A 96,882-nucleotide genomic window follows, 5' to 3' on the forward strand; every position below is an offset into this window, starting at 1 on the left:
TATTCTCTCCCGGCGCGGTGGCTCTAGTTCTTCTTTTGCCACCGTTCTCATCTTTGGTTAGTCTAAACTACAGTTAAGCATAGTAAACGAAAAAGAAATTATTAGCAACAATTGTCAAATATTTTAGCATTTGCTTAACAAACTCAGCCTTAGCCGGACGGAGTGAGACTACAGGGCGATCGACCCAAGTCCTAGAAGCCGATCGAGCATATATATACCAATTCGAGCGAAAAATGAGGTATTGACCGCTAAATCCCCCAATCTAAAATCTAAAATCGACTGACTTGTTACCTTTTTGAGAAAGGCTATACTTAAGTGTTCGGGCGATCGCGGGAACACCGCCGCTAGGAATTAACAATTTATCAAGAATTATGCCAGCAAGTTTTCTGCCAAAGTCGATCGCACAACTCACAGAATCTACCTCAATCGCCTTAGCCCAAAGCATTCAACAGTCAGCAATTACAACCCCGCTGAGCTCGCAGCCAATAGCCACCACTTACGTGCGTCAGGGGAGCGGCAACACGCCGATTTTGCTAATTCACGGCTTCGACAGTTCCGTATTTGAATTTCGCCGCCTGCTGCCGTTGCTTGCTGAAAAAAATGAAACTTGGGCGATCGATTTATTGGGTTTTGGCTTTACAGAAAGAGGGGCGGATTTGGCATTTAGCGCAATGGCAATTGGCACTCATCTTTACTCTTTTTGGAAATCGCTAATTTCGCAGCCTGTAATCTTAGTTGGCGCATCGATGGGAGGTGCCGCCGCAATTGATTTTACCCTCAATTATCCCGAAGCTGTCAAAAAATTAGTGCTGATCGACAGTGCAGGTTTTGCCGTCACTTCTAACAAGGGAAAATTTCTCATTCCTCCTTTAGGATATTTGGCAACTTCATTTTTGCGAAACCCTAAAATCCGCCAAAAAATTAGCGTCAATGCTTATTTCGATCGAACTTTTGCTACGATGGATGCTCAAACTTGCGCTGCTTTGCACTTAGAAACGCCTAACTGGAATCAAGCTTTAATTGCTTTTACCAAAAGCGGCGGTTACGGAGGTTTTGGGGGGAAACTCTCGCAAATTAAGCAGCAAACGCTGATTTTGTGGGGAAAACAAGACCGAATTTTGGGGACGGCGGATGCGGAAAAGCTTGAAAGTGCGATCGGCAATTCTCAATTAATTTGGATACCGGATTGCGGACACGTTCCTCACCTAGAAAAACCGCAAATTACCGCTCAACATATCTTAGATTTCACAGCTAAAGCAGCAGGTTAGTAATGAGAACTTCAGTCCGCATCTGTTATCACAGGACTGAAGTCCTTACTACTAACATTAAACTTTCGGTAAGTATTTTTGTACGATCGTCCATCCCGTGAGCAACACAGTCACAAATCCAGCACCTAAAAATATATTAGTGCCAATGTGGATGGGGCGCGCCCAAGGATGTTTAGGGCCAATTTGCAAACCACTCCCAACAGAAACCAACACCAAAGCCACCACAGCTAACCCGGCCGGTAAATGACCTGAGTGACCCAAATTTCCGTAGTATCCCAGCGTACCGACTACGCCAATTCCCAGCAGTAAAATTACCAAAGTCGCCATTCCCGTACCAGTCGCCAAATGAAAGGGACGCAGCCATTTTGGGCGCTGCTGTTTGGTACTGCGGGCGGCAAACATCCATGTTCCAGTAACGGCCAGCAACAGGTAAGCTAAGAGGGAAATACCCATTGACCAAGCCGCTATTTTCCACAACCACAAGAAAGAAGGCAGATTCATCCGTTGCATCCCTAATTAGGGATTTCCAAAAAAGGTTTCCTTCCGATTTTACTGGCATTGTCCAGCAAAAAATGCAGATTTTTGGCAGAAAGGGCGATCGGGCTATCCACAGCTTGCATCTTTCTTACAAACCTGAAGTCAAACGCTAAAGCTCATACTCAGCTTTATTGACGTTATTGATACCAATTTCCCCAAAAATACAACTACAGGCAAACTCCAAACTAATCTTCAGTAAATCATTCCCAATTCTTCAATCTAAAATCTAAAATGGTATGATTTGTCAATCCAGTTTTTAGGAGCATCCTTACCATTCTAGATTCGTGTTTTTGCTGTCAATGAAAGAAAGGCATTTTATAAAACCCTAATTTTTGTTCGACTATTAATCGAAAAAAAGGCAGGCCGTCTATCAAATATCTTTTCCACAACCTTCTCGGTTCGCTTAACAGTCGGTACGCCCATTCAATGCCAACTTCGCTCATCCATTTGGGCGATCTTGCTTTGCAACCAGCTTCAAAATCAATGGTTGCACCTACGGCCAAGAAAATTTTTATATGTGTCAATTTGCTATGGTATTTAATCAACCACTTCTCTTGCTTCGGTGCTCCCACTCCTATGGCTAGAACTGTAGCTCCTGATTTATTGATCGCGTCAATTATTTTTTCGCACTCTTCTTCATTTTTTTCAAAGCCAAAAGAAGGAGAAAGTGCTTCAACCACTATTTCTCTACCAATTTTTTGATTAATTTTTTCCTGGGCTTTTTTCGCAATACCTTCAGCCGCTCCGAGCAAAAATATTTTCGTGTTCTCGTTATCCTTGTGATACATATAAAATGCAGGAAACAAGTCAGAACCTGAAATTTTTTCTTTGATTGGAGTACCCAAGAATTTTGAGGCATACATCAATATTTGACTGTCGCAGACTCGATAGCTAGATTGATTGTAAGCTTCATAGAAGTCGCGGTCATACTGCAACTTAATCAAGTGGTCTACATTGGGCGTAAATACGACACCGCCTTCGCTGTCGAGTTTTTCAAACAATTCTGTTATTGACAGGTTATCTATGGAGACATTCAATAAATTAACGGTTTTCATTTGTTATTTCCTTCCACCCTTTATATTAAACTGCAACTCAAACTCTAACCCACACTGCAACCTCGTATTTTCACTACTTGGGCGCGGGGGGTGAATATACTTTATTCAGTATATGCCCGTATACCCTACCTGTCTAGTAATAAATTTTAAAGATTGTGTAAAGAATCGCCTGGTTTTAGCAAAAAGTGTATCAAGCCAATTTCTGTTGCTTACAATTCGCAGCACATTTTTCTGAAAAAGACTATCTCGTGCGAATAGTTAAAATATTGTAAATTAATGTAATAAATATTTTTTTATACTAATGTTGAGCAATTGAGAAAGAGAGCGCAACTCCCGAACTAGGTTTGAGGCAAAGGAGGTAGATTTTTTAGTTTTTGTATTCAGCGAATGCAAGATATATTTAAGCTGTGAGTGCGATCGCCTCGCATTCCTAAAAATCAGGATGATTTTTGGTGAACCAGCGACTTTCTTCTTGGCGGAGACATGGTTTTCTTGTTCTTAAGACTTTCTGGAGCTTTTAAAACCAGACCCGATAGTCCTCCCGCAATGACCGCAAAAATCGGGTTAGTCATAGCGTTCAAAACACAGTCAAACACGTACATAGTTAAAGAAACTGCCAAGACCGCAGCGGGCGCTACTTTGGGATGAGCCCAGGTTCTGGCGGGATACTTGGACAGGCAAAAGACGACAACAGGAAGCAACAATGAAGAAAATAAACTAGCTAAACCGACTACACCGTGGACCCCAAATGCAATAATCCATAAACTGTCGGTCACCGAGATATCTTTACCGTACTCGTTGTACACGCGGTTTCCACCCGAATCTCCCCAACCAAAAAGAAATGCTTGCCGTGCTTTTGCCCCCAATATTTCTTCCATGTCAAATCTAAACTTCAGAGAGGATGCTCGTTCTTCGCCAAATATTTGAGTGATGAAGTCAATCACGTCGTGACTAGAAAATTGACCCGATGCTGCTATGTACAGATAAAATGCTATATATCCAATTATGAATAACAGGGGCAAAGAGGTGCGAAAGAATTTCGCTGAAAATAATACGATTAACGCGAACGCAAATAAACTGTAAGCGCCAGTAGAACGGCACAAGAAAAAAGCAATAGTTAATACAATTACTAGAGTCTTGATGTTGCGGCCCTGAAACTTTTTCAGCGTCCCAGTTTGCCAAAGCCAAACTCCGATTAAGGCGGCTGTCATCATCCACACGCCCACCATCAAACCGTGCTGCATAAATACTACCGGTCTCCACCCCCCCATACGCCTTGCTTGACCCCAGTCCTCAAAGGAATTGACGCCGTAAACCATTTGGTGCAGAATTGGGCCTTTAACTCCTTCAATTAAAGTAAAAGGAATGTAGGCCAACCCACCGGCAAACATGCCGATCGCTAGTTGTCGCAGCCCGTCTAAACTACCGAAATACAAGCGTCCTACAAAATAAGGTAGACCCCAAGTAACGATTTGGACGAAAGTGGGAGAAATCGGGCTGCCGCCATTAGTAGCTTGTGAAAAAATGGGACACAAACACCAAATTAACATTGGCACGTCTAGCCAACCGGGCTTAAAAGTGGTGAGGCGCGAAGTATCGTAGACAATAGTAGCAAGCAAAATTGCGTAGCAAGATGCCGAAACTTTGTCATAAGGCGGCAACAGGGGGATGGGATAAGAAGCTTGTGGCAAAAATAGCCACGCTACAATAAAACTGATAATTACCGCCCGGTGAGGCGGAAATCTCACAAACAGATAAAAAACGATCGGAAGCCAGCCGAACAGAACAATTGGGATTAATGCAACCATAGTTTTTTTTTGCAGTAAAATTGCAGAAAGAGAACTCAATTTGCCCGATCGAAGTTCTCGATTAAACGATCGCCCAACCCCGAGCTTTTAAATCCACCTCAATTTTACGCATTCTTCGTTAATTGTGGCTGACCTTCCAGAGCCGTGTCCAGTGCAGCCTAGAATAGGTCGGTCGCATCCTTCCAAGTATAATTGATCACCGTTTCCAAAATAGTCTCGGACATTACCCGCCATTCGGCATCAGATAACTGACAAATTTACTCGATCGCCTTTGCCATATCCTCTGGGTCTTCTGGCTTGACCAGGATTCCGCCCCCGCCAGCCAGCAATTCTGGAGCTGCACCAACGGTCGTACCGATGACTGGAGTACCTACCGCAAGCCATCCCTTCTAAAATTGGCAAACCGAAGCCTTCGGAGCTGCTGGAAAACAGCCAAGCATCGCATTTTCTGTAAAATTCTTTGATTTGGTCTTGTCTAGGTTCTTTATTATACCCAGTACCAGGTGGCAGCGGCAAATACGCCACAGGATATTCCCCTCATCCCACCCGTAAGACCGAGGGTAGGAAGGACAAAAGTAATTTTCATAACTATAGAACCCATTTGACATCTATTCCAGACTTATTACCACAACTAGGTTTGGGCCGAATCAGTAAAATCCTAGATTTAGGCTAGAATAGTTGCCCTGTAAGGATTTTACAAAATATGTCAAATGGGTTCTATAATAAAAAAAATGCTTTTTGGAAAACACAGATACTCCTGCGGACAAGTCTGCGGTAGGGCAGTACGAATTTGGAACTTTAAACGCTTATTCGCAAAGAAATTATGTCTGATGATTGGGGGAGATATTAGTCGGGAGAGCTAGTTGGATAAAATGTCAAATTTCACTGTATAATTACCAGCGATTATCGCTAAAAAATTAGCTATTTAAAAAGAATTTGCCAAGCAATAATTGCTAGTGCTAAATCGGCGATCGCGTGGCTGATATAACTAGACCAAAGCGAACGGTAAGTCAGATAACACTGCGACCAAATTATTCCGGCGGCGAAGACAGCTAATGAGCCTAAAATCACACCGTGCCAATTGCTGTAGGCTGCGATTACAAAAATGTGGTGGAGGGTGAAAAATAATGCACTGAGAAATATTGCTTTTTTTCCAGGTATCAGAATCTGGCATTTGTTGCAGACAAACCACCGCCAAGTAAATTCTTCAATCAGTGAATTGACTAGCACAAAATATGCTTCAATCATCAAGTAAATATTAGGGCTGCTAATACCCAATTGCTGCGCTTTTTCTTTGGCAGTTACAGGATCGATCCAGTGCTGACCGAAAAGGCTGTAGATACCCACAATCACCGCAAACATGAATATTCCCCAAATAGCTCCATCCAGCAATTCTAGGCGCTTGGGGAGGGAGAAACGCAGGTTAACGCGATCGACAAAAACAGACCACGCGATCGGAAAAACCAGCAACCAAACTTGACACAAAACTGACAGTGTTTGTCCCCAGCTTCCGCCAATATACAATGCTGTTACTGCACCAATACTGGCGGCAGGGACAAGCAATGTGATAGCTAAGAGTGCTGTTTTGCGATCGCCATTATCCAGCATTTTTTACGCGACATTTGAAAAATTGTATTGAGATCGAAGGTAAAAGCTTGGCTGCTGCAGACAGGGGAGTTTTGTGCCGCTTATCAAAGTGGCGTGCCTTTTCAGTTGCAACAAAATGTTCATATAAGAACAATTCGATCGCCTCTTTGCATTTGTGGCTCAAAATACCATAATATAATCTAATCCCTAATAGCTGTGTATTTTGGCCCAATGACGATCGCCATTGACTTTGGAACTAGCAACACCGTCGTCGCTCGCTGGAATCAGGCCATCCAGCAGCCAGAAACTTTGAAATTACCGGGATTGTCGGCAATTTCGGCTCAAAACCCGCCCCTAATTCCCAGTTTGCTTTACGTTGAGGACGCTGCTCAAAATAAAATAATACTCGGTCAACAAGTCCGCGACAGAGGTCTCGATCTGAGTGGAGATTCTCGGTTTTTCCGCAATTTCAAGCGAGGAATTGGCACTTCGGTTCAGGGTTTTGTGCCGGAACTAGACGGGCAAATTGTGGATTTTGAACGAGTAGGTGAGTGGTATTTGAGCCAAATTGTCAACTCAATTCGCGAACTACCTTTGCCGGTAGATTCTCTAATTTTTACTGTCCCCGTAGATAGTTTTGAAGCTTACCGCCATTGGTTGGGTAAAGTGTCTGAATCTCTGCAAGTAGAACAGGTGCGGATGTTGGACGAACCGACGGCGGCGGCTTTGGGTTACGGTTTAGCCGATCGCGAAAATCTGTTAGTCATTGATTTCGGCGGCGGAACTCTGGATCTTTCTTTAGTCCGCCTGGACGTTTCTGCTGGCAAAAAGCCGGTGGGTTTTCTGCTGAAATGGGGCGAAAAGTTATTAGCTGAATCTTCGGCACAAAAGGCAAAAGTTGCTCGGGTTTTGGCTAAAGCCGGACAAAATTTGGGCGGTTCTGATATTGATAATTGGCTGGTTGACTATTTTGTCAAAACAAAAGGGCTGGCCAAATCTCCGATTACAACGAGATTGGCAGAACGGTTAAAGATTCAGTTATCTTTGGTAAATCAGGCGGTTGAAGTTTATTTTGATGATGAAAATTTTGAGAGTTACGAATTAGAATTAGACCGATCGCGCTTTGAATCTATCCTCGCCGAACATCAGTTTTTTGACAACCTCGACGAGTGCATGAATCAAGTATTGCAGCAAGCGCGCCGCCAAGGTTTAGAAATTGACGACATTGATGCAGTTTTGCTCGTTGGCGGTACTGTTCAAATTCCCGCCGTAAAGCGTTGGGTTGAGCAATATTTCGAGCCGGCAAAGATTCGGTGCGACAAACCCTTTGAGGCGATCGCCCAAGGTGCTCTGCAACTGAGTCAAGGCATAGAAATCAAAGATTTTCTCTATCACAGTTACGGAATTCGCTACTGGAACCGCCGCGACAATTGCCACAGTTGGCACAGTTTAATCAAATCCGGCCAGTCTTATCCGATGAGCGAACCGGTAGAATTAGTCTTGGGAGCTTCTTTAGAAAATCAGCCCAGCATAGAATTAATTATCGGCGAATTGGGAGCGGAAACTGGCGGCACGGAGATCTATTTTGACGGCGACAGGCTGATTACTCGCCAAATCGCCGGCCAAACCTCGGTACAGCCGCTAAATGATAAAGATGGAGCCCGCAGTATCGCGCAATTGACACCGCCTGGGTATCCGGGGGGCGATCGCATCAAAATCTTCTTCCGCGTTGACGAACAGCGCTTTTTGCGAATTACAGTGGAAGATTTGCTGACGAATGAAACGTTGTTAGAGGATAAACCAGTGGTGCAGTTAAGTTAGGAAGAGACTTTACAGGTAAGGTGCGCGGCCCGCCGCACCCTACGGATTCTTTTGAAAACAAATTGTTAAAAGCAGATGAACTACAAGCTAGAATTTCCACTTTCTCCAGAATTAGAAAAGTATCGCGATCGAATCGAAGCTACAATTAAACCTTACATTGAAATTCAAATCCAGAATAATGATTCTGTTAATTGGTGGGAGAGTAAATTTGGGGGACTGCCCTATTTACCAAAAGGTTTTGAGTATCCCAAAACTTCTGAAGGTAAATATTTATTTTTGCTAGCACAAATCAACTTTTCTGAAGTACCGCCTTTAGATGGTTTTCCAGATCGGGGAATTTTGCAGTTTTATATTTTAGACAATGATGTATATGGTTTAGATTTTGATAATTTGGTTGATGTAGATAATCCCACAGTCGAAGACGGATTCAAAATAATCTATTTTCCTCAGCCCGAGTTGAACGTTGAAAACATGATTACCAATTATAATTTTTTGCCTGAACCTGAAAATTTTCCTGTTCGTGGCTGTTGCAGCTTGCAATTTACTAAAAAATATGCGCCTATTAGTACCAGTGACTACAGATTTACTGAATTTTTAGGAGTAGAAATTAAGGAGTTGTTTGTCAACTATGAAATTCAGGATGAGTATCTAGAAATACCACCTTTTTGCTGTCATAAAATAGGTGGTTATCCTGATTTTATACAAAATGATATAAGAGAATATAGTAGTCAATACGATCGGGAACACAAGTCAGACATTCTTCTATTCCAAATAGATACAGAACAAAATGATACAATAGATATCATGTGGGCTGACGGTGGTATAGGTAACTTTTTCATTGATGAATCAGCACTCAGAGAATTAGATTTTAGTAAGGTTTTATACAATTGGGATTGTGCTTAAAAGCAGCAGTGAAGTAAGCAAGCTAAAAAAAAACCAGAACTGATGAACTCCGATCGAAGAAACCGGGTTTTTGACCGAATCTGCGGGCTGTAACGCAGTATTTCGCAAAAAAACCCGGTTTCTGACTACCGGTGCATAAGTTCTAATAATGTTCGACTATGCCCCATGCCCCATGCCCCATGCCCCATACCCTAAACCTAAGATTTGTGCACCACCACCGGTGTCCCCACCGAGGCCCAATCGAACAGCCATTTAGCGTGATTTACTGCTACATTCGTGCAGCCGTGACTGACGGGATTGCCAAACAAATTGTGCCAGTAAGCGCCGTGAATTGCCATTCCTCCGTCGTAATACATGGTATAGGGAACGTCGGGCACGTCGTAGTCATCCCCAGTCATTCTGGCAACGCGGTGTTTGGTTTGAACGGCAAAGGTTCCCGTGCGGGTGGGAGTCGATGATTTGCCGCTGGAAATAATCACCGCATAAACAGGTTGATTTCCTTCCCAAGCTATTAATCTTTGTCTTGACAAATCAATTTCTATCCAGCGCTGACTGGATTGCTGCAACAACATAATTTTATTGGCGATTTTGTTGTGCTGCGAACCGGCAATTGCAGGATTTTGTCCCCCACAAAATGCAGCAACTGTTAGGGCGCAACCGGCTAATAAAGTTCCGGCGCGGCGGAAGTAAGTTGAGTTGATAATGCTGTTCATTCTTCACACCCAAAACGATTTTTGACTTGAAATTTTAGATTTTAGATTAGCTTGTACTACTTTAGATTGTAGATTATAGATTTTAGATTGGCAAAGAGGGCTTAACAAGTTGTTAACTTTTCGGTAAGAGTTTGGGCAATTTGGACGATCGCCCGCCAATCTCCATTTTCCACTAAGTGTTTGGGAAATAAGTCTCCCGCCAAACCAACGGCGATCGCCCCAGCGTCAATAAATACCTTCGCATTTTCCACTGTCACCCCGCCCGTGGGAATCAAAGGAATGTGTCCCAGAGGGCCTTGCAGGCTTTTCAGGTAAGCTGCGCCTCCCAAACCGGATATCGGAAACACTTTAACGCAGGTAGCGCCTGCTTGCCACGCTGTCACGATTTCCGTGGGAGAAAAAGCACCGGGGACGATCGGCACTCCGGCATCAACTGCTGTTTTAATCATAGCTACATCTGTGTGCGGAGTAAACAAAAATTGAGCGCCGCAATCTATGGCTTGCTGCAACTGTTCTAAGTTTAATAAAGTGCCAGTACCAATACTAAAAGTAGGAAATTCCGAGCGGAGTTCGGCAATTAATTCAGCAGCTTTGTGAGTGTTCCAAGTAATTTCAATAAATAAAAATCCGCCTGCTGCTACCGCCGATGCCATCTGCCAAGCGAGTTCTTTTTCGGAGGAACGGATGACTGCAATCGCCCGGTGTTTTTTGAGTAGTGTCAACCAAGATTGATTATTCATACAATTTTAGATTTTAGATTGGTAACTATAAATTATAATTAGCCTAACTAAATTAATTACACTACGCTCTGTTGCTAAGTCTTGCTAAGTCTTGCTAAGTAAATATTTTAGACAAAGTTTTGTGTAATTAATTTTGTCGAACTACTTAGTGATGGAACAGGTGCGGATCTATGAGATGGTTGCTCTTGGTTTGAGGATGGTGGGTGTATATTCACCCTAGCGGTAGCTTGTGCCGTCCGAACGATCGCAATTTGTACAACCTAGCTTTACCCGTTATAATGAGCAACAACTTTAGTCACTTTTCCTCTTGAACAAACTTCCATAAACTCACCTGTTTTCGTGCCTTTTTGATTGATGTAGTAAAGGACAACACTGGAAACTCCCCACATCACATCCAGTAGCTCAAACTTGAGATCGGGATAAACTTCTAGCCCCTTTTTGAAGTAGTTTCCTAGGGCTTTTTTGCCTGTAACTGTCCCAGATGGTTCGTTTAGCAGCTTTGCTGCGACAGGCGAGATCAGAATTACATCTTCTGCGTAATGGGACATGATGCGATCGAGGTTATGACTGTTCCAAGCTTCTACCCAATCACGCGCCAATTCACCTGCTGTATCTGCTGTGAATATCATGTTGTGTTACTCCTATGATTTTTGCCGCTGTTTCCCGTGGGGCGCACAAAAAAATCGGGGCGATTCCAGACAATCCCAGAACCACCCCAATTACCGATTTTAACCTTTAGATTCCATCTACAATCAATTTACTGATTTCAAACTCTAGATTCAATCTAAAATCTCAAATCCCAAATCTCAAATCCCTAGATTCAATCTAAAATCCAAAATCCAAAATAAATTAGGCAATTGTTGCCATCTTGACATCGCTGTTGGCTAGCAAATTTTGCAATTCATCAGCATCCACAGTTTCCTTTTCTATTAGCATATCTGCCAAGGAGTTGAGGACGTGGCGGTTGCCAACCAGCACGTCTTTAGCGCGCAGGTAAGCTTGCTCTACCAACAAGCGGACTTCATCGTCGATCGTGGCTGCGGTTTCTTCAGAAAAATCCCGTTCGGCCATGATATCGCGACCCATGAACATATTCCCTTGTTGGCGACCGAGAGCTACAGGGCCTAACCGATCGCTCATTCCGAAGCGAGTTACCATTTGCCGCGCTACTCTTGCCACTTGCTGCAAGTCATTGGAAGCGCCAGTCGTGACTTCTTCTTCGCCGAAGACAATCTCTTCAGCAATGCGGCCGCCCAAGGCTACCGCCATTTGATTTTGCAAGTAAGAGCGAGAATACAAGCCTGAATCCATCCGATCTTCGCTGGGTGTGAACCAAGTCAAACCGCCAGCGCGGCCGCGGGGGATAATGCTAATTTTCTGCACGGGGTCATAGTCGGGCATCAGCGCGCCGACTAAAGCGTGACCGGCTTCGTGGTAGGCTACTAAGGTTTTGCGCTTTTCGCTCATCACGCGGTCTTTCTTTTCTGGGCCTGCGAGCACGCGGTCGATCGCATCGTTGACTTCATCCATCGAGACTTCGGTCAAGTTGCGGCGGGCGGCCAAAATTGCAGATTCATTTAGCAGGTTAGCCAAATCCGCACCTGTGAAACCGGGTGTCCGGCGGGCGATTTTTTCCAAGTCCACATCTTTCGACAAGGTTTTGCCGCGGGCGTGAACGTTGAGAATTTCCAGGCGGCCGGAGAAATCAGGGCGATCGACCACAACTTGGCGATCGAAACGGCCCGGACGCAGCAGCGCAGCATCCAGCACGTCGGGGCGGTTCGTAGCAGCAATCAAAATGATGCCTGTATTGCCCTCAAAACCGTCCATTTCCGTCAGCAACTGGTTCAGGGTTTGTTCCCGTTCGTCGTTACCGCCACCCAAACCAGCTCCCCGCTGGCGGCCTACCGCGTCAATTTCATCGATAAATACGATGCAAGGAGCGTTGGTTTTAGCTTGTTCAAACAAGTCGCGGACGCGGGAAGCACCCACACCTACGAACATTTCCACAAATTCTGAACCGGAAATCGAGAAGAAGGGAACGCCTGCTTCGCCAGCAACTGCTTTGGCGAGCAAGGTTTTGCCTGTTCCGGGAGGGCCTACTAGCAGCACGCCTTTGGGGATTTTTGCTCCGACTGCGGTGAAGCGATCGGCATTTTTCAGGAAGTCCACGACTTCTGCGAGTTCTAGCTTGGCTTGTTCGATGCCGGCCACGTCACCGAATGTCACCTGAGTTTGAGGTTCCATTTGAACTCTAGCTTTGGATTTGCCGAAGTTCATGGCTTGGTTGCCGGGCCCGTTTTGGGCGCGCCGCACCAGGAAAAACAGTCCCACTAACAGCAGGATCGGGAAGAACAGGCTGCTGAGGGCTTTTACCCAGAAACCTTCGTCGCTTTGGGGCAGAACTGAAATGTCTACGTTGTTTTTGGTCAGGATGTTGATCAGTTCGGGGTCGTTCGGCAGGTTGACGAGTACCTTGTTGCCATCTTGAGCCGTTACGAGGGCTTTGCTGCGATCGGAACTGATATTTATTTTGTCTACTCTCTTGCCTTCGACTTCCTGAATGAATTGGCTGTACTTCCAAACTTCCCGGCTTGGGGGCTGTTTGTCAAAAAATGCCGTGGCTAGGGCAATGACTACAATAGCCAGCAGTGCGTACAGTCCAGCGTTTCTCCACCGTTTATTCACCGAGGTCGATCCTCCTAATTATTTAGTCCCTACAGTTTGGGATTTTTTATTTATGTTCATCAATCTTAACGTAATTGTAACTTGTTTGCGGCCTGCAAGAATCCCCGTTAGGGCGATCTTGCTTGCATGGTGGTGGAAACCGAACGTGGCTTCACTGCGTCAGGTGATGAAATGCTTTCCTCGCAAAAGGTAAATTTTTGATTACACGATCGAGTGATTTTTGTCAATGTGCCGATTGAGTGGGTAACGAGTTGAGGCCAAGAGGGAGATGGACGATCGTCGTCTCAATCAAGCGCGCATCGCGATCGATGCTTGAGTTAGAGGTAATATGGGTGCAATCTCTTGCTGTTTTTGAGGCAGAACAAATGTATAGCGGTAGTGAAGCCCCGGCAACTACCCGACTCAGCGCGGCAACAGTTCAGATTTTCTGAGTGCGGATGCGGTTGGCTGATGTACTCTACCAAGCTGACAGCAGTTTGAGCCAAAGATCGGGTATTGAGAAAAAATATACATGAGGCGATCGCCATCTTCGGCATAAAAAAAACCGGATATGACAAGTGAAATAACTAGCTTTTTAACTGATATGCACAACTTCGCAGATAATATTATAGCAGCCACTAATTTATATAATTGCGGCGACCATTTTCAGGCAGAGTTAATTTGTACCAAAATCATTGACAGTCAGCCAGACAATTCAGATGCTTTGTGCTTGTTGGGAAGAATTAAATATCAACTCTCAAAAAATCAGCTCGTTTCCACAACAGACGCAGGCCTGCGCTATCATTTGTGGTACTACAACAACCAAATTTGGAATACCACCACATGGGCAGGAGTCAAAGCACTAAAATCTCCCAGCGATATGTGGAGTTACCAAGAAATAATCTGGGAGTTGAAACCTAGTTTGATCGTAGAATTTGGCAGTTTCTATGGTGGAGGTACTTTATTTTTTGCCTCGCTCCTTGAAAAAATCAATAATAAATCTCAAGTGTTTTCGGTAGATATTGACCATACATCTCTCAATCCCCAAGTGAGAAATCATCCCCGCATCGAGTTAATGCTGTCATCCTCAACCGCCCCTCAAGTTTCTCAAAGAATAGTCGAATTACGCAGAGAATTTCCCGGGCCGATATTTGCTATCCTGGACAGCAACCATGAAAAGCAGCACGTTTTGGGCGAGATGCAACTGCTGCGACCGCTACTGCAAACAGGCGATTACGTCGTAGTTGAAGATAGTAATATCAACGGACACCCCGTTTTGCCCGGATGGGGAGAAGGGCCATACGAAGCAATGGAAGAATATTTTGCCATTTACCCTGATGATTATCAAAGAGATGATTTGCGCGAACAGAAATTTGGCTTTACTTTTGCAACTGCTGGATTCTTGATTCGACGCTAAATATTTAAAATTGTACTGCAAGTCAAAGATTGCCATGAAATTTCCACTGCACCAACCAACCCTCCAGTTATTGACAGGACTCTCAGGAGTCGAACTGGGAGCAGCCTCGCACAATCCCTACGGAGTGAATGCAATTAATGTTGCTCCAAAATTTGACGAAGATTTGTTTCAAGACAACCAAGTTAACATGGGAGAGCAACCGACAAAGATCGATATGTACGGCGAAGCAGACAACATTCCTGTCAAAGACAACAGCCAGGATTTTGTTTTATCCAGTCACGTATTTGAACACATTCCCGATCCCATATCTGCTTTATTAGAATGGCAAAGAGTTCTCAAGCCTGGGGGATATGTGGTGATGATTGTCCCCCAGCCGGATGCTCTCGCCGGAGACAATCGCCCCCTATCTACCTACGGGCAATTAATTAAAGCACACCGAGAAAAATGGACGATTGAGACTGCTCCAGCGGAGAATTTATATGGTGGTAAAGGCGGACACTACTGGAAATTTACCTCAACAACTCTGAGAAAATTCTTTGAGAATCTCAAAACAGCTAATGACGGCATTCCGGCTGTGAATTGGCAACTGCTAGGTACCGAAGATCCCGACAGCAAGGTAGGAAACGGGTTTTGGCTGGCTTACCGAGTGGGAGCATCTCATTGTTGAAAAAATTTACTGAGCGTGCGAGCGTCACCGCTCGCGAGCGGTGCAATACTCGCTCTTCGGGGACTATAAAATCCCAACTGAGATGCTCCCCTCGTACCTTAGCTAATTGGCTGCTAACAGCAGCATTTTTCAGGGAGCATCTAAGTTTGGCAAAAAGCATTGTTTTATTATAGTGCGAGCGTCCCCGCTCGCGAGTTGTACAATACGCGAGCGGGGACAGCAAAAATGCAAAACTGAGATGCTCCCATTTTTCAAGACAAGCAAGCTCAAAATTAATTATTTTACACAGAGGTTTCCCAGTAATGAATTCTACAAATCAGTTGAACTATCAGCCGCTTATCAGTATTCTGATGCCAGTTTACAATACACCAGAGCAGTTTTTGAGAGAAGCAATTCAATCTGTTTTAAATCAAACCTACACTAACTGGGAATTGTGCATTGCTGATGATGCTTCTACACAGCCTCATGTCAAGCGAATTTTAGAAGAATATGCGGCAAAAGATGCAAGAATTAAGGGAATTATTAGAAGTCAAAACGGTCACATATCTCGTGCGTCAAATTCGGCACTGCAATTAGCAACTGGTGAATTTATATCGCTGCTAGATCACGACGATTTGCTCACAGCAGATGCTTTGCAGGAAGTGGTAATGCTGCTGAACCAGCATCCCGATGCAGACATGATTTATTCAGATGAAGATAAGGTAGACGAGCGCAACAATTTTTGTCTTCCCTGTTACAAGCCAGATTGGTGTCCCGATTCATTTTTGTCTCGGATGTATACTTGCCATCTGGGTACTTATCGGCGATCGCTAATTAACGAAATCGGTGGCTTTAGAGCAGATTATGATGGCAGTCAAGATTACGATCTGGTTTTGAGGCTTACAGAAAAAACTAACAAAATATTCCACATACCTAAAATCCTTTACCACTGGAGATTTCACCCCGAATCTGCCTCTGCTTCTAGGGATGCTAAACCTTATGCCTACGAAGCAGCAGCGAGAGCCATCACAGATACAATTCACAGAAGAGGGGAAGCCGGACAAGTTATAGCGCATCAAAATTACCCCGGTCATTATACTGTTCGGTACGCCATCAAGAGTTACCAACTGGTTAGTATTATCATTCCTACCAGGGATTTTGGGAGTATTTTAAATAAATGTTTAGCATCAATTTTTGCCATGACTTCGTATCCTAATTACGAAGTGGTGGTAATAGACAATGGCAGTGTAGAAGTTGAAACCAATAATATTATCAACAAGTGGCTAACTTTACAACCAAATAAGTTTAAATGCTACCGATTAGACATTCCATTCAATTACTCTCGCCTTAATAATTTTGGCGTACAAAAAGCCCAAGGAGATTACTTACTATTTTTAAATAACGATACCGAAATCAGGGAGAAAGACTGGCTCAATGGTATGGTTGAGCAAGCTCAAAGACAGTCAATTGGCGCTGTGGGAGGGCTGTTGCTATATCCTGATAATTCTATCCAAAACACAGGATTTATCTTAGGTGTGAACGGGATTGCCAGTCATGCCTACAAGGGAGTTAGCAAGGTATTACAGTATGAGGACATGGTACACATAGGATTTACTAATAATGTCTCGGCTGTCACGGGAGCGTGCTTGATGTGCCGTCGCGAAGTATTTACCAGCAGCGGCGGTTTTGATGAAAATTTACCCACTGTATTCAGCGATCTTGACTTATGTTTAAAAATGATGGCTCAGGGCTATCACAATATATATATAAGTCACACCAAAGTCTGGCATCAAGAATTAAAAGGTTGGGCGTTTGAACTGAGTGATGAAGAACAGTTAAAGATTGAAGAAGCAGCGTCTAAATTGATGGTATCAAGGTGGAAAAATTTAATAGATCGCGATCCTTGCTTTAGCCAGCATTTAGTGACGAAGTTTCACCAGCAGCTAAACCCGACTAAAACAACGCAGCCTTTAGTTAGCATCTGCATTCCTACTTATAACGGCGAGAAATATCTGAGCGAGGCACTTTTTAGCGCTATGGCTCAGACTTATCCCCATCTAGAAATTATTATTTCGGATGACGGTTCGACCGATCTCACAATGGCGATCGCTAAGTCACTCACTGACAAGTTTCCCGGCGAGTTCAACTTTTCTGTGCACGAGAAATTTGGATTAGTTAAAAATTGGAATCACTGTATTTCTCAGGCAAAAGGGAAATATATTAAGCTGTTATGTCAAGATGATTTGCTAGAACCGGACTGTATTGCCGAACTGGTGAATTTAGCAGAACAAGACGAGCAAATAGGTTTGGTATTTTCGCGGCGGGGAGTTTTGCTAACAGGAGACGCTAACTCCGATGCGGCTTGCCAAGCAATCGGTAGAGGTGCTTTAGAAATATCTCAAAACTGGTCAAACTTGCAGCGAGTACAAGATGGCAAAACACTGCTGGCAGATCATAATCTGTTGAACAATCCGATCAATAAAATTGGAGAACCGAGTACAGTTCTGATTAGAAGGGATGTTTTCGATCGCGTCGGATTTTTTGATGTAGAATTGCAGCAATTAGTGGATGTTGAAATGTGGTTCAGAATTATGAGCCACTACAAAATTGGTTTTGTCAACAAAAGTTTATCCAACTGGCGCGTTCACCTCAATCAACTGACAAGAGAAAACTTGCTGAAGGGAGAAATCGTGCAAGATGTCCAAAGATTGCACCAGAAAATTTTACACAGTTCGTATTTTAATTTATTGAACTCTGAAGTAAAAAATCGGATGAGTGATGCTAATCAAGCGGCAGACTGGATGCAACTGTTAGCTGGAGGAAAAAAACAACAGGTAAATGTTACTGCTGTTCCTGTTGTTCCGGCTGCGGCTTTAGAAGTGGCGCAAATTTCCCCTGTTGCTCCTAATATTTACCGACCTTTTTGGTCTGTAATGATTCCCACCTATAACCGGGTAAAATATTTGGAGCAAACGTTAAAAAGCGTGCTGCAACAGGCTCCTAATGCTGAGGAAATGCAAATAGAAGTTGTTAACGATTGCTCGAACCAATCTATCCAAGATGAAATGGAGGCAATTGTTAAAGCTGTAGGCAGTGGACGAGTTAATTTTTACCGACATCCAGAGCAAGATATCGGTCAAACTGCTATCTTTAATCTCTGCATTCAGCGATCGCGCGGTGAGTGGGTTCACATTTTGCACGACGACGATGTTGTATTACCTGGTTTTTACAGCCGCTTGCGAGAAGGTATAGAAAAAGAACCGAGTGTGGGTGCAGCTTTTTGTCGCCACATTTATACAGACGAAGCGGGAAATCAGCGTTGGGTATCTTGGTTAGAAAGAGAAACTCCTGGGGTACTGACTGATTGGTTGGAACAGATTATTGTGATGTGTCGCTTGCAAGCTTCTCCCATCGCAGTTAAACGCAGTGTTTACGAAAGTTTGGGAGGTTTTTGCCCTCAAGCTGGTGCTGCTTCTGATTGGGAGATGTGGAAGCGAGTTGCAGTGCATTATCCGATTTGGTACGAACCGGAACCGCTGGCTTGGTATCGCCAGCATTCTTCGTCAGACAATACTCGGTTGCTGAAGTCGGGCGGGCTAATTGCTGATGTGCGAAGATCGATCGATATTTCTCAATCATATTTGCCAAGGGCGATCGCCGATAAGTTATCGAATCAAGCCCGAGAACACTATGCTTTCTATGCTTTGGAGACAGCTAAAAAACTCCTGACAGATGGAGAACATGAGGCGGCGATCGCTCAAATTCGAGAAGGACTCAAATGCAGTCAATCTGCCCAATTAAAAGAAGCATTAGTTTCACTACTATTGCTTGGTGAATCTCATCAACCTTCTACGGGATTTTCCAGCTCTATCGATCGGCAACCGCAAGAGTCAAGCAACACATCTGCTACGGTAAACACTCGAACTACCCGCAAACAAATTGCTGATATTTGGCTGAATTTACCAGCCGAACAAGTGGCAAGTACCTTTGCGGGCGATACAGGAAAACAGCACCAAGCCCTGCTTACCAGCGACATTAGAGATGAACCGCTAACCGATACAGAAGAGAGTTTTGTCAGCGAATTAGCCGCCAATGTGGCGAAAGGATTTAACGAGCCAAAGGCCATCAATTACCTGCTCGCAGCGATGCTGTACCGTCGCGCCGACCAATTGCCGATCGACTACAATCGCGCTACATTGCCTAATTGGTTCGCCAACGAATATCTCAAATTCATGTTTACTTGTCCGAACCTCTTTCAAACCCGAGGAGAAGCAGACAGTTACTATCAATTTATCCAAGGATGGATTAATTACTTACATACTAATTTGTTCAAAAATCCAGATTCGCCACTTTGGCAGAATATTTCTTTGTTGTTCGCGCAAATTGCTAACTTTATCCCGCTGTACTTTACCACGGAAAACCTGCGCGATCTTTACACCAAACGGGCGGAGATTATCGAGTTTGCGCTCAAAAATCGCGGCTGTTCCATTGATTGTATCTTCCCGGCGCGATCGCCCGCGCGGACAAAAATCCGCCTCGGCATCATCAGCGACCATTTCGCGCCGCAAACCGAAACCTTCGCCACCATCCCGGTTTTCGAGCATTTAAACCGCAACCAGTTCGAGATTTACCTGTACGCCCTCAACACCAGCGGCCACCAATTAGAACAATACTGTCAAAGTCGCGCCGACAAACTGGTTGCACTCCCGAAAGACTTTGCATCGCAAGTCCAAACCATCCGCGCCGACGACTTAGATATCCTGTTTTTTGGTACGAATTTAACAGCTATCAACAAACCCGTTGGTTCCCTAGCAATGCACCGTTTAGCTAGGGTACAAACTACATCTTTCTGTTCCCCGACAACCACCGGCATCCGGCACATGGATTACTACATCGCAGGCAAATTTACCGCGCCTGATGCTAGTTATCAAGCACAATATCGCGAACAGTTGGCTGTACTCGAAGGTAGCGGTTTTTGTTTCAAATACGCCACCGAATCGGAAGTAGCTACAGTCAAACCTACGCGCCAAAGTCTCGGCATTTCTGACAACACAACTGTTTTTGTCTCCGGCGCTAACTTCTACAAAATTCTGCCGGAGTTGAGAGAAACCTGGGTAAAAATTCTAGCTGCTGTACCGAATTCAATCTTGATTTTATATCCCTTCGGGCCGGCTTGGACTCGCACTTATCCAGCGACACCTTTTGTCAACAATATGAACGCTATCTGTGCTAAATACGGCGTGAATAACAACCGCTTGCGGTTCGTGAAACAACTTCCCAGCCGCGCGGATGTCAAAGAGTTTTTGCAGCTAGCAGATGTTTATCTCGATTCCTATCCCTACGCTGGGGCTACATCGTTAATCGATCCTTTGCAAGTAGGATTGCCGGCGGTGGTTGTGGAGGGAAATGCTTTGCGCTTCCGCCAAGGTGCGGCGATGTTGCGGGAATTGCAAATGCCCGATTTAATTGCGCGTGACGAAGCATCTTACATTCAGCTAGCTGTTAATCTGGGCACTAACCTGCAGTTGCGGCTGCAAAAACGGCAGGAAATTAAGGAAAGAATGCAGGGCAATCCCGCCTGTTTTGATAGTGTGGCATATTCAGGGGCGATCGCGAAATTATTCCAAGAACTCTTTAGCAACTGGCAAAGCAGCCACCTAGAAGCAGCCCGCAGCTTGCAGGATAGCATTCCCAAACCAGCCGACTTGGGTGAAAAACTCTCGAATGCCGTCCAGCTTTACCAGAGAAACTCTTCTAACATTTCACTAATATCCGAACTGCGTCAAACCCGCAAACAAATCGCTGATTTTTGGCTGAACCTTCCCGCCGAAAATCTCGAAACAGCTTACCAAAGCGCGCCCGGTAATAGCTATCAAATCCTTCTCAAAAGCGGCTTTCAACGTCAACCAATGATAGAAAGCGAACAAATATTTTTGCAGCAACTAACTCAGCTTAGCAAAGGATTAGTCCATCCTAAAGCTGTCAATGCCTTGCTGGCAGGAATGCTATATTTTCCACCAGAAACTATGCGGATTCCCGACGCTCGTAACCGTTTACCGCACTGGTTAATTGGAGATTACGAACAAGTTTTTGAGACAGAAGCCGCCGTCAAGTCCGAGTCAAGTTCTGACTTGCTATTGCAATACATTCAATCTCCGCAATTTGCCAATCAACTGTTAGGATGCGTCAATCTTTATCGCATAGATCCTTCTGACGTATCGGTAGTTTTGGAACTACGCCAAATCCGCAAACAACTGGCTGATTTTTGGCTTATTGTTCCTTCAGAACAACTGGAAACAGTTTACAGAGGTGAAGTTCGTAAGGGATATCAAGCAATACTTAGCTGCGGGTTGCAATCAGAGTCAATGACGGAAGCAGAACAGAAGTTTTTGCAGCAATTAACTGAAATTAGTAAAGGGTTAGTGAATCCTCAAGCTATCAATGCTTTGCTTGGTGCGATGCTGTATTTTGTGCCGGGAAAAATGCGGGTTCCCGACGCTCGCACCCGCTTGCCCAAGTGGCTGATTGAGGATTACGAAAATGTGTTTGAAAGCGCATTGTTGGCATCGGAACAAACAATTGTGAAACAAGATTATTTGCCGCAGTTGCTAAATCAATTAACTGCTGCGGTCAATCTTTATGAAATTGACCCGACGGCGGAATTGGTAATAGCAGATTTGCGGTCAATTCGCAGACAAATTGCTGATTTGTGGCTGAGGGTTTCTGGCGAACAATTAGAACTTTTGTATCGGAGCGATTTCGGGAAGGGTTACAAGGCTCTGCTGGGCTGCGGGTTTGTGAATGATCCTTTGAATGAGAGCGATCGCGCATTTTTCAATTCGTTGGTTGCTGAGTTGAGTAAAGGGTTTGAAACGCCTGAAGCTGTGAATAATTTGTTGGCAGCGATGCTGTTTTGTCGGGCTGGGCAGTTGCGGGTTCAGGATGCGAATACTTGTTTGCCTTCTTGGTTGTTGGCGGATTACGAGCAGTTGGTTGGGGGTGCGGTTAAGGTGGCTGTGAAGTAAACGGATCTCGCGCTGGGCCGGCAGGGGCTCGCCCAGCGCGATCGATTAGTTAGGGAATTGAAACTGGATTTAGATTAGAAAAGCCCTTAGCAAGAGCTACGTATTCTTTAACAAGGTCTGCTAACTCTGTAAACGACATTGTGACTCCGTTTGCACAAATACCATTGTTGGAAATCCAAACATGGTGTAAATTTCCTTCAGGTGTAGTTGACGGTTCAAGATGTTTGCTAATATTGTAAAGTTTATTAAGCTTTTCAAGAGAGCTACCGTCTCCTGTCTTAAACAAATTCGTTTCCTTTGACTCTATCTTTTTTCCTAGTTTTCTCCAAAATTCGTAAGCCTGATATAAGAGGGTAACTGCTATTTCAAAATGAGAAAGCGCTTGGAAATATAAAGATGTGTTCTTTTTGCTCTCATTTAAATATAAAAGCAGTAGAGTACGACCATTTTGATACTCAACTAAAGCCATTTGTACGCGACGGATGATTCCAAAAATATAAGGTTTGTACTCGGTTTTAATAGGAAATGTGAATATAGAATTAAGGATAAAGTTATCAATCAAAGGTTCTACCTCAGCGAAGTGCTCTGCTAAATCGGGAGCATTACACTCAGACAATGCTGAAAGTTCCTGAGCGAAGAAGTTATCTAAGCCATAGGTTGTAAAAGGCATAATTTGTTACTTAATGACGACTTCTCAAGTCTAACGTCTGCTAAAAAGCTCAGCTTACGGACAACCGAACCCATCGGGTAGTAAATACTACACTACTCTTACCTTAGAACTAGACCAGTCTGAAAAGGGATATCTAACTAAAATTATGTCATTTTTAGAGGAGCTGGGCATAAACATCATCCTCAGTATTGTCCCAAACTCTATCTAGTGATGTTTGACTGGCTTGAAGCCAAAACTCAGCTTCTTCATCAGGTAAAACTGTTACTAATACTTTTGCCCCTTCGGGTAATTCTGATAACTCCAGCAGTTCAATTTTTCCTTGTCGAACAGTAGCCCAAAGCGTTTTCAGCATATCCACCTCATAAACTGTGCTTTATGCAATTTGCAGATTTTTGGTACATTGTCGCACTGAGCGACCAATTACAACCTAACTTAGGATTGAATTGATATCAAGCCGGGTCTATTGTAGGCGATATCTGTAGGGACACGGCATTGCCGTGTCCGTAAGAGGAGACAGCAGTGCCGTTTCCCTACCATTTCCCTATCGTGTCCGTAAGAGGAGACGGCAGTGCCGTTTCCCTACGGGGATATTACTATTATTAAAAACGGCAATTTAATTCAACACGAGTTCTGGCTGCTGAGTCTCAAATAAGGGGCGAGTTACCTGACGCACTAGCACTGTTTCTAAACTGCCTTCTACTACATTTTCTGCTTCTATTTCTAACTCGCCCCACAATAGCCGATCGCCCTGAGCGGGCATTTTACCTAAATTGTGAATCACGAATCCGGCGATTGTTTGGTAAGCTTGGTTCGCGGGCAGGTTTAAGCCGAGTTTTTCGTTAACTGCTGTCACTTCCCAGATGCCGGAAATCAGTGCTGAATGAGCATCTTTTTGAATGATAGTGGCTTCGGAAGTTGGCAGCAGGGGCTCCGACTTTTTCCTGGTAATCCAACCTGTCAGCAGCCACACAGTACCGTTGAGAATTGCTAGCAGTGGCCACAGTATTTTTGAGCAGATTTCTATGGCTGGCATCAGCAGCAAAGCGGTGCGTTCCGGGGCGTGGGTTGCTAATACTTTGGGGATTAATTCTCCTAATACTATTTCGACGTAAGTTACTAATATAAATGCTGCGGGAATTGCGATCGAATGAGCGCTCACCCAGGCGGCTAAATGACCGATCGGCAATTTGTCGATCCACGGCTCAATCCAGTGTACAGTCGCACCCTCGCCCAACCAACCCAACAGCAAGCTCCCTGCCGTTGTGCCTGTTTGAGTCACCGACAGGTAATGCGGTATGTTGTTCTGCGCTTGGTGGACGAGTTCGGCAGTTTTGGCGTTTGGGCGATCGCGCAACTGGGCGAGTTGGCGGATTTGATGGCGATCGGCTGATACTAATGCTAATTCTGCCGCCACAAAAAACGCGATTAAAAGTGTTAATCCCAGCAACACTGCTAATCTTAGCAGTGTTTGAGCGACTTCTATTTCCAGGCAAGCAAGGTTGTTCAAAATAGACAAATAATACGATAGATGTTTTTGACTAACGCCTTTATTTTAGCTTAGCCATTCAGATAAATTGACATCGGATATCCGCACTACCCGTATTTGTAGGAGGCGCACTGTGCACCTTACCCGTAGAACTTGTGAACTCTTACTCTTCTCTTTTCCCCCTTCGCGCCCTTAGCGCCTTCGCGGTTCGTTAAAAAAATCCAATTCACAAACCCGAAACTAATTGCTGGATCAACCCTCCCTTACCCCCCGCAACGAGTGAATTTCCGTAAAAGTTTGCTCCGGATCGGAATTCAACCCGCCTTGAATGTAATTCAACTTAACTTCTTCCAACAAATCCGACAGCAGCGACTGCAATTCTCCGAGAGTTTTCTCGTCTTGCAACTCCCGCCGCAAACTTTGATTAAATTCTTGGCTGAAATTATCGATAATTTTTCGCCCCTTAGCGTCTTCGTAAGTAGTTGCTACCACATCAACAGCAGTTTGAGCCAGATAATTGGCTAGTTGTTCGGTCATTTCTTCAGGCAAAATATTAATCGGAGAGAAAGTTTGCAGGAGTTGATAAAAATCCGACTGTTTGATTGTCGCTTCCAAATTGTGGTGCAGCAATTCTTCCAAACCCGGTTGCACCTGCGGCAAAACCTTGTAAATTGTCAGATCGAAAATCCGCTTGGTAATTCGTTCGATCGTATTTTCCTGATTGACGTGAAGGTAGGGCTGCTGCGGATCTAGCAGTACCCGCGCTGCGTCGCCCTGTTCGATCGAACTTTGAGCTTGATTGATAAACCGCACCATCATGTATTCCGACATCGTATCGGCTAAATAAGCCACCGGTTCGTAGGTAATTTGAGCAACGGCGCGATCGAGATTAACCAAACCCGACTTGTGCAGCCGCAGCAATACCGGCAGAATCCGCCACCCCTGCCAAATCGGAATCAGCAGAAACACCTCGTACCAGCGCCTCAGCACAAAATCCAACCAACTTACCCCCGGTTTTCGGCGGGTATGGAACAGACTTTTTATGAAAAATTCCGCCCAAAAATAACCGATAAAAAACGCATCAATTCGCCAAAACTGGTCAGAGGCTTGCAAAGATTCCGCCTTTGGCAAACTCGAATCAATACCTTTAATCGGATCGTAAATTTTAACTAAAGCCGGAAAATAGCTCAGATAAACAGGGCGCATCTGCGGGTAACTGAAATGGAAAATCACCAACAAGAAATTTACCGCTGCTACTAATGCGCTCAGTTTTGCCCAAGAAATTGCTTTTTTGGAAGATTTGACATCGGTGCTGTTAACAGTTGTGTGGGAATCTGACATAAAAGTAATTTTCCGAATTTGCTAATCGCTCAATCTAACTTGTGGGAGACGCTAAAAATACCCTAATCTATTATAATCCCTTGGTGAACGCTAAGTATGAGGAAACCAAAAACCGTGAACTTAAAAACAGTCATATCGCTGCTCAAAGAAACTTTTACTCAATGGCAAAAAGATAAAGCCCCAACCCTAGCCGCCGCCCTAGCCTATTACACAGTCTTCTCCCTCGCTCCGCTACTAATTATCGTAATTGCGCTCGTCGGCTTAGTCTTTGGTGAAGACGCAGCCCGAGGTCAAATCGTCGGCCAACTCCAAAGTTTAATCGGCAAAGATGGCGCTCAAACCGTCCAAGAACTCATCCTCAAAGCCTCCGAACCCAAGTCTGGCATGATTGCTACTTTAGTCGGTATCGCTACACTTTTGTGGGGCGCTTCCAACGTGTTTACTAATCTCAAAGATGCCCTCAATACTATTTGGAATGTTTCACCGCCTCCCGGACGCGGCATTTGGGGATTTCTGCAAGACCGCGTATTGTCTTTTGCGATGATTTTAGGCATAGGGTTTCTCTTGCTAGTATCTTTAGTAATTAGCGCCGTTTTAGCAGTCATCAGCTCTTGGTTGAACGGTTTGCTGCATTTACCAGTCGGCATTTGGCAAATTGTGGACTTTGCTCTTTCCTTTGGCGTAGTCACGATGCTTTTTGCCTTAATTTACAAACTATTGCCCGATGTCGAGCTTGCCTGGAATGATGTTTGGATCGGTGCAGGCATTACCTCTCTGCTGTTTACGATCGGCAAATCCCTAATTGGAGCATACCTCGGAAGCAGCGGTATTGCCTCTACCTACGGTGCAGCAGGTTCCTTCGTGATTATCCTGCTTTGGATTAATTATTCCGCTCAAATTCTGTTTTTGGGTGCCGAGTTTACCCAAGTTTGGGCTAACCGATACGGTTCCAAAATGCGAAGTTCGCGAAACAAGATTCTCAACAGCGAAAACGGGGAATGAATCCTTTGTACCCAAACATCGGCACAATTCCTAAGATTAGACAAACGGGAAATTTGAGGTTAAGCTACAACTCCTGGTTTGACAAAAGCAGGAAGTTTTGCTGCCGTTGCGGTGTACATAATTTAGCAGATTCAACTAATTTAACAGAGGTTAGTAGAACTCTGGTACTCAATCGCAGACTCCATCGAATGGAGCTGCGTCTATCTGTGTTTATCCACTGTAAATATGCGGTTAAAAAACCGAATATTGATGCAAAAATTCTAGTTGAAAGAAGAAGGCAAAAGGCGGAAAAAATAAAAAATTGTGAAGGCAATAATTTTGCTTTTTTCGTTAGCGCAGCCCTCGGAGAGGATCGCCCTTTCACATTCTTAGGATTAAGGTCAAAAAAACCCTATTTCTTTAAAAATCGTGGTTATTTTTCAAGAAAGTCAGATGAATAAACCGGGTTTTTGAAATAGGATGCGTCCCGAAGAAAGAATTTATTCGGGACGATTTACTTCTGGTTTATCCAAATCTCTACCTATTTATCGCAAGGGTTAAAAATCATGCCTCCGACTGAGGAGAATATCTCCAACCACAAGCTGAAAGCAGGTTCGAGTTAGATGCCCGCCCAAATCCGGGCAATTTCCTTTACCCTCGTTTATTGCCATTTAGATTATCGAGAGTTTGAGCTGTTCCTGGTCTCTGCCAGCAGAAGGAACTCGTATTTCAAATTTATCTGGCAATTTATCCCTGAAGGCTGATTTATCGATCGCGCGCTTTGACTTTAATAAAAATTACCAGTTAACCTTTATTCCCCCGCCGTCCCCAAAATTCTACTTTTCACCTGCTGCATTTTTTTTAAATTTTGGTAAAAATCATGATTTCATTAGCAAAAAAAACCTATCGCCCCCAGCTTTGCACAGGGCGATCGCGCTGTGGAAATTGGCAAAGAAGAAGCGGGCGGACAAAATGTTTACGTGCGTCAGCGCTACGTAAGGCCGATTTAAAACTGATCGTAGGCGGTGGCTGGCGCGTGGGGGAAAGCGACAAGAGCGCGACGCGATCGGCAGCATCGTGGAACAATTAGGCTTAAGCGACATTACCAGTTTTCCCGGCAGCTTGAGCCGAGATATTCTCCCCGCCGACGATTTAGTGGCCGTTGAAGCGATGGCCTGCGGCACGCCCGTCGTCGCCTCTGATCGCGCGTGGATTGAAATATACGGTAGTGCCACGAGAAACCGGTTTGCTCGCGCCGCCAAAAAATGAAGTAGTATTTGCTGGTGCGATCGATCGGCTGTGAGTTGACTCAGTATGGCGCCAGCAACTCGGACAAGCAGGCCGCAGGCGCGTCCAAGCCTATTTCAGTTGGGAGGCGATACCGTCCCAACTAAGTCGGGTTTGCTGAACTCCTCGAACAACAATCGGCCGTTAAACTTGACCCCGTGAGCGCTTAATAGTATCACTTAGTATGGTTGAAGCGAGTTTCCATTGATCCCTGTGGATTTCAACCATTCTAACTGGGAACCTTCAACTAAAAGCGATATCAGGAGGTAATCTTGTACGCACCAGAAAATCTGGGAAGCCATCTGCAACCCATGAACGACATCCAGCTAATTCGCCTGTGGGTGGAGCGCCAATCCAGCCGCAGCAAGCGCTTTAGCTGGCAGGCGGCCAATAGTTTTCGGATGTTTGTAGCAAAACCGCTGGCAGAAGTAACTCTGACAGATGTCCAGACTTTCGCTGCAGCCATGAGGGCCCGCCAAGCTGGAGCCCGTTTCTACAAGCAAACTTTACTAGCACTCAAATCCTTGTTCGCCTTCGGCCAGCAAACAAGAATCTTACCCGCAACCATTCCCCTGCAGGAGTGGCCGGTGCGACAGCGCAGCAAGCCGTCAAAACGCCTCCGTTTTAAAGTCTCGTGGAGTTTGTGCATCTGTTTGTCGTTTTTTTTGGGTAGGATGACTCCGAAGTTGTGGGGACAAACTATCTCGCCAGAAATCTCGGAGCCTCCTAAACGCACGCCGTTCGTTGGGGCTATCAACTCACCAGACGGAAGAGAGAATAACATTGAGCGCGATCGAGTCAAAGCCTTTCTCGACACCATCGCCGCCGCCGAAGGTACCGCTAGCCCCGACGGCTACCGCACCCAGTACACAGGCACCACATTTGTCAGTTTCAGCGACCATCCCAGAGAAATGAGATGCGGCCGCCGCTACGGCAAAAAGCTGTGTTCCGACGCGGCCGGGCGGTATCAGTTTCTGAGCACAACTTGGGACAGATTCGCCAAAAAATTTAGCCTCACCGATTTCAGTCCCCAAAATCAAGACCTGGTAGCTGTAGAGTTAATCCGAGAAAAAGGTGCCTTAGAAGATATAGAAGCGGGTAGATTGGAGTCAGCAGTGAGAAAACTCGCTTACATCTGGCCTTCTTTTCGGCGTTTTGGCGGTTCCGTGGAATCGTCGATGCCCAAACTAGAACAAATGTATTTGCAAAATTTAGGGATTTACCGCCCCGGATTGGTTGTTAGCAATTAGTCAGTCGATGTAATCTTTGCGCCAAGGTGCGTCGGGGATGAGAACTTGACAGGCGGGAGCAAGTGTGATGTTAGCAGTAAGAATCGCTGGGTTTTTAACTGTGCGGCCTTCTAATGACTGTTGAGATTCTAGGAGGCTGATTACCTCGATTGCACAGTTTTTGTCTGCTGCGTTTAACGGTGTGTTGCTGTACTCGGCTGCTAATTCTTCGAGAAAATTTAGGTGATCTTGCACAACGGGCGATCGCCCCAACAATCATCTTCTCAAGTTTATATGGGGCGATCGCTATTTCACCCAACAACAAACATCCTCGAATGATTTGATTTGTTTTGGAGGGCGATCGCCAATAATTTCTGTGGACTTAGCAACGACGCCAACCATTTTTGTTTACCTAATCTCTACCAAAGAATGTGAGACGAAGTGCGGGTTTTCCACGGTAGTAAGTGCGATCAAACTGTACTTTCTGAGACTCGTATGCGTGGTCTTGGATCATTTCTTGTGCATCATCGAGAGACATTTCACTCCAGTCAGGAGCGACTAACATAAGACCATTGTTAGCACTGAGTATTTCGTCTAGGTCATTCCAGGAGCCAATCCAGAGCATTTCCTTTGCTGTATTACTGAGACTCATCCTATTTACCTAAGTTGTAATTCTCCCACAATTGCAGTTTAACTAAATAAATGAAAATATATTACCGCATAATTTTGTCAAGGGAAAGTATTTGACGATCACCAAAATTTTATTTAATTTCACAGGTGCGATCGCTTCTCAATTCGTAACTTTTGCGATCGCCAATAATCTCTCAGAACTCAACAACAAAGTCAACTATTTTTGCTTGCCCAATCTCGAATAGAACCAGATTGCCTAAGTTGTAAATTTTTATAAAATAGGTTTTGCTAGTCATTCAACGACTCAATTCCTTGCTCTTTAAGTCTAGCTAATCCATCTTTCATCGCTTTAACTTGCTCTAGTGAATGTCCTTGCCAAATTGCAACTTCACCAACAACCTTAAACGGATATGATGAACGATAAGACATTGTTGGATTACCAGGGAATTTTCTATCAGTTAAATCAGGATCATCTTCAATGGGCCCTGTTGATTCTACTAAATATATTCTTTCACACCCTTCCCCCAAAGCAAGTTCAGCCCCCCAAATAGCGGCATCTAAGGTTGCTGTCACGAAGACATACTTAGCTTTTTTTCTTTGTCCAAAATTTGAGTTGAAACCAGCTTCAATAAAATCTCCAATCTTTAGGGCAACCTTTGTTCCATGAAAGAACGTCTGAGAAAACGGTGTTGGGTTAGGTTCGTTTAATTTTTTATTGCTTTCACTATTTTCCATTGATGTAACCTATCATTGATATTTTCTTGATTGCTGAAATTGTTCATTACAATTACCGCTAACGGTTGAATTGAGCGGCAGAAAAACTTATGCCCAAAACCAGAATATCATAATTTGTCCGCTCCAATGATTTGTTATGCCTCGATCGCTTCTCAATTCTTAATTTTGGCGATCGCCTCAACAATCATCTTCTCAAGTTTGCTAAAGGCGATCGCTTAAGCGCAAATTTTATCCGTAGGGTGTGTCGCCATCGACAATCCTTCATCAACAGCGACAATTTCATGGTGACGCACCTGTTTTTTTCCAGAGATGAGGAAAAAAACCAAAATTTTGGTAAGGTGCGTCGCTACTCGAAAAGTCGATTTTTATTGACAGATTTTTGCAGGGCGACGCACCCTACGACTACTTCAGTTTGCAAAACAAGTCCGATCGCCATTTATCGATCTGGATCGATCGCTATGTTTGAAGATCCGGGCCTGTCCCCGATCGCAATATAAGGCTCACCGTGAGTCCCTGTATAGATTTGAGTAGGGCGGTAAATGCGATTTGCTTCTAGCTGTTCCTTCCAGTGGGCCAGCCAGCCGGCAACGCGGGCGATCGCAAAAACAGGCGTAAATAAGTCGATCGGAATTCCCATTTTCCGATAAACCAGACCCGAATAGAAATCTACATTTGCGTAAATTCCTTTATGACTCATTTTTTCCTCAACCACTGCTTCCAACTCGATAGCAATGTCGTAATAATCGTCATGTCCGAAATTTTCAAACAACTGTTCTGCTAACCTTTGAAGAATAGTTGCTCTGGGATCTTTCACCTTGTAAACTCGGTGGCCGAAGCCCATGATCTTTTCCTTATTTTCAACGCACTTCTCGACAAAAGGCCGCACGTTTTCTACCGAACCAATTTGCTCCAACATATCAATCACTTCTTCATTTGCTCCCCCGTGCAGCGGCCCCGCCAAAGTGCCAACTGCAGAAGCAATCACCCCGTAAGGGTCTGTTAGCGTCGAAGCTGTTACCATTGCCGAAAATGTAGAAGCATTGATTGTATGTTCGGCGTGGAGAGTCAGACAAGCATCAAAAATATTAGCCAACAGCGGATCTGGTTCTCGCTCGTTGAGCATATAAAGAAAGTTAGCCGAGTAGTTCAAATCGTCCCTCGGCAACAGCGGGTCATTACCCCGCCGCATTTGCTGGAACGCCGCCACCATAGTCGGAATTTTGGCTAGCAGCCGCACTACAGCTTCTCGAATGTATGCTGGGTTAGCCAGAGCTCGGCGCGAGTAGAATAACCCCAAGGCCGCTGCTGAAGCTTGCAGCGCGTCCATTGGATGTCCTCTTTCGGGAAAGCATTTCATCATATCCCGGATGCGATATTTGATCCGGCGGTGATAGCGAATTTCATGCTCGAAAGCTTCTAGTTCTTCCTTTGTCGGAAGTACGCCCCAGATTAATAAATATGCAGTTTCCACAAAGGAACTTTTGAGTGCTAGTTCCTCAATGCTAATCCCGCGATATTCTAGCACCCCTTTTTGTCCATCTACATAACTAATGCTGGACAAGGTGGCGGGAACACCTTCTAAACCTGGTTTGAATTCGCCGACGACCATTGCGATACCGTATTGTGTGAGTTGAATCTAATCAAATTACATTACCAGAAAGCAAGATAGTGTCGCCGCGTTAACAAACAATAATCAATGAATGTGACTATTTGCTGTCTACCCCAGCAAGAACTTGGGCCCAGTCAGCCAGAACATTTGGCTGCGGCCTACTGGGGAACCTGTTTCGGGGAGGATTAAGCCGATGATACCTGCTTTTTTGAGGATGAGGGCATCTTGCGATCGCCCCCAAAGCAAAGTTTCTGCCCAATTGCCCAAATCTGGTTGGTGCCCCACCAAAACTAAGCTGCGGCTGCCGCTTTCCTGCCACTGCTTGTACCACCTCAGCCAGTCCCCGATGTCTCCTGAAGGTGCGAGGGCGGCGGATTCTTCTATTTGGGAACTCAGGCCCGCTGACAGCAGAATTTGGGCGGTTTGCGTGGCGCGCAGTAGAGGACTGGTTAGAATCAGATCAAACTGAATTTCGAGATCGTACAGTCGCTGGGCGATTTTGTGGGTTTTACGATCGCCCTGTTTAGTCAGGGGCCTTTCTGAGTCTGTATCGTATTCTTCGGGTGTCGCCGCGATGCCGTGACGGACTAGGTAGAGATGCACTGTGGCTGTCCTTTTGATAATTGTGCGATGGCTACGCCCCGGCTTACACGCACTTAGGGATGAAGTTTGGCGCGATCGACATATTTTACCTATTCTACAACTGGATTGACATCTGGCACTGTCATCTGGTATGCGCCACAGGCGTAGCGATCGCGCCCTTGTCGTTTCGCATCATACAATACTCGATCGGCTGTGGCGATCAATTCATCCGGCGATTCGCCACAGCAGGGAACTATGCTAGCAATTCCCATACTCACAGTCACGATCGCACTCACATCAGATTGCTCGTGAGGGATGGCCAAATCTCCGATCGCATCTCGCATCGACTCAGCAACTGCGATCGCCCCTGCAGCATCCGTATTTGGCAGAATAGCAGCAAATTCTTCGCCCCCATAGCGCACAAACAAATCCGTCGAACGTTTAACCGCAGCCGCCGCAGCTTTCGCCACTTTCACCAAACAAATATCCCCAGCTTGATGTCCGTAGCAATCGTTATATCGCTTAAAATAATCCACATCCAACATAATCAATGACAACTGTTGTTTGCCCTCCATCAGTCGGTGCCATTCCGATTGCAATCGCTCATCAAAACAGCGGCGGTTTGCTACTTGGGTTAACCCATCTGTCATAGCCATTAATCTTTCTTGTTCCGCCCGGTTTTTCAGAATCTCCTCGGCCTCCTGGCGTTCTGTAATATCAGCGAAAGTGGTCACTACTCCATAGGGTTGAGATTGATTGAGATGGAACAGCGGTTGAGAATTAATCGAAATCCAAGTCAGGGTTTGATCCGATTTGTGAATGCCCATCACCACATTCGATCGCGCTTCTCCCGTGCGTAGGGTGATCGTTGCCGGATGCTGTTCCCCCGGAAACGGTTCGCCATCCTCCCCAACGGTGCGCCAGTCTAAATCTATGGATGTACGCCCCATCATTTGGTCTGGGGTCAGTCCCATAATCCTTTCAGCACTAGCATTACAGGCAGTAATTTGTCCGTCGGCTAGCTGAAGTACGACACCTTCGGTCATGGTAGTAATTACAGAACGATACCGTTCTTCGCTTTCCTGCAATTGACTCAGGAGACTGTTTTTAGCCTCAAACTCCGAAGCCAGATGCAGGCTCCCGGCCAGAAACCCCGCCATTAGTTGTAAAGTTTGGATATCTGACTCTGTAAAGGCAGAGGGTGTAGCTGAAAGCACTTTTAAGACGCCAACCCGATCGTCCTGATACAACAAGGGAACAACCACCATTGACCGGAGACCAATGCGCTCACAGGCAGCCCGATCGACCCGTGCATCGGTTTCTGAATCCTCGCAAATCATGATTTGGCCGGTCGCAATACATTTTCCCGATAAACTTGTCCCTACTTTGATCCGTAATCCAATATAGGCGGTGGCGATACCGCTGGCTGCCCGATACACCATTTCATCCCCTTCCACGATTTCAATCACTGCTCCATCGGCGCGGGTCAAATCTTGAGTCCTCTCTGCAATCACCGCCATTACTGCATCGAGATTGGGATTGCGGATGGCGATTTCCTGTTGGGTGGCAATCACTACAGCCAGACGCTCGAACTCTTGTTGCAATGCTGCTTCTGCTTGTTTGCGATCGGTGATATCCTTCATAAAACAGTGATGCCCGATCGGTCGATCGCGATCGTCGCAGGCTGTCACCATCACCAATTGCTTGTAAAAGATCGAGCCATCTTGCCGGATACCCCTGGCCTCAACCTCCACTCGGCCGCAGGCTAGCATTTTTTGATAAGCCGCTACCAGCATTTCCAAATCTTCTGGATAAACCGTTTTCTGCCAATTCATACCAACCATTTCTTCAGGCTGATAACCCACTATATTGGCGTAGGCTTGATTAACACTGATATACGTTCCGTGTTGATCCAGCCGCGAGATGCCTTCCACGGCATTAGCAAGGGCTGTACTCATTTCTCTGAGTTCTGTTTCGGCCAATACCAGATCCGTAATGTCTTGGGATGTACCAAACAACCGAAGGACTTGTCCCTCTGCATTGAGTTCGGCCTGTCCTCTGGCTTCGGTATGGCGGATAGAACCATTCGGGCGCACGATTCTGAGGCGCAATAGATAAGGCTCTCCGCGAGTGAGCGCTCGTTGAACTACCAGGTGTAGCTGTTTGGCACTTTCGGGATGGTAAAGCCGCAGGTTTTCTTCATAGGTAGGTTCGCCCAGGGCCCTGTCGCGTCCCAAAATCTCGAAGAGTTCGGGAGACCAGGTAATTTTACCCGAGAGCGCGTCCCATTCCCAGTTACCGATGTGGGCAACGCGCTGGGCTTCTGACAACCGGGCTTTACTCTGTTGCAGGGCTGTTTCCGTCTGCTTGCGATCGGTAATGTCCTTTTCGTTCACGAGCAACATCGGATTGCCTGTTACCGGGTCGTTGGTACATCGCAGATCCATCTCGTGCCACCGAATCCCCGCCAGAGTAATAACTTCAGCCTCAGCATTAAAGACCTTACCGGACTTGAGAATTGCCATTGCTCGCTCTCCTACCCGATCGTCCACAAAGCGGCTCACAAAAGCATTGTCTGTCTTTCCATAACAGCGCAAGGCCGCCTGGTTTTGCAGCAGCAGCAAGCCTTCTAGGCTGTACAGGGAAACTATCAGCGTGGTGTGGCGGAGTGCTTCGATCGATCGCAGGGTTTCCGGCTCAATTCGATCGACGGTTTCGATCGTACCCTGCACCAGCATTGCCAAACGCCCGCCGTCAATTCTGATGCCAGAGCACCGACAGCCGACAGAAACAGGCTCACCGGCGGGGTAAAACGTCCACCGCTCGGACAAGGTTTGGCCTTGCTCAAACTGCTGCAGATAGCTCTGCAAGCGAATCCGAGTAGACTCTGACACATCGCTAAAGTTGCGGCTCGTGAGTTTTTGCCGCGTCGCAGCATTCCACAGGTACAAGGATGCTTGGTTTGCCCACCGCATTTGCCAATGCTCAATATCAAATATCCAGATCGGGTTTTGCAACAAGTCAAAGGCTCTGAGGTGGATAATATCGCCGCTCAGGGAACAGGCACTGTCTGGTTCCAGGCTATTTTGACGGTTGACTTTTTCTATATTGGTGACAGTTTGAGCCGGTGCTGTTTCGAGTTGTGGCGGTTGATTTGGCAGCACCGGGTGGTGAGATTCCAGTTGCCGCATCCTCAAGCTGAGCTGCACTGCAACGTGTTGCAGGATCTGAATGTCGAGAGGTTCCCACTGACGCGGACTTCGGCATTGATGAGCAATCAACAGTCCCCACAGCTTCGGAGATTGCTGCTGTTTGCCATCTAGCAAAATTGGTACAACTAAATTTGCCTGCACTTGGAGGCGATCGAGCAATTCGACATGACAAGCTGGAATATGATCGCTGTTAATATCAGCAATGCTGCAGGTTTGTCCCTGGCTGTAACCCTTTAGCCAGGTTGTTTCAAAGCAAGGGTCATCAATCAGTTGTCCCAGGATGGGCGGCCACTCGCCACCAACGGATTCAGCCAATACTGCACTATCTCCATGCGGTAGGAAGCGATAAATAATTACGCGATCGGTTTGCAGCAGCACCCTAGTTTCTGCTACCGCACATTGCAAAATGCTCTCCCGATCCCCGAACTCGTTGATTTGAATTGCAATTTCTGAAAGTTTTTCTAGGATTTTCTCTAACGACCAAGAGAAAGTCTGTTTTGTAGACATCTCCGTGTTCCTTTTTTTTAGCTATTTATTACTATTCTACGCCGCAACAAATCAATATAATATTTTTTTAAATTCTAATAATTTGTTGTTGGGGTTATCAAAAAAAATACTTAACTTATGTTTTAAAAATGATAATACTACAAATCTTGGTTTTTTTAACTTTAGCAAATCATCTAAACTTTTCTAGATTTATTTTGCTTTTTTACGGCGTTTATTTTCTAATTGCGATCGGAAATCTTCTGCGCCAAATATAACTAATTATGATTAACTTAGCGAATTTATCAGCAAATTGAAAAAAGTCAACCCTGTAAAAGTGTTATGATTGAAGAATCATATCGTGAATTTTAGTAAGCTAGAGCCAACTAAATTTTTCCCAACTCCTGGTTTTTCACGAAAATACTTTGTTGCATCCTTTGACAATAGTTAAAATACCCGGTTTGTTTGGTGTGTATTTTTGGGAAATGGGATAAAATCTATGGCGTTGCTTCATCAGGGTATGAAAAAAATCAGTTGAAAATCCTCAAGCTTTGTCGATACTGGTTTCTATGACTGGCATATTTAGCATTTCATCTCAAATCCGGTAGTATCGGAATTATGAGTGCGATCGTCCAAATAGATTATTCCGATCCTACCGTCCATGACCTCATATCAAATCCTCTCTTCATCGGAATAGTAAATTCACTGTTGACTGTTGACTGTTGACTGTTAACATCATGAGGAGTGCAACCGGAATTGAGATCGTACCGTAAATCAGCAACGCCGATATTACTTCGTTCAAACTGACAGAGGTGTGCTGGATTTGATTTCCAACCCTCAATAAGAGTGAAAAAACCCGGTTGAGGAGAGTTGAAATGCGGGGATGACTGACGATTAAGTTGAGAGTTTGCACTTCGGTAGAAAAAAATATGGCAAAACCTGGTAGCAACCGGAGGTCGAACCCCGCATCGCATTCCCAGGCTATTGCTGGAATCAAGGCCGCGCCTAGAAACTCCAAAGTTAATGATCGTAAATCGGATTCTCTTTAGGACTAACTAAATCTAGCAAATTTTGCTTGATCTGAGCATCAAATACTTCCCATTTCATCCTTGCATAATCGCTATCCTCATTTCCGCCAGAAAGAAATCCCACCGGAATTTCAAAGCCTCCAGCTTGACTTCTACCACCGCCAAAAAAGCGTCCTTCAGCATTTTTCCCGAAGGCTTCTTTAATAAATTCGTCGGGATCGAGAGTCAGTTTATTCGTTCGCAGCGAGCCAATTACTACTTCAATTTCTTCGTCTTTGTCGTGAACTATTGCATAGACAACGGCTGTGTGCACGTTCTCTTCGGTCATTAAAAAGTCCGCTGCTTGGGGAATAGAATCCCGATCGTCATAGCGGAGGTAGCCGATGCCGGCGATCGAAAAATTGTTCTGGACGATGCGGTGTTTGAGCGATCGCTCGATCGCATCCATCACCCATTTAGAACGAGACGACTGCAACACCGCATTCAACAACTGCGAGTCATAAAAACGGCTCAAATAAGCAGCAGCTAAAAACTCTTCCTCCTGAGCTTGTCTGAGGGCATTCGTATCCGATCGCAAACCGTGCATCAAAGCCGTAGCGCACTTGACGTGCTGGCTGATACTGCTGTCAAAAGCTAACATTCCCGCCTGCAAATACTCCGTAAAAATCGTGGCTGTAGCGCGGATTTCCGGGCGTAAATCCGTAAATTCTGCGTTCATTTCCCCCTGCAAACTGTGGTGGTCGATCACTGCTGCGATCGGAATTCCTGCCCCTAAAATAAACTCAGTTAAGTTACAAGTAGTGCCTTGGTTATCGATAAAAACGCACCCCTTATAAGCCGATAAATTCTTAGTTTTTGCCGTTTCCAACGTCCACCGCTGCAACGGCAACCCTGTTAATTTGACTAAGGCAATATTTTCTTGGTGGCTGAGAGTGCCGGCGTAGAGAATCTCGCATTGGATATCGTATTTTTCGGCGATTAATTTGTAAGTCCAAGCACTTGAAAGCGCGTCGGGGTCTGGAAAATCTTGCAGCAAAATTAACTGGCGACTGCCTTTGTTGCGATCGAACATTTGGCGCAATTGCTCGACTTTACGAGCGTGCAATTCCTCGCGGAGACTGGCGCGATTTTCTTCGGAAGCAACTTCAGCTTTGCTGCGCCGTTTCTGGGGCTCATTCGCTGCGCGTACAGCCTCGCCGATGGGGTCAACCTCACCTTCGCGGTTGCTAGATGTTTCATCTGAATTAGTAGGCGGGCGGTCTTTCATTGTTAAAGTTTAACCATTTAATTAATTTAGGACTTACGGAGGAGCGGCCAAAAACCGGGTTTTTGGAGAAAATTATGTTGGAAAAAAGTATGCACTATATATAGTCCATAGATTGGGAGCATTTCAGTTTTGCATTATAGTGCGAGCGTCCCCGCTCGCGTATTGTACAACTCGCGAGCTCTTGATGTGCTCGCACTATAAGAAAAAAAATACTTTTTGCAAAACTGAGATGCTCCCCCATAGATGAGGCAAAAACGCGGTTTCTTTGATAGGAGTTAAGCAAAAAAACCCGATTTCTCAGAAAAATTGTCGATCGAGCCGAGAGATACTTGATGCAAAAACCAAGTTTTTGACACCGCGTGCGTCCCGGACTGTAATTCTCTCAGAACTTGCGCGCCAAAAGCCCTTAAATCCGGTTTTTTTGTAGGTGCTTCGTTATCAAAGCCAATATTTCTGATGAAAAACCCGATTTAAAAGCGTAAGTTCTCTATTATTTAACTTTTAACTTTAAACGATCGGGCGCGCGCGCGCTCAAGGCGCATCCCTACAACTCAAAACTTCTGCAAAAAACCCCCGCGCTTTCGCTGACAGGGGTGTTAAAGGCCAATTACATATTTTTGCCATTCTTTGTGCATACCACTCTTAACTTGTTTCGTCACTTCAAAATAAAGACCGCTGTGAGGTTTCCTCGGTGGATAGCGCAGCAGCATTCCCGATTCTTTCGGGGTGCGACTGCCTTTATTCACGTTGCAGCGCATACAAGCCGTGACGAGGTTTTCCCAACTGTCGCCTCCTCCGCGCGATCGAGGAATCACATGATCCAGCGTCAAACCGTCTCCGGTATAACCGCAGTATTGACAAGAGTGCGCGTCCCGGTGCAAGATGTTCCGGCGGGTAAGCGGAATTTCCTTATAGGGAACTCGGACGTAATGCCTCAGTCGGATCACAGTTGGTAGCGGGAAGTTTGGCGCAATAAATTTCCCGTTATGTTCTACCTGTTCTGCTTTTCCTTTCAACAACAAAATTACCGCCCTTCGCCAATTGGTGATGTTGAGCGGTTCGTAGGATGCGTTGAGCACTAGAACATTGCCCATTGTTGATTATTAAAGAGAATATTTTTACTGATGCTAACACAGGTTGCAGATTAGGGGGGGCGAGAGCGATCGGGGCAAGGCTTAACAAAAAACGGTGAAAAACCGCACCTTTACCCTATAGCTTCGCACCTGCGCCCTTTGTGGCTGCACTTATTTTCTGCCCTCGATGTCTGTCGGCGAGCATTTTTCGGTGAATTTTGACCCTGATGACACCAGTATGGGCGATCCTCTCCGAGGGCTTCGCTAACGGGCAAACTTTACAGAATAATTTTTATTTTTTTCCCTAAATGCCTAATCTTCCCGGCAAGAAGCAGTCTAATTTTTTAGAGTATTAGTAACCATAAATGAAAAAGCTTATTACCGCCCATGAAATTTCGGCTTTTAAAGTCAGCTTTTAGCGCGTCAATTATTGCCCTGACAGCTCCGATGTTAGCAAACTGTCCAGCCTTTGCCCAAACCCCCTCATTTTTCTGCGGCGCTGCGGGCGGGCGCCCGGCCACAATTGCTGTGCAACAAGGCAAAAATATTCCCGTTATTCTGTGGGTAGCCGATAACTATTTCAATGAATCAGGAGAAGACGCAATTACTCGCTGCACCAGAGTCTCGGGAATTCTCAACAACTCGCAACCCCAAGGAAACTGGGACAATCTTGTCACAGCAGGTGCATCTCCTAGCGGTCAACTAATTATTTGTGCAGCTAATCCTCAAGACGGTTCCTGTAGATTATTATATCAAGTGCCAAAAGGGCAAAATTCCGAACAAGCCCGACAAGAACTTTTACGAAGAGTTAAAAATCCGAATGTAAGTGTTTCGCCTGTTAAGGTAAATTGATAGTCATTAGTCATTAGTTATTGGTTATTGGTTATTGGTTATTGGTTATTGGTTATTGGTTATTGGTTATTGGTTATTGGTTATTGGTTATTGGCTACGAATTTCCAATTTCCAATTCTCAATTCCCAATAACAACTAACAAATAACAAATAACAACTAACAACTAACAGCTAACAGCTAACAGTCAACAGTCATTAGTCATTAGTCATTAGTCATTAGTCATCAGTCATCAGCTCGTTACCAGGCTCTGCCTGGTAATGCAGATCCGGAGGCTCTGCCTCCTTAATAATATGGGTTCGTAGTGCGGACTTCAGTCCGAAAATTAAGAGTGCACTTTAGTCCGCACTACGAACCTTACTTATTACGATATAGAGGTTATCAAAAAAGTGAGATATGCCCAATGCCCAATCCCTCCGCTTCGCTCCGCCCAATGCCCTGCGCGGGCCAATCCCTCCGCTTCGCTCCGCCCAATCCCTCCGCTTCGCTCCGCCCAATTCCCAATTCCCAATCCCTCCGCTTCGCTCCGCCCAATCCCTCCGCTTCGCTCCGCCCAATTCCCAATGCCCTATCCCAGATAGTACCTCATCTTTCTGAGACTCGGCTATATATCGACATTGCCGTGTGTGTATTCTTAATAATTTGATTGCTTGCAGATAGTTGAAACCCTTCTGAAATACTCCGGTTTACTACCAAGAAAATTGCAACTTTGCTTCAGCAATTCTGCCAACCCTTCAACCTGTCTCAGCCAGACAGTGCCGTTGCTTCCAGCTACAGCAATTTGCTTGCCGTCTCGACTCCAACCAACACTAACAACATTCTCCTCAAACTCAAATTGAGCAACCTGTCGCCCCGCTAAATTCCACAGCCGCACCGTCTTGTCAATTCCCACAGTAGCCAGCCTTTCTCCGTCTGGACTAAAACTGATTGATTTAGCATCAAAATGCAAGGTTTGAAATTCATTCATTAATTCTTTTTCTGACAAATTCCACAGCCCGACTTTGCCGTTAAATGTTACTGTAGCAAAGCGATACTGCTGTTTAGCTGGACTGAAGCTGATACCAATTGCCTGCACCGGCAGTATTTTTTCTAGTTGTCCTGACAAATTCCAAATTCGCACTGTAGATTTACCGTCTAAAGTCGTAACAAAATCTCCTTTAGGGCTAAAATTTACGCTTCTGACTAAGCCGTTATGACCGGGAAGTTTGACAATAGATGATATTACTTTAGGCTGTTTTGATAAGGGCAAAATTGCCGCATTGCTGTCGATTCCTGCCGCAGCTAAAAATTTATCATCTGGACTAAAACTGATGCTGGTAACTGAGCCTTTAATTGCTTGAAAACTCGAAATATTTTTACCTGACAAGTTCCAAAATTTAACTGTGCCGTCCTTTCCTGCCGTTGCTAAAAACTTGCCATCCGGGCTAAAGCTTACCATATTAACTGACTGCTGCAAAGCTTTCCATTCAGCAATTTTAGACCCGGAAAAGTTCCAAATCCGAACTTGATCGTCTATACCTGCGGTTGCTAAAATTTGTCTGTCAGGGCTAAAACTGACGCTGGTAACTGCACCTGCATGAGCTTGCCACTTCACCAAGTGCGGAAGTGATGATGCTTTTATCTGCTGTTTTTTGCTAATTTTATCGAGAATTATTTGTAATGCTAGCAGCGGCCTTGTGGCTGGATATTGTTCTAAATTTGGTTTATTATTAACCAGGGTTTTTAATTTTTCTCCAGAGGCGATCGCCCTGAGTAACGCTTCTGATAAAGCTTGGCTGTTATCTGTCTTTTGAGATACCGCTAATAGCAAAGCATCGCTGCCATTTTGTTCGATTTCAATACTTGCTTGTGCGAGTTTAAAACGCTGGTAAGCGAGAGTTGAAAAGCCGATCGCCCCAATTAACGAGGCTGCGAGTACCGCTGAACCGATGCCGATCCACTGTTGTGCTTTGTGCTTGGCTGCATCAGCTTCTATCAAAGCTGTTTCGGCATCGCGCGCAGCTTTTTTGGTTTCGAGTGTAGCTGCTTGCAGCAGTTGATTTTGGTCGCTGAAAATCATTCTTTGGCTGGCTGTCAAAAACTGAAAATCTTCGTTTCTCAAGCTTTTGTCGGAGGCCCAAACTAATGCTGAATGCAAATTATCACCGCGCAACAGTTGGGAATTATCCTCGCAGTTTGAATTCAGCCAGACTTTGATAGCTTCGGAGTAAGGTGAGAGTTTTTCTAATTTTTGGGCGATTAAGTTTTTGTTAAATACAGCTTGATAAATAGGATTAGAAATTGTTAATTTTTCCCGGCGCTTGACGATTAATCCGGTTAAGCGCAATTCCATTTGTTCGGCACTGCGATCGGGAACAATTTCAACTTTCTGTAAAATTTGCTGGTACAAGCCGAGTCTTCTGACAATGCGTTGGTTTTCTTTGAAAAGCCGATCGCGAATTGTGGACAAATGTTCGGGTACATCCTGAGATTCCCAATTATCCACGATTTTCAAGCGCACCACTTCTTCAACCCAAGCTTGAGGATTTTGAATGCGATCTTGCTCTCCCCCTTGACAAGCGGGAGGTGCATTTTCAAACAGAAGTTTGCACAGCTTTTGAGTCAGGAAAGGTTGCCCGCCAGTCCAATACAAAACTTCTTTCAAAACTTCCCCAGATTGGTCTGTAAGCTCGGCTAACCCCGCTGCTAGCGGTTGCGCTTCTGTTTCGTCAAAACCCGTTAGTTCGATCGCCCTACCGATATTAAAAGGGGTGCTGCTGCTGAGATTTTTGTCGCGGCACAAATCCGCTGGCGATGCTACGCCCAACAGTGCCCACGTCAGGCGATCGAATTCTGGATTGTTGGCGCGCTTGTTGTAGCACGATCGAATTAACGCCAAAAAATCATCGGCGGGAAAATCCAAGGCGAGAATGCTGTCGATTTCGTCAATAAAAATGACAATATTGCTGGAAATGTTGGCTAAAAGTACAGTTTCGATGAATTCGCTCAATCTTTGAACCGGACTTAAAAAATTGCGATCGCGCCACCAAGTCCGCACGTTGACAACATCCGACAGATTAAAGTTATTTTCCAGAATGCGGAGCAACCCAGCATACCACTGTTCGGGGGTCACGCTGCGGTTGCCAATTTCCGAAATATCGATCGCAGCACAAGCAATTCCTTCATCTCTCAGCCGCTGAATTGTCCGCACCTGCAAGCTAGATTTTCCCATTTGTCGCGAATTCAAAACATAGCAAAATTCCCCCGCTTTCAATCCGTTGTAGAAGTCGTCATCTGCTTGGCGCTTGACGTAATTGGGAGCATTAGTGCCGAGACTGCCGCCGACTTGATAGTAACTGGGCTTTGTGGTAAAATCCATAAAATAACAAAATTACGGCTTCGATTATTCGGCGGTTGAAACCGCTCCTATTCAAACGAAGTCCGCCTGCGCGGACTGAAGAAATGAGGCGGTATTAAAGTTTAATTTTGTATAATATATTGTACCACAATACAGCATGAAAACTGATTGGATTGGATATCACCAAGACAAAGACAAGTTAAGAACAGAAATTTGGTCTTTGCTGAAGCATCAAGCTGCATCTATTGGCGATTCCTTTGGTCATATTCCCAACTTTGTTGGTGCCGACATGGCGGCAGAAAAATTGGCAGCTTTACCAATTTGGCAACAAGCAAAAACGATTAAGTGCAATCCAGATGCGGCACAAATTCCGGTGCGAATGCGCGCTTTGCAAGATGGAAAACGCCTCTATATGGCAGTACCGCGATTGACAGACGATCGCTGTTTTGTTGAGTTGACTGCTGGGGATTTACAGAGACAAAATGTATCTATTGCCGAAAGTGCGTTAGCGAAGCCCTCGAAGAGGATCGCCCACAAAGCACTTGCTTGCGGCAAATTGGTAAGTTTTGCAGAAATGGAACCAATTGATTTAGTAATAGTCGGCTGTGTAGCGGCGGGGCGCAGCGGTGGAAGAACCGGAAAAGGTGCAGGATTTGCCGATTTAGAATTGGCGATGTTGACAGAATTCGGATTAGTACAAATCGATACGCCAATTGTAACAACAGTGCATCCTTTGCAAGTAGTCGCAGATTCGCGTTTACCAATGCAGCCTCACGATTGGCCGCTGAATTGGATTGTGACTGCTGGTGAGGTAATTGAAACTAATACAAGTTATCCGCGTCCGACAGGGTTAAACTGGGATAGTTTGCGATCGGAACAGTTGGCACAAATTCCGATTTTGCGAAAAAAGTTAAAAGACGCATGAATATCCTCTCCGATGTTGCTTCATTTTGCCCATAAAAAAATTGTTATTGTTGCTACTTGAGAGAGGATAAAAGCCAAGGGAAATATCCAGCGCAACTTTTTCACAATCCCAGCATTTGATTCTGGCTTTTCGTACTTGTAGAGCAAGAAGTGCAAGCTGACATTAGCCATAATTGCTGAGAAGAAAAAGATGTAACAGATAAATATGTAGGCATCCAGTAAAGTCATGTAAGGCAATCTCGGCAAAGAATTAGTAAGAGTGAAGTTAAAAGTTATTGCCGTGAGGGTACTGGTAATACCTAAACTCATCTGAGTGGCAAAAGCCTTGTTTGCATCGATCCAAAAAGTTGCCCAAGAAATCAGCGTAATTAGTGTCAGAGGAATAAAAGCCTTAAATATGTAAAATTGGTAATTGCGCTTGAGTTTTATTTCAAAATTATATCGAGCATAGGTTTTCTTTTCATTAGCAAAAGTATTGGTAGTAATGGGGGTGTCAGTTCCGATAATTTTCCATTCTGATAAAGAAACAAAAGAATCTTCGCTGAGTCCGGTTAGTGTTTTGTTTTCTTTAAAAACTACAACTCGGTCATCAAAAGATAAGGATTCCCAAACAATCTTTACGGTTTGCGAATCAAAAGGAAACTTTTTTAAATCTAAGTCCGATGATACTGTGGCGTTAAGCAGTTCTACATAACTTACAGTACCGTCGGGTTGGACGGTTAATTCCAGTCCCACTCTTTTCGCTGTTGAAGAAGCATTCACAATTGTTAAATTTGGTTCCCATATTTTGTCGAGATTGTAACGCATTACTGTATCGCCGACTGCTTTTGGGTCAAATGCTAGGCGCGGATCTTTCCATGTTGCGGACAAGTAGCCACCGATATCGAGAGTCTCATCTGATTGATTTATGCGGCCGATGTTGATCAGGTAGAAACCGAGAGAAACTTCTGTTGGTTTGTCAGTATTTGGAGGACTTTTGAGGGAAGATTTGGGAATTTCTGGGGATGTTGATACCGGATTTTTTGCTGCGGTTGTTTCTGTTGGTGAGGGTGGGACGGAATTGCCGCGAGGATTTTGAGCGGTGACTGGGGAATAGATAGAAAATACTACTGTTACAGTTAAGGCTAAAGTTACTATGGCTGCGATTGCTTTAGCTGTTAGTTGATTTTTATTGTTCATCGAGATGATACTGTTTCGACTGCAATAATATTTTACTCGCGATCGAGCTCTGCCGCACTAAGGAAAAAAAAATGTTTGCATCAATTACCCCTATTCCTACCCAGGGCAAACGCATTTTATTTTGAGAATGCTTGCTGGAGCAAGGTTTCAGCAATTGTTAAATTTTGTAGCTAAAATTAAAAACTTTCCTGGGCAATGTTTACAGAATTTATATCCGTTTGCCCTGCATTTCTACTCTGTCGAACGTCACCGGTACGGCAGACGATATCCCGTAATTTAACCTTCGATCGTTATCTGGTTGTGCAGTATTTCCTGAAGGTCGATCGTACATCTCAACCAGTCCTTCAACAAGATTCACAATCCAATAAATCCCAGTGTCGGCGCGGGCATAAATCCGTTTGTTGAAAAAAGAAGGTAATTTTATAATAAATACATCTACTTTGTGGTGATTACGCGCCATGCAATGAAAGCTGTAAAAGCTAGATAACCAAACACGGTTATCCAATCCAGCCAATTATCGGAAGTTATCAAAAAAATATCGTTCATGGGTATCATTCACCTGATTATTAATTACATAAATTATACCAAATCCAGGTTACTTATCCCCATCTCTCTCTTCTGGAGACTCTGCGTACTCTGCGTCCTCTGCGGTTAAATCATTCCGATGGAACGGCTATTGAGATGACGGGCTTTTTGGGGAAATTATATTAAGTTTTTTTCAGACTTGCCGTATGCTTCCTCAAGAAATATAACAGTGCTTCCGCCTGTGGGGATGGCTGTAAACTGGCGTAAGAATAGCGATACAAACCTCTGCAAATCAGAGATAAGCGCGTTGGGAAATCAAGGACTGAGGGGATATCGACGATCGCATCATCAACTGGTGGAATATCCCCTCGCTGACAATATACTGCATAGCTAATTCGAGGCGATTTAGCCCGACTGCTGCTGCGGCTTCCCCAGTGAAAAACGTATTGATTCCAGCACGATAGAGTACCAGCTTGTGTCGGTAAAGCCCGGATATCTTCCAAGGCAAATTTAGTAGCTTTTGTCTTGAGATTTTTGATGGCTTCAGCATACTCTGGATCGCGGTTTGCCGGAATCATGTACATACATGAATTGAGGGGATTGGCCTCAGTAATTGTCACCCAGAGAGTAAGCACTGTCGGCATACCGTTGGAGTCTATAGTATTTTCGTACTCGGCGTCGCGGTGAGGCTCAAATCCTTTGCCACTGTCAGAAGTTTCTATGTAATAAACCCAAAAATTGGGAACTAGCTTGTAGCCGTTTCCCAAAATTCCTGTCAATGTTGAGTTAAAGTAACCAAATGCTTGATAGAAGACATCGTAGACGAGGGCAAACATTGTCGGAAACCCTGCTTTTCGGACATTTTCTATACAGTCGCGCATCTCCTGAATAGTAGCAGCAGGTATGACGCTAGGTGTTTGGAAATAGCCTTCTTCTCGCAGTTGCAGCCTGTACTCGTCAATTTCTGCTTTTTGGATTCCCGACACTTCTGAAAAGCCTTCAAATGGTCGAGCGGAAATAGTTGAAATGGGGTTGAGTTCGCGCCAGTAGTTAATATTTTCTGCTTGCGGTAGAAGTGGAATTAATTTATCTAAGTCAAGAGACTTTCTCAGAGTGACGTTTTCTTCAATCATCGATCCTATTTTACGTTGATACTGCACAAGGGAAAGCCGGAGCGATCTTTTGCGATATTTGTGCTTATCTTTCCCCCTACTGCTGATTCTACGTCATTAACGAGCTAAAATCTACAATTAATTAACTCCCCAATTAGTTTTAAAATATTGTCGGTACAGTTCGCACCTCGGCACGCACTCGTTACCATGCAATTTCACCAACCCCAAACTGTCTAATTTAAACGCCTGCATCGCCTTTAATTGCACCGGAGAATCAGCCGCCACAATCTCTCTCATGCCCTGGGCCAACTCTGGATATTCTTCTAAATTCCACAGTTGGCGGCGCAAATGGTCGCTGTAAATTCCCGCATCTGCGATCGCAGTTTCTTTTAATTCATCGAGTGTCAAATCCGATCGCGAAATGTGATATAATGCAACTCGTACTAAATAGGGATGACCGCCGACGATTGACATCAGTTGCTCAACTTCGGCATCTGACCAATGCAACTTGTGACGCGCTGCTAAATCTTCGATTTGCAGGTGGTTAAATTCCGGTAAATCTACGGGCAGTCCCACGTTGAAAGGCGATTGATTGATGTTCATCGGGATGTAAACTTCGGTGGAGTGAACTACAATTAATCGCAGTTTTTTCCAGATGTCGCGCCGTTTTGATTCTTCGTGCCACGCCCGCAACAGTCCTAAAAAGTCTTCGGCAATATCTGGATATTGGAAAACGCGATCTATCTCGTCTAATCCTAAAATTAAAGGACTGTCGATTTGCGGCAAAATATATTTTTCAAAGTAATCTTTGCAGTTGACTTTGCTGCCAAAAATCTCGTCCCAATAATCGTCTAATTGATTTGCTAAGTGCAACTCGCGCCCGACGTAGGCGCAAAACCATTTTAAGAATTGATCTAAATCGGCGAATACGGCTTTATCTACTAACTGAAAAGTTAGCGGGACAGTGCAATAACCTTGAAGGCTTCCGTGATGCAAAATTTTTGCCATCAAGGAAGTTTTTCCCATTTGTCTGGGTGCTTTAATTCTAATTAACGCGCTGGGCTGTACTATAGTTTGATAGCAGCGTTCTTCGATGGGCTGGCGTTCTACATAAAATTGAGAGGCGACATCTACTTGTCCTCCCGGTAATTCCGGTTCGGCGACTGGTTGGGGTATTTCGTCGCTGCTAATTTCTAATACTTGGTTTTGCGTTAAATCTTCCGCTTCTTCTGGGACTGGTGCGGGAGTTTCTGCTAGCAAATTTAGCACTTCTTCGATAATAATTGGTGTGTCAGCGGTGGTTTTCCATTCCCTTTGTTTGATGCGGTACAGATAGCCCCGCAAGTCGTGGTTTAAAGGCGCGTTTAGCGGGAAACCGACGCGGATGGGGAGAATTATCGGTTTTTTGTCAGGGCGGGCATCTTGCAGTTCTTTTGCTTGCTGCACTTGATATGTTAGTATTTCGCTTTGGCTGACTGTTGGTGGCAGTAGCAACACCAAATAATCGCATTCTTTGAGGAAGAAGTTAATGCGATCGAACCAATTATCTCCCAATCTAATGTTATTTTCGGCTGTGAAGACTGTATGACCGATCGCACTTAAGGCCGTTTCCAACTGTTTTCCCAACTCGCGATCGGGTTCTGCGCTGCGATAGCTGATAAATACTTTAACACTTCTGGCGGTTTCCCCCGCCGCAGCTAAATTGTCCGACTCGCCGACACCTTCGGCACCGTCTAGTTTAGCCGATCGGTGGTCGTCATTCGTCAGAGTCAGATCGAAAGCCGCGAACAACTGACGAATTTTACTTAAATCCGCACCTTCTCTACCCTGCTTAATTTTGCTGACTGTATCGATACCGACGCCAGATTCAGCCTCGATTTCTGTCAGAGTACCTCTAATGTTATATCGGTCAGACCATTCTTGGAGCGTCTCGTTAAGCTTTTTTAAGCCCGACGCTGTGAGAATGCGGCCGCGAGATCGTTTTGACTTGAGCACTTCGCTTGCACTGAAAAGGGAACAAATTTAAAAAGTTTAACGTCTTAAGTTCCTATTTTAGCCGATTTTGAGCCAGATAGTCAGCTAGCCGGAATTTAAGGAATTTTAGTGCGGGAGGTTTTTTGGGTGATCGATTCTTCAAACTCCATCCTGATAACGGCTTCAACCTTTGAATGTATTTGAAAACCAGAAACTTTTCTTAACTCCCCAATCTCCCCCGCCCGGAATCACTGCATTTTTTAGAGTAGATACATCAAAACCCAAGGGTGCCGCAGAAACAAACTGTCTGATTCGCGTCAAATATCTTCGGTGACACACCCTACACTGGCAAAATCGATACCAGCTAAAAAGGAGCATCAAAATGACTAAAATCTTACACAGACTGGCAATGGCAGCTTTAGGAACCGCTGCAATTTTCACAATTAATACACTTAATAATTTAACAGAAGTATCCGCCGCTGGTAAATTCGACCAACCAGAAGTTCATCAAAACAACGTTTTTCCACTTGCTGTCCCCCCTCTGTTCCACAAATAAAAACATTCATTAATTTGATTAAGGAGAAATTATGAAGTCTACACTTTGTTCGCCAAAACCTACCGCTACACCATCTAACTTGGTTGATGCTGAGGCGATCGATGCCTGCACTGCCTTAGCGTGGATTGAATTGATAGCGTTAGATGACAGCACTCTCACCGGGGATGATTGGCTGGTTCTGTGCGATGATATAGATACCGGGGAAATCTATCGCGGCTGGTTTCTGTGGCACGATCGCGAAGTTAGCGGTAATTGGGAAGCTTACGATCATTTGAGCGATCGCCGCAAGGTTGCTAAAGGCAAAGTTTTTCTCAAAGCTGCGATCGACTCGATCGAAGATGCTAGAAACCAATCGATTTTAAATTTGGTAATTGCCGAAACCGCAGATCAACGCAGATCGACGCTTTCTTAACGCAGATAATTTCTCGATTGTTTTCGATTTGTGTCAAAATGTCTGGTCAGTTCGGGCAAGGGAATATTCTAAAACAAAATAATAAACTTTACGGTTGCGGGCAAGAGTTGACTGTATGATGCTAGGTGGTTTGCATCGAAAGCGGTTGAGAACGCCGTTCTGGCCGTTGTTTCGTTGCAGCCGTTCAACTCTTTCTCTTTAAACATGACTCCAAAACTGCGATGGCTGTTGCCTTCTTTAATTAGTGTTTTGTCGATCGCCCTGCCTGTCAAAGCTGATACACTAACATCATGGCACTTCGATCCCAGCCAAAATCAACTAAACTTAACCACGGATTCAGGCGTTCAACCCCAAGTTCAACTTATTGCCAATCCCACCCGTTTAGTAATTGATTTACCGGGAATTGTCTTGGAATATCCCGAAAGTCCTCAAAGCTACAACTCAGCTATTCAACAAATTAGAATCGGGCAATTTGATCGCGAAACTACCAGATTAGTGATACAATTAACTCCCGGTTATCAGTTAGATCCGCAAAAAGTCCGAGTTATTAGAGAATCTGCAACCCGCTGGTCGTTTCAGTTGCCGAATCCAGAGCAAATCTCCGGCAACGAGTCTTTTCCACCAACAGCCATTACCCAGGTAGAACAAAAACCACGTCAAGTTTCGCCTACTGTTGCTTCAGGAATTGAGAGAAACTATGCCGCTGATTTGGAGATGCGAACGGGTTTGGAAATGAGCGCAATTAAGCCTCAGATTGAAAGTGCGATCGCCCAATACAGATCCCTGAGTGCCGGAATGTTTTTTCTGGATTTAGATACAGGAGAATATTTGGATATCAAAGGCGATCGAGTATTTCCGGCGGCGAGTACAATTAAATTGCCAATTCTAATTGCATTTTATCAAGATGTAGACGCGGGAAAAGTTAGCCTGGACGAAACATTAATTATGAAGTCGGACTTAGTGGCCAGCGGTTCTGGAACCATGCAGGACGAACCAAATAACACTCGGTTTAGCATCAGAGAAACCGTAGATAAAATGATTACGATCAGCGATAATACAGCCACCAACATGATTATCGAACGTTTGGGAGGAATCGCTAAACTCAACGAACGTTTTCGCAGTTGGGGATTAACTGATACGAGAATTCGCAACTGGTTAGGCGATTTTCAAGGAACAAATACCACAAGTTCTGTGGATATGGTAAAGTTGCTAGCAATGCTGTCTCGCGAGAAATTAGTTTCGGAATCGAGTAGAGAACAGGCTTTAGAATTATTGCGGCGCACCACAACTAGAACGTTGTTGCCTTCTGGTTTGGGGGCGGGAGCAGTAATTGCTGACAAAACTGGAGATATCGGTTTTGTGGTGGGCGATGCGGGGATTATTGATATGCCGAATGGCAAGCGTTATTTAGCAGCAATTTTTGTGAAACGTCCTTACAATGACCCAATTGTCAGAGATTTTGTGCGTCGAATTTCGCGGATTGTCTACAATTATTTAGATCAGCCTGCGGCGAAAGCATCTAATTAAATCATTTCCTCTTCCTCTCATTCCCAGGCTAGGCCTGGGAATGAATACCAAGAGGATCTGGCTCCGGTAAGGTGAGATTCTGTTGTATGTGAAGTCATTACTTGCTAGCAACAGGCATCAAATACTTCGCATGAATTTCGACCTCTGTCACCAAAAAATCACTAAAACTTTGATGGCTTTTAATGAAATCAATTTGGTTAGTCCCTTCGCAATAAGAGTAAATCGGGGGATCTGCGCCTTCTGATAATCTAAAAAAGCTGAATTGATAGCCCTGGTGCATCAAGAAAATAAAGGCATCATCTGCTAAGGATTCAGGAAAGTTATTTTCATTTAATAACTCAACAGCCCACTCCTGAAGTTGAGGTAAATGATTCAAGAAACAGTCCGAACCCCGCAAGAATTTACCAGCACTACGCCCCATAGATAACAGAAATTCTTGATAGGCGAGGGGCAGAGAAATCCCCAACTGTTGCTGGATAGCCATTACCTCATCGGGGGTACAGCCTACAAGTTCATCTTGCCTTATGAGTTTTAGTTCTATCAGTTGTTTTTTAACTCGATCTAAGTACATAGCTACTACATCCTTTAAGTAATACCTCCGGGGCGCCCCGGAGTGTGTTGGCGATGGGAGCAATTCTTGGGAGGATTGCTCTTACAGATTTCCGAACCCTATTCAGCAACGCCAACCTTGAGATATTCCCACTTTAAAAATCTGGCTGTGCGTAGATTTTGCTGAGTTTACATTGTATGGTTTACCGTCAGTCTGATATTGGGAAACAGCCTACGAAATTGCTCGATTGCGTAACAACAGGAATCGCAGGGTTCTCTTTCCGTCCATAGATTTACGTTACCTTGAACCTCTGGTGTTTGAAAATATCTCAATGCCACTTCCTCAAGAATTTTGTATTCACTGTCATAGGCCCGTGAATGTCCGGGTGGGACTTCAAAAGTCTTAAATAATGGCTCGTCTGGTAAACCAACTGTGCCGGGACGAGTCGATTTACCGCTGACGGCTATCAATTCGTCACTATCATTCCCAATCTGAAAGTCTGCAACAGCAATGTTTTTGTAGGCTGACACTCCTAGCTCTTCCCGTATTATATCTATACGAGTTATCCGTTCTTGCATTAGTTTTTTTTTAAATAAAGACAACTATATGGGGTAAAACTTTTCAGTAGCCCCATTTTATTTTAGCAAAGTGATATGGGAAAAAAACTGAAACTAGCAGAATACTTCACCCTAAAAATTAGGGTATCTTCTGCTTCCTAGCCTCTGCCTCCGGTAAAATGAGACTCGAAACAGCGAAGCAGAGCCTCAAGATATGCGTTACTTTCGCAGATCGTAGTAACGAGAGTAATGCCATTACGCGACGAAAGAGCAATCCCCAACTCTGGGATTGCTCTCTCGTCGCGCAATTACAAATTAGATGATTTAAGGACTAATGACTGCGGACAAATGACTACTCTTTCCGCTCGACAGTTACAGTCAAATGAGCCACAACCGCCCCAACTGCGCCTAGTGCAGCAGCAATTGGAAAGACTACACTTCCTGCAACGCCACCTACCAATCCCGCCATCAGCGGAATGTCTGCCAAAGTCCGTCCTTGCGAGTTTTTGATGACGAGGCGGCGCAGTTTTCCTTGCTGAATTAGTTCTTTGACTTTACCCATTAAACTGTCGGCGCTAATCTTAAACTCTTCTACTCTGACTTTTTCTTCGGTTGCAAATTCTGAGGCGAATAAAGGTGTTTCAACCGTTGGGTTTGCTACATTGCCTGCCGCTACTGTTTCGTCTTGCAGAATAGTTACTTGTTGTTCTAGTTGTGAATTCATTTTTTGTAGGGCGGGCGAACACCAGCCGTTTAATTTCTATACTTCTATCTTGTACGATCGCACTTGAGTGCGACAGGCAAGAAAACCCTACAATCAACATTCGTACTTTCCACCCCCGCATTTTTACTCAAAACGTTATCTCTGTCTGGATAGATTGGGGCGGGTTGCTCTATTCCTAAAGGTACAGAAACTATCTCAGGCAAAACCCGCACACGCCGATTATTTGTGTCGAATTAGTTCGTAAATTTCCACATAGTCTTTAGCTGGATATTTCCACGAATTATCGCAATTCATACCTTGAATTACGAGTTTTTCAAATTCATCACGGTAGTCATACCACAATCCGATCGCCCGATCGAGCACCGACTCTAAAGCGTAGTAGTCGCTTTGGTAAAACACGTAACCGTTGCGCTCTTCGGGGGTGTGGCTGGTGCCGTAATCGCGATCGAACACCGTATTCACCAAACCGCCCACACCCCGCACCACAGGAACAGTACCGTACCTCAACCCGATCATCTGAGTCAGCCCGCAGGGTTCGTAATTGCTCGGCACCACGATCATATCCGCACCCGCGTAAATTAAGTGCGACAGTTCCTCATTAAAACCAAGTTCTAAATGGCAGTCTGGATTGTCATTTAAAAACCATTTCTCGTGCTGAAAATGTGTGTTAATTCCTGCTTCCGTCGCCGAACCCAAAAGCACGAATTGCGCGCCTTTACTCAGAGAATAATAAATTGCGTGGTGGACGAGGTGAACGCCTTTTTGATCGTCCAAACGACCGATAAAGGTAATCATAGGTTTGTCAGCATCGCGCAATAAAAGCCGATCGCGCAAAGCCTTTTTAGTTTTGGCTTTTCCTGCCAGATCCTTGTCAGTGTAGTGCTGCGGAATATAGCGATCGCTCTCAGGATTCCATACATCATAATCGATGCCGTTGAGCACCCCGCGAAACTTATCTTGATATGTATGCAAAGTGTGGCCCAAACCGTAGCCGAACTCGCCGAGGTGAGCTTCCCAAGCGTGGTGCGGCGACACCGTGGTGACAAAGTTTGAGTAGACAATGCCCCCTTTCATAAAGTTAATGGCAAAGGGGTTAAAATTATCTCTGAGGCGATCGTACTGAAAATAATAATCATCTCGATTCAAACCCGTTGCTTGCAAAACGTCGCTACCGCCCATACCTTGATGTTTGAAATTGTGAATGGTATAACAGACTCGCTGATTTTCCATCCAATTGTATTTGTAAACTTCAAACAGCATGACTGGAACCAAACCAGTTTGCCAATCGTGACAGTGAATCACATCCGGGCGCTTGTTGCTTCTCAGCAAAAATTCCAAAGCAGCTTTGCTGAAAAATGCAAACCGCATATTGTCATCATTGCAACCGTAATAACAGCCGCGGTTAAAAAAGTTATCTTGCGATCGAGGTTCAATGAAAAAACACAACACCCCGTGCACCCAGCCGCAGTAGACATCGCAAAGGATTTCGCCGTCGTACCAGGGTACGGCCAAATCCCGATAGGCCTCGTGCAGCCCCCAAATATGGTCGTACCTCATGCAGTCGTACTTGGGCAGAATAATCTCGACGCAGTGGCCGGAATTCTGCAATTCTCGACTCAAACCGTAAACTACGTCGCCCAAACCCCCAGCTTTGATAACGGGGGCGCACTCTGAGGCAATTTGTACGATGTACATTTTTTTTCTGACTCCTAGAAATCCAAAAATATTTTCTTAACTTGACAAAGTATATGATTTCTCGGCAAATAAGCAAGTCGGCCATTGGGAATACAATTAAAATACTTAGAATACAGGTAGGGACACGGCGCAGTACCGTCTCCGGCTGCTGTTGAGCCAACTCGCCCTTTGTATCCTGTTGTTCCGAAGATCGATCGCACAACTTTCTCAAACCTTCTTGAACTAATCTCTTTCTCTGTCTTAACTTCCTTTGCTATTAGTCCTGCACGCACTCTTTGGTCATAAACCGGATTTGATGGACGAAAATTCTTCTGTTTAACCCGCAGTAATGATAAAAAAACACTTTTTTTGGTATTGGTGCGTCCCGGATTTGCCGTGCAAGCAGTTAGTTAAAAAATAAATCTAATTCACAAAAGAAAGAGAATTGCTATATATTTGATTTTTGGCAGACATCCTCTGCTACTATTAAATTATCTAGCTATTTTAGCAATAGCAGACAATGCCGCTCCACAATTCTTGAGAAAAATTTATGTCTGCGATCGCCCAATCTCCAAACCTACCAATTTTAAACGAAATTAACTCAGGCTTACCCAATATCTGCGGTTTTGAAGCAGAAATCAGTGCCGCAGTCAACAGCAACGAACCAGTCTTTTTACCTAGGACAAATCTCCGCCTCGAAAACATTCAAGCCGGATTCGCCTGCGCCCTGCATATGCACCAACCCACAATTCCAGCCGGTGCAAACGGCGAACTAATCTGCAATTTGCAGAATATGTTTGAAAATCCTAACCAAGGAGACAACCACAACGCCGGAGTCTTTGCTTGGTGCTATTCCCGCATGGGCGAATTCATTCCCCAACTAATTGCCGAAGGCTGCAACCCGCGAATTATGCTCGACTATTCGGGCAATTTATTGTGGGGATTGCGCCAAATGGGACGCGATGATGTCCTCAACAATCTCAAGCGGATTACCTGCGAAGCTCAATACCAACCTTACGTAGAATGGCTGGGGACAATGTGGAGTCACGCCGTCATTCCCTCAACTCCCATTCCCGACATTAAACTCCAAATTCAAGCATGGCAACATCATTTTGCATCCATTTTTGGCATTGATGCCCTGAAGCGCGTTAAAGGTTTTTCACCCCCAGAAATGCACTTTCCCAATCACCCAGATACGCTTTACGAATACATCAAAGCTTTGAAAGAATGCGGCTACCGCTGGCTGATGGTGCAGGAACATTCTGTAGAAAATATCGACGGTTCGGGATTGTCTCAAGACCAAAAATACATTCCAAACCGTTTGATGGCGCGCAATTCTCGCGGCGAAACAATCAGTATTACTGCTTTGATTAAAACCCAAGGTTCTGATACGAAATTGGTCGGTCAAATGCAGCCTTATTACGAAGCCAAAGGACGCAATAAACAGCAAATTGGCAATGTCACAATTCCTTCTTTGGTGACTCAAATTGCCGATGGTGAAAATGGCGGCGTGATGATGAATGAATTTCCCAGCGCTTTTGTTAAAGCTTGGCACGAAAACCGGGAAAATGGCGGCGGAAAATCGGGTGTTGTCGGTTTAAATGGGACTGAATATTTGGAGATAATTGAAGCGGCTGGTGTTAATCCTGATGATTATCCTGTTTGTCAGGGAGTCAACCAGCACAAAATTTGGCAGCTAGTCGATCCGAATAGTGCTACGCCGGAAAAGGTGGAAAGTGCGATCGCCCAAATCAAGCAAACTGACCACAATTTTCACATGGATGGTGCCTCTTGGACTAACGATTTGAGTTGGGTGAAAGGCTACGAAAATGTCTTGGAACCGATGAATCAACTCAGCGCAGCATTTCACAAAAAGTACGATCGGCTGTTGCAGGAAGATGCCGCCGTTACCAAGCAGTTTGAATACCAACAAGCTTTGCTTTACAATTTGTTGGTGCAAACAAGCTGTTTCCGCTATTGGGGACAGGGAACTTGGACTGATTACGCGCGGGAACTTTACAACCGTGGCGCTGCTTTAATGAAATAGGAAAAGTTCGCAGTTGCGGTGTGGCGAAAAAACCGCAACTGCGAACTTTACCAAATTTTACAAACAAATAATTCCAGTGCACCCGGATTTCATCTCAACCCTACACTCGCTGATTGCCTCGCTTTTTAGAGGAAACTCGATAAAAAACTGTATCCATTCAAACTTTTTAGCTACAGAAGTCAAGATTTTATCTTAAATCTTCGTTTAGGCATAAGTAATATTAGTAGGAAAAATTTATTTTGTTCTCTGGGTATCACTCAATTCAGTAATTTTTCGGATGGTGGTGAGGTTGGATACTGTGATAATCTTGGGAAATAATCTCAACCAACTTCTTTTAAATTAGCGTGCTGCTTCCACAATTTTTATTGTTTTAAATGTGACCATCTAGAACATCATGATAAAAGCAAGAGGTTGGCGCTGCTTTTAGTAGCTTGCTTCGTATTGTGTGGGCATTATTTCACTAATTGTCCGGCTAATAAATAGCAAAAATTATGAAATATCTTTCCCTCTTTATATTGGTTTTAATTCTTTGTGCAGTAATGGCACTAGGCTCTGTTTTACCTGGAGTTACTGCCTATAAGGAGGGGGCAATAGATAGGGTAGCTGACTTGAATCGAGGCAACACGGTGTCAGCAAGTCGCTACTCTGTCAACGGCGATCGCAATGGCATTGTTACCGTCAAGGAGGCTACAACTGGAAAAATTATCAGAACTTTTCAGATGGATTCTGGGGTGGTTGTCAGGGAGACTTTTCTCTTGGATGGTGGCAAAATTGTTGCTGCTTCGCAGAAAGACCATACTATTTTCTGGGATTTGACAACAGGCAAAAAAATTCGCCGTTTTCCACAGAGAATTTATGGATTTTCTCCCGATGAAAAAATATTTTTTACTTATGAAAATAAAAAATTAGGAACTCCAGGTAAAGTGATATTGTATGCTTACCCAAGCATACAATATATCTGCCTATTAATCGAAACACTTGATGGACCCGCAGAGTTTCAATTTTCCCCGAATAGTCGTTTTATAGTGATTGCTTTTGTAACTGGATGGCCAACGGGTGATAAATACTATCCTTACCCCGAACCTGATTACTGGAGAATATCTACAAATATCAAGCTTTTCAATCTTGCCAATTATCAAGAGATTCGGGAATTTTCTGAACTAAGACTTTTATCATTAGGGGAGTTTTCCTTAGACTCAAAATTTTACTACATGAAAGACCTGCTTGTCCATATTAACTCAGGTAGGGGAGGTAGGGAAAAAGGCTCTTGGCAATTCGACCTCGATACCTACCAAATCAAAAAGATTGCTAATTAGCTTTTTTATGAAGATAGTCAAAAAAGGAGAAATATATGTTCACGCATCGACTTAACATTTTTGCAAGGGCCCTAACTTTACTAGGAATGCCTGTCATATTTGACTGCTTATTGCTAAGCCAGTCTGCTGTCGGAGCGACTTTTAATTTTAACGTGAGTGTCAATGGCAAAACAATTGGTAATATTGGTCTTAATGAGGCAGCAGGGATAGGTGGCAAAGGACTGGAGGGGTCTTTTACTCCCACAGGGAGGACAATCCCTGAGTTAATGACATACCTAGCTCAGGGAGATCCTAACAACACGCCACCAAACCATCTTAACTGGTTGCAAGTTGTAACTAAGTCAATTTACCCTGCCTCAGCTTCTGGGCGTCCTCAAGCTAATTTTATAGATCCTATCAAGGGAGGTTTTAGTACCCAATTATCTGATAGTGAGCCTTGGTATTATGACGAATATGTACCGGCACCTTTACCAAATAAAGATTCTTATGATACTTGGTACTTACGAACCAACCAAACAACAAATTCAGCACTATCCTTCGAGGATATTGTGAGGCAGCCACCAGGTACACAGCTTACTTTTAATACATTTCTCATAGCTGACTACGGAGATAAGACTTATCGACCTCTAGGCGAGGGTTTTCAATGGTCAATAGAGTCAAAACCACATCCTTTGAATCCTCAAGCTGGAATTGTCCAGTTAACATCTCCACCTGCAAGTGTGAAATACAATCCTAGTCTGTTCGACAGTCTAGTATCAGCCTTCGGATATACCAGGCGCACAACACCCCTACTCTCTAAAACATTTTCCGGCACCCTAGCCTCCGGCTATCAAATAGACAACTACAACCTAGACAAACTCACCCCAGGCTCAAAATATACAGCCTGGACAAACAACGACCTCCCCTCAAATCGATGCAATCCCAACACATACTTAAGCACATCTAGCCCAGGTTCTGGCGGTTTCTACGATGACAATAGCAGCCCACTAGGAAATGGCTTCGCCTCCGGGTTAACTGGTACTGTAGGCAATAACGGCACCCTCAACCTAGCAGTTCAAGCAGCTAATGGAGGTGCTCGCGGAGAAGACAAAGGTAACTACGAGCTTTTTGTCAACGTTTACGAAGATGGAGAATCACCAACCTTTAGCAATGGCAACAGCGGTGGAGGCGGGTTCGGCAAAGAAATGCGAGGTTTGACTCAACAAAACCCCATACTTCCAACAAGTGTACAAAGCGGCTGGCAAACCTTCAGCAAAGTACCAGGTTGCCGATGGTATGACCCTTACACCACCTACGGCTTTGAATTCCAATCACTAGAAGACACATTATTTACAGAAATACTTGACTTCCCAGTAGGAGACGACACCGAATTTGCCGTCACAGTCGGAAACGTCTTGCTGGGAACATTTGGCCCTGGTTCTAGCGTAGACTTTGTTTCATTACTCGGTCACGGCATTTCTAACTTCAAAATTACAGGCATTAACTCATTATTTGGCTCAACAGCCGAAACAGCATTTCCCATTCAACTAGCCTTCAACGAACGGGAGGGAAGTTTCAAAATGCGTGCAATTTCCGCCGATGATGCTGAAAATGTCCCAGAACCCACAACAGTATTAGGAACATTATTAGCCGTGGGCGGATTGGGAATAATCAAAAAACTCAAAAACCGGAAAAACAAAGAGTAATGAAAACCCTCTACACCATCCTGTTTGCCCTCAGCATCATCCTCATCAACCCCTGGGGAAGCAGCCGGGGCCTCATCTGGACTTCCCCCAAAGTATTAATTATTTGGTTAATAGTAGGAGTCAATATCGCCCTCTTGTGGGAACAAAGAAAAGCCCTAACCATTCCCCGACAATGGAAAATATCGCTAATACTTTGGACAATCTTTCTCTCAATCGGAGCTATCTCAACTCTACAAAGTCCTTTCCCCTTAACCTCTTTCTTCGGTCAAGACCAAATGGGAGATGGCTGGCTCTACTGGCTGTTAATCGCCGCCTTCACCCTCAGCAACAGCTTGCTCCTAATCCTACACCCGCAACTCATAAATTCCCAATTCCAAGGACTGCTAATTGGCGGCATCATCCTTTCTCTTAGTATCTTCCCCCAAATCATCGACTGGCGGATCGACTACACCGCCACAATGGGGCAAATTATCAGAGCTGATGTTAATGCCAGCAGCATATTTCAAGGGCAACAACCAATAGGATTGTACTCCCATCGCGGCCACGCAGCCATAGTTTTAACATTAATAGCAATTACTGCTATTGTCGGTTGGTTTGGGAGATTTACCGCAACTAAATTAACTGCAATTACTTTGATTTTAACTGTTCCCGCGCTGCTGCTAACTTCTACCCGAAGTGCTATTTTAGGTTTGATGGTTGCGAGTGTCTATTTGCTCAGAGGCAAATATTACAAAATCGTTGCAGGCATTGCTCTTATGGGTGTAATCGCCATTGCCATCATGACTGTCAGCAGACCCCTAGATTGGAGCAAACCTTCGATCGCCCAAATCATGTCTAGCCGATCGCCCATGTGGACACTTTCAGCCCGTGGCATCAAAAAACGCCCGCTATTTGGATGGGGATTTGACGGTTTCGGCATTGCCTATCCCTACATCAGAAATCCTCAACTAACTCCGATTGTTGTAAATTTAGATGACTTTACTTACAACTATATTAACATAAAAAGTGAAATCAGCACTAGAGAAATCCCTACTTACAAAGCTCACAATTGGATTCTGGATACTACTTTGTCAGTTGGTATCTTAGGGCTGCTGGCTGCTATTGCACTTTGGGGATATTATGTATGTTTAGCGCTGAATTCGTCTATGCGCGGTATTGAAGCTGTTGCTATTGCTTATTTAATTTTTACTGTCACTTGGTTTGACTGCGCTCAATACGCACATATTGCCTGGTGGATTCTGAGTCTCGCCGCAGTTAAATCTGCTTCTTTTACTCGTTTTTATCGTTTCCGATCGCAGTCTGGGCAATGGGTAATTACTAATTAGCAATTACCCATTGCCCAATCTTACATTTCCTGCATCAGCCGCAAATAGTTTTGCCGCATCTGCGTCATGTTTTCCATCATTCGATTAGCCATATCTTTCTCAACATCGCTCATTTGCTGCCAAAATAAGGCCGATCGCCTCGCCATGATAGCTTCTTCCCACAAAATCTCCAAAAGTTGCGCCGCCATAGGGTTTTCAGCATCGATAATCCCGCACAATTGCTCGAAGGCTCGGTTCGCTTCGGTGTGAGTGTTGACATCCTGAACCAGGCTTAGGCATTTTTTGAGTTGTACGATCGGATTTTCAGAAGAGTAAGCCATAATTTCACTAAGATAAGCGACAAAATTTACAATGATACCTTTGACATTACTAGAGTTTTGACACAGCCGTAGAGTTCCCTACATACCATCGCCAAGGTAAATCAATTCCTTGAGAAATCCCGATCCGCGTAGTTTGCACAAAATTTATTGTACTCTCCTCCACGGCTTGCTGAAATTGCTCGCTCCGGTGTTCCAACCGCAGCGGGTGGCCTGCATCTAAGGGAGAACCGCTGAAAGTTCGATCAATCTCCAGCACCTTACACAGTTTCCCAGGCCCGGCGGCGAGGCGCGATCGCTTTTTTTCGGGAATTCCAGCGAACCCCTTGGGAAGCACATCTAGCTGCAAAGCTCGAATCAGCACACCGCTAGCAACCCCCTCTGCATCCGTCACCACGTTAAAACAGTGATACATCCCGTAGATTAAGTAAACGTAGCAGATACCCGCAGGCCCGAACATCGCCTGATTGCGAGGAGTGCGCTGGCGGTAAGCGTGACAAGCCGGATCTCCGGGGCCGTAAGCTTCGGTTTCGACAATAATTCCTCGAATTTCTTCGCCATCAGGAAACTGCCGCACCAAAGCACAGCCCAGCAAATCTGGCGCTACGCCCGTAGACGGGCGCGCCAGCCAAAAATCTTCTACAATCTGAGTATTTTCGCTCACTAAATCAGGAGACACTCAATTATGGACGTTAAGTTAGTTTTAGCAGTCTTGACAGCAGTTTTCACCGTTTGCTGTTTGTTCTTCGGTACAAAAAACGGATTCTATGATAGCGACAAGTATCACGGTAACGGTTCTGCTCACTAATTTTAGGCGATTGTTAGTTGTTTAAAAAAAAAACCGCTGTCTGTTATTGAGATGGCGGTTTTTTTTGATGAACCACAGAGGCCGCAGAGGACACAGAGATTGATGAGAAAACACAGAGCTCAAAGATTGACAAAAATTTCACAAATGATTGTGGGGCTGATGTCTGTTATTGAGATGGCGGTTTTTTTTTGATGAACCACAGAGGCCGCAGAGGACGCAGAGATTGAGAAAACACAGGGTTCAAAGATTGACAAGTATTTCACACATGATTGTGGGGCTGATTGCTATGTTTGCTTTGATTAAGGGTGAATGTTCCCATCGGGCATTTTAGTGCCCTCCAATTTAGTATTCTCAAAATCGGCGCATCCCGGCAGATTTAAACGAATTGTAGCTCCTCGGTCTGTTGATTTCATGTTCAAACCAACTGCGGCATTTTCTGGGTTATTTTTTTCGGGAACAGCACTGACCTTAAAATCCATATTTGCTGCTTGACCATTAGTATCAAGATTGAAACTTATGCCGCTACAGCCTAAATCTGCTCCGGTCAGGTTGGCTTTATTCAAGTTAGCGTTTTTGAGGTTGGCATTCGCCAATTTTGCTCCTGATAAGTTAGCACCTTCTAGGTTGGCTCCCTGCAAGTTAAATCCTTGTAAGTCCATTGCTTTCAAGTTGACATTGCTGAGATTGCATTCGGGACACTGTTTGGTTTCGAGCAATTGCTTGACTAGGTTTTGTTGCTTAAAATCAGGTATGTATTTGGTCGCAGCTAATAAAACTGCGATCGACAATCCAACGGTAACTATATTTTTGGTTTTCATAAAAACTCATAAAAGCTGCGGCGGCTTTCTATCGCGGTTAATTATTAATACAAGAGTGCGATCGACATCTCCAGAATTTCTACGAAAAAATTGCCTCGATATCAGACAAGCTCGGAGGTGCAATTAAACACTGCGGGAGTGATAAATCCCGCTTCTTTTCCTTCGCCAGTGCTGCTTTGGGTTTCCGGCTCGCCTCCGTCGGCTTCACTTGGCTCGCTTTGTAGCCGCAAACGGATTTTTTTTGAGCAGAGGGGGTGCATTTGCATATACCTGCGGACTGAAATCAAAGAAACTTTATTTATATCCCTGGAGTGAGCCGATCTTAGACAGATGTGAAGATGATTAAACACAAAGGAAATACTTTACCTGCGCTGTTGGAAGTTCTCGGCAACTAATTTTGGCAAAATTGCTGCGATCGATGAATTTACTTAAAAAACCGTTGGCAGCAGCTCAGGTATCCCAACCTAGCCAAAACACACCCTATCTGTAATCCCGACAATTCGGAGCGGCAATGAACACAATCAAACCCGAACCCAGAAGATCGCGCTTCATGGCTCTGCTGCTGACAACGCTACTGACATTTCCGCTTTTGAATGCTTGCGGTTCTGGCCAGCAAAGTTCCACCCCCCCGCCTCCTGTTGACGACACTCGTGCTGGAGGAGTGCAAACTAATCGCGCCCAGACTCCTTTGCCACAAGCGAAAAAAGGCTTGAACAATGCTCAAAAAGTAGGGATTACTTTAGTAGGAGCAGCAGCCCTTTACTACCTTTACCGCCAGCACCAAAACAAGCAAGAACAGGGGCCGCAGGGAAAGTATTACCTTTCTAAAAACGGTCGCGTTTACTACCGCGATGCCCAGAATCGCGCTCACTGGGTAACGCCCCCGCCTGAAGGAATTACAGTTCCTGAGTCCGAGGCGGCGCGTTACCGCGAATTCGAGGGGTACAACAACCAAACTACCGGCCGAGACCTCAAAAGCTTGCCGGAAGCTACAAGTCCTGTTCCAGCACAATAGCCTCATCATTTGAGATTGTCACTTCCGCGATTTTTAATTAAATCTGGTATTCCAAATCTAAAACACCAGTTTTTCAACCCATAAAACAGAGGAACTTTATCATGGTAGACGGATTTTTGCGTAAGTTAAAAGATGCGATCGTCGGGCCAGACAGCGAACAAGTCGATCCTGATGCCAATTATGACGATCGCGCGAATGCCGGACAGTTCGGCAACGTGCGTCCGGCCAGCGAAGACCCCTACGGCGACCCGGCGGACAACGTAGCGGATGCCGGAATGTTCGGCAACGTGCGTCCGGCCAGCGAAGACCCCTACGGCGACCCGGCCGATGAGGAAGTTGTTTGAGTTGAATCAGTGGGCTAGAAATTTTACCTGGTAAGCAACAGCACTCCTGCGGGGGTGTTTTTTTTGGCTGTTCTTTTGCTAGTTCTCAAAAACGGAGAGGGTGGGATTTGAACCCACGGAACCTTGCGGTTCACCTGATTTCAAGTCAGGCGCATTCGACCACTCTGCCACCTCTCCGAGCGTATAATTAACCTGAAATCCTTACTCAACACAAGACATATAAAATGAGCACGGAGGGATTTGAACCCCCGACCCTCAGGACCGGAACCTGATGCTCTATCCACTGAGCTACGTGCCCTTGACTTTTGCCATCATAACACGTCTTGCCGAAAATGGCTAGTGGATCAACCAAATTCGATCGCCAGTCTCCAAACCCCTCGCTCCCTAGGGAACTCGCCCACAGAGGGCGCATCAGCCAGTTATCGAAGCCAGAGACTGCAAATTTTGCCTAAATCGTCAATAATTACGACAATAGGTAAAATAATATACTCTCATATAGCAAAGATTAGGTTCGCATTCGATCGCCGTTAAACATCTACCACACCTAAATATAGCCCCCATGAATTCCCTCTAGCTCGTCGGGGATGGCGCTGCTGTCAAGACAAACTCTGCAAGGACGCTTCTAGGCTAAGTTCACCAAACCTCTAAATCTGATGATTTCTAAAATTTTAGACAAATTACCGCTGCGAACAGTTCTCATAGTTCCATTTGTACTGCAAATCGTCGGAGCAGTGGGACTCGTAGGATATTTGTCTTTTAAAAACGGACAAAAAGCAGTTAATAACCTGGCCACTCAGTTAATGAGCGAGGTGAGTTTGCGTGTCGAGCAAAACCTGCAAGTTTACCTGACAACTCCCCATCAAATCAATCAAAGCAAGCTCGATACAGTCAACATCGGGTTTTTAAGAATGGATGATTTGTCAAAATGGGAGAAATATCTTTGGCGGCAAGTAAAATTATATCCCTATATCAATTTTACTGCCGTTGGCAACGAAAAGGGAGATTATCGATCCGGAGAACAACTTTCTAACGGCTCCCGAACGATGAATGCGATCGAAAAATCTACTGGAGGAAATTTTTATTCTTACAATACTAATGATACGGGCGATCGCACTACCATAGTAACAGTTATCAAGAATATTGACAGTAGGCAACATTCTTCCTACAAAGTTGCCGTAAAAGAAGGCAAGCCCACATGGAGTCCGGTTTACGTTTCCTTCCTAGAACCGACATTAATTATCAGCGCTGTCCAAGCTGTATACAGCGAAAAAAATCAGCTAGAAGGAGTATTGATTGCTGCTTTGCGTATCGACTATATAGGCAGATTTCTCAACAGTCTAAAAATTGGAAAATCGGGACAAGCCTTTATTATCGATCGCCAAGGTAATTTGTTAGCAACTTCTACCACCGAAAAACCATTTCGCACTAGCGGTAAGGAAAAAAAAATATTTAAAGTAAAAGAAAGCAGTAACCCTCTTACTCAAGCTACAGCCAAATATTTAACTACACAATTTAAACAATTAAATATTAAAAAAACTGAATTATTGAAATTTGAAATAAATGGCAATCTGCAATTTTTAAAAGTCCTGCCATTCCAAGACGGCAAAGGCTTAGACTGGCTGATTGTAGTAGTAGTTCCCGAAGCAGATTTTACCGAAGAAATCGATGCCAATACCCGTCTGACGATTTTGCTGTGTTTCGCAGCTTTAGTAGTAGCTGTATCCATTGGTATTCAAACTTCTCGCTGGGTAACAAATCCTATTTTGCGCTTAAATACAGCAGCCAAAAATATTGCTAAAGGTGAATGGGACAAAACAGTAGAAAGTCAACGATCCGACGAATTGGGGGAATTAGCCCAGTCCTTTAACAGCATGGCTCAACAACTGCAACAATCTTTTGAAACTTTAGAACAGCGAGTGCGAGAGCGGACTGCCCAATTGGCTGTAGCCAAGGACAAAGCCGAAGTAGCAAATCAAGCTAAAAGCACCTTTCTGGCTAACATGAGTCACGAATTGCGATCGCCACTCAATGCAATTCTCGGCTTTTCCCAACTGATGACTCGCAGCCAAAATCTATCCCCAGAACATCAAGAAAATATTAGCATAATTAGTAGCAGCGGAGAACACCTCCTCACCCTGATTAATAACGTACTCGATTTATCTAAAATTGAATCGGGGCGCACCACCCTCAATCCCAAAAAATTCGACCTCTATCGCCTACTCCACGACTTGGAAGATATGTTTCAACTCAAAGCAGATGACAAGCACTTGCAGTTAATTTTTGACTGCAGTCCCGACGTGCCGCAATACGTAGAAAGTGACGAGTTAAAGTTGCGACAAGTCTTGATAAATCTGCTCAATAACGCTCTTAAATTTACATTAGAGGGCGGTGTTGCGATCAGAGTTAGCAAGCATTCAGTAGGCATAAATAACGGCGAAACATTACAGTTTGACGAGCAGTCAAAAAATACAGGAACTCCTGCAAATAACAGTTATGAAAATTCCGAATTAATTTATTCAGAAAACGCAACTTATGCAGCCCAAAACAACAGTTCAGCTTCTACCTCCTCATGTTTTATTCATTTTGAAGTCCAAGATAGTGGCCCTGGTATTGCGGCCAATGAATTAGACAATCTTTTTGAAGCTTTCGTGCAAACCCAATCCGGCAAAGATTCGCAAGAAGGTACAGGTTTGGGATTACCAATCAGCCGCAAATTTGTGGAATTAATGGGCGGCGAAATGAGCGTCAGTTCTGCTGTAGGGGAGGGAACTAATTTTAAGTTTGACATTCAAGTGATTGCGGTCGATGCGACTGATATTGAAAGTCAAAAGCCTACCCGCCATGTGATTGCACTCGCACCCAATCAACACCCTTATCGAATTTTAATTGTAGACGATAAACCGCTCAACCGCCAACTGTTAATCAAACTTCTTCATCCTCTCAATTTTCAACTAAAAGAAGCTACTAACGGTGAAGAAGCTATTGAGCTTTGGGACTCTTGGGAACCCCATTTAATTTGGATGGATATGAGAATGCCCGTGATGGACGGTTACGAAGCAACAAAACACATTAAAGGCACGATTAAAGGTCAAGCTACTGCTATTATTGCGCTGACAGCGAGCGTTTTGGAGGAAGAACGGGCAGTTATTTTGTCGGCTGGCTGCGATGCTTTTATGCGGAAACCTTTCCGGGAAGCCGATATTTTTGATGCTATGCACAAACATATCGGAGTGCGCTATATTTATGAAGATCCGGGTCAAGCTAATTTATCGGTAATTCCAGAGCGCGAGCGCGAAATGATTGAGGCTGATTTCGTAAAATTGCCTGAGTCGCTGGTAGCGGATTTAAAGCTCGCCATACTGAATGTAGATATGGATTTAATTGAAATATCCATCGAGCAAATTCGAGAAAATGATACAGTAACAGCTAGTGCGATCGCCCATTGTATAGAAAATTTCGAGTACGACAAAGTTTTAAAGTTAATCTCTCAAGCAGAATCACATGAATAACAACATTCCTAGCACCGATCGCGGTAATATTTTAGTAGTTGACGACACCCCAGCTAATTTGCGGCTGCTAGCTGGAATTTTGAACGGTAAGGGCTATAAAGTCCGCCCCGTACCTAACGGTGAATTAGCGCTTTCTGCTGCCAAAGGTATGCCTCCCGATTTGATTTTGTTGGATATTATGATGCCCGAAATGAACGGGTATGAAGTTTGCGAAAAAATCAAAGCAGACGAACGCACTCGCGACATTCCGGTAATTTTCATTAGCGCGATTAATGACGTACTAGATAAAGTAAAAGCCTTTGCTGTTGGAGGGGTAGACTATATTACCAAGCCATTTCAAATGGAAGAGGTTCTAGTCAGGGTAGAAACCCATTTAGCAATGTGTCACTTGCAAAAAAAGCTCCAAGAAAAAAATGATCAACTGACAGTCACTTTAGACGAACTGCAAGCAACTCAGCATCAATTAGTTCAATCAGAAAAAATGGCCGCATTAGGGCAACTGATTGCCGGTATTGCTCACGAAATCAATACACCACTGGGCGCAATTCGATCGTCTATTGGCAATATTACCAACTTTTTGGATAACAATCTCGAAAGTTTACCAGTTTTTTTTAAAGAACTGTCAGCCGAACGCCAGCACGATTTTTTAAGTTTGATGTACAGTGCTCGCCAACAAAATTACTCTTTATCTACGCGAGAAAAACGGGAATTAAAAAGAGGTCTAAAGCAGCAACTAGACTCCGAACAAATTGATAATGCTGACAGTCTTGCTAACATTTTAGTCAATATTGGATTGCAGGGAAACTTGGACCAATTCTTGCCATTACTCAAAGATCCTAAAAGTGAAAATATTATCAAAACCGCCTACGATTTTGCTAGCATTCACAGAAGCGCCAAAACCATCGCTACCGCTACAGAACGCGCTGCTAAAGTCGTATTTGCCCTGAAACATTATGCACGTTACGATGTCAATAGCGAAAAAATACAGGTGAATATTATGGATGGAATTGAAACTGTATTGACTCTTTATCAAAACCAACTCAAGCAGGGTGTGGAGACAGTCAGAAACTATGAAGCTGAATTGCCTATGGTATTTTGTTATTCCGACGAGCTCAATCAAGTTTGGACAAATTTAATTCACAATGCCTTACAAGCGATGGACAATCAAGGAACTTTAACAATAGATATCCAGCAGCAAGATACCAAGGTTGTAGTAAAAATTACCGACAGTGGAAAGGGAATTACACCGGAGATTTTGCCGAGAATTTTTGAGCCTTTTTTTACTACTAAACCTGCTGGAGAAGGCAGCGGGTTAGGATTGGATATCGTTGATAAAATAATTAAAAAACATCAGGGTAAAATTGATGTAAAGTCTGTGCCAGGGCAAACAGAATTTATAGTGTCTGTACCGATCAATTTAAGGGAGTAGTTGACACTCCCCAGATATCTATAGCATTTATCAAAAAGGTGAGATTTGAGATTATTTGACTTATTTCGACTGCGCTCAGTACAAGTTTTAGATTGGGGGAATTGAGGAATTGAGGGATTGAGCGATTGATTGGTCAATACTTCATATTTTGCTCTAACTACTATATCTGGGGCTAAAAATGGGCAGTCTACCCCGCAGAATGTAGAATTTAGACAACGATGTGCTTACCCGTCGGGGTTCACTCAGCCAGACTAAAGGAGGAAACTAGCGATGTCTAAACCAGCAATTTTGTGTGTTGACGATGAAGTAGCGGTGTTGGAAAGTCTGGAAATTGAACTGCAACAGGCATTTAACGGTAAATATCTGTGCGAATTTGCTGAAAGTGCAGCAGAAGCGTTAGAAATTATTGAAGAGCTATGTGAAAATGAGGTTAACATTCTAGTGATTGTCTCGGATTGGTTGATGCCCGGAATGAAAGGAGATGAGTTGCTGATTGCAATTCATCACAAGTATCCGCAAATCGTGACAGTTATGCTAACGGGACAAGCAGATAAAGAAGCAATCGAACGCACAAAAGCTCAAGCCAATCTTCATGCTTTCATACAAAAGCCTTGGAAAAATCAAGAATTAATTGAAGCAATTAAGTCTGGTCTAGCAAATTTATGAAAAAGCCAGTCATTATTTGTGTTGATGATGAGCAGACTATACTCGATAGTCTGGAAATAGACTTGCTCAAAGCCTTTGAAGATAAATATTTAATTGAAACTGCCCAAAGTGGCGAAGAAGCTTTAGAGTTGCTATCCGAACTTTTAGCAGAACAGTATGAAGTTCCTTTGGTTATTTCCGATCATATTATGCCGAATATGAAAGGAGACGAGCTATTGAGGAGTGTTCATGCCATTTCGCCGAAAACTCTCAAAATCATGCTGACGGGGCAGGCAAATTTGGAGGCGGTAGCCAATGCTATTAACTATGCTAAGTTATACCGCTACATAGCTAAACCTTGGCAATCTGATGATTTAAAATTAACGGTCACTGAGGCGATTTATAGATATTTTCAAGACAAACAATTAGCTGAAAAGCAAATAGAACTTCAGGAGATGAATCAGGAGTTGGCCAGATTAAACCGCAAGCAGGCGATGCTGATTTCCAAACTCCACGAAAACGAAAGTCGGTTGACGCAATATCTGGAAGCCATGCCGCTGGGCGTGTGCGTGCTGGATGCTCACGGTCAATCTTTTTATGCAAATCAGAAGGCGCGGGAAGTTTTTGGTAAAGGCACGGTGCCGCATATTAATTCAGAGCAGAAAGCGGCAATTTATCAATTTTATAAAGCCGGAACTAATGAGAGATGTCCTGTGGAAGAGTTGCCAATTATGCAGGCGCTCCGGGGCGAAACAGTGCGGACTGAGGGTGTAGAAATTAGGACGGGAAATAAGATTATTCCGGTGGAGAGTTGGGCGACTCCTATTTATGATTCTATCGGCGATATTTGCTACGGGATTATTGCTTTTACTGATATTACGGAACGCAAGCAAGCTGAAACAGCGCTGGTGCAAGCTGAAGAGAAGTATCGCCAGATATTTAAAAATGCTCTTGAAGGTATTTTTCAGACTGCACCGGGGGGAAAATTGCTCAGCGCTAATCCTGCTCTGGCTCAAATTTACGGCTATGATTCCCCTGAAGAATTGATCGCAAGTGTTAATGATATTCAGCGGGAATTATACGTGCAACCGCACCGCCGTCAAGAGTTTTTGGCGCTGATGGAAAAGTACGGTAGCGTGTCTGAGTTTGAGTCGGAAGTTTATCGGCTAGATGGTAGTGTTATCTGGATTTCTGAGGATGCGCGCACTGTTTTTGATGCTAGCGGTGATGTGCTTTACTATCAAGGTTTTGCTGAGGATATTACTTTGCGAAGACTGGTAGATGTGGAGCGACTCAGGTTTACAAATGATTTAGAAAAAGCTTTGGTAGCTCAAGAAAAGTTAAATGGAGCGCTGTTAGAAAGTGAAAATCGGCTGACTCAATTGCTGGAAGCAGTGCCGGTGGGTATATTTGTGATAGATAATGTCGGAAAACCTTGCTATATGAATTCTTGGGCTGAAAAAATATTTGGCAAAGGCTTGGTTTCTGATGTTGTTCCTAGCAATTTGTCTGCAGTTTATCAAATTTATTGTGCTGGAAGCAATGAGCTTTACCCGGACGAAATTCAACCGATTGTACGGGCGCTGCGGGGGGAAGTGGTGCACGTTGACGATGCGGAAATTCACGGCCCGGAGAAGATTGTGCCGATCGAGGTTTGGGCGACTCCAATCTACGACGAACGAAAAAACATAGTTTACGCGATCGCGGTTTTTCAAGACATCACAGAGCGCCAAGAGGTAGAAACCGAGCGGCAAAAATTCACAAACGAGCTCGAAAAAGCTTTGGCAGCGGAAGAAAATTTAACAGATGCTTACGGGCGATTTGTGCCACACCAATTTCTCCACTTTCTGGGATATGAAAGTATTCTGGACGTAAAATTAGGCGATCAAGTACAGAAAGAAATGTCGGTGCTGTTTTCAGATATTCGCGATTTTACTACTCTTTCTGAAACTATGAATCCCGAAGAAAATTTTCAATTTATTAATGCTTATTTGTCGCGGATGGAACCAGTAATTACTGAAAATTTTGGCTTTATTGATAAATACATTGGCGATGCGATTATGGCGCTGTTTAATGGCAGTGCAGACGATGCTGTGAAAGCAGGAATTGCGATGTTAGAACAGCTTAACGAGTACAATGTCAGCCGTCATCAACCCGATCGCCCGCCGCTGCAAATTGGCATTGGCATCAATACAGGTTCTTTGATGTTAGGTACGGTTGGCGGCCAAAGTCGGATGGACAGCACGGTGATTAGCGATGCAGTAAATTTAGCTTCCCGCGTGGAAAACTTGACGAAAGAGTATGGAGTTTCGATGTTAATTACTCACAATACTTTTATACAGTTGAACGATATTTATGATTTTAGATTGATCGATCGCGTTACAGTGAAAGGTAAATCGCAATTGGTAACAGTTTATGAAATATTCACGGGAGATGCGCCGGAGGTGCGACAAAAAAAATTAGATACAAAGACAATCTTTGAGGAAGGTTTGGTATTGTACAATAATAATAGGTTTGTCGAAGCTAGAAGATTGTTTTCGCAGTGCAAACAAATCAACCATGAGGATAAGGTAGCTAAAATTTATATGCAGCGATGTGTGAAACGGGCGATATATTCTATATAAAATTATTTAAGATTTTCGACTGCGGTGTGAGCGCTAACGTCGAAGGATTTGAGATTGAAAAAATGAGAATGAATAAAAGAAAATGTAACAATAACAAAGAATTTTTGCAAAAAGTCTACTGATTGCGTAAGAGTTGGGAACTATATCATGTCCTGCTGAACACCATAACAAATACGGTTGCACTCATACATGATGTTAACTGTTAACTGTTAACTGTTAATTTACTATTCCGATGAAGAGAGGATTTGATATGAATCGATCGGACACGATATAATTGTTTGTTAGATGGGCAGGGAAACGCAAACAATTGTTTCTTGCTGCGGTAAACTTTCTATTTTAAATCTTCCTCCGTGCAATTCTGCAAGGCGTTGAACTATGGCTAAGCCCAATCCCAAACCTGCTTGTTGGTAAAGTTTGCGATCGAACTGTCTGTAAGCTTCTAGCTGTGCAATGCGATCGGGAGTCAGACCGCGTCCTTGGTCTTTTACAGAGAGAATAAACGTCCGATCTTCGACAAAAGTGCTTAAAAAAACTGGGGTTCCTTCTACAGAAAATTTGAAGGCATTGTCGAGTAGTTCCTCAACAATTTTTGTGAGTTTTATAGAATCGATAGCAACTGACGAATCTTGCAAATTTAAGTGTAAGTCGTCGGTTCTATTCACTTGTTTTGCTTGCTGCCGCGCTTTTTCAGTCAGCAAAGATTTGACGCAGCTAAATTCGCTGCTACGCATCTCTTTTAGCTGTTCGGGATTGGTGGCTGCTATTTCCAGTTCTGCATAGAGCAAAACGTTTTGAATCAGCCTGTACAAGCGATGACCGGAAGTGTTAATTTGACCGATCATTTCTAATATTTCTGCTTTTTCAAAGACTTGATATTCGGATAAAATTAGCTCAGAAAAACCCAGAATGGCATTCAAAGGAGTTCGCAACTCGTGGGGAAGAGACATACTAATATTAGTCCGCAATTCGTCTAGGGTTTTTTGAGACTGCTTGCTAATGGTTTTATATTTTTCAAGTCGAATAGCAATTGCTTTTAGCAGTTCTTGCGGCGTACAAGGCTTAGTAATGTAATCGTCTGCTCCCAGTTCCATGCCCGTGCGAATGTCATTTTTATCTGCTTTGGCTGTGAGGAAAATAAATGGAATTGTGGCAGTTAGGGGTTCGGAGCGCAAGGCTTTGAGGACGGCGTGACCGTCTATTTCCGGCATCATCATGTCGCACAAAATTAAATCCGGGATTTGGGCGATCGCCAATTTGATACCTGCTCGGCCGTTGGTGGCTCCAATTCCTTGAAAATTCTCGGCTTCAAGTAAATCTAAAATATTTTCTCTAATTGATTCTTCGTCTTCTATTACCAAAATTTTTGCCACGGTCGTTACTCCTTTTGATTAATAATTGGTTAGAAAACTTTTCTTTCCGAACCTTGAAACTTTTGTTATTATTGATAAAATTTAGGTGAGTGGTTGATGTTTAGAGTTAAGCATTAAGTGATTATTGTGTTTGTGCAATCAAAGGCAAGGTAATAGTAAAAGTTGTACCTTTTTCTTCTTGGCTGTCGATCGCCAGTTGGCCGCCGTGCAGTTCCACAGCCCGTTTCACAATGGCTAAACCGAGGCCGGTTCCCGAAATAGTGCCGACATTTGTAGAGCGGTAAAAAGTTTCCAAAATTCGCTCTAGATCGGCTTGGGGAATCCCGATGCCGCGGTCTTGAACTTGGAAAACAGCTTTTTGGTTTTGACAGTTGAGCTGTAAGGAAATTGTACTGCCGGCGGGGGAATATTTGATAGCATTTGAGAGGATGTTTCCCAAGATTTGCCGCAGCAGTTTTTCATCCATTTGAGCGTCGCAGTTGTCGCCTTCATGTTTAAAGGCGATCGGGTGTTGGTTGCTGTCGTTGAGCTGCTGTTCTTCTACCAGTTGACGGCAAAATTTTTCGAGGTTTAAGGAAACTGGTTGAAACTGCAAGGTGTTTGCTTCGATTTTGCCAATTACTAGAATATCTTCTAATAACTCTGTCATGCGTTTAATTGCTATTTGAATCCGCGCAAAATGAGTAGATTTTTTATCTTCAGTCCACTTAGAACTGTAGTCTTGCAGCAATCCACTCGAAAATTGGATGGTTGTTAAGGGGGTGCGGAACTCGTGGGAAACCATTGTCACAAATTTGGCTCGCAGTTCGGAAAGTTCCTTTTCTCGTGCGAGGGTTTTGAGAATTTCTGCTTCGGCTCGTTTGCGATCGCTAATGTCGCGGGCTTCAGCAATCAGCAGCAAAACTTGTCCCGTGTCATTTTTAACAGGTTTCAGTGATAAATCAACTGTGATAATTTGGCCGCTTTTGCCTAAAAAGTCTATTTCGCGGCGAAAAAATTCGCCCTTAGCAGCCTTGGCGAGACCTTCTTTTAATTGTTCTTTACCATTTGGTGACTGTTGCCAAATCAACTGTTCCCAAATCGGGCGGCCTACAATATTTTGCGATCGCACTCCGGCAAAATCTAGGGCTGTCTGGTTCACTTCCAGCACGATTCCTTCGGGAGTCAGCAGCTTGGTAAGCTGAAACGAAGAGTCAAAAATCGCCCTAAAACGCCGCTCGCTTTCCCGCAGCATTTGAAATGTTTGAGAACGTTCGATCGCGTAGCGGATCGTCCGCACTAATAATTGGGTGGTAATTTGACCTTTAACAATGTAATCTTGGGCTCCCAAGCGTACTGATTCGAGTCCGATCGCCTCATCGTCCAAGCCTGTCATTACCACCATTGCCGCATCGGGAGCCACTTCTCGCAGTCGAGTTAGCGTTTCCAAACCGTGGCTGTCGGGCAAAGAAAGGTCTAGCAAAACTATATCAAAGGATTGCTTGCCCAGTTGGGCGATCGCCTCGTGCAGGAATTCAACAGACACGAGTTCCCACTCCACTCCGACAGATACTTCCAACAGTTCTGCAAGCAAATCAGCATCAGCCGGATTGTCTTCTACTAACAGAATCTTAATCCACATAGCTTAAAGATTTTTGACTGTAACATTTTCACTGCGTATCAATCTCAGGTTAAACTTTTTGGTTTTTTTATGCAATTTTTATTTGTTAAGCTATTATTCTAAAAGTGTCACTACCGCCAGCCACCAATCCTCAATCAATTAATAAATTACAGGAAGGCGGACAACGGCGAGCCAGAATTCCTCAATTAACCTGACTACTTTAGTAAATTCTACAAAGTCTACAGGCTTAGTTATATAACAGTTGGCATGGAGCGAGTAGGACTTGACAATATCCTCGGGAGCAGCAGAAGTGCTGAGAATCACGACAGGAATTAATTTTAACTTCGGGTCATTTTTAATTTCTTCTAGCACTTCAACACCGCTTTTTTTCGGCAGATTCAAATCTAGCAAAATCAAATCGGGACGGGGTACGTCCAGATAGGGTGCTTTTTTGCGTAAAAACTTGATTGCTTCGACTCCATCCTCCACAAAATGCAAGTTATTCAATATTTTACCCTGACTGAGGACTTCTCTTGCCAAATCGGCATCGCTGGGCGAATCCTCAATCAGCAGAATCTCAACTAATCTAACAGTGCTGGGATCGCTCATAACCGGTTTATCCTTGTGACTATAAAAAAAATAAATGAAATTTAAGCCTTCAGATACTAATTATAGGAATAGTAAAGTAAAAAGTCGCTCCTTTTCCTTCTTGAGATTCCACCCAGATGCGCCCGCCGTGGCGTTCCACAATGCGCTTGCACATCGCCAAACCTATGCCAGTACCGGAATATTCGCGGCGAGAGTGCAGGCGTTGAAAAATAATAAAAATGCGATCGGCATATTGCGGATCGATGCCAATACCCCGATCGCGCACGCTGAACACCCATTCGCTATCTTGCCGGCCCGCAGCGATATGAATCAACGGGATATCTTCGCGACAAAATTTGATACCGTTGGCGATCAAATTTTGGAATAACTGCACCAGTTGAAATTCATCCGCCATCACCGTTGGCATCGCGTCACAGGTGATGACAGCTTTTGTTTCGGCGATCGCAATTTGCAAATTAGACAAACTTTGCTTGACAGCAGCGTTGCAATCGGCTAGCTCAAATTGTTTACTTCGGGTTCCCAGGCGCGAATAGACCAACAAATCATTAATCAATTGTTGCATTCTGGTAGCGCCGTCAACAATATAATGAATATATTTATCTGCTTTAGCATCCAAATTGTCTTGATAGCGGTGGGCGAGCAATTGAGCGTAGCTGGTAACGGCTCGGAGCGGTTCTTGCAAATCGTGGGAAGCCACATAAGCGAATTGTTCTAATTCTTCGTTAGAACGCTTCAAATCTTCTGTAAGTTGCAACATTTGTTGCTCTGATCTTTTACGTTTTGTAATGTTATAAACTAAGGCGCAGCATGACAGCATATTTCCCTGGGAGTCCATGACTGGACTGGTAGACATATCCGTCCAAATATCTTTACCATCCTTAGTTTTGAATTTGAATTCATGTTGTTCAGCGATCCCTTCCTTGCGACGCTCGAAATTATCGAGAGCTTGTTTTTTTTCCGGTTCGTCCATGAAGTCCCAAAGCGGCCGACCGAACATTTCTAATTCACTATAGCCGAGCATTCGCGACATTGCGCGGTTCACGTAAGTCGTGACGGCATTGTTATCAATTACCCAAATACCCTCTTCTGCTAATTCAACTATTTGCCTGTATTTGAATTCGCTTTCCTGCAACGCTGTTTCAGTTAGTTTACGCTCGGTGATATCTTTCAGAAAACAGTGATAGCCGTTAAATGTTCCTTCGGCATCGCAAGCTTTGACCATTGTTAATTGATTGTGAAAAAATGAACCCTTTTTCCGCACACCTCTAGCTTCAACTTCTACTTTGCCCGAAATTAGCATTTCTTGATAAGCTAATGTCAACATCTCAACATCGTCTGGATGCACGGTAAGCTGCCATTCCATGCCTAGCATTTCTTCCGGTTCGTAACCACATTTACGAGCGTAAGCTCGGTTAACATTCACATAGCGTCCGTCAATGTCCAGCAGCGAAATGCCTTCCACCGCATTTTGCAGAGCATTGGTGAGGTCGCGCAGCTCTTTTTCAGCTTGTTTGCGTTGCGTAGCTGCCGCCACGGCATCGCTAATATCTTGACCGATCGCCAAAAAACCAGTAATATTTCCTTCAGTATCAAATAAGGCTGTCACCGACAATTGCACCGGAAACCGCGAACCATCTTTGCGAATGTAAGTCCATTCATTTTCGTCAGCCATTCCCTCGCGCGGCAAAGTAAAAAAAACTTCCATTCCTGGCTCTATTTTTACTCCCAATTCTTGAGACAAAACTTCCGCTCTTTTGCTGATCTCCAGAGGATCGTGAATGATTGCTGGCGTGACTTTGCCTACCACTTCTCCGGGGGAATAGCCTAAAAGTTGCTGGGCGGCGCGATTGAATATTTTAATTTTACCGTCTGGCTCAGTGGAAATAATTGTGTAGTTAGCGCTGTTAAGAATTGCATTTTGTAGTTGCGTCAATTCCAACAAAGTTATCGCAATTCTTTGTCTGTAAGCTACTTCGTTTTGCAATTGTTGCTTGGAAATTTCCATTTGAGTAGTGCGATCGGCAATTCGATTTTCCAGAGTTTCATTGAGCAGTCTATTTTCCTCTTCTACCAGCTTACGTTCTGTAATATCAGTAATGGTACACACATAGCTTTTAACCTCCCCATTTTCTCCGATTTGACCGACAGATTGAGCGAAAACCCACTTCACTTGACCGTCGTCAAGACGTTGAAAACGGTACTCAGATTTAAACGGCAATTTCTCGGCAGCGACGCTATACCATTGAGCAAAAACGCTCTCGCGATCGTCTGGATGAATGCCTCGCAACCACCCTTTACCCAAAGCTTCATCGCCGGTAATTCCAGCAATTTGACACCAGCGTTCGTTGACATACAAACAGTCTCCGGCATCGTCAGCATAAAATATTCCAACTGGCGAAGCTTCTGTTAAAGTTTGATAGCGAGCGTCACTTTCTCGACGTTCGACGATTTCTGTTTGTAGTATTTGATTAATCATCCCTAATTGAGCGGGACTCGTGAAAACTAATGCTTCAGGAATTAATGGAATTAATGCGAAAGCTGTGTAAGCAGAAATGACTGCGGTTATCAGTTTCAAGGTACCAGAAAGCCAATAAACAGGATGCCAAAGCGTCCAAACTTCCATTATATGAGTAGTGCCACAGGAGAAAATAAAGGCTCCAAACAGCAAAAAAATGTTGCGAAAGGGCAAGTCTTTTCCTTGAGTGCTAAAATAAATTAGCGATACGGGTATTGAATAGTAAGCCAGGGCAATTATAGAGTCTGACACTACGTGGAGCGCGACTAGCTCTCGCTGCCAAAGGTAACAGTGGCCGTGAGGAATATAGTTGCCGACGAATAACAAGTTATTTAAAAAAGTCCACATGATAAAGGAATGGGTAATGGGGAATCGGGAATGGGTAATTGGTAATTGGTAATTGGTAATTGGTAATTGGTAATTGGGTAACGGGGAATTTAACCCCATAACTTATAACTTATCTCAAATTTTTGAAATATACATAAGACCGGGCAAATGGAATTCGCACGCCAAACAAACGAAACCCACCGCAGCGGGTTAAGGTTTGATCTTCTTCAGTCTTCAGTCTTTAGTCTTCCGTCTTCCGTTTTCCTTCTTCCCCTGATGACGTTGGACGGAAAGCTCCGGGGGGACAGCAAAACATGACTAATGACTAATGACAACTAAGAGGGCGGGCACGCACCATCCACCGCCCCTACTGACTGATGACTAATGACTAATGACTAATGACTTCTTCCTTCTTCCTTCTTCCTTCTTCCTTCTTCCCTCTTCCCTCTTCCTTCTTCCTTCTTCCGACGGACTTACATCCGTTACATCCGTTACATCCGTTACATCCCGTACATTGCTCGTTGCCGAACTTCCTTCTTCCTTCTTCCTTCTCCTATAAAAAAAAGGGGGCGAGCCAAAAGCCCGCCCCATCATTCATTATGCTACTGTGATTAACCCAAGAGTGCCTTAGCTTTAGCCACCACATTATCAACGGTGTAGCCAAACTTTTCTAAAGCAACGGGGCCTGGTGCGGAGGCGCCGAAGGTGTCGATGCTGATGCTGTCGCCTTCGGAACCTAAATAACGTCCCCAGCCGAAGCTAGAAGCTGCTTCAACTGCTAACCGTTTGGTAACAGCTTTCGGGAGTACAGATTCGCGGTAAGCGGCATCTTGTGCGTCGAACAATTTCCAGCAAGGCATGGAAACGACGCGGACTTTTTTGCCTGCGGCGCGCAATTTTTCAGCGGCATCAACGCAGAGGTATGTTTCGCCACCGGTGCCGATTAAAATGATGTCGGGAGTGCCGCCGTCGTCGGACAAAATGTAAGCGCCTTTGGCTGTTCCTTCGATCGAGCTTCCGGCCAAATTCGGCAAGTTTTGACGGGACAAAGCCATTAATGTGGGGCGTTTGGGGCTTTCAACTGCCACTTTGTAAGCACCGGATGTTTCGTTTCCATCCGCAGGGCGCATCACCAACAAATTGGGGATGGCGCGCAGGGAAGCGATGGTTTCGACTGGTTGGTGAGTGGGGCCATCTTCGCCCAAAGCTACGGAGTCGTGAGTCATGACATAGATGACTCCAGCTTCCGAGAGTGCGGAGAGGCGAATTGCACCGCGCATATAGTCGGCAAATACCAAGAATGTGGCGCAGTAAGGAATCAAACCGCCGTGGAGTAGCAAACCATTGGCGATCGCGCCCATAGCGTGTTCCCGCACGCCAAAGCGCAGGTTACGTCCTTCGTATTGACCTTTTTGGAAGTCTTTTTCACCCTTAAGCAGAGTCATGTTAGAAGATGCCAAGTCAGCCGAACCGCCGATCAATTCAGGTAGGACAGCAGCCAAAGCATTCAAACATTTTCCAGAATGATTCCGAGTCGAATCAGCCTTATCTTCTACCTTGTAAGTCGGGAGAACTTTATCCCAACCTTCGGGAAGTTTGCCAGCAACCGTGCGTTCGTATTCTGCTGCTTCGGCGGGATATTTTGCTTTATAATCTGCAAAAGTTTTATTCCATTCTTGTTCGGATGCAGCACCGCGATCGACTGCTTTGCGGAAGTGAGCCAAAGCATCATCAGGAATTTCAAACGGTGCGTATTCCCACTTCAAGAAATCGCGAGTTGCTGTCACTTCATCGGTACCCAAAGCAGCACCGTGAGAACTGTAAGAATTGCGCTTGTTGGGAGAACCGTAACCGATGACTGTGCGGACTTTAATCAGAGACGGTTTGTCCGTGACTTTTTTGGCTTCTTCAATAGCTTTGTGAACTGCTTCTGCGTTAGTATCTTCGTCGAGGTTGGTATTGTCTACTGTAATGACGTGCCAGTTGTAGGCTTCAAAACGCTTGCCGACATCTTCAGTAAAGGCCAAGTTAGTGTCGCCTTCAATGGAAATGTGATTGTCATCGTAGAGGGCGATTAATTTGCCGAGTCCGAGGTGTCCGGCCAAAGAACAAGCTTCGCCAGAAATACCTTCCATGTGACAGCCGTCACCCATGATGACATAGGTGTAGTGGTCAACAATGGTGCTATCGGGCTTGTTAAACTTGGCAGCGAGGTGAGCTTCTGCCATTGCCAAACCGACGGCGTTAGCAATGCCTTGTCCCAGGGGGCCGGTGGTGACTTCTACGCCTTCGGTGACGAAGTTTTCCGGGTGTCCGGGGGTTTTGGATTCCCACTGACGGAATTGCTTGATGTCGTCGAGGCTGACGCTATCGTAGCCGGCGAGGTACATGAGGGCGTACTGCAGCATACAGCCGTGGCCGGCGGAGAGTACGAAGCGATCGCGATTGAACCACTTAGGGTTTTTAGGGTTGAACCGCATGAAGCGATCCCACAGTACGAAGGCCATAGGCGCAGCGCCCATCGGTAGTCCTGGGTGTCCTGATTTTGCTTTTTCTACCGCATCGATGGCGAGAAAGCGGATAGAGTTAATGCAGAGTTCTTCGATTGATTTGGTTGCAACAGCCATAATTCTGGTTTTTATATGTATGAGAGAGTGTGTGCGAGCTCATATTCGGTGAATTGACCGTGATTGTTGTAGGGGCGAGTTAACCAATAATCCTCATCAAAACCAGAGTTTTAGTAAACGCCCCAAACCAAATAGTACGATCGACCGACCGGACACGATCTGTGTGGTCAATTTTGGCAGAGGTGCGATGAGTCGAGTTCGATCGCTCGCGTGTCTGCTATTGAGTTTCTGTGGAACTGCCGTGAGACTGCACTACATATCATCTCACCTGTTGCGACCGACAGACAACTTAATTTTTTAATGTTTCGCCCGCTTTATGCTGTCGATAACAATTTGCGATCGCAAATATTTCAGCAGCCAGGGTACAAAAAGCAGCGTGTATCTGAATTATTTAGCAAATTGGCCCCGTCAGGCAGCTCAGTTATGATAGAGTTTGGTGTTTCTGACATCTTGCACCTGTTGCGATCGAGCTTTCGGGCATCCGCCGTCGGCCTACCCACAAAAGAATTGAGTTGTGGAACAGACCAGAAAGCCTGTGAATGTGACAATGCAGTGCAAGATCTAAGATATTGGTAATTTTAATTAGGCAATAACTAATGACTCTGAGTGAAGCCGAAGTCCGCAGTCAAAAAGTAGACGAACTGCGATCGCAAGGCATAGAACCGTATCCCAGTCAATCCTACGCGCGATCGCACACAGCCCGACAAGTTCGCGAAATATTTAGTCAACCGGGAAAAGAACTCGAAAACGGACAAAGTGACCCCGAAGAAATTCCCCTGCGATTAGCCGGCCGCATTATTTCCAAGCGAGACAGCGGCAAAATTGGCTTCATCGATTTAAAAGACGCCACAGACAAAATTCAACTCAAAATCGAAAAAGCAATCGTCACCGGCGAAGTCGGTTTGAGCTTTGAACAAATCAAAAAATTGCTTGATGTCGGCGATTTTGTCGGCGTAGAAGGCATCGGCTGCCGCACCCCCCGGGGAGAACTTTCTATTTTAGTGCGGGAATTCACGCTTTTATCAAAAGCTACGATCCAATTTCCAGATGCTTATTACGGCATCAACGACCCCGAAGTTTGCCGTCGCCACCGCGAAATGGACTTAGCAAGCAACCAAGAAGCCCTCAACCGTTTCATGCTGCGTAGCCGCATCGTCCAAAGCATCCGTTCCTATCTCTGGAATGCGAATTTTTATGAAATAGAAACACCGACATTGCAAGCTATTTACGGCGGTGCAGCCGCTAAACCATTCATCACCCATCACAATGCTTTAGAAGTAGATTTGTATTTGCGCGTTGCCCCAGAATTGTTCTTAAAAAGAGCAATTTGTGGCGGTTTCGAGCGAGTATTTGAACTAGGAAAAGCCTTTAGAAATGAGGGCATTGACAGCACCCACAATCCCGAATTTACCTCCTTAGAAGTTTACCAAGCTTATGCAGATGTATTCGACATTTTAACAGTTGTCGAAGATGTGATTTGTTTCGCAGCAGCAGAAGTATTTGGCGATGTGCGGGAAATAGAAAATCAGGGAGAAACAATCAGTTTAGAACGTAAATACGACTACAGCGAAAAATATCCCGGTTTTAGCGGCAAACACTGGCAAGTGAAAACGATGGTAGAAGCTGTCAGAGACGAGTTTGGACTGGATTTTGACAGTTTGGACTTAGAAAGTGCAATATCCTCCGCAACCAAACTAGAACTGCACCTTTCCAAGTTAGAACAACAGAGTTTAGGCTACGTACTCTACGCAGTTTTCGACAAATTAGTTGTCCCCAAACTAATTCAACCTACATTCATCATCGACTACCCAGTCGAAGTCAGTCCCCTAGCCAAAGGACACCGCAGCAAGCCTGGATTTGTCGAGCGTTTCGAGCTGTTTATCAACGGTACAGAATACTCCAACGGATTCTCAGAATTGAACGATCCGAAAGAGCAAAGAAAGCGGTTTGAAGAACAATTAGCACAGAAGAATGCAGGAGATGACGAAGCGCATCCAATGGATGAAGATTTCATCCAAGCGCTATCTTTAGGAATGCCAAATTGTGCGGGAATGGGAATTGGTGTAGACAGATTGGTGATGCTTTTAACTAATACTCAAAGCATCCGCGATGCGGTGATGTTCCCGACAATGCGGCCGGTCAAAGATTCATAAAACATTTGAGTTCCGTTCAGATCCCCGACTTCTCTAAGAAGTCGGGGATCTCGCTTGTGGCAGCTAAATATTAATATTTATGACATTTGAAATAAAAATTATCGCGCCAGTTATAATGTTTTTGTTTATTTAACTAACCCACCGATCGCACATGATTTTAAGTGAGTCAGTTACCCTCAAACCAAGATATCAACCTCAAGCATCAGACACCTGTATTGAAGTAGAAATCATCCAGTTTAATCTCTGGAGGCAAATGCCGCCCGCAAAGAGATTAGCATTAGCCTCTGCTGCCACGAGGGGCTGCCGCCAATTAGCCTTATCGGGAATCAAAAAACGCAACCCTCAATTAGATTCCATCTACCTCAAACAAGAGTTTATCAAAGCAACTTTAGGACAAGAATTTATTAAAATTGCCCAATTACTAGAGACAAAACTTGTAATGCAAGATCCGATCTGGTTAGCAGCTAAAATTGGTAACATCCTAGATACACTGTCAATTCCCTACTATGTTGGCGGTTCAATTGCTAGTTCCGCTCACGGCGAACCCAGATCTACTCAGGATGCAGACATTGCTATCAGCATCCGAAAAGAACAAACTCAGTCCCTCATTCAAGCAATGCAAAGCGAATTCTACATCAGCGATATTGCAGTTGAAGACGCTGTGAGGGGGAGAAGTTCAAGTTTCAACGTCATTCACCTAGAGACAGCCATTAAAGCAGACATTTATTTGATTAAACCCGATCGCGAATACGAGCAATGTCAGCTCGATCGCCGACAGCAATTCTACCCAGACGACAGACCAGAATTAACCTTTTATATCTGTAGCCCCGAAGATATAATTTTGCAAAAACTCATTTGGTACAGAATGTCAAGATTTCAGTCAGACAAGCAATGGCGAGATATTCTAGGAGTGATGAAACTTCAGGCAGATTCGTTAGATAGGGCTTACCTGCAACATTGGTCTTCCCAGTTAAATATCGCTTCAGAAATCGATCGGGCTTTTTCTGAATCGGGATTAAATTAACCAGAACACGCAGAACCCCGACTTCTTAAAGAAGTCGAGGATCTAACAGCGATCGCGACGATTAGGTTGACCTACTTCTCACCGCATAAACGAACCCACAACGCCGTTCATATCTTCAGTCAAAGGATTTCCCAAAGCCTTAAATTTCCACTCGCTACCTTCTCGATACACTTCTCCCATCAACATATTTAATTTGCCTTCATAGGAAGGGTCATTTGACAAGCGATAGCGAGCGATTTCTTTCCCGCCTCCATCTACAGCCCTCACGTAAGCATTTTCTACCATGCCAAAATGCTGTTTTCTTTCTTTGCCATTGTAAATATTTACACCCAAGATAATTTTGTGATATTGTGCTGGCAACGAGCTCAGTTTCACCAATATTTGTTCGTCGTCGCCGTCTCCCTCCCCGGTGAGATTGTCGCCTGAGTGCACAACTGTTTTGTCCTTTGATTCTAAATGAGAGTAATAAATTACATCTTCTTTGTAAGCTTTTAATTTGCCATTTTCCCCTAGCAGCAAAGCGTAGGAATCTAGGTCAAAATTTACACCGCTGCTTCTACCGAAAAGACCTTTTTTAACTTGCGCGACATCCCAGCCCAAAGCCATTGTCACTCTGGATAGGTCGAATTCGCTTTTGCTGAGAACAATTGATTGTCCTTTTGTCAAGTTAATAGCCATAGTTTTGTGATTTTGTAATGTTTATTGTGCAATATGGGATTGATAAAAAGACCGGGCGGTTTCAACAGTACGTCCGATTGGTTTATTCCCCGGAGATCCCTTGCAGCATCCCCCTTAAGAAAGGGGACGAAAGATAACTCTCTTGTCCCCTCCCTTTTTTAAGGGGGGCTAGGGGGATCGACTTGATCGGAACCGTATTGTTTTATATCGACCTTTTATCCGGCATACTTGTCTACAAAGCTTTGCAAGCCTGCATTGTAGCCTTCTCCGACTGCTTGGAACCTCCACTCGCCATCTTTCTTGTAAAGTCTGCCAAATTCCATCGCAGTTTCCCTCGAAAAATCCTCATCCAAATCGTACTTAGTGACTTCTACATTAGTCGTAGTATCATAAATCCTGATAAAAGCATTGCGAACTTGACCAAAGCCCTGTCTCCTCGATTCAGCTTCATGAATTGTCACCACAAACACAATTTCTTGAACGGCTGGATCGACTTTGGTTAAATCGACTGTAACGGTTTCATCATCGCCAAATCCTTCTCCGGTTCTGCTATCTCCCAGATGTATTACAGCAGTATCGGGCGACTCTTTGTTGTTGTAAAAAACAAAGTATTTTTCGCTGGGAATTTTCCCAGTAGCCCCCAACATAAACACGGAAGCATCTAAGTCAAAGGCCCCGCCGGTGTCTGTAGCATTGGTATCCCATCCCAAACCGATCCCGGCATTTTTCAGCCCTGGTGCTTCTTTAGATAGATTGATTCTCCCGCCTTTTTCCAAGTTGATAGACATTCGCCCTCCTATTCACAACATTAATTTTAGTTACCGATCGCCATTATATCAATTATCACAGGAGCTTGACAAATTGCTGCTGGTACTCATCCTCTGACATCAGTTCTCTGGTATTTTCCACCCTGTCTAAAAACACGATGCCCTCTAAATGGTCGTATTCGTGTTGAAAAATCCGGGCTACAAAGTCTGTAAGTTCTTGTCGGTGGACTTTGCCCTCTCTACTGGTGTATTCTATCTCGATCGCCCTACTTCTGGGCACCAACCCGCGAATCCCCGGAATGCTCAAACAGCCTTCCCAGTCTTTGACTGTTTCTGTGGATGCAGCGAGAATCCGGGGATTAATCATCGCCGTCGGTTCCATATTCGGCGCTTGGGGATAGCGCAGGTTGGGGCGGGATGCGACGATAAACAGCCGATCGCACTTCGCCGCTTGGGGGGCCGCAATCCCTACTCCGTTCGCCTGTTGGACAGTAGAAATTAGGTTGTCGATTAGCTGTTGAATGCGATCGTCCCGAATATTCTCGACAACTTGCGATTGACGGCGCAGTACGGGATTTCCTAGTTGTGAAATTTGCAATATTTCTGACATATTAATTAGTTATTGGTGTTAAGTTAAGCCTGGAAGCATTAAAAAATCTCGTTTTTATCCGAGGCCAGATCCCCCTAAATCCCCCTTAAGAAGGGGGACTTTGATCAGAATCTTGTCCCCCCCTTCTTAAGGGGGGTTAGGCAGGGTGGATTAATTGTCATCCTAGAAATAGGTACGTAATTGGGCTTTAGCCCTCTTTAGACGTATATATAAAGAGGGCTAAAGCCCAACTACGTACCTTTATTAATATAACACTTGCGTCCCAGACGCGAGCTTTGAGCGGTGCTTTCTGTCGTTTCAGATTTCGCCTCTCGACAATTAATCCACCCTGCTTCTTAAGGGGGGTTAGGGGGGATCTGGGCCTAATCGTCAAACAGCAGTCTCTAACTACGTTTGAGGTAAAACTGAAAGGAATGGGTAATGAGGAATTGGTAATTAATATTCCTTCTTCCTTCTTCCTTCTTCCTTCTTCCTTCTTCCTTCTTCCTTCTTCCTTCTTCCTTCTTCCTTCTTCCTATCGAAGTTTTTGAACTGGCAAACTCCCCGGTTGTACAGTTAATTTAACTATTTGTCCGTTGCGATTAATCTCCATTTGCAACAGACCGCCAACCTTAGCATTTTGCACGAACTCCTGAACAGCTTCCGACTGAATAATCGGCTGATTGTTAAGCTTTTGAATCACGTCTCCAGCCCGCAAACCTGCCGCCGCCGCCGGAGAATTAGGAACTACACTCACAATAGCCACACCCCGATCGACTGCCACTCGCAAATTGCTATTAGGATTGCTGTTAATTTGCTGCTTAACATCAGGAGTCAGCGTCGCCATTTCAATGCCCAAATAAGCGTGTTCGACTTTCCCCGTCGAAATCAGTTCCTGCGCTACCTGTTGCGCCGCCTGAATTGGAATCGCAAAGCCCAATCCTTGAGCCCCTTGAATAATCGCCGTATTCATCCCAATAACTTCGCCCGAAGCATTCAGCAGCGGGCCGCCGGAATTCCCCGGATTGATTGCAGCGTCTGTTTGAATAAAACCGATGCGCTTGTCGGGTACGCCCACATCAGAGCTCGATCGCCCCGTAGCGCTAATAATCCCCGCAGTTACGGAATTATCCAAACCCAAAGGATTGCCGATCGCGATCGCCCATTCCCCAGGCAACAGCTTATCAGAATTGCCGATCGCCGCCACAGGCAGAGCATTCGCCTCAATCTTCACCACAGCCACATCCGTCACCTTATCCGCCCCCAACACCCGCCCCTGATAGCTGCGGCCGTCCCTGAGAGTTACATTTACCGTATCTGCACCCTCTACAACATGAGCGTTAGTGAGAATCACGCCCTCGGCCCCGATCACAAAACCCGAACCAGTACCCCGTTCGATCCCGCCCCTGCTGCCCGAATTCGGTTCTGCGCCAAAAAAATCTTCCGGCGAAAGCGATCTATTTGTCGGTTTCACCAAGCGCGAAGCATCGATCCGCACCACCGCCGGGCCTACTTTTGCCACCGCAGCCACAATGAAATTCACATTAGCTGCATCGCCCGACAAAGGAACCTGCGGCAATACTTTGCTACCTTTAACCTCAGTCTTAGGAGGCAGTTGCAATGAAGGTTGCAGCGCCTCTTGTCCCGAATCACCAGAATTAGGACGTAATTGAGAAACCGTCAGCCGATCGCCCAACATGGCGGCCCCTGCCCCCGTTAGCAGCAGCAATATGTAAATTGCCGGTTGCTTCCAAAACTTGCCTGTAGAACTCTTCATAGCCACGTTTTTAGGCTTTTCTGCCAAATTTAAATATTTGCTTAGCAGCTCTTTGATACCTGCTATATCGCCGCAGAGCCGCAAAATTTTTGGGCGATGGCGTCGGGCCCCGCAAGCTACGGCAGACTCCCTTAAACTTTAGCATTCAGCTTCTCATTTTGGATTTTTGATTGCCGATTTTCGCTGATTTTGCTAAGAGATACGGTTGAAACCGCCCAATCTTGGGCCGCTCTAGCTTCCCAACCACCAACTCGACTAAACTGAACAGTCTGGACTTGAAAATCTCTTAAATGCCGATCGGCAGAGGTAATCGATGGACATTCCCCTCGAAAATCTGTGGAAACAGATACTTGAACGTCTCCAGGTACAACTGAGCAGACCTAGCTTTGAGACCTGGATCAAAACTGCCAGAGCCGAACAACTCGAAAATAACTGTTTGATCGTCAGCGCCCCCAACCCCTTTGCTCGCAATTGGTTGCAAAAATATTACAGAGAAATCCTTGCCGATGCAGTCGAAGAAATTCTCGGCTATCCCGTAGATATTTACTTGACAATTGCCGGGGGAAATGAAACAGGCGACAGCAGCGACTCCGCCACAATTTGGCCTTCCCCCATCGCCGATGTCCCCGAAAACAAATCGCTTCACCCGCCTAAACCCGCTAATTTAAACCCCAAATACGTATTTTCCCGCTTTGTCGTCGGTTCCAACAACCGCATGGCTCACGCAGCAGCCCTCGCAGTAGCCGAGTCTCCGGGCCGAGAATTCAATCCCTTATTTTTGTGCGGCGGCGTTGGTTTGGGGAAAACTCATCTGATGCAGGCGATCGGTCATTATCGCTTGGAAATTGACCCCAACGCCAAGATTTTTTACGTTTCTACTGAAAAATTTACTAACGATTTAATTGTCGCAATTCGCAAAGACAGTATGCAAAGTTTCCGCGATCATTATCGGGCAGCGGATGTTTTATTAATAGATGATATTCAATTTATAGAAGGCAAAGAATACACTCAAGAAGAATTTTTTCACACGTTTAATACTTTGCACGAATCTGGAAATCAAGTAGTTTTAGCTTCCGATCGCCCGCCGCAGCAAATCCCCCGCCTGCAAGAGCGTTTGTGTTCCCGATTTTCGATGGGATTAATTGCTGATATTCAATTGCCAGACTTGGAAACGCGGATGGCAATTTTGCAGAAAAAAGGTGAGTACGAAAATATGCGGCTGCCGCGAGATGTGATTGAATACATTGCTTCTAGCTATACTTCCAACGTGCGGGAATTAGAAGGAGCTTTGATTCGGGCCGTAGCATATCTTTCCATTACCGGTTTGCCGATGACAGTTGAGAATATCGCCCCGGTTTTGAACCCGCAAACTGAAACGGTACAGGCGACTCCCGATGCGGTAATTGCAGTGGTGGCTGAGGCGTTTGATGTTTCTGTTGAAGATTTGAAAGGTATTTCTCGCCGGCGCGAAATTAGTCTCGCCCGTCAAATAGGGATGTATTTAATTCGGCAGCATACTGCTTTGAGTTTGCCGAAGGTTGGCGAAGTGTTCGGCGGAAAAGACCACACGACTGTGCTTTACAGTTGCGATAAAATTGCTCAGTTGCGGAACACTGACCCGAATTTGGCTCAAACTTTGCGTCAATTGAGCGATCGAATTAACGTTGTCAGCCGCAAAACTTAAATCTCTTTCGATCCAATCACTGATGGCGTAGGGTGCGTCAGCCGGGAAAAATTATCACTCTCCACTCAAGATATTCAGCCGGCTGACGCACCCTAAAATCTTTGAAATTGCCTGTGGAAAAACCTGTGGAAAATTTGCCCTTTGTTTGTGGAAAACTTTACTCGATCGCCCAAAACCATTTTTTTACTAAAATGGGCGATCGTATTCAGCAGCTTTTCCACAAGTTTTCCACAGTTTTTGGAAACTACAAGTCATATCCCGCAAACAGTTAACTTTTTTTTCCACAGTTTCCACAGGGCGATCGACATAAAAATAATTCAACAAATTAAAAAAAAATCTAGTCCTCGGCGCGTTAACCTCAGAAACCCGATTTCTAAGTATATTTGTCCTTCCTTCACAAAATTTTGCCCTGAAACCCGGTTTCTAGCCCCAGAAATAAGCCATGACAGAGAAAAGTCAGCCCGCCGACTTTCTGTGATAGGATTTGGTTTCGTCTCAAATCCGGTTAATTAACCTCCCATGAAATTGGTTTGCACCCAAAGTGACCTCAACGCCAACCTCTCGTTGGTAAGTCGGGCCGTTCCCTCCCGCCCGACACATCCGGTACTAGCCAACGTGCTCTTAGTAGCGGATGAGGAAAATCAGCGGGTTAGCTTGACAGCTTTCGATCTCAGTTTAGGAATTCGCACCAGCTTCGCAGCAGAAGTGACCGGCGGCGGCAGTTTTACCATACCCGCTAAATTGCTCAACGATATTGTTTCGAGACTCCCAGATGGAGAGATTACTTTAGAAGATGAAGCGGGGGACACCGTAGCATATCTCAGTTGCAGTTCAGGCAGCTACCAAGTCAGAGGCATGGGCCCGGAAGAATTCCCAGAATTGCCAGCAATCGAAGCTGGAACAATCCTCAAACTGCCGCCCGAAGCCTTGATAGAAGGACTCAAAGGAACTTTATTTGCGACAAGCCCCGACGAAGCAAAACAGGTACTTGCAGGCGTGCATTTAAAGGTATTGCAAGATTGTTTGGAATTTGCAGCGACAGACGGCCACAGATTGGCAGTAGTTCAAACTGTAAATGAAAAAGTCGAAGGCGAAGAAACCCAAGAAGAATTTGAGGTGACAGTTCCGGCTAAAGCATTGCGGGAAGTAGAAAGAATGCTCGTAATGCGGCAGTGGACAGAACCAGTTACGCTGCATTTTGAGCATGGTCAAGTAGTGTTTGAATGGGCAGACCAGCGGTTGACAACTCGCACCTTAGAAGGGCAATATCCCGCCTATCGGCAGTTGATTCCGCCGTCTTTTGAGCGGCAAATTACCTTAGAAAGGCGATCGCTCTTAGCAGCCGTCGAAAGAATAGCAGTCTTTGCCGACCAAAAAAATAATATCCTCAAATGCAGCATCGACGAGGAAAATCAAGAAATTACTTTGTCGGTAGATGCCAAAGATGTCGGTAGCGGCAAAGAGTCAATGCCGGCGCAGATTTCGGGAGACAGCATCGATATTGCTTTCAACGTGAAATACTTAATTGACATTTTGAAAACAGCTCAGTCTCCCGAAATTCAACTGCAATTAAACGGCGCTCTGGCTCCTGTAATTTTTCAGCCTTTAGGCGGAGTCAATGCTACATTCTTGGTGATGCCAGTTCAGCTAAGAGCGTAACAGTAGGGTGCTCTTCGGCGCACGGCCGTGCGCCGAAGAGCACCCTACATACAGCGTATTCCAGGTTTGTGAAGTGTAGGGACACGGCAGTGCCGTGTCCCTACGCGGAGTTGAGGATAGGCGGGCGTACTTCATAAATGTGGAATGTGCTGTAATTATACCAATTTCATAAAGTAGCGCTAGATATTACCCCCCCCACCCCCCCGCGACTTCGGGGGGGCTAAGACTTCATCTATACCACATCTTTAGAAAAATGGTATTAGTTTCTATTTCTTCCCTCTTCCTTCTTCCTTCTTCCTTCTTCCTTCTTCATTCAAATCAATGGCAACAAAATCTCAAATTCCGTCCCCGTACCGGGCGTAGAATGCAAATTCAACTTACCTTTATGCTTCTCCGTCACAATTTGATGAGTAATTGCCAACCCCAAACCCGTACCTTTCCCAGCAGGTTTAGTGGTGAAAAATGTATCAAAAATCCTGCGCTGAATTTCTGGCGGAATTCCCGGCCCGTTATCGGCAATTCTGATCGCTATCCAAGCGTTATTTTGATTCTTTTCGCTTGCTTCTGGGCTGAAACCGGCGTTTTGGCTGGCGGATGATAGCTGTTTTGCATTTGGTCGATCGCCCAAAACATAATTTTGCAGTAATTCCGAATTCACGAAGTCTCCGTCAGAACTGTCTATTACCTCAGTTTCAATCGTAATCGCAGCGACAAAACCTGTTTCTCCTTGTACTTCTTCCAAAGCATCGATCGCATTGCTGATGATATTCATAAATACCTGACTCAACTGACCAGAGTAACACTTGACCAAAGGCAAATCCCCATAATTTTTAACTACTTTAAACCCGTACTTCAGACGGCTTTTCATAATTAGCAGCGTACTGTCAATACATTCGTGGAGGTTAGCTTCTTTCAAGTGAGTTTCGTCCATGTAAGAAAAGGTGTGCAGGCTGGTGACAAGTTCCCTCAGTCTCTCTGATGAAGCCTTCATACTTTTGATAATTTCCACCCAATCTTCTTTCAAAAAATCAAATTCTATATTTTTTTTGAGTGCGTCAATTTTTTCGCTAGGCCCGACAATTTGCTCGTAAGCAGACAGCAACTCCATGATGTCTTTCGAGTAGTTAGACAAAAAGCCGAGATTTCCGCTGATGCAGGTGACAGGGTTTCTAATTTCGTGAGCTACTCCAGCTACCATCTGCCCCAAACTGGCTAATTTTTCGGTTTGAATTAGTTGAGATTGAGTTTGCTGCCTCAGCAATTTTGTCGCTAATTCGTGAATTTTTGACTGGGCTACTAACAGTTCGCGTACATCTACCAAAGTATAAGTTTGGGGCGACACTTGAACCACAATCGGCTCGTAAAGCAGTTCTTTCGAGCGCTGCAGCGACTTCCGGGCTGCATCCACGATTAAAGTATTGCTAGGAAAAATCAAAGTCTCAATTTCAGCAAAGCGATATAAAGCCTTGACAGGTCGTTTTAAAAATAATTCTCTTCCAAAAGGACGGCTGAGAAATTCTAAAAATCTCCGCCGGGAAATCATGCCGACAAATTTACCTTGATTTGTCAAAATGACTCCCGGTAACAGCGGATTAGTTTCTAACATCTGGGAAATTTTCATCCCGAAATCCATAGCTTCTACTTGAAAATCGTAAAGCGATAATTCTTGGAGAGTAGAGTCTAAACGAAGTTCTCCAGAGTCAGCTTCGGACGCGGGTTGTACTGGTATTTCTACGCAAGAAGTATTTAACATAAATTCATCAGCACGCTTTTTTGGTTTTTATTTGCCAGCAGACATTCAGTTACCAAAGCTCAGTCGGTGAGTAGCTGAGTGCTTTTGCCGACATCCCTCTGGCAAACGGCATTTTAAATTACACAAAAAACTGTTTGTGGCAAATGGGATTTTACCACTCCAAGTATTAGGCAAGTTTGAGGATGACCGAGATAGATGCGCTTTGGTAATTATGCCTGACTTTATTTTATATTGGCTGGAGGCGTATTAACTGTTATTTGGAGTATTTAACTATTCGTTAACCTTGGGCTAAAAGCTTAACCTGTTGTTAACACTAACCCGATTGCGCTGGAAGTTATCATTAATTGATGATACAGGAAAATCATTATTGCGGCGCGATTCTCAAATACCCCTGCTCGGTTTTCCCATAGAGTCTGGCTGTCTAAACAATCTTGCTACTTTTATGATTTGTTGGTTGCAACAGGCCAATTTGACGCAATATTTGGTGATGTTTTAAGTGATTAAATCTTTATGACTTTTTGTGATAATTCGCGCCAGTTAAATCAACAATTATCCGATTGATAGGAAAAATATAAAATTAATTTTAACAACTATTATTTTCTTGTGTAAATATAGAGATTATAGGCGACCATTGCTAGGGATCGGATATTGCGGTGTCCGGTGCTGGAATCTGCAACTTTTAATGGTTTCTATAACATTGAGGACGATCGCCAAAAAGTTTCAACGGAATTTTAAACTTAGTGCTGTGCAGAAGGTATGATCGACAGGGAGTCCGCCAAATACGTGAAACTAAATACCAATTTACCAGTAGGCGATCGATGCAACCAGCCCTAACGAATCAGTTAAACAATGCTTTTACCCTTTTTCTCAGCCTGTTAGTAGAAGCAATACCTTTTCTGCTGCTGGGAGTTTTATTCTCAGGTTTGCTGCTGGGGTTTGTAGACGAACGCAAGCTCGTATCCCGCATCCCGCGAAACCCCCTGCTGGGCGCTTTGATGGGGAGTTCGATCGGCTTTTTGTTTCCCGTGTGCGAGTGCGGTAACGTGCCCGTAGCCCGCAGGTTGCTGATGCAGGGAGTACCCGCACCAGCGGCGATCGGCTTTTTGCTAGCAGCCCCCACCATCAACCCGATCGTAGTTTGGGCGACTTGGACAGCATTTCGCGATCAGCCAGAAATAGTAGTTTTGCGGGTAGTCTTTTCTCTGTTTATCGCCACAATCATCGGCTGGGTGTTCAGCGCCCAAGCAGACTTGCGGCCTCTGTTACACCCCTCTGTAGCCCGCGCAATTCCCCTCCCAAAACCCGAGTTTTCCGAAAAAAACCTCGCCCAAGAGAACACTCCACTCTTGTTGCAGTCTGGAACATTTATGCTCGGTCAGGGGGGTGCAGTGCCGATCGAATCTTTGCTACAAGAGGAGTGGAAGCCCTTACCAACAGGCAAAATCGAAAAAACCTCTAAACCTTCCTCGATGTTTCACCCCGTTTCTAGAGAGCGTCTGCGCCTGCTTTTAGATAGTATGGTACAGGAGTTGCGGGAGTTGGGAGGAGTTTTGGTCATCGGAAGCGCGATCGCCGCCATCATTCAAGTTGGCGCACCCCGCGAACTAATTCTCAACCTCGGTCAAGGCCCGGTTTCCTCGATTCTCGCCATGCTGCTATTAGCCGCAGTCGTATCGATTTGTTCTACAGTAGATGCTTTTTTTGCCCTATCTTTTGCCGCCACATTTACCAGCGGTTCGCTGTTAGCCTTTCTCGTTTTCGGCCCGATGATTGACCTCAAAGGCATCGGTTTAATGCTCTCTATTTTTAAAGGTCGAGCCGTAATTTACTTAATTGTCTTGGCTGCTCAACTAACATTTTTAATGACCCTCGCTGTCAACTTGTATTTAGGTTGATCGATTTGCCCGCACGGACAAATAACGATATAGCATTTCTCATAAAGATGAGGTGCTTTCGGGCATAGGGCATAGGGCATAGGGCATAGGGCATAGGGCATAGGGCATACCTCACCACGCGATCGAACCGCAATAGACTTCCAATTCTCTTTGAGCCAAGAACAATGACAAATAACAACAACTAATAACTAAGGAGCAACAACCAATAACCAATAACCAATAACCAATAACCAATAACCAATAACCAATAACCAATAACCAATAACCAATAAC

At 44.6% G+C, this 96,882-nt stretch carries 82 protein-coding genes and 2 tRNA genes; 34 read left to right on the forward strand and 50 right to left on the reverse strand.

All coding sequences use genetic code 11. The annotated features are described in order from the left end of the window. Window positions 1–371 precede the first annotated feature (371 nt). Window positions 372–1,268, forward strand: a complete 897-nt coding sequence (locus tag QUB13_RS16175) for an alpha/beta fold hydrolase (protein WP_333382450.1) — start codon at window positions 372–374, stop codon at window positions 1,266–1,268. Between the two features lie 57 nt (window positions 1,269–1,325). Here the strand turns inward: QUB13_RS16175 and QUB13_RS16180 are convergent, their stop codons facing one another. The 5 genes from QUB13_RS16180 to QUB13_RS16205 all read right to left on the reverse strand — a co-directional run bounded on the left by QUB13_RS16180 (window position 1,326) and on the right by QUB13_RS16205 (window position 6,276). Next, the gene (locus QUB13_RS16180) at window positions 1,326–1,769 is read right to left on the reverse strand and encodes a DUF4079 domain-containing protein (RefSeq protein WP_194008195.1); all 444 of its coding nucleotides are present in this window, start codon (window positions 1,767–1,769) and stop codon (window positions 1,326–1,328) included. 332 nt (window positions 1,770–2,101) lie between these two features. Continuing rightward, window positions 2,102–2,860, reverse strand: a complete 759-nt coding sequence (locus QUB13_RS16185) for a WecB/TagA/CpsF family glycosyltransferase (protein WP_333382451.1) — start codon at window positions 2,858–2,860, stop codon at window positions 2,102–2,104. A gap of 437 nt (window positions 2,861–3,297) precedes the next feature. Then, window positions 3,298–4,668, reverse strand: coding sequence for an O-antigen ligase domain-containing protein (locus tag QUB13_RS16190; RefSeq protein WP_333382453.1), 1,371 nt, complete (start codon window positions 4,666–4,668; stop codon window positions 3,298–3,300). A gap of 240 nt (window positions 4,669–4,908) precedes the next feature. Then, entirely contained in the window at window positions 4,909–5,193 is a 285-nt protein-coding gene (locus QUB13_RS30490; RefSeq protein ID WP_442922174.1) for a glycosyltransferase, read from the reverse strand. A gap of 396 nt (window positions 5,194–5,589) precedes the next feature. Continuing rightward, a complete protein-coding gene (locus tag QUB13_RS16205; RefSeq protein WP_333382455.1) occupies window positions 5,590–6,276 on the reverse strand; it encodes a CPBP family intramembrane glutamic endopeptidase in 687 nt (228 codons plus the stop codon). A gap of 210 nt (window positions 6,277–6,486) precedes the next feature. On the opposite strand from QUB13_RS16205, the gene QUB13_RS16210 reads away from it, so the two are divergent. Both QUB13_RS16210 and QUB13_RS16215 read left to right on the forward strand, forming a co-directional pair. Then, window positions 6,487–8,076, forward strand: a complete 1,590-nt coding sequence (locus QUB13_RS16210) for an Hsp70 family protein (RefSeq protein WP_333382590.1) — start codon at window positions 6,487–6,489, stop codon at window positions 8,074–8,076. Between the two features lie 75 nt (window positions 8,077–8,151). Then, on the forward strand, window positions 8,152–8,979 hold the full coding sequence (locus QUB13_RS16215; protein WP_333382457.1) for a YwqG family protein: 828 nt from the start codon (window positions 8,152–8,154) through the stop codon (window positions 8,977–8,979). A 197-nt stretch (window positions 8,980–9,176) separates the two neighbouring features. On the opposite strand, the gene QUB13_RS16220 is transcribed toward QUB13_RS16215, so the two are convergent. The 4 genes from QUB13_RS16220 to ftsH3 all read right to left on the reverse strand — a co-directional run bounded on the left by QUB13_RS16220 (window position 9,177) and on the right by ftsH3 (window position 13,120). Further along, window positions 9,177–9,692, reverse strand: coding sequence for a L,D-transpeptidase (locus QUB13_RS16220; protein ID WP_333382459.1), 516 nt, complete (start codon window positions 9,690–9,692; stop codon window positions 9,177–9,179). 101 nt (window positions 9,693–9,793) lie between these two features. Next, window positions 9,794–10,432 carry a bifunctional 4-hydroxy-2-oxoglutarate aldolase/2-dehydro-3-deoxy-phosphogluconate aldolase gene (locus tag QUB13_RS16225; protein ID WP_333382462.1) on the reverse strand — a complete coding sequence of 213 codons (639 nt, stop codon included), beginning with the start codon at window positions 10,430–10,432 and terminating at the stop codon, window positions 9,794–9,796. Window positions 10,433–10,698: 266 nt separating this feature from the next. Beyond that, a complete protein-coding gene (locus QUB13_RS16230) occupies window positions 10,699–11,061 on the reverse strand; it encodes a nuclear transport factor 2 family protein (RefSeq protein WP_333382464.1) in 363 nt (120 codons plus the stop codon). Between the two features lie 220 nt (window positions 11,062–11,281). Next, on the reverse strand, window positions 11,282–13,120 hold the full coding sequence (gene ftsH3 / locus QUB13_RS16235) for an ATP-dependent zinc metalloprotease FtsH3 (protein WP_194008188.1): 1,839 nt from the start codon (window positions 13,118–13,120) through the stop codon (window positions 11,282–11,284). A gap of 550 nt (window positions 13,121–13,670) precedes the next feature. Between ftsH3 and QUB13_RS16240 the strand changes: the two genes are divergently transcribed. From QUB13_RS16240 to QUB13_RS16250, 3 genes are all read left to right on the forward strand, one after another. Continuing rightward, window positions 13,671–14,516, forward strand: a complete 846-nt coding sequence (locus tag QUB13_RS16240) for a cephalosporin hydroxylase family protein (protein WP_333382467.1) — start codon at window positions 13,671–13,673, stop codon at window positions 14,514–14,516. A gap of 34 nt (window positions 14,517–14,550) precedes the next feature. After that, window positions 14,551–15,183, forward strand: a complete 633-nt coding sequence (locus QUB13_RS16245) for a class I SAM-dependent methyltransferase (protein ID WP_333382469.1) — start codon at window positions 14,551–14,553, stop codon at window positions 15,181–15,183. Between the two features lie 302 nt (window positions 15,184–15,485). Next, entirely contained in the window at window positions 15,486–22,187 is a 6,702-nt protein-coding gene (locus QUB13_RS16250; protein WP_333382471.1) for a glycosyltransferase, read from the forward strand. Window positions 22,188–22,236: 49 nt separating this feature from the next. Here QUB13_RS16250 and QUB13_RS16255 read toward each other — a convergent pair whose 3' ends face one another. From QUB13_RS16255 to QUB13_RS16270, 4 genes are all read right to left on the reverse strand, one after another. Next, window positions 22,237–22,857, reverse strand: coding sequence for a hypothetical protein (locus tag QUB13_RS16255; protein ID WP_333382474.1), 621 nt, complete (start codon window positions 22,855–22,857; stop codon window positions 22,237–22,239). Window positions 22,858–23,011: 154 nt separating this feature from the next. Then, on the reverse strand, window positions 23,012–23,209 hold the full coding sequence (locus QUB13_RS16260) for a hypothetical protein (protein ID WP_333382476.1): 198 nt from the start codon (window positions 23,207–23,209) through the stop codon (window positions 23,012–23,014). Between the two features lie 261 nt (window positions 23,210–23,470). Further along, window positions 23,471–24,373, reverse strand: coding sequence for a CNNM domain-containing protein (locus QUB13_RS16265; protein ID WP_333382479.1), 903 nt, complete (start codon window positions 24,371–24,373; stop codon window positions 23,471–23,473). Window positions 24,374–24,595: 222 nt separating this feature from the next. Beyond that, window positions 24,596–25,684 carry a hypothetical protein gene (locus QUB13_RS16270; RefSeq protein ID WP_333382481.1) on the reverse strand — a complete coding sequence of 363 codons (1,089 nt, stop codon included), beginning with the start codon at window positions 25,682–25,684 and terminating at the stop codon, window positions 24,596–24,598. A 114-nt stretch (window positions 25,685–25,798) separates the two neighbouring features. Here QUB13_RS16270 and QUB13_RS16275 point away from each other — a divergent pair, with 114 nt between their 5' ends. The 5 genes from QUB13_RS16275 to QUB13_RS16295 all read left to right on the forward strand — a co-directional run bounded on the left by QUB13_RS16275 (window position 25,799) and on the right by QUB13_RS16295 (window position 29,202). Beyond that, window positions 25,799–26,686 (forward strand): YihY/virulence factor BrkB family protein, encoded by an 888-nt coding sequence (locus QUB13_RS16275; protein WP_333090757.1) that lies wholly within the window; start codon window positions 25,799–25,801, stop codon window positions 26,684–26,686. Beyond that, a complete protein-coding gene (locus QUB13_RS16280) occupies window positions 26,683–27,126 on the forward strand; it encodes a hypothetical protein (RefSeq protein ID WP_333382484.1) in 444 nt (147 codons plus the stop codon). Before QUB13_RS16275 ends, QUB13_RS16280 begins: the two co-directional genes overlap by 4 nt. Before the next feature lie 419 nt (window positions 27,127–27,545). Then, a complete protein-coding gene (locus tag QUB13_RS16285; RefSeq protein WP_333382485.1) occupies window positions 27,546–27,755 on the forward strand; it encodes a hypothetical protein in 210 nt (69 codons plus the stop codon). A 72-nt stretch (window positions 27,756–27,827) separates the two neighbouring features. Beyond that, on the forward strand, window positions 27,828–27,968 hold the full coding sequence (locus QUB13_RS16290) for a hypothetical protein (RefSeq protein WP_333382487.1): 141 nt from the start codon (window positions 27,828–27,830) through the stop codon (window positions 27,966–27,968). Between the two features lie 256 nt (window positions 27,969–28,224). Next, the gene (locus tag QUB13_RS16295) at window positions 28,225–29,202 is read left to right on the forward strand and encodes a glycoside hydrolase family 24 protein (RefSeq protein WP_333382490.1); all 978 of its coding nucleotides are present in this window, start codon (window positions 28,225–28,227) and stop codon (window positions 29,200–29,202) included. On the opposite strand, the gene QUB13_RS16300 is transcribed toward QUB13_RS16295, so the two are convergent. Continuing rightward, a complete protein-coding gene (locus QUB13_RS16300; RefSeq protein ID WP_333382492.1) occupies window positions 29,203–29,436 on the reverse strand; it encodes a hypothetical protein in 234 nt (77 codons plus the stop codon). It lies immediately after the preceding gene. A gap of 157 nt (window positions 29,437–29,593) precedes the next feature. After that, window positions 29,594–29,746, reverse strand: coding sequence for a hypothetical protein (locus tag QUB13_RS16305; protein WP_333116542.1), 153 nt, complete (start codon window positions 29,744–29,746; stop codon window positions 29,594–29,596). 178 nt (window positions 29,747–29,924) lie between these two features. On the opposite strand from QUB13_RS16305, the gene QUB13_RS16310 reads away from it, so the two are divergent. Then, on the forward strand, window positions 29,925–30,056 hold the full coding sequence (locus QUB13_RS16310) for a hypothetical protein (RefSeq protein ID WP_333382494.1): 132 nt from the start codon (window positions 29,925–29,927) through the stop codon (window positions 30,054–30,056). Between the two features lie 43 nt (window positions 30,057–30,099). Here QUB13_RS16310 and arr read toward each other — a convergent pair whose 3' ends face one another. The 7 genes from arr to QUB13_RS16345 all read right to left on the reverse strand — a co-directional run bounded on the left by arr (window position 30,100) and on the right by QUB13_RS16345 (window position 39,821). Continuing rightward, window positions 30,100–30,546: an NAD(+)--rifampin ADP-ribosyltransferase gene (gene arr / locus QUB13_RS16315; protein WP_333116548.1), complete on the reverse strand. Its 447-nt coding sequence runs from the start codon at window positions 30,544–30,546 to the stop codon at window positions 30,100–30,102. Window positions 30,547–30,982: 436 nt separating this feature from the next. Then, window positions 30,983–32,155, reverse strand: a complete 1,173-nt coding sequence (locus QUB13_RS16320) for a citrate synthase (protein WP_333382496.1) — start codon at window positions 32,153–32,155, stop codon at window positions 30,983–30,985. A gap of 108 nt (window positions 32,156–32,263) precedes the next feature. After that, on the reverse strand, window positions 32,264–32,758 hold the full coding sequence (gene sixA, locus QUB13_RS16325; protein WP_333382498.1) for a phosphohistidine phosphatase SixA: 495 nt from the start codon (window positions 32,756–32,758) through the stop codon (window positions 32,264–32,266). An 89-nt stretch (window positions 32,759–32,847) separates the two neighbouring features. Beyond that, window positions 32,848–36,456 (reverse strand): diguanylate cyclase domain-containing protein, encoded by a 3,609-nt coding sequence (locus QUB13_RS16330; protein WP_333382500.1) that lies wholly within the window; start codon window positions 36,454–36,456, stop codon window positions 32,848–32,850. Window positions 36,457–37,117: 661 nt separating this feature from the next. Beyond that, window positions 37,118–37,429, reverse strand: a complete 312-nt coding sequence (locus tag QUB13_RS16335; RefSeq protein WP_333382502.1) for a hypothetical protein — start codon at window positions 37,427–37,429, stop codon at window positions 37,118–37,120. Between the two features lie 23 nt (window positions 37,430–37,452). Then, window positions 37,453–38,727 carry a DHH family phosphoesterase gene (locus tag QUB13_RS16340; protein WP_333382504.1) on the reverse strand — a complete coding sequence of 425 codons (1,275 nt, stop codon included), beginning with the start codon at window positions 38,725–38,727 and terminating at the stop codon, window positions 37,453–37,455. 596 nt (window positions 38,728–39,323) lie between these two features. Then, on the reverse strand, window positions 39,324–39,821 hold the full coding sequence (locus QUB13_RS16345) for an HNH endonuclease (protein ID WP_194008207.1): 498 nt from the start codon (window positions 39,819–39,821) through the stop codon (window positions 39,324–39,326). 366 nt (window positions 39,822–40,187) lie between these two features. On the opposite strand from QUB13_RS16345, the gene QUB13_RS16350 reads away from it, so the two are divergent. Next, window positions 40,188–40,652 carry a COP23 domain-containing protein gene (locus QUB13_RS16350; RefSeq protein ID WP_333382506.1) on the forward strand — a complete coding sequence of 155 codons (465 nt, stop codon included), beginning with the start codon at window positions 40,188–40,190 and terminating at the stop codon, window positions 40,650–40,652. A 19-nt stretch (window positions 40,653–40,671) separates the two neighbouring features. Next, window positions 40,672–40,791 (forward strand): D-galactonate transporter, encoded by a 120-nt coding sequence (locus QUB13_RS30495; RefSeq protein ID WP_442922175.1) that lies wholly within the window; start codon window positions 40,672–40,674, stop codon window positions 40,789–40,791. A gap of 239 nt (window positions 40,792–41,030) precedes the next feature. Here the strand turns inward: QUB13_RS30495 and QUB13_RS16355 are convergent, their stop codons facing one another. Next, window positions 41,031–41,213 (reverse strand): hypothetical protein, encoded by a 183-nt coding sequence (locus QUB13_RS16355; RefSeq protein WP_333382508.1) that lies wholly within the window; start codon window positions 41,211–41,213, stop codon window positions 41,031–41,033. Window positions 41,214–41,283: 70 nt separating this feature from the next. Continuing rightward, complete coding sequence (locus tag QUB13_RS16360; protein WP_333382510.1) at window positions 41,284–44,007, reverse strand: AAA-like domain-containing protein; 2,724 nt, start codon at window positions 44,005–44,007, stop codon at window positions 41,284–41,286. 136 nt (window positions 44,008–44,143) lie between these two features. On the opposite strand from QUB13_RS16360, the gene QUB13_RS16365 reads away from it, so the two are divergent. Then, window positions 44,144–44,911: a 5-formyltetrahydrofolate cyclo-ligase gene (locus tag QUB13_RS16365; RefSeq protein WP_333382513.1), complete on the forward strand. Its 768-nt coding sequence runs from the start codon at window positions 44,144–44,146 to the stop codon at window positions 44,909–44,911. A 20-nt stretch (window positions 44,912–44,931) separates the two neighbouring features. Here the strand turns inward: QUB13_RS16365 and QUB13_RS16370 are convergent, their stop codons facing one another. The 4 genes from QUB13_RS16370 to QUB13_RS16385 all read right to left on the reverse strand — a co-directional run bounded on the left by QUB13_RS16370 (window position 44,932) and on the right by QUB13_RS16385 (window position 49,721). Then, window positions 44,932–46,089: a hypothetical protein gene (locus QUB13_RS16370; RefSeq protein WP_333382515.1), complete on the reverse strand. Its 1,158-nt coding sequence runs from the start codon at window positions 46,087–46,089 to the stop codon at window positions 44,932–44,934. 208 nt (window positions 46,090–46,297) lie between these two features. Beyond that, on the reverse strand, window positions 46,298–46,549 hold the full coding sequence (locus QUB13_RS16375) for a hypothetical protein (protein WP_333382517.1): 252 nt from the start codon (window positions 46,547–46,549) through the stop codon (window positions 46,298–46,300). A gap of 247 nt (window positions 46,550–46,796) precedes the next feature. Beyond that, window positions 46,797–47,747 carry a phytanoyl-CoA dioxygenase family protein gene (locus QUB13_RS16380; RefSeq protein ID WP_333382519.1) on the reverse strand — a complete coding sequence of 317 codons (951 nt, stop codon included), beginning with the start codon at window positions 47,745–47,747 and terminating at the stop codon, window positions 46,797–46,799. Between the two features lie 117 nt (window positions 47,748–47,864). Beyond that, complete coding sequence (locus tag QUB13_RS16385; protein WP_333382521.1) at window positions 47,865–49,721, reverse strand: AAA-like domain-containing protein; 1,857 nt, start codon at window positions 49,719–49,721, stop codon at window positions 47,865–47,867. Between the two features lie 361 nt (window positions 49,722–50,082). Here QUB13_RS16385 and QUB13_RS16390 point away from each other — a divergent pair, with 361 nt between their 5' ends. The 3 genes from QUB13_RS16390 to QUB13_RS16400 all read left to right on the forward strand — a co-directional run bounded on the left by QUB13_RS16390 (window position 50,083) and on the right by QUB13_RS16400 (window position 52,195). After that, on the forward strand, window positions 50,083–50,256 hold the full coding sequence (locus tag QUB13_RS16390) for a hypothetical protein (RefSeq protein WP_194008214.1): 174 nt from the start codon (window positions 50,083–50,085) through the stop codon (window positions 50,254–50,256). A gap of 31 nt (window positions 50,257–50,287) precedes the next feature. Continuing rightward, a complete protein-coding gene (locus tag QUB13_RS16395; RefSeq protein WP_333382523.1) occupies window positions 50,288–50,668 on the forward strand; it encodes a hypothetical protein in 381 nt (126 codons plus the stop codon). Between the two features lie 204 nt (window positions 50,669–50,872). Further along, window positions 50,873–52,195 (forward strand): serine hydrolase, encoded by a 1,323-nt coding sequence (locus QUB13_RS16400; RefSeq protein ID WP_333382524.1) that lies wholly within the window; start codon window positions 50,873–50,875, stop codon window positions 52,193–52,195. 97 nt (window positions 52,196–52,292) lie between these two features. Here QUB13_RS16400 and QUB13_RS16405 read toward each other — a convergent pair whose 3' ends face one another. The 4 genes from QUB13_RS16405 to glgA form a co-directional block, all read right to left on the reverse strand. Next, on the reverse strand, window positions 52,293–52,766 hold the full coding sequence (locus tag QUB13_RS16405; protein WP_333382526.1) for an SMI1/KNR4 family protein: 474 nt from the start codon (window positions 52,764–52,766) through the stop codon (window positions 52,293–52,295). A gap of 167 nt (window positions 52,767–52,933) precedes the next feature. Further along, a complete protein-coding gene (locus QUB13_RS16410) occupies window positions 52,934–53,275 on the reverse strand; it encodes a deaminase domain-containing protein (RefSeq protein ID WP_333382528.1) in 342 nt (113 codons plus the stop codon). A gap of 379 nt (window positions 53,276–53,654) precedes the next feature. Then, window positions 53,655–54,026 carry a DUF4342 domain-containing protein gene (locus QUB13_RS16415; protein WP_333382531.1) on the reverse strand — a complete coding sequence of 124 codons (372 nt, stop codon included), beginning with the start codon at window positions 54,024–54,026 and terminating at the stop codon, window positions 53,655–53,657. A gap of 219 nt (window positions 54,027–54,245) precedes the next feature. Next, window positions 54,246–55,721: a glycogen synthase GlgA gene (gene glgA, locus QUB13_RS16420; protein WP_333382533.1), complete on the reverse strand. Its 1,476-nt coding sequence runs from the start codon at window positions 55,719–55,721 to the stop codon at window positions 54,246–54,248. Between the two features lie 529 nt (window positions 55,722–56,250). Here glgA and QUB13_RS16425 point away from each other — a divergent pair. The 4 genes from QUB13_RS16425 to QUB13_RS16440 all read left to right on the forward strand — a co-directional run bounded on the left by QUB13_RS16425 (window position 56,251) and on the right by QUB13_RS16440 (window position 62,073). After that, entirely contained in the window at window positions 56,251–57,747 is a 1,497-nt protein-coding gene (locus QUB13_RS16425) for a glycosyl hydrolase family 57 (RefSeq protein ID WP_333382535.1), read from the forward strand. 491 nt (window positions 57,748–58,238) lie between these two features. Then, window positions 58,239–59,063, forward strand: a complete 825-nt coding sequence (locus QUB13_RS16430) for a WD40 repeat domain-containing protein (protein ID WP_333382537.1) — start codon at window positions 58,239–58,241, stop codon at window positions 59,061–59,063. A gap of 86 nt (window positions 59,064–59,149) precedes the next feature. Further along, entirely contained in the window at window positions 59,150–60,748 is a 1,599-nt protein-coding gene (locus QUB13_RS16435) for a PEP-CTERM sorting domain-containing protein (protein ID WP_333382539.1), read from the forward strand. Beyond that, complete coding sequence (locus tag QUB13_RS16440) at window positions 60,748–62,073, forward strand: O-antigen ligase family protein (RefSeq protein WP_333382541.1); 1,326 nt, start codon at window positions 60,748–60,750, stop codon at window positions 62,071–62,073. The genes QUB13_RS16435 and QUB13_RS16440 overlap by 1 nt, the downstream gene beginning before the upstream one ends. Before the next feature lie 20 nt (window positions 62,074–62,093). Here the strand turns inward: QUB13_RS16440 and QUB13_RS16445 are convergent, their stop codons facing one another. Continuing rightward, entirely contained in the window at window positions 62,094–62,393 is a 300-nt protein-coding gene (locus tag QUB13_RS16445; RefSeq protein WP_333090796.1) for a hypothetical protein, read from the reverse strand. A gap of 49 nt (window positions 62,394–62,442) precedes the next feature. After that, window positions 62,443–63,054: a DNA-3-methyladenine glycosylase gene (locus tag QUB13_RS16450; RefSeq protein ID WP_442922176.1), complete on the reverse strand. Its 612-nt coding sequence runs from the start codon at window positions 63,052–63,054 to the stop codon at window positions 62,443–62,445. 21 nt (window positions 63,055–63,075) lie between these two features. On the opposite strand from QUB13_RS16450, the gene QUB13_RS16455 reads away from it, so the two are divergent. After that, window positions 63,076–63,198: a hypothetical protein gene (locus QUB13_RS16455; RefSeq protein ID WP_096830678.1), complete on the forward strand. Its 123-nt coding sequence runs from the start codon at window positions 63,076–63,078 to the stop codon at window positions 63,196–63,198. A gap of 299 nt (window positions 63,199–63,497) precedes the next feature. On the opposite strand, the gene QUB13_RS16460 is transcribed toward QUB13_RS16455, so the two are convergent. Continuing rightward, window positions 63,498–64,016 carry a pentapeptide repeat-containing protein gene (locus QUB13_RS16460; protein WP_333382545.1) on the reverse strand — a complete coding sequence of 173 codons (519 nt, stop codon included), beginning with the start codon at window positions 64,014–64,016 and terminating at the stop codon, window positions 63,498–63,500. A gap of 101 nt (window positions 64,017–64,117) precedes the next feature. Then, a complete protein-coding gene (locus QUB13_RS16465; protein ID WP_333382547.1) occupies window positions 64,118–64,276 on the reverse strand; it encodes a hypothetical protein in 159 nt (52 codons plus the stop codon). 251 nt (window positions 64,277–64,527) lie between these two features. Between QUB13_RS16465 and QUB13_RS16470 the strand changes: the two genes are divergently transcribed. Both QUB13_RS16470 and QUB13_RS16475 read left to right on the forward strand, forming a co-directional pair. Beyond that, window positions 64,528–65,031: a hypothetical protein gene (locus QUB13_RS16470; protein ID WP_333090801.1), complete on the forward strand. Its 504-nt coding sequence runs from the start codon at window positions 64,528–64,530 to the stop codon at window positions 65,029–65,031. 101 nt (window positions 65,032–65,132) lie between these two features. Then, window positions 65,133–65,375 (forward strand): translation initiation factor, encoded by a 243-nt coding sequence (locus tag QUB13_RS16475; RefSeq protein WP_333156903.1) that lies wholly within the window; start codon window positions 65,133–65,135, stop codon window positions 65,373–65,375. A gap of 92 nt (window positions 65,376–65,467) precedes the next feature. Here the strand turns inward: QUB13_RS16475 and QUB13_RS16480 are convergent. Both QUB13_RS16480 and QUB13_RS16485 read right to left on the reverse strand, forming a co-directional pair. Continuing rightward, window positions 65,468–65,552, reverse strand: a tRNA-Ser gene (locus QUB13_RS16480). Window positions 65,553–65,600: 48 nt separating this feature from the next. Next, window positions 65,601–65,673 (reverse strand) — tRNA-Arg (locus tag QUB13_RS16485). A gap of 355 nt (window positions 65,674–66,028) precedes the next feature. Between QUB13_RS16485 and QUB13_RS16490 the strand changes: the two genes are divergently transcribed. The 4 genes from QUB13_RS16490 to QUB13_RS16505 all read left to right on the forward strand — a co-directional run bounded on the left by QUB13_RS16490 (window position 66,029) and on the right by QUB13_RS16505 (window position 73,582). Continuing rightward, entirely contained in the window at window positions 66,029–68,884 is a 2,856-nt protein-coding gene (locus tag QUB13_RS16490; RefSeq protein WP_333382550.1) for a hybrid sensor histidine kinase/response regulator, read from the forward strand. Further along, window positions 68,877–70,313, forward strand: coding sequence for a hybrid sensor histidine kinase/response regulator (locus QUB13_RS16495; protein WP_333382552.1), 1,437 nt, complete (start codon window positions 68,877–68,879; stop codon window positions 70,311–70,313). Before QUB13_RS16490 ends, QUB13_RS16495 begins: the two co-directional genes overlap by 8 nt. A 270-nt stretch (window positions 70,314–70,583) precedes the next feature. Next, window positions 70,584–70,979 carry a response regulator gene (locus QUB13_RS16500; RefSeq protein WP_194008229.1) on the forward strand — a complete coding sequence of 132 codons (396 nt, stop codon included), beginning with the start codon at window positions 70,584–70,586 and terminating at the stop codon, window positions 70,977–70,979. After that, window positions 70,976–73,582: a PAS domain S-box protein gene (locus QUB13_RS16505; protein WP_333382554.1), complete on the forward strand. Its 2,607-nt coding sequence runs from the start codon at window positions 70,976–70,978 to the stop codon at window positions 73,580–73,582. Before QUB13_RS16500 ends, QUB13_RS16505 begins: the two co-directional genes overlap by 4 nt. Window positions 73,583–73,863: 281 nt before the next feature. Here QUB13_RS16505 and QUB13_RS16510 read toward each other — a convergent pair whose 3' ends face one another. The 6 genes from QUB13_RS16510 to tkt all read right to left on the reverse strand — a co-directional run bounded on the left by QUB13_RS16510 (window position 73,864) and on the right by tkt (window position 82,630). Then, a complete protein-coding gene (locus QUB13_RS16510; protein WP_333382556.1) occupies window positions 73,864–74,952 on the reverse strand; it encodes a hybrid sensor histidine kinase/response regulator in 1,089 nt (362 codons plus the stop codon). Between the two features lie 121 nt (window positions 74,953–75,073). Beyond that, window positions 75,074–76,573 (reverse strand): sensor histidine kinase, encoded by a 1,500-nt coding sequence (locus QUB13_RS16515; protein WP_333382558.1) that lies wholly within the window; start codon window positions 76,571–76,573, stop codon window positions 75,074–75,076. Between the two features lie 138 nt (window positions 76,574–76,711). Continuing rightward, window positions 76,712–77,161 carry a response regulator gene (locus tag QUB13_RS16520; RefSeq protein ID WP_333382560.1) on the reverse strand — a complete coding sequence of 150 codons (450 nt, stop codon included), beginning with the start codon at window positions 77,159–77,161 and terminating at the stop codon, window positions 76,712–76,714. A gap of 49 nt (window positions 77,162–77,210) precedes the next feature. Continuing rightward, window positions 77,211–80,123 (reverse strand): PAS domain S-box protein, encoded by a 2,913-nt coding sequence (locus QUB13_RS16525; protein ID WP_333382562.1) that lies wholly within the window; start codon window positions 80,121–80,123, stop codon window positions 77,211–77,213. 261 nt (window positions 80,124–80,384) lie between these two features. Then, the gene (locus tag QUB13_RS16530; protein WP_333382564.1) at window positions 80,385–80,597 is read right to left on the reverse strand and encodes a hypothetical protein; all 213 of its coding nucleotides are present in this window, start codon (window positions 80,595–80,597) and stop codon (window positions 80,385–80,387) included. Between the two features lie 17 nt (window positions 80,598–80,614). Further along, a complete protein-coding gene (gene tkt / locus QUB13_RS16535; RefSeq protein ID WP_333382566.1) occupies window positions 80,615–82,630 on the reverse strand; it encodes a transketolase in 2,016 nt (671 codons plus the stop codon). A gap of 596 nt (window positions 82,631–83,226) precedes the next feature. Between tkt and lysS the strand changes: the two genes are divergently transcribed. Continuing rightward, on the forward strand, window positions 83,227–84,783 hold the full coding sequence (lysS, locus tag QUB13_RS16540; RefSeq protein ID WP_333382568.1) for a lysine--tRNA ligase: 1,557 nt from the start codon (window positions 83,227–83,229) through the stop codon (window positions 84,781–84,783). A 151-nt stretch (window positions 84,784–84,934) separates the two neighbouring features. Beyond that, window positions 84,935–85,807, forward strand: a complete 873-nt coding sequence (locus tag QUB13_RS16545) for a hypothetical protein (RefSeq protein WP_333382570.1) — start codon at window positions 84,935–84,937, stop codon at window positions 85,805–85,807. A gap of 78 nt (window positions 85,808–85,885) precedes the next feature. On the opposite strand, the gene QUB13_RS16550 is transcribed toward QUB13_RS16545, so the two are convergent. The 4 genes from QUB13_RS16550 to QUB13_RS16565 all read right to left on the reverse strand — a co-directional run bounded on the left by QUB13_RS16550 (window position 85,886) and on the right by QUB13_RS16565 (window position 89,618). Beyond that, window positions 85,886–86,485, reverse strand: a complete 600-nt coding sequence (locus tag QUB13_RS16550; RefSeq protein WP_333382572.1) for a TerD family protein — start codon at window positions 86,483–86,485, stop codon at window positions 85,886–85,888. Between the two features lie 215 nt (window positions 86,486–86,700). After that, on the reverse strand, window positions 86,701–87,273 hold the full coding sequence (locus QUB13_RS16555) for a TerD family protein (protein WP_333382574.1): 573 nt from the start codon (window positions 87,271–87,273) through the stop codon (window positions 86,701–86,703). A gap of 55 nt (window positions 87,274–87,328) precedes the next feature. Then, a complete protein-coding gene (def, locus tag QUB13_RS16560) occupies window positions 87,329–87,862 on the reverse strand; it encodes a peptide deformylase (RefSeq protein WP_333382577.1) in 534 nt (177 codons plus the stop codon). 514 nt (window positions 87,863–88,376) lie between these two features. Next, a complete protein-coding gene (locus QUB13_RS16565) occupies window positions 88,377–89,618 on the reverse strand; it encodes an HhoA/HhoB/HtrA family serine endopeptidase (protein WP_333382579.1) in 1,242 nt (413 codons plus the stop codon). Between the two features lie 313 nt (window positions 89,619–89,931). On the opposite strand from QUB13_RS16565, the gene dnaA reads away from it, so the two are divergent. Continuing rightward, entirely contained in the window at window positions 89,932–91,302 is a 1,371-nt protein-coding gene (gene dnaA / locus QUB13_RS16570; RefSeq protein WP_333382581.1) for a chromosomal replication initiator protein DnaA, read from the forward strand. 186 nt (window positions 91,303–91,488) lie between these two features. On the opposite strand, the gene QUB13_RS16575 is transcribed toward dnaA, so the two are convergent. Continuing rightward, complete coding sequence (locus QUB13_RS16575; RefSeq protein ID WP_333382584.1) at window positions 91,489–91,623, reverse strand: hypothetical protein; 135 nt, start codon at window positions 91,621–91,623, stop codon at window positions 91,489–91,491. A 198-nt stretch (window positions 91,624–91,821) separates the two neighbouring features. On the opposite strand from QUB13_RS16575, the gene dnaN reads away from it, so the two are divergent. Beyond that, on the forward strand, window positions 91,822–92,961 hold the full coding sequence (gene dnaN, locus QUB13_RS16580) for a DNA polymerase III subunit beta (RefSeq protein WP_194008244.1): 1,140 nt from the start codon (window positions 91,822–91,824) through the stop codon (window positions 92,959–92,961). Window positions 92,962–93,274: 313 nt separating this feature from the next. Here dnaN and QUB13_RS16585 read toward each other — a convergent pair whose 3' ends face one another. Continuing rightward, complete coding sequence (locus tag QUB13_RS16585; protein ID WP_333382586.1) at window positions 93,275–94,714, reverse strand: sensor histidine kinase; 1,440 nt, start codon at window positions 94,712–94,714, stop codon at window positions 93,275–93,277. Between the two features lie 818 nt (window positions 94,715–95,532). On the opposite strand from QUB13_RS16585, the gene QUB13_RS16590 reads away from it, so the two are divergent. Beyond that, entirely contained in the window at window positions 95,533–96,609 is a 1,077-nt protein-coding gene (locus QUB13_RS16590) for a permease (RefSeq protein WP_333382588.1), read from the forward strand. Window positions 96,610–96,882 lie beyond the last annotated feature (273 nt).

This window comes from Microcoleus sp. B4-D4, assembly GCF_036705185.1.
Lineage (GTDB): Bacteria > Cyanobacteriota > Cyanobacteriia > Cyanobacteriales > Microcoleaceae > Microcoleus.

Excerpts from the sequence above, each read along its gene's own strand:
- QUB13_RS16215 (WP_333382457.1), top strand. The coding sequence starts at position 8,152 with ATGAACTACAAGCTAGAATTTCCACTTTCTCCAGAATTAGAAAAGTAT.
- QUB13_RS16180 (WP_194008195.1), bottom strand. The coding sequence starts at position 1,769 with ATGAATCTGCCTTCTTTCTTGTGGTTGTGGAAAATAGCGGCTTGGTCA.
- QUB13_RS16395 (WP_333382523.1), top strand. The coding sequence starts at position 50,288 with ATGAAGTCTACACTTTGTTCGCCAAAACCTACCGCTACACCATCTAAC.
- glgA (WP_333382533.1), bottom strand. The coding sequence starts at position 55,721 with ATGTACATCGTACAAATTGCCTCAGAGTGCGCCCCCGTTATCAAAGCT.
- QUB13_RS16435 (WP_333382539.1), top strand. The coding sequence starts at position 59,150 with ATGCCTGTCATATTTGACTGCTTATTGCTAAGCCAGTCTGCTGTCGGA.
- QUB13_RS16365 (WP_333382513.1), top strand. The coding sequence starts at position 44,144 with ATGAAAACTGATTGGATTGGATATCACCAAGACAAAGACAAGTTAAGA.
- QUB13_RS16250 (WP_333382471.1), top strand. The coding sequence starts at position 15,486 with ATGAATTCTACAAATCAGTTGAACTATCAGCCGCTTATCAGTATTCTG.
- QUB13_RS16220 (WP_333382459.1), bottom strand. The coding sequence starts at position 9,692 with ATGAACAGCATTATCAACTCAACTTACTTCCGCCGCGCCGGAACTTTA.
- QUB13_RS16370 (WP_333382515.1), bottom strand. The coding sequence starts at position 46,089 with ATGAACAATAAAAATCAACTAACAGCTAAAGCAATCGCAGCCATAGTA.
- QUB13_RS16380 (WP_333382519.1), bottom strand. The coding sequence starts at position 47,747 with ATGATTGAAGAAAACGTCACTCTGAGAAAGTCTCTTGACTTAGATAAA.
- QUB13_RS16520 (WP_333382560.1), bottom strand. The coding sequence starts at position 77,161 with ATGAGCGATCCCAGCACTGTTAGATTAGTTGAGATTCTGCTGATTGAG.
- QUB13_RS16490 (WP_333382550.1), top strand. The coding sequence starts at position 66,029 with ATGATTTCTAAAATTTTAGACAAATTACCGCTGCGAACAGTTCTCATA.
- QUB13_RS16255 (WP_333382474.1), bottom strand. The coding sequence starts at position 22,857 with ATGCCTTTTACAACCTATGGCTTAGATAACTTCTTCGCTCAGGAACTT.
- QUB13_RS16545 (WP_333382570.1), top strand. The coding sequence starts at position 84,935 with ATGATTTTAAGTGAGTCAGTTACCCTCAAACCAAGATATCAACCTCAA.
- QUB13_RS16175 (WP_333382450.1), top strand. The coding sequence starts at position 372 with ATGCCAGCAAGTTTTCTGCCAAAGTCGATCGCACAACTCACAGAATCT.
- QUB13_RS16375 (WP_333382517.1), bottom strand. The coding sequence starts at position 46,549 with ATGGCGCGTAATCACCACAAAGTAGATGTATTTATTATAAAATTACCT.
- QUB13_RS16350 (WP_333382506.1), top strand. The coding sequence starts at position 40,188 with ATGAAATTTCGGCTTTTAAAGTCAGCTTTTAGCGCGTCAATTATTGCC.
- QUB13_RS16400 (WP_333382524.1), top strand. The coding sequence starts at position 50,873 with ATGACTCCAAAACTGCGATGGCTGTTGCCTTCTTTAATTAGTGTTTTG.
- QUB13_RS16430 (WP_333382537.1), top strand. The coding sequence starts at position 58,239 with ATGAAATATCTTTCCCTCTTTATATTGGTTTTAATTCTTTGTGCAGTA.
- QUB13_RS16240 (WP_333382467.1), top strand. The coding sequence starts at position 13,671 with ATGACAAGTGAAATAACTAGCTTTTTAACTGATATGCACAACTTCGCA.
- def (WP_333382577.1), bottom strand. The coding sequence starts at position 87,862 with ATGTCAGAAATATTGCAAATTTCACAACTAGGAAATCCCGTACTGCGC.
- dnaA (WP_333382581.1), top strand. The coding sequence starts at position 89,932 with ATGGACATTCCCCTCGAAAATCTGTGGAAACAGATACTTGAACGTCTC.
- QUB13_RS16185 (WP_333382451.1), bottom strand. The coding sequence starts at position 2,860 with ATGAAAACCGTTAATTTATTGAATGTCTCCATAGATAACCTGTCAATA.
- QUB13_RS16190 (WP_333382453.1), bottom strand. The coding sequence starts at position 4,668 with ATGGTTGCATTAATCCCAATTGTTCTGTTCGGCTGGCTTCCGATCGTT.
- QUB13_RS16270 (WP_333382481.1), bottom strand. The coding sequence starts at position 25,684 with ATGTCAGATTCCCACACAACTGTTAACAGCACCGATGTCAAATCTTCC.
- QUB13_RS16555 (WP_333382574.1), bottom strand. The coding sequence starts at position 87,273 with ATGTCTATCAACTTGGAAAAAGGCGGGAGAATCAATCTATCTAAAGAA.
- QUB13_RS16505 (WP_333382554.1), top strand. The coding sequence starts at position 70,976 with ATGAAAAAGCCAGTCATTATTTGTGTTGATGATGAGCAGACTATACTC.
- lysS (WP_333382568.1), top strand. The coding sequence starts at position 83,227 with ATGACTCTGAGTGAAGCCGAAGTCCGCAGTCAAAAAGTAGACGAACTG.
- QUB13_RS16345 (WP_194008207.1), bottom strand. The coding sequence starts at position 39,821 with ATGGGCAATGTTCTAGTGCTCAACGCATCCTACGAACCGCTCAACATC.
- QUB13_RS16340 (WP_333382504.1), bottom strand. The coding sequence starts at position 38,727 with ATGAAAGACCGCCCGCCTACTAATTCAGATGAAACATCTAGCAACCGC.
- tkt (WP_333382566.1), bottom strand. The coding sequence starts at position 82,630 with ATGGCTGTTGCAACCAAATCAATCGAAGAACTCTGCATTAACTCTATC.
- QUB13_RS16465 (WP_333382547.1), bottom strand. The coding sequence starts at position 64,276 with ATGCACCCCCTCTGCTCAAAAAAAATCCGTTTGCGGCTACAAAGCGAG.
- QUB13_RS16590 (WP_333382588.1), top strand. The coding sequence starts at position 95,533 with ATGCAACCAGCCCTAACGAATCAGTTAAACAATGCTTTTACCCTTTTT.
- QUB13_RS16585 (WP_333382586.1), bottom strand. The coding sequence starts at position 94,714 with ATGTTAAATACTTCTTGCGTAGAAATACCAGTACAACCCGCGTCCGAA.
- QUB13_RS16425 (WP_333382535.1), top strand. The coding sequence starts at position 56,251 with ATGTCTGCGATCGCCCAATCTCCAAACCTACCAATTTTAAACGAAATT.
- QUB13_RS16440 (WP_333382541.1), top strand. The coding sequence starts at position 60,748 with ATGAAAACCCTCTACACCATCCTGTTTGCCCTCAGCATCATCCTCATC.
- QUB13_RS16495 (WP_333382552.1), top strand. The coding sequence starts at position 68,877 with ATGAATAACAACATTCCTAGCACCGATCGCGGTAATATTTTAGTAGTT.
- QUB13_RS16305 (WP_333116542.1), bottom strand. The coding sequence starts at position 29,746 with ATGTTAGTCGCTCCTGACTGGAGTGAAATGTCTCTCGATGATGCACAA.
- arr (WP_333116548.1), bottom strand. The coding sequence starts at position 30,546 with ATGGAAAATAGTGAAAGCAATAAAAAATTAAACGAACCTAACCCAACA.
- QUB13_RS16500 (WP_194008229.1), top strand. The coding sequence starts at position 70,584 with ATGTCTAAACCAGCAATTTTGTGTGTTGACGATGAAGTAGCGGTGTTG.
- QUB13_RS16225 (WP_333382462.1), bottom strand. The coding sequence starts at position 10,432 with ATGAATAATCAATCTTGGTTGACACTACTCAAAAAACACCGGGCGATT.
- QUB13_RS16260 (WP_333382476.1), bottom strand. The coding sequence starts at position 23,209 with ATGCTGAAAACGCTTTGGGCTACTGTTCGACAAGGAAAAATTGAACTG.
- QUB13_RS16515 (WP_333382558.1), bottom strand. The coding sequence starts at position 76,573 with ATGTGGATTAAGATTCTGTTAGTAGAAGACAATCCGGCTGATGCTGAT.
- QUB13_RS16475 (WP_333156903.1), top strand. The coding sequence starts at position 65,133 with ATGGTAGACGGATTTTTGCGTAAGTTAAAAGATGCGATCGTCGGGCCA.
- QUB13_RS16455 (WP_096830678.1), top strand. The coding sequence starts at position 63,076 with ATGGACGTTAAGTTAGTTTTAGCAGTCTTGACAGCAGTTTTCACCGTT.
- QUB13_RS16550 (WP_333382572.1), bottom strand. The coding sequence starts at position 86,485 with ATGGCTATTAACTTGACAAAAGGACAATCAATTGTTCTCAGCAAAAGC.
- QUB13_RS16530 (WP_333382564.1), bottom strand. The coding sequence starts at position 80,597 with ATGATGGGGCGGGCTTTTGGCTCGCCCCCTTTTTTTTATAGGAGAAGG.
- QUB13_RS16245 (WP_333382469.1), top strand. The coding sequence starts at position 14,551 with ATGAAATTTCCACTGCACCAACCAACCCTCCAGTTATTGACAGGACTC.
- QUB13_RS16405 (WP_333382526.1), bottom strand. The coding sequence starts at position 52,766 with ATGTACTTAGATCGAGTTAAAAAACAACTGATAGAACTAAAACTCATA.
- QUB13_RS16320 (WP_333382496.1), bottom strand. The coding sequence starts at position 32,155 with ATGGTCGTCGGCGAATTCAAACCAGGTTTAGAAGGTGTTCCCGCCACC.
- QUB13_RS16460 (WP_333382545.1), bottom strand. The coding sequence starts at position 64,016 with ATGAAAACCAAAAATATAGTTACCGTTGGATTGTCGATCGCAGTTTTA.
- QUB13_RS16330 (WP_333382500.1), bottom strand. The coding sequence starts at position 36,456 with ATGTCTACAAAACAGACTTTCTCTTGGTCGTTAGAGAAAATCCTAGAA.
- QUB13_RS16415 (WP_333382531.1), bottom strand. The coding sequence starts at position 54,026 with ATGAATTCACAACTAGAACAACAAGTAACTATTCTGCAAGACGAAACA.
- QUB13_RS16525 (WP_333382562.1), bottom strand. The coding sequence starts at position 80,123 with ATGGGGTTAAATTCCCCGTTACCCAATTACCAATTACCAATTACCAAT.
- QUB13_RS16445 (WP_333090796.1), bottom strand. The coding sequence starts at position 62,393 with ATGGCTTACTCTTCTGAAAATCCGATCGTACAACTCAAAAAATGCCTA.
- QUB13_RS16565 (WP_333382579.1), bottom strand. The coding sequence starts at position 89,618 with ATGAAGAGTTCTACAGGCAAGTTTTGGAAGCAACCGGCAATTTACATA.
- QUB13_RS16230 (WP_333382464.1), bottom strand. The coding sequence starts at position 11,061 with ATGATATTCACAGCAGATACAGCAGGTGAATTGGCGCGTGATTGGGTA.
- QUB13_RS16205 (WP_333382455.1), bottom strand. The coding sequence starts at position 6,276 with ATGCTGGATAATGGCGATCGCAAAACAGCACTCTTAGCTATCACATTG.
- QUB13_RS16280 (WP_333382484.1), top strand. The coding sequence starts at position 26,683 with ATGAATCCTTTGTACCCAAACATCGGCACAATTCCTAAGATTAGACAA.
- QUB13_RS16470 (WP_333090801.1), top strand. The coding sequence starts at position 64,528 with ATGAACACAATCAAACCCGAACCCAGAAGATCGCGCTTCATGGCTCTG.
- QUB13_RS16285 (WP_333382485.1), top strand. The coding sequence starts at position 27,546 with ATGATTTCATTAGCAAAAAAAACCTATCGCCCCCAGCTTTGCACAGGG.
- QUB13_RS16390 (WP_194008214.1), top strand. The coding sequence starts at position 50,083 with ATGACTAAAATCTTACACAGACTGGCAATGGCAGCTTTAGGAACCGCT.
- QUB13_RS16210 (WP_333382590.1), top strand. The coding sequence starts at position 6,487 with ATGACGATCGCCATTGACTTTGGAACTAGCAACACCGTCGTCGCTCGC.
- QUB13_RS16360 (WP_333382510.1), bottom strand. The coding sequence starts at position 44,007 with ATGGATTTTACCACAAAGCCCAGTTACTATCAAGTCGGCGGCAGTCTC.
- dnaN (WP_194008244.1), top strand. The coding sequence starts at position 91,822 with ATGAAATTGGTTTGCACCCAAAGTGACCTCAACGCCAACCTCTCGTTG.